Source organism: Paenibacillus paeoniae (assembly GCF_003388735.1).
GTDB classification, from domain to species: domain Bacteria; phylum Bacillota; class Bacilli; order Paenibacillales; family Paenibacillaceae; genus Pristimantibacillus; species Pristimantibacillus paeoniae.
On record NZ_QUBQ01000001.1, the window covers coordinates 1,038,087 to 1,153,429 of the forward strand.

Below are 115,343 nucleotides of genomic sequence, written 5' to 3' on the forward strand. Positions count from 1 at the left end.
AGCTCATCCAACTACGGCCTTAAATTAAAGGGACATAATCGAAGTGATGATTTGTTTATGTTTCTCACCCGCGGTGTTGAAGGCTTCGAGCCTAATACCACCTATGACGTGAAGCTTAACTTTGCGCTATATACATCGGAATCGGGAGGAATGGTTGGGATCGGTGGAGCGCCAGGTGAATCCGTCTACGTGAAGGCCGGCATTCTGGGCAAGGAGCCAAAAGCTGTTCCGACTGCCCATCCAGGAGAAGACTATTATAAAATGAATGTCGATATTGGCAACCAATCGCTCAGCGGCAAAGACGCTAAGGTAATCGGCAACGTCATCAAGCCCGATTCGGAAAAAGAAGGCTATCAGCGGGTTGATTTTAATTACAGCGCGCAAGTTAAAGCGGACGAACATGGCAAAATCTATTTGCTCATCGGTACGGATTCCGGTTTTGAGGGTTTAACGACGTTGTATTATGACGATATTCAAGTAACGGCAACAAAGGCTCAATCATAAACAATTCATTCTCAAAGAGTGCCAGTCATCTTAATTGACACGGCGCTCTTTTTTCTCCATTCTTTTCATAGGAAGTCTCATAAAACTTAGTTTTTCTTTCTAGATCTACCAAATAACCTAATGGCAACTGCTAAGGCAATCGCCACCTCTATTTAAGATGCTGTATTCATTCATATCGCTTCTTATATTGAAAATTCGCCGCATTTAAAATGGTAGTTTTATCAAATCTTCCGAGACTATGGAGATGGGTGAATAGGGAGAGCTGTGAAGATTAACACAAGAATAAGGGAGGCCGCAAAGGACTCCCCCATTTCGTCAGATACTAACCCCGGATGTAAGAGCATCTCAAGGCAAGCTAATAGATAAGAGCACCACGTCGAGATGATCGATAAGTGTTCTTTGTATTGAAAACCATTTACTTTCTATGGTCATTTCCATTTTTCTTCACGCGTTGCTTTACAATACTCTCAATGATTAGTTTGTGTCCAACCCTGGACCCGAGCCGAATCAGACCTGTGGTTCTACCAGAAATGATATGTCGATGTCCATCGGCAACGTTCGTTTGTATCCGAAAACGGTGGAAGTGATTTCTGCCAGTTCCAATGTTTAGCCCTGTTTGACCAGAATAGGAATGCCGATGACCTTCAGCTGTAGTAGTAATTCCTCTGAAATTATGACGGTGTCTACCGTCCTCGGGTATGAATAGGTCAGTCAGATTTCCAAAAGAGTGTCTATGCCCTTCTACTAATGAGGTCAAACCTTCCATGCGATGTCTAAATTGCACAGGCCCTCCGTTTCCTGTTGATGTTTGCTTGATTTTCACCATTATCATCATCCTTTCATTAAGGGATGATGGTAGAATATGCGGTTTCAAGAAAACTGGTTTGGACAGGAGAGAGTAATCAGGTTAGAAGAACTAGAACTAAGCAGAATTGCCTGTTAGATTGTGTTCGAACATATCAATGATGACCAAGAAATGTTCTGCTTCACGAAATACATGATCGGCCAACAACGGATGAATGATGCTTTTAATACGACAAGCCTCAATTAGATCTCGAGCTGTTTTCTTAAAGTCACGAAGAGATTTAACGGATACCCTGTTTTGATCGAGGAATTGGTCTAGGAGTGGAATCGTTTGAGATTGAGGACGCATTTGTTCCAAATCTTTAGCTTGAAAAAGCAATTGATCAAATTCTTGACCGAAGTGATTGGCCTGCTCTACTAATTGCCGCTCGGAAGGATCAAGGAGATGGCTAATGAATTTGGCATGATCAGCCATTATTCTTAAAAAGAATACGTTCTCGTCAATGATAGCATCAGGCAAAGGTTCTAGCCGACCTGAATTTAATTCAGCCAATCGATTTCTGAAATAGTTGGCTTCTCTGCTCACATGATCAACTAACAAAGGAAAGTTGTTTGCACCTGGAAGCTGGCATGACAGTATTAATCCTAATACTTTTCTCTTAAAGGCCCAAATATAGGAAACGGCAGTAAACACTTCTTCATTAAATCTTTTAATTACAGCGGGATCTGTACCAGCTGTAAAAGCATTGGATTTATTTTCGATCGCTTCAAAGACCGCATAGAAATGATTGGCTTCATGAATCAACTGAGTGTCGTCACATCGGAACCCCAGTTTTAGAAATAACGAGTGTTCCTTCATAATCCTTGACCAAAACCGAATCTCTTCTAAAGAGCGAGTTACAAATTGATCTGTCAATGACAACATCTCCTTAGTAACTATAATCTTAAGTAACGTATGTGGGGAGATTTTGTACTATACCTATTAAAAAATTTACTGAGGGGAAGCCGAATCTTCATCATCATCCTGCTTGGATATGGAGCAGTTAAAGCATCGAACAGACGTATCTTCATATACAACCCCATCTAAAAACCCGTCACAGCAATAAATTTCTTTCCCGCAAGTTCCGCAATGGCCTACAAATTCCCTCAAGTTGTTCACTTCCTTACTATGAGAATGTTGAAGTTAAACTTTTCATAGGCAGAATTTCCAGTATAATGATCATAACATGGGAGTTATTGGATGGACGATATAGCAGAGGAGAAAGGGAAGTGGAACCGATGACAACAACAGCACACTTTGCGCAAAATAACGGAGTAGAAATTCACTACTTGGATACGGGAGAGCAATCCCCGTTAACACCGGTATTGATTTGCCCCGGACTATCGGAGACGGCAGCGGAGTATGAGGAACTGATCGCTTATTTATCGCCTAGAAGATGCGTCGTACTATCGTTCCGAGGGAGAGGGCAGAGCGGTACGCCGCAATCGGGTTATGATTTGGAGGATCATGTCTCCGATATGGAAGCTGTTGTGCGTGCCAGCGGATTGAAGAAGTTTCACCTGTATGCCTACTCTAGAGGCGTATCCTATGCACTGGGCTATTTGCAGCATCATGGGGGTCGCGTCCAGTCGGTCATTGTCCAGGACTATCCGGCTCAGCACAAAGCGATGAGTGAAGAATGGGCAGAAGACTATATTCATAACTATCTCATTCCCTACGAGCGAACGAGCCATATTCGGTCCGAGGCGGTGTGGGGCATTCAGAAGGAATCGCGCCAGGTTCACTTCCAATACGGGATAGATCAGGCTGCACTTGTGCTCAGAGGATTGCTGGAAGGCAGTTTGTTGGATGATGAGGGCGTACAACAATACTCGCAAATGATGACACAAATCACCGTTGAAGGCTTCGAGCACTCCGACCATGATATTCGCTCAGCGGAGCAGGACAAGCTTTTTGATGTGATCCAAACCTTTCTGAACGACCACGATGTATAGGCGACTATTACGTGGGTATTAAAAAAGCGGGGTGGAGCGGAGATCATCTAATCTCCTCCACCGCCGCCATCCCCGCCGCTGTCTCCCCCATGATTAGAGCTACCGCTTTCCGAGGTCCCGCCTTTGGATTTTCCATGACCAGCTCCATCCCCGCCTGGAATAATCGGCTCTGCACTGTTAGCCGCTTGTTGATTCGGTTTTGATGGATTTTGTTTGTTTCGTCTATAAGCCGAGATAATGATCATGAGGAAAATCAGACCTAATAATACAAATAATAAAGGCATTATCACAACCTCCTTTGTTTGCTCTATCATAAGCTTTACAGTACGTGATAGGCAATAAATAATGAAATCTCCGAGAAAATCGCTGCCAAAAGGAAACTTTTCCAGACTTAAATCCTATGTCGAAGAAGTAGAAATCAGAAACGCCATTTCAGGACCTAATTCTGCCGAGCCGCTACGTGTCCTTTTTACATAAGAGACTAGATCCCAGCAGACGCCTGTTCAGGCGTCTATTATTGTTGAAGCCGTTAATGATTAATGCGACGAAACAAGGCGAAAGCCTGTTTTTCTGCTCATTAGCCCACTCCATCCGCGCCTAACTGAATAGACTGCTATCATTATGGAACGATGGGCGGGGAAAGGCGATGTCTGAATTCGGAGATGATGTTAACAAAGGACTATCAGCGGATGATTTGGCCTTGATCGCGGCCGTAATCGTGGTCATAGGCGATATTGTAGCCTTGTTGTCCGTGCTTGCGGCAAGGAGAGAGAATGCGGATGACGAGGCAGATGCGAAGCAAGCGGCTCGGAGGGCAAGAGGAAAAAAAAGGAAGAGAAGAAGGGCGTAATGGAAGCCTCCTACTCTGCATATGTTCCTAGAAGGGTAATGATGGGAGGCGAGTGGAATGGCAGCTGAAATCGTTTTTTTGGCCTATGCTACAGTCATAATGTTCGGCATTATCGGCGTCGTAATTGCGTCACTATCATCATTTATGAAGACCGATTCCACAGATTATGATGAGCAGTTTGTCTGGCTGCGGAAAATAAAGGAATAACGATCGGTTAGCGGGGCATGCTACTTCTTGATTGTCCAATTGAAGGAGGAAGCAAAGCATGGAATCAACCAACAACCAGCAGTCGGATACGAGAGAGCATATTGTAGCCGTACAGAAGAACGGCGATGGCGACTTAACGGCGTTCAAGACATCTGAAGGTCGGGTACTGGATTACGAAACAGCGCTTCAAGATGTACAGGCTGGACGGATTGCGGGCGTGAATGCCTTCAAAGGCCGTGATGGCGAGACGTACATCCGGGGCGATGCCGATGGAGACCCGTCCAACAACCTGGATCAGCTTCCCTTGTTCGAATAAGCTAGCAAAATAGGGTAATAGAAGAGCCGGCAGCTTCTCCCCGTCAAGGGAGAGCATCCGGCTCTCTTGTTTTATTCGCCGATAATGCCGGCGCTGCGCCTTGCGTTATAAGTCGTATGTCTTCCTTTGCTCCACAAAGCGCATGGGGCCTGTCCGGGCTCTATGCTGCTCCATTGCATCACCATAGTGCATGAGCCATACTTTCTGTTGAATGTTCTCTGGCAATTGAAGCAGCTCGTCAAGCGTCGCGTGTACGACACCGGGTGGCTCCAACTGGCAATCATGGTAGATCGTTTCTACACCGTCTTGAACGAGTCTCTCCAGAAGCGGAGCATCGTATATCATATCTGCCGTATAGAAGAAGCGGTGGTTGATTCGGAAGGAGAAGCTAGCTTTGCCTTCAATATGCTTCGTCTGAATCGGCTCGATCTGAAGACCAGGAGCCAGCTCTACGGATAGGCCAGGCTCAAGCGCATGGACGTCGAAGAAGTCCGACAGCTTCGTCAGATTACCCTGCGTCAGTCCGCCCCTCAGCGTATGCTCCCACAGCGGTTCTACTAATGATTTGGCAATATAGAGTACGGGCTTCCGCTGATACTTGAACAGCATCTGGAAGGCGTATTCCTCAAGTCCTCCGACATGATCGCCATGAATATGGCTGATCAGCACTCCGTCTATTTGCGAGAAGTCAAGGCCGGCTTCATGCAACGCTTGAGGCAGTGTAATGCCGCAATCCAGAAGTAATCGATAGCCGCCGACTTCAATCAGTGCGTTGTTGTTGTAATAGTGTTTGGCAAAAGCACTGCCGGTGCCAAGCATTGTAATCTGCATAATTCATACTCTCCCTTATGTCATTCTTCATCCAATGTAACAAAATTTGCAGAACAAAGCCAATGGCAGAAGCACATCCGCCCACTCCGACATACACTGTCAAAGCAGCAGGAAGAGTGGAGGAGAGTGGCCCGAGATGAGCAAAGGAAAAGGGAAAGTAACGAAGAAGAAACAACTGCCCAATGATCGGAAGCAACTGATATATAAGCTGGTTCTGTCCGATACATGCGCTGTATGCAAGACCCCTTGCGCGCGCGGTATGAACTACTTGGCCCGTATGCAGGAGCCGGGTGCGGTAGGGAAGGGCATACCTTGCATTCTAACGAAAACCTACGTTTAATTTCCTTAGATCATTTCCCAGGCAAGCGCAGATTTCAACAGCATTTGACAAGCAGACAATCATTTGATCTCAGATTCAAAAAATGTTGCGGGAGGCCGCAACTTTGTACAAGAAGAAGAGTATAACCTTACATTCAGAATATGCGGATGGAGGTTATGGCAGCCATGAATTTCAAGAAAGTAGCCATCTGGCTGATGCTGCTGTCTCTTTGCGGAGGGACGATCATCTTTGCGAATGCCGCTGCCCAGAAGGTGCGGGTGCTCATCAACGGCACGGAGCTCGATTCGGGCGGCATCATTGTGGATGGCACGACATATTTGCCGCTTAGGCAAGTCGCTGGCTCCATGCAAGCGATTGTAGAATGGGATAATGCAAGTAAACGCGCGACAGTGTACAAGCCGAATGTTCATATGTTCATGTATCAGGGCAATAGTCCTTTCGGTGTTGTCAACAAAGGCTTCTCAGGCAAGATCAAAGTATTCTCCCAAATCGATAATTTGCAGACGGATATCAAGTCTGTGAAAGTGACGATTACCGACCCAAGCGGCAAGGAGAAGCTTATACAGAGCGAGAACGTAACGTCATCGAACAACTTTTGGTTTGTTACGGAGGAATTCGATTATAAGTTCGATGCGGTCGGACAATATGCGGTACGATTCTATATGAAAGTAACGGATGCTGACGATTGGACCGTAGTTTCGGAGAAAGAGATTCCATCGATTGTTCCAAAGAACAACAAATAAGATTTGCCCCGCGATTGCGGGGCATTTTGTTTGACCTCATGCATTCTGCCATGGTACGATGGGCAAGTATGACTAATTAATTGAAATGGGGTAACAAACATGAGCGAGCATAAGCACGAGCATGGGGAAGACTGCGGATGCGGACAAGACCATGAACACGAAGAGCATGTCTTTATCGTAGAGAACGATGAAGGCGAAGAGCGTGAGATGGTAATGGTATATACGTTCGAATCCGAAGAAAAGGTATATGCTGTACTTCTGGACCGTCAGGACCCAGAACAAGACGGTGTTATCTTCCGCATCGAAGAAGAGGACGATGAAGCGTTCCTGGTCGGCATCGATGATGACGAGGAGTGGAATCGCGTAACTGCTATTTATGAGGAAATTGCTCGTACGGAGAACGAAGGTCAATAAATCGTTCCTTACCGCTGCGACATGACAAAGGGGCTCTCCTGAAGGATTATTCCTGACGGAGAGCCCCTCTTTGCGATGAAGATCAGCTTGCATGGCTGCGTTTATTTTCTAGGATTATAATAGATCGTCCGACCGTTGAACATCGTTAGTTCTGCTTGAAGCGTCTTGGCCATATATCGGCAGAGCTCGTTCGCCTTGGCTTTGTCGCCATGCGTCGCATCATCTGTAAGCACGACCTGGATGCATGGAACTTCCTCGCCACTGATGGATGTTGTCTTGCCGGGACCCATAATCATATGTTTGTAATGCCCGTTGATGCCCTTCAGGTAGAACCATCGCTCATCCCCGGATGATTCTATCGTATAGGGGAAAGCGGCCTCAGCATAATCCCAGCCAAGCTGCTCGCCAGTCTTTGCTGTCTGTTCACGGTAGCGGAGCAGCGTGCTTTGAATATAGGGAAGCGTTAGTTCCTGGTCTTGGGAGCCTTTCACCAGCTTAATGTAAGCGCTCTGACTCATCTCCAATCACCTCTAGCCCATCATAGCATGGGCTGGAGGGAACTGGCAATATGAGAGAGGTTTAGGAGATCGCAGTTTCTTCGACGATTACTTTCACGAATTGGATACTGCGATCTTCCGGTCCCTTAACCGGCAAACCTACTTCAACATGATCGACAATATAGTCGATATTTTTTTGCGAGATGACTTCTCCCGGCAGCAGAATCGGAATACCCGGCGGATAGACATAAATAAATTCGGCAATAATCCGTCCTGCGGATTCCTTGAATGGAACAACCTCGGTCTGTGCATAAAATGCATCACGAGGGGTCAGCGACAGCTGCGGGATATCCGGAATTTTCACGACAAGCTCTCTTGCTTCGGCTCCCTCGTAGAAGGCAGCGGACAAGCCCTTCAGAGCCTCAACCAATTTTGCTACGGATTCGGAGGTATCACCAGGCGTAACTAGGCAAAGAATGTTATACATATCGCTTAGTTCAATTTCCAGGTTATAGTTGTCGCGCAGCCAGTTTTCCGTCTCGTAGCCTGTAATGCCGAGATGGCGGACATGGATACTCACTTTCGTCGGATCGTAATCGAACGTTGCTTCATCGCCAAGAATTTCTTCACCGAAGCTGTAGAGTCCTGGGATTTCATTGATTTGCTGACGGGCGCCCTGTGCGAGAGCGATCGCTTTTTCTGCGATATCACGTCCATTAAGCGCCAGATTGCGGCGGGACGTATCCAGGGAAGCCAGCAAAATATACGAAGTCGACGTTGTTGTCAGCATGCTGATGACCGTCTGGACACGCTGCGGATTGACGCGTCCCTTGCGAATATTGAGCACGGAGCTCTGCGTCATGGAGCCGCCCAGCTTATGTACGCTGGTGGCAGCCATATCGGCGCCAGCTTGCATAGCGGACATTGGCAGCTTGTCATGGAAGTGGATTAATACGCCATGAGCCTCGTCGACCAGAACGGGAATATCGTAGCTGTGAACCAGATCGACGATTTCTTTCAGGTTGGCACAGATGCCGAAGTAAGTTGGATTAATGACAAGTACGGCTTTGGAATCAGGATGTCTCTCTAATGCCTTACGTACGGAGCGCGTCGTAATGCCGTGGTCAATGCCGAGTTTGTTGTCCCGGGCAGGCGAGATAAAGACCGGTCTTGCTCCGGCGAAAATAATGGCCGACATAATGGATTTGTGGATGTTGCGCGGAACGATAATTTTATCGCCGGGCGCGCATACGGACATAATCATGGTGATGATGGCGCCGCTTGTCCCTTGCACCGAGAAATACGTATAGTCGGCTCCGAATGCGTCGGCAGCCAGCTTCTGCGCTTCCTCAATAACGCCCGTAGGCTGATGCAAGTCATCTAGCGGGGCTATATTAATGAGATCAATCGACAAGGCATTGTCGCCGATAAATTCGCGAAATTCGCTATCGCTTCCAAGGCCCTTCTTGTGGCCTGGAATATGAAACTGAACGGGATTCTGCTCCGCATGGTGGCGAAGCGCAGTGAAGAGCGGGGTTTTTCTATGGTCCAACGCTATCATCCCTGCCTTTCCTGATGAAATGTACAAACAAAATAGAGTATAACAAAAACAAAGGGGATTGCAAGAAGCTTTTAGAGCTTCAGGCAGGCGTAGGCTGGATCATTCCTCATTTGTTCTTGAATTGTTCATAGATTGCTACTTTTCGGATATGGTACGATAGTTTGGTGGAGGGATTACAGAATGAAAGACAAGCGATTACTGATAGTGATGTCCATACTTATGATAACGTTTATTGGCTTCGGCATTATCATCCCGGTTATGCCGGAAATTATTCAGGCAGCGGATCCTAAGAGTGCAGAGATACATACAGGAAGGATGCTCGCCCTCTATTCCTTAGTGTCGTTTATCCTGTCTCCGTTCTGGGGGACTTGGTCCGACCGGATCGGAAGACGGCCTATTATATTGACCGGCCTGGTCGGTTTTGCAGCAAGCTTCTTATTATTCGGACTTGCAGGTGAAAGCCTTACTCTTATGTATATTTCACGTGCGCTGGGCGGCCTGTTCTCCGGTGCGGTCGCTTCCGTTATCGTTGCGTATGTAGCAGATATTACGCCGCCTGACCAGCGGACCAAAGGCATGGGACTTGTAGGCATGTCTATCGGACTTGGCTTTACGCTTGGGCCGGGAGTTGGCGGCTTGCTGAGCGTCTTCTCATTGCAGACTCCGTTTTATGCAGCATCGGCGCTGGCTATGGTCACATTTGTATTAGCTTTCTCGAAGCTGAAGGAATCGTTGACGCCGGAGAAGCGCAAGAAGCAATCGGAGAAGCGGGTGTCCAGATGGTCGGCATTTAGAGGGCCGCTCAAATATTTGTACATACTGGCATTTTTCGTAACGTTCACGCTGGCTGGCATGGAGGCGACGCTGCAATTTTTCGGCATGAGACGTTTTGACGTGACACCGCTTCAAGTGGGATTGTTGTTCTTCGTCTGCGGCTTAGTCGGTGCGCTCGTTCAGGGTGGAATCGTTCGCAGGCTGATCAAGAAGGGCGAGGAGCCGAAATACATTGCTATTGGCTTGGTAATTTCGGCGTTAGGATTTTTCTTGCTGTTATTTGCCCACTCCCTGTGGTGGGCGATTATGTCACTGGCAGTGTTCGGTATTGGCAATGCGTTGATTCGTCCTTGCGTCACTTCGTTAATTACGCAGAAGACGACTGTGGGACAAGGGGTCGCATCCGGACTGAGCTCGTCGATGGACAGCCTGGGCCGCATTGCAGGCCCGCTGCTAGGCTCTCTGCTCTTCACCGTACAGATGGGTCTGCCGTATTTGCTAGGAGGCATTCTGTGCCTGGCGGCGCTGCTGCTGGTCGTTCGATTCCGGTTTCTCGACAGCGCACGAGAGAAGGATACAGCCGTTTCCTCCTAATGGTGGCTTAAGGCTATAGCTTTTCAAGAGAACACGTAAGACACGCCTTTTGGCTGGTCTTGCGTGTTTTTAATTGAACTGTAAACTATCATGCTGAGCTTGCTCACCGCTGCAAGAAATTCGTTTGAAGGGACTATTTCTCCGACTGGCGAAAACATGTTGACGGCTCTCACGAACGCGATCAATCTGATTGACCCGGTGAAGCAGAACGAGGAGTTCGGCGCGGAGCAGTGGCTGCTTCTTAGGATTAAGCCTGGCAGAAGGCGCTTTATTTGCCAACCTAATAAGGCTGTCCAGAGTCATCGCGACCCGGACAGCCTTGTATCTACATAGGTATTACCTTACACCGAGCAAGTCATCCGATAAATAGGCATGAGCTGCTCATAGGTAGACGATGCATAAGCGAGCAGCGCGTCGCCATCTTGCAGCAGCTTGTCATCGGCTTTCACGTGACGGCCGATCAGCAGTTCTGCCTTCTGAACGTCACGGAAGCGAATCAGCGTTGACTCCCAGTTCTCTTCGGACATATCGCCGGTGATTAAGCAGTCCTTTTTCATATGATCCATCGATAGCACATAGTCGGCAGGCACGACGGCTCTTACTTCATCCAGATGATTCATTAAATGTGCAGCCATCCCTTTTTTGTTCGGAACCTCATAGATCAGGGCAAGCCACAGAAACAGATGGTCATCGAATAGTCCAAGCTGGAAATGAGGATGAGCCTTATAGCCGCGTTTATTGTCGCATATCGCTAGCCATGTATCCTTCGGCGGATTCACTTTGCGCCGGGCATGCCGCGCGATATGAAGATGCATTTCTTTGCCGGCGGCAGGCGCAAGCTCAGCTGTAAGACGCTCGCCCAGCGCCCTGAATTTGGGCTGGATTCTCTCCTGAATGCCTTGCATGCGTTCCTCGAGCCCCTGAAGCTGGAACACATCGAAATCATGGGAGGTGAATCCCGCCAAAGTGGATGTCGTTGCGGCGGTAGTTGTCGTCATGGTCAGCGCTCCTTTGGAAGAAATGAATGGGTATATGTATAATAACGTATCTCAAAAAATAATGATTATAATCATAGGTTAATTCGGCATCGAGATCAACCGCCCTCATCCATTCCCCATTTCGGAACGAAAGGACGGTCTATTCGTAAAATTAGTCAATAATCCAAGTTGCCATAACATATGATGAAGTATAAGATAGTTAATAAGAACAAATTATCAGAACATTTCGTCAACTATACTGACCAAGGGAGGGATTGCCGTGAACAAGAGCTATGAAGTCGAGTATTGCAATTTGGAGCTACGATTCGAACGCCGGCAAATCCAAAATCTCATCCGTGATCTTATTCAGGAAGGGTACTCCTTGTATTGGAGTGAGACGGAGGGACAGTTTCTAGTGTCCATACGCACGGGGCGCAAGCTCGTGAAGCTGCATTTCCAACGTATGAAAAACCGGTACAAAATTGTGGGCGATTATGTGATCAAGGATGAAAAGTTGTCGGAGCTGCTGGAGAAACTGATTAATGACACACGTGGACATGCGGTCGTGAAGCGGATCAAGGATCGTCAAATCGTAATCGAGAACATTATGTTCGGAGAGATTATACGACTTGTGGAGGTGTCAGGAATGGAGCACCGCATTATTTACCAGAAGAAGCCATTTGTCACGATAGAGGAAATGATCAAGGCTTTTCAGTCGAAGCGAGCGGAAGAGAGGGCAGCTGTCCTGCGGTATGAGCTGGACTACGAGTTGTCTGTCTTGCACGAGGCTTTGGAGGCCAAAGACGAGGAAACGGTTACATTATCAAAGGAGCGGCTGACCGCGCTTAGGTCAGAGATGCTGCAGTTGGAGCTATAACACATGAATCTTCAATGTCAAAGTCTATTTTAGAACGATCTTATGCCGGACGCCACGGGGCGAAATGCATGGGATCGTTTTTATGTGCAAGGCTTACTATAAGAAAAACTTTGGCCTTCTCTTAAGAAAACTAATGGATGCTGGCGACATTTTTCGGAGTAAACGGTTTTCATATCTCTCCAAAAGGAGTAGAATAAAGCTATTGTGACTAAATATAATGACGAAGGATGGAAGAACCAGATGTCAAAACAACAGATTGGCGTAATTGGAATGGCCGTCATGGGCAAGAACCTTGCTCTTAATATTGAAAGCAGAGGCTTCACGGTATCTGTATTCAACCGCTCCCGTGAAAAGACGGACGAGCTGATGAAGGAAGCAGCTGGCAAAAACCTTGTACCTGCTTTTACGATCGAAGAATTTGTACAATCCCTTGAGACGCCTCGCAAAATCCTGATCATGGTTCAAGCGGGCGCAGGTACGGACGCTACTATCGACGCTCTTGTTCCACTACTGGATCAAGGGGATATCATTATCGATGGCGGCAACGCATACTTCCCTGATACACAACGCCGCAGCAAGGATCTGGAGGCCAAAGGCTTCCGCTTTATCGGCACTGGCGTATCCGGCGGCGAAGAAGGCGCACTGAAAGGACCGTCCATTATGCCTGGCGGCCAGAAGTCCGCTTATGAGCTTGTTGAGCCAATCTTGACAGCAATCTCCGCAAAAGTCGGCGAAGACGCTTGTTGCACGTACATCGGTCCGGACGGAGCGGGTCATTACGTGAAGATGGTTCACAACGGCATCGAGTACGGCGACATGCAGTTGATCTGCGAAGCTTATGACTTGCTGAAGAACGTGCTGGATGTCAGCACGGAAGAGCTGCATGAAATTTTCACCGAGTGGAACAAAGGCGAGCTGGACAGCTACCTGATTGAGATCACTCGCGATATTTTCTCCAAATACGATCCAGAGACGGGCAAGCCAATGGTTGACGTTATTCTGGACTCTGCCGGCCAGAAGGGCACAGGCAAATGGACAAGCCAAAGCTCCCTGGACTTGGGCGTACCGCTGTCGATCATTACAGAATCCGTATTTACACGCTTCCTGTCCGCTATGAAGGAAGAGCGCGTAGCAGCTAGCAAAGTGCTGAGCGGTCCTGCGAAGGTTCCATTCCAAGGCGACAAAGCAGCCTTCATCGAAGCCGTTCGCAAAGCACTGTTCGCAAGCAAAATCTGCTCGTACGCACAAGGCTTCGCACAAATGCGCGCTGCATCTGAAGAGTATGGCTGGGATCTGCGCTACGGCGATATCGCGATGATTTTCCGCGGAGGCTGCATTATCCGTGCTCGCTTCCTGCAAAACATTAAAGACGCGTACGATCGCGATCCAGAGCTGCGCAATCTGTTGCTTGATTCGTACTTCCAGAACATCGTGGAATCGTACCAAGGCGCATGGCGCGAAGTGATCGCGACAGCTGTAACTAGCGGCGTGCCTGTACCGGCGTTCGCAAGTGCGCTGGCTTACTTCGACAGCTACCGTACAGAGCGTCTTCCGGCTAACCTGCTGCAAGCACAGCGCGATTACTTCGGAGCGCACACGTTCAAGCGTGTCGACAAAGAAGGCTCGTTCCACTTCAACTGGCTGCAATCCTAGGCCTCACGGTCTTGGATTAGCCCATGAGCGGCTTGCGTAAGCCAGTACCGTAATCGGTTGGCCTCTTGATCGCAGTAATGTCTGCGCTGGATGAGTGCCATAGAGGCTTCGGCAAAGAATAGAAAGTTTTGCATCAGGCGTGGCTGCGATAGACCCATCAGGGATGGGTCTTCGTCAGCCACCTTTTTTTTAATATAACCCAGCATCCATACGACGTCGTCCCGACATAGCGGGTGTTCGGGGTCAAGGATGAGGTCGATTCTCTTTTGCGTCAAACACAGGGAATTCGGGCAGGATTCGCTCACCATAAGCGCAGTCACTCCGATCATGGAATAGGCATGAGACATGCATCATTATCATCCATACGGCTGTATCAACTTTTTTATACCCTCTTCTCGTAAAAAAATGATATGATATTGGAAGAATTCACGCCTTTAAAGGGCAAAAGGATGATCATCTTGTCAGCATTACCCCATGGGAAGTTAGTACTGGTAGGCTTTATGGGCACCGGCAAATCAAGCGTAAGCCGCTTGCTTGCAGAGAAGCTGGCTTGGGACCGTACCGACTCCGACGAAGAAGTAGAGCGCGCTGAGAATCGCAAAATCCCTGATATTTTCGCCCAAGACGGCGAGCAAGCTTTCCGTGATATGGAAACCAAAGAGCTGCGCAAGCTGCTGGAGAGCTCGCAGTCACTTGTTGTCGCCACAGGAGGCGGCGCAGTGCTTCGGGAGGAGAATCGCAGCGTTATGCTGGAACATGGTTATGTCGTTGCGTTAACTGCCCATCCAGAGCAGATCATTGCAAGGGTGATGCAAGACGAAGCCAGACCGCTTCTGCAAGGCGATGTTCGCGAGCGCGTCTACGGACTGCTGGAGACGAGGAAGGGCGCCTATGATTTTGCCCACTTATCTGTCGATACAACAGAGCTGTCGGTCGAAGAGGTTGTTGATCTTATCGTGAATGCGTGGAAACAACATGGCGCATCCCAATAAATTATATGTTGAAGGAGACCAATTGAAGATGGATGTTATCGTTACGCCGACTCCAAGGCTGCAAGGAACAATCGAGGCGCTGTCCTCCAAAAACTATACGACACGCTACTTGCTCGTAGCTGCGCTTGCGGAAGGTACGAGTACTATATATTATCCTGCGCATAGTGAGGATAGCGATGCGATGCGCCGCTGCATTCGTGATCTTGGCGCTACGGTAGAGGAAGATGATGAGAAGATTGTCATTACCGGCTTCGGACGTCATCCGAAGGCTGTCGACCAATTGGATGTAGGCAATGCAGGCGCTGTGCTGCGTTTTCTGATGGCCATTGCATCGCTATGCCCAGATGTCACGTTCATTAACCGTTATCCGGATTCGCTCGGCAAGCGCCCGCATCATGATTTGATCGAGTCGCTTGGCAAGATGGGCGTCACAATTGAGCATAATGAAGGCAAGCTTCCCATTACAATCAAAGGCGGCCAGCCACGCGGCGGACACATCCAGGTATCTGGCAATATAAGCTCCCAGTTCTTGAGCGCTCTGCTGTTCCTGACCCCGCTTCTGGAAGAAGACAGCGAGATCGAAGTGCTGCATGACCTGAAGTCCAAGGTAGTTGTTGGGCAGACGCTTGAAGTATTGGAGCAAGCGGGAATTGTCATCCATGCGGATGAAGACTACATGCGCTTCCGCGTGCCTGGACGTCAGAGCTACCAAGCGAAGACCTATCACGTACAGGGTGACTACCCGGGCTCTGCCGCTATTCTGGCGGCTGCTGCCGTCACGGAATCCGATGTGATCGTGAATCGCCTAATGGAGAACAGCAAGCAAGGCGAACGCGCTGTCGTTGACGTACTGCGCATGATGGAAACTCCTCTCACGCATGAGAATGGCGTTGTCCATGTGAAGGGCAACGGCAAGCTTAAGGCAGTTGAATTTGACGGGGACCACGCTACTGATGCGGTTCTTGCCATGATTGCGGCTGCTGTATTTGCTGAAGGCACCTCGCGTTTCTATAATGTGGAGAACCTTCGTTACAAGGAATGCGACCGCATTACCGATTATTTGAATGAGCTGCGCAAGGCGGGAGCCAACGTAGAGGAACGCCAAAGCGAAATTATCGTTCATGGACGTCCAGAAGGCGTAGAGGGCGGAGTCGATATTAATGCCCATTACGATCATCGTGTCATTATGGCGCTATCCATTGTGGGCCTTCGCTCGAAACAGCCAATTCGGATTCATGATGCGCATCACGTCGCGAAGTCTTATCCGATCTACTTCGATCATTTGACTGCGCTTGGCGCAAATGTGGAATGGGTGGAAGGATCGCATTAGTATACTAATGGAGGTGCAGCCATGTCTTTTCAAAACCCGGATAGAGAACAGATTAAAGAGATATTGAGCGGCAGCGAGACGGTAGCAGTTGTCGGTTTATCCGATAATCCGGAGCGTGTATCGTATATGGTGTCTGAGGCCATGCAAGCCAAGGGCTATACGATTATTCCCGTTAATCCCAATGCTGAGACTATACTTGGCCAGAAGAGCTATGCCAAGCTTAGCGACATACCTGTGCCTGTCGATATCGTGAACGTCTTCCGCCGCAGCGAGCATACACCTCCGGTCGCGGAGGAGGCGGTAGCGATCGGGGCAAAGACCCTTTGGCTGCAGCTTGGCATCTTGAATGAGGAAGCGGGCGAGATCGCATCCTCGAACGGACTGAATGTTATTATGGATCGCTGTATCAAGGTGGAGGATTCCATTCTTCTGCCGGGCGGAAAATCCAAAACCTGACGGTCATAATTCTGACGTGTCTACTCCACAATAAGAAAGGCTTCTAGGCCGAGGCGATGACGCAGTACGTCGATATCGCTTTGTCCAATGAAGACTTATGGTGAAACCCAAGGAGGACACAACGTGAATCAATATTCGCAACAGCCGGCACAATTCCAAGGCGGTCAACAACAGTATTCGAATTCGAATGCCAATCAAAACTACGAACCGGCGGGTTATGTTCAGTCTCATTATCAAGGACAGCTTAGCCAGCCAACGTTCAACCGGGAATCCGCAAATTTTATAAGCCCGTCTTACAATAATGCGGGGTCCCAGCATTCGCATTCTTATGGCTATCAGCAGCATGCTGCTCCGGCCATTCACTCGTACACGCAGCCGGCCGTTTCGAATCACGCTTACCAATCTCATCAACCGGTTCAAAGCCATGCAAGCTCGCCTGCGACTGCATTCGGCGATGTAGGTCCGGTTATTGCCCGCTACGGCTATCAAGCTGATCAACAACAACATCAAAATTATAGCCAACAATACGGGCAACAATCGTTCTACCAACCTGCTCCATACGCACAGCATACCCAATCACAATTCAGTGGATATCAGTCACAGGCGCCGCAAGGCTACAGCCAATCCCATGGCCCTGTGCATTCGAATACTTCCCTGAACCCTGTGTATCAAGCAACTAATGCGTATGAGCAAGCTGGCCCGGTTATTTCGAAATTGGGTTGGCAGTCCTCCAGCGCGAACTCGAATTCGCAATACTCCCGATAAGACAATCGTTTGAGGGAAAGAATCATCAACGAAGGGCGGGCCGCAAGGCCCGTCTTTTTATTTTGACAAATGGATAACAAGAGCTTAACATCGTAATAGATGTGAAAGAAACAGTTAAAGTCATATACGTACAAAGCGACGTTCTAGGAGGATCAGAATGACATTCGTGGGGAGCTTGCAGCAATTGGGCAGAGCTTTTATGCTGCCGATGATCGTGCTGCCTGGCGCGGCTGTGTTTTTAAGCTTGAGCCAGCTGCCCTGGGATTACATAGGATTACCTGGCATGCCTGCGCATCTCCAAGCGGCCAGTGAAGTTATTTTCTTATATTTGCCTTATATCTTTGCGCTTGGTGTCGCGCTCGGACTTACGGGCAACGCGCTTGCCGCAGGGATGGCCTCCTTAATCGGTATGGTTATTTATACCGGCATAACGGGATCTGCGGATGCCAATATCGAGCCGACTGTCATGATCGGGGCTATTATCGGAATCGTGTCAGGGATCAGTCACAAAAGATTCAAAGATTTGCGACTGCCGGAGTATATTCAGTTTTTTGGCGGACCAAGGTTCGTTCCCTTATTCGTAAGCTTCGTCGCGCTTCTATTTTCCATCGGGATGATCAATGTGGCGCCTTATCTGGAATCGTTTATGGTCGAGCTAGGTGAAGTTGTTGCATCGGGGGGCGGCTTTGGCGTCTTCCTTTATGGGTTTGTTCACCGCATTTTGGTCGTGTTCGGATTGCATCATTTGGTCAGCCACGTCTTTTGGTTCCAGATCGGCGGCTACGAGACAGAAGCCGGCAATATGGTATATGGGGACTTGCCGAGATTTTTTGCTGGCGATCCTACTGCCGGCAGTTTTATGGCGGGATTATATCCAACAATGATGTTTGCGCTGCCCGCCATTGCATTTGCCATTATTCATGAGGCTAGAGAAGATTTAAAGCCAAAAATTCGAAAAACGTTCCTTTACGCTGCGCTTGCGTCATTCCTTACAGGCGTGACTGAGCCGGTGGAATTTGCTTTTCTGTTCGTTGCGCCGTATTTGTATGTCGTTCATGCGATATTGTCCGGCGTTATTATGTGGGTGACGTATGAGCTTGGCATTCTGCATGGCTTCTCTTTCTCGGCGGGAGCTATCGACTTTATTATTAACGAACATCTAGCTACGCGAGGATGGCTTCTCATTCCGATAGGCATCGTGGTGGGCATCGTCTATTACGTACTGTTCCGATGGGCCATTCGCCGTTTTCGGATACCAACTCCGGGACGCGAGGAAGGATCGCAGCTCGACGAGTGGGCGGGCGACATTCCGTACCGTGCACCGCTTATATTGCAGGCAATTGGCGGCAAGCAGAACATCATTCAGATGGAGTCCTGCATTACTCGCCTCAGGTTGAAGGTGTCCAATGAGAAAGTACTGGACATTAACGCACTTCGCAATCTTGGTGCTGCTGGCGTCATTCGATTGGGCGGCGGTCATGTACAGGTCGTATTCGGAACTTATTCCGAGCTGATCCGCGAAGAGATGCTGAAGGCGATCCAGCGCGACCAGGCACAAGTGCTGTTCCACTCGCCGATGCAAGGCCGGATGATTCCACTAGAGGAAGTGCCGGATCCTATCTTTGCCGGTAAGCTTGTTGGACAAGGTGTCGCATTCCTGCCGGACAAGGGCGAGCTTGTATCGCCTGTGAAAGGAAAGGTTATTCATATCTATCCGACGATGCATGCAATCGGGATCAAGACAGAGGAAGGGCTTGAAGTGTTGCTGCATATCGGTATCGATACATCCAAGCTGGCTGGGAAGTCATACTTCCAGGCCGTCGTGAAGGAAGGCGATGATGTGTTGCCTGGGATGCTCCTTATTCGATTCAACCTGCAGAAGGTGCGCAAGGAAAGTAAGTCTCTTGCAACACCAATGGTCATTACCAATTCCGATCGGGTCCGCTCGTGGCGTTATGCGCCATTCAAAGCGGTGAAGAAAGGACAATCTTCGGTTATGTCAGTTGTGCTTAAAGAGAGCAACGGTGGAGGGGAAACGCAATGATTCAAGGAATAGGCGCCTCAACAGGCATCGCGATCGGGAAAGCGTTCGTGCTGCCGAATTGGGAGTGGGAAGTGCCGGATCAGAAAATAGATGTGGCCGATTTCGCTCGTGAATTCGAGCGGGTATATGAAGGTATTCGCACTTCCAAGCATGAGATCGAGCAGATCAAGGATGAGCTGAGAGAAGTCGTCGGCTCAGAAGAGACCAATATTTTTGACGCTCATCTGGCCATATTGGACGATCCGGTCTTCATGAACGAGATTCAGGGCATTATCCAGCGCCAATACAAGGCGGCAGAAGTAGCGGTGAAAGAAGCAATTGATCACTTCGTTACGATGTTCGACTTGCTGGACGATGAATATATGAAGGAGAGGGCGCTTGATATCAAGGACGTCGGCAATCGGCTTCTGAAGCATCTTCTTGGCGTTCCGGAAATTGCGTTGCCTGTGGATACGCAACCGTTCATTCTGATTGCGAAGGAGCTTTCACCTTCTCAGCTCGCCCATATTAACCCGGATCATGTGCTCGGTATCGTGACGCTTGTCGGCAGCACGACTTCGCATTCCTCCATTATGGCCAGAGCGCTTGGCGTTCCGCTTGTGGTAGGCGTAGAGCCAGAGCTGAAAGAGCCGATTGCGACGGGACAGACCATCGTCATTGATGGCGGGGACGGCTCGGTCTATATCGATCCGGTAGAAGCGATTATCGACCGATACAATTTGCTGCATGACAGACAAATGGAAGATAAGAAGAAGCTGCAGCATTTTGCCTCACGCCATTCCGTCACGCCTGATGGCAAAGCACTTCGCCTGGAGGCGAATATCAGCTCGATTAAGGAATTGGAGATCGCATTATCAAGCGGAGCGAACGGCGTGGGCTTGTTCCGTACGGAATTTCTATATATGGATCGCAATCGCTTCCCGCGTGAAGAGGAGCAATTCGAAGTGTACCGAAGTGTTGCCGAGAAGCTGGGCGGCGACCCGCTTGTCATCCGCACGCTTGACGTCGGGGGCGACAAGCAGCTTGATTACTTTGAACTGCCGGAAGAAGACAATCCATTTCTCGGCTACCGTGCCATCCGAATCTCGCTCGACCGTACCGATTTATTCAAAACGCAGCTGCGGGCTATTCTTCGTGCAAGCGTATATGGCCAAGTAAAGCTCATGTATCCGCTCATCTCGTCAGTTGATGAAGTGCGCAGTGCCAATCGCATTCTGAACGAAGCGAAGCTGGAGCTGGAGCAGGAAGGGCTGCCTTATGACAGAGGAATGAAAGTAGGCATTATGATTGAAGTGCCGGCAGCGGTCATGATAGCCGATATGCTGGCCCAGGAAGTGGATTTCTTCAGCATCGGTACTAATGATTTGGTTCAGTTCACACTTGCGGTCGATCGAATGAACGAAGAAATTTCACACTTATACGAGCCATTCCATCCGGCACTGCTTCGTATGCTGAAGCTGACGGTAGAGGCTGCCAAGCGATCTGGCATTTCAGTAGGGGTATGCGGAGAGCTCGCCGGAGATATGAGAGCATTGCCGATTTGGCTAAGTCTGGACGTGGATGAACTAAGCATGTCTGCTCATTCCATTCTGCATGTGAAGGAACGTCTGCTTGGCACGAAGCAGGAGGAGAGCAGAGGGCTGTTCCAGCAGTTGCAGCTTTGCCGTACGAGCACGGAAGTGTTGGAAATGCTGGAGTCATTCAAAGGGGAGCCGAAAGAAAAAACAGCGAATGGTTAACCCATTCGCTGTTCCAAGGCATCGACGAAAGCTTTTGCATAGGGCGGCAGATCCGGCGGGCGTCGCGCAGAGATAAGATTGCCGTCGACAACGACAGCCTCATCATGCCAAGTGGCTCCCGCATTCTCCATATCGTCGCGAATGCCAGGGGTCGATGTTACCTGACGGCCCTCCAGGATTTTGGCGGAAATCAGCACCCAGCCGGCATGGCAGATTTGTCCGATCGGCTTATCCGCCGCATTCAGCTCCTGTACAAGCGACAGTACCTTCGGATAACGCCTTAGCTTGTCCGGCGCCCAGCCTCCCGGTACGAGAAGGCCAATGATCTCCTCGCTGTTTACTTCATCGAAGGATAGATCGGCAACGGCAGGAACGCCATATTTGCCAATATGCGTTTTTCCTTTCTCCGGACCGGCATATAATACGGTTGCTCCAGCCTCGCGTACGCGATAGACGGGATACCATAATTCCAAATCCTCAAATTCATCGTCTAACAGGCAGATGACCGTCTGGTTCTGCAAGGACATGCTATCCCCTCACTCTCTCCATGAAATGCTTACATTCATATTGTAACGAAGGAGTATATATGAATCAAATGAGTCATAAAAAACAATCGTTGACCAGTCGCCGAATGATCCGTTTCATTCCTGCTGTTTTATGGATGGCCGTCATTTTTGCGCTATCTTCCAGAACGGGTGACGAACTGAACACCGTCCTTCCTTTCTTCCAGAAGTTTTTTCCCGGCATGACGGATTTTAATTGGGGACATTTTGTAAGCTACTTCATTTTGGCCGCTGCGCTGGATTACGGCTTCGGCAGTCGCTCAGATCGATTATATATGAAGATTGTCATTGTATTGCTATGCGGATTGTATGGCGTATCTGACGAATATCATCAGTCGTTTGTCGGCGGCAGAATGATGGACATTATTGATGTGCGCAATGACATGATTGGCGCTGCGGTCTGGGTGATAGTGGTGTCGATTCCATTTGTACGGAAAGGTTGGCGGCGCTGGGCCAAATGATAGGTGGAAAAGGGCTTTAGTAGCAAAAATTACATAGCAGGATTAGCAGGAGTTTTGCCAAAAAAGGTCGAATATTTTACTCACTCTCATTATGAAACCGATGAGGTAGGATAGCGGTCCTGCCGCTATGAGAAGGAGCTGACCATCTTGCGTAAGACATGCCACTGCGGTGATACGATGACGATGAAGCTGCGCACCGTCATCTACTCTGGGAAGGTTGAGATCGACAATGTACCGATCTTCTCATGCACATCCTGCAGCAGAAGCGAAGTTATTCCAGAAGTAAAGCCGGATTTGACCGGATTGATTGCTCAGCTTGGAGCTGAACCTGACAAGTGTACGTTCTTGTTTAACGAATGCAATGAATGGGCAGATTTGTTAGTGGAAGCGAAAGTGAACAAGCAGCAGCCGAATGTACATGAAGTCGAAGCGCTTATCCAGCAACGGGTGAATATGCTGCTCGATTTGTATTTACTGGCACAGTCACTGAACGACGAAGCTTGGATCATCGATATTAACAAGAGACTCCAGCAAATAAGCAGAAGAACGCTGCATACATAACGTCTTGCGCTAGAAGATAAGGGATTCCGACATGTAATCAACATTCTCACCTTCAAATGCAGCGTCCGTGCTGGCGTACATTGCGGAAAGTAATATTTTGTCGTATCATTACTCTAATATGTGGCGTACGAAAAAATAAAATTCTGAGCAAATGGAGAGAGAATCCGTGACGGTAACCATTTATGATGTAGCAAGAGAAGCAGGTGTGTCGATGGCTACGGTATCCAGGGTCGTGAACAACAATCCTAATGTTAAGCCAGCGACGAGAAAGAAAGTGTATGAAGCCATTGAACGTCTGGGCTATCGACCAAATGCAGTAGCTCGCGGACTTGCGAGCAAAAAAACAACGACAGTAGGCGTAGTGATACCTGATATTTCCAATGCGATTTTTGCCGAGGTTGCACGCGGTATCGAGGACATCGCGAATATGTATCATTATAATATTATTTTGTGCAACGCTGACAAAAAGAAAGACAAAGAGATCCGCGTGATTAACACGCTGCTCGAGAAGCAAGTTGATGGCTTGCTGTTTATGGGCGGTGCGGTTACGGACGATCATTTGCAAGCATTCAGGACAGCTAATGTTCCCATCGTGCTATGCGCGACAAGCGACGACAATAACCAGATCCCATCCGTTGACATCGACCATGAAGAGGCTGCTTTTGATGCTGTCATGAAATTGGTGTCCCAGGGTCATAAGCGTATTGCGATGATTAGCGGAACTCTTCAGGATCCATCCAACGGGTATGCAAGATTCCAAGGCTATAAGCGTGCGCTGGAGCAAGCGGGAATTACATACGATGACACTTTGGTTCGCATCGGCAATTACCGGTATGAGTCCGGTGCCGAAGCTATGAAATATTTTATTGAGCTATCGGAACGCCCGACAGCGGTATTCTCCGCAACGGACGAGATGGCGATCGGCGCTATTCACTGCATTCAGGATTCCGGCTTGCAAGTGCCTGCGGATATTTCGATTATTAGCGTGGACAACAGCCGTATGGCGTCCATGGTTCGTCCGCAGCTTACAGCAGTTGCTCAGCCGATGTATGATATCGGAGCGGTATCGATGCGTTTGCTAACCAAGCTTATGAAGAAAGAAAATGTCGAACAATCCAAGGTCACGCTGCCTCATGAGATTGTAATTCGTCAATCGGTTGGGGGAATATAATAGATAATGGCTACAACGAAAATTGGCATCATTGGCGCGATGGCGGAGGAGATTGAACTTCTGCATCAACATGTCGCGATAACTTCCGAGTTTACTAAAGCAGGCATTACGTATTATGAGGGTACTCTTCACGGGAAACCGGTTATTTATTGCAAATCAGGCGTAGGCAAGGTAAATGCCGCAGTCTGTACACAATTGTTGCTGGATGCTGGAGCGAGCTGCGTTCTGTTCACTGGTGTGGCAGGGGCGCTGGATCCAAAGCTTGATATCGGCGATATTGTCGTATCGGAAAGCTGCATTCAGCATGATATGGATTGCACGCCGCTTGGCTTTGCCAAAGGCGTCATTCCGTTCCACCCGCGCTCAGAGTTCGTGGCCGACAAGGGGCTTGTCGATCTTGCCTATGAAGCAAGCGAGCGACTGTTCCCAGGACGCAGCTTGAAGGGCAAAGTGCTGTCCGGCGATCAATTTATTGCAAGCCGCGAAGCGGTGGATGAGCTGCATCAATCGTTGCAAGGCGCTTGCGCAGAGATGGAGGGCGCGTCTGTCGCTCAGGTCTGCGACATGAACGGCATCCCGTATGTCGTCATCCGCTCCATGTCCGACAAGGCTGACGGTTCCGCTCATGTGAACTTCCCGGAGTTCACGGTCAAAGCCTCGGCCAACTCGCATCAGATCATCGAAGAGATGATTAAGCATATCTAACTTAAATCAAAGCTGCTCAGTCGTCTTTTTTGATGGCTGGGCAGCTTTTGATGTTGTCGGCACCAGACGCATAATCGCCGCATTTGGCTAATTAGTTGTGTGTGGCACCGCTATTTCCTCCGACACTCCCACTCCCTTAACGTAGACATAAAAAAGAGCTATCGAGCTGGACTGAAGCGCCGCTCAATAGCTCTTTGTATTTCAACACTAATAGTAGTTAATGGATCCCGGTGGATGCTATCAATTATAAGTCCTGTATGACAATAGATTGCGTGTTGCGGTTCTGCTCGGTGATGATGTCGCGGCGCGGGATAGGTGGGATAGCAGAGCTGTCATCCTGCCAGTTATTCGGCAACGGAACAGGGCTTGCGCTACTCCAGCGTTCCAGCCAAGCAGCGGGCAATGCCTCCACTTCATGGGCCCGTATCGCTTCGGCAAGCGGGTGATCCGTCATCTCCAGCCATACTTGGGACCAAGCTCTTGGAACGACACGCCAGATGTCATAGCCGCCTCCGCCAAGCGCGATCCAGCGGCCTTCCGTATACGTGTGCGCCAGTTCATGCAGAATAGCAGGGATCTCCTGATAGATTCGCATGCTGCAATGAATATGCGACAACGGGTCGTAAGCATGTGCGTCGCATCCGTGCTGGCTTAGAATAACGTCCGGCTTGAACGCCTCGATTACCTTTCGGATCGTTACATTAAAGCTCTCCAGCCAGGATTCGTCTTCGGTGAAGGGCTCCAGAGGCACGTTAAAGCATGTTCCGAAGCCTTGGTCCACACCTTTCTCATAAGCGTATCCAGTGCCGGGAAAAAGGTACTTGCCGGTCTCATGAATGGAATACGTACAAACTTCTGAATCATCATAGAAGGACCATTGGACACCGTCTCCGTGATGAACGTCCGTATCGATGTAGAGGACGCGTGCATTATATTTGTTTCGAATATGTGTAATGGCAATAGAGGCATCATTGTAGACGCAGAAGCCCGAGGCGCGGTCTGGGAACGCGTGATGCAATCCTCCGGCAAGATGGAAGGCGTGCAAGGTACGGCCGCTCATAACGGCTTCAGCAGCTTCTACGGAGCCAGTCACAATAGCGCTTGCCGCTTTATGGAGTCCCGGGAAAAACGGTGTATCTTCCGTCTGCAGTCCGAATTGCTCGGCGAGCACCGCCTTGCTGCGCGGATCATCCTCCGTATCCAGCAGCTTGACGGCTTGCACGTAGTCGTGGCGATGCACGAGCCTCAGCATATTTTCATCTATAAGGTAATCAGGTTGTATGATCTGTTCGTCCGTAAGCGCTTGCGCTTCTTTCAGTAAATCGATCGTTAACACTTGACGGATCGGATCGAAAGGATGGTCATCATGAAATTTATAGCCGGATGAATCGGAATGATGAATGAATATAGCGTTTGATACCATTCTTGGCTCATTTCCTTTCCTGCAAAATGTGCGGCTTAATACATGAATCGCCCGCGAAACCGTACTCGGTCGAACTTCTCGATGGAGCTGAGCGGCACTTCTTTGCCGATACGGACCATAAGGCAGTTCGCAGGGTGCGAGCATATCTCAGGATCATCGGTCGCATACCAGATCATACCCGCTGATTTCATTAAGTTCTCCATCATACTACGGTAATCCCATACATTCAGACCTGTTCCTTCAAGATCCCAATGCCAGTAATACTCCGTTGTATACACTATCATATTTTCCAACTGTTCCTCGGCAAAAGACATTTCGATCAATCGCTTGCCGAGTCCATAGGATCTGTAATCATTGGCTACTTCAATGGCACCCAGCTCGATCAAATCAGCCATTCCGCCTTCAGACCAGCGTTCGAGCTCATCCGGATAGTGGAACGTGACATATCCGACAACCAGGTCGCCTTGGCGTACAAGAATGATGCGTCCTTCTTCCAGTTCAGCTATTTCGACGAGCGCTTCATGCTGTTCCTTCGGTCTGCGGAAGGCGTCCAATGATTGATGCAATGTGTAATTAGCCAGGCGATCTGGAGGGACAGGGCCCTCAATAATCAGCTCGTGGTTGTCACGTGTTGTAATCATGTCTCTCTGCAGCCGCTTTCGGTGCTCCATTCAGTGGTCCCCTTTCATTTCAACTGTCGCGAGAAAACTGATTATTTCTTCCTCAAAATTGATTATTTCCTACTATTGTTTATAACAAACAATCAAGAAAATGAAAAGCGTAGTCGAAAGGAAAGGTGTTGTGGTATAATGATAAAGGATTTTTGAAAGCGCATACCTATACCAACGTTTTACAGATTTGATGGGAGAGTGATAGAATGATCAACTTGCATCAAGAGCGTGTACCGGCAACAGCGACGAACCCTAACTTGAAAAATTACGAAGAAGCGGCAGCAACCTTCCAATGGGAGCAAATCGAGCAGCAGTTCAGCTGGCATGAGACGGGAAAGGTGAACATTGCTTATGAAGCGATCGATCGCCATCTCGAGCTCGGTAGAGGCAATAAAGTAGCGCTTTACTACAGCGACAGCGAACGCGATGAATCGTATACATTCGAGCAGCTGAGCAAACAATCCAACCGGTTCGCCAATCTTCTGCGCAAGCTTGGAGTTGGCAAGGGTGAGCGCGTATTTATTTTCATGCCGCGTACGCCTGAGCTGTATTTCAGCGTACTGGGAACCTTGAAGGTCGGCGCGGTAGTAGGGCCGTTGTTCGAAGCCTTTATGGAGACAGCGGTGAAGGACAGGCTCCAGGACAGTGAAGCGATTGCGATCGTGACGACGCCTGCGCTGCTTCATCGTATCAAGCGGGATGAGCTTCCCGGGCTGAAGCATATTATCGTCTTCGGCGATGATATTCCGGCTGAAGAAGGAATCGTAAACTTCAAAGAAGAAATCAGCCAAGTTTCCGACGAAGCCGAGATCGAATGGCTGGATCGCGAAGACGGACTGATTCTGCATTATACATCCGGATCAACGGGCAAGCCAAAAGGCGTGTTCCATGCACAAAACGCAATGATTCAACATAAATATACAGGTCAGGTCGTCCTTGACTTGAAGGATGACGATATTTACTGGTGTACGGCAGACCCGGGCTGGGTAACAGGTACGTCTTACGGTATTTTTGCTCCGTGGCTGAATGGCGCGACAAATGTCATTCGAGGTGGACGTTTCAGCCCAAGCGACTGGTACACCGTTATTCAGAAGTACAAAGTTACCGTGTGGTACAGCGCACCAACGGCATTCCGCATGCTGATGGGTGCGGGTGACGATCTGTCGAAGCAATTCGACTTGTCGAGCTTGCGCCATGTGCTCAGCGTCGGCGAGCCGCTGAACCCTGAGGTAGTGCGTTGGGGTATGAAGGTGTACAATCAACGTATTCATGATACTTGGTGGATGACAGAAACAGGCGGACAGTTGATCTGCAACTATCCAAGCATGGATATTAAGCCGGGATCGATGGGCAAGCCTCTTCCTGGCGTTCAAGCGGCTATTATTGACGATAGCGGCAATGAGGTTCCTCCTTACCGCATGGGCAATTTGGCTGTACGCGTGCCTTGGCCGTCCATGATGCGCAAGATTTGGAACAACCCATCGAAGTACGAAGAGTACTTCCGTCTCGAGGGTTGGTACGTATCCGGCGACTCCGCTTATATGGATGAGGAAGGTTACTTCTGGTTCCAAGGGCGTATCGACGATGTTATTAATACGGCAGGCGAGCGTGTAGGTCCGTTCGAGGTCGAGAGCAAGCTGGTCGAACATCCGGCCGTTGCCGAAGCGGGCGTTATCGGTAAACCTGATCCGATGCGCGGCGAGATCATTAAAGCCTTTATCGCGCTTCGCGAAGGTTTCGAGCCATCCGAGGAGCTGAAGAAGGAAATTTCCCAGTTCGTGAAGATTGGTCTCTCCGCACATGCGGCGCCAAGAGAGATCGAATTCAAGGATAAGCTGCCGAAGACACGCAGCGGCAAGATTATGAGAAGGGTACTGAAGGCATGGGAGCTTAACTTGCCGACAGGCGACTTGTCTACAATCGAAGATTAATGCCCTTCAGAAGATGAATCCATTTATACGAAGAAGCCTTTGGGTCTAGCAATAGACCTGAAGGCTTTTTTTGATTGGACTGTGTATGAAAAAACTGCGCCCCCTAAAGGAAGCGCAGTTTGTATCATTCTAAGTTTTGCAGATAGTAGCTCCAAGCGACGTCAAGCCGCTAGCTTCTTATTGACTGACTGTTACTCTCCCTGATGGCGACGATACGCCGGAGCTGTTCTCAGCCGTAATTTGGTAGCTGCCGCTAGAGAGCGGGGCCAGATGCTCGAAGCTGGTCTGTGAAGTCGTACCCAGCTTGACGTAATTGCCATCGCTGTTTGCACTGTAATAGATGTGGTAGAGCGTGACTTGGTCCGATACCGGATTGGATGCCCAGCTCAGCAAGATGCTGAGATCGGAGCTTTCTGCCGTTAATCCGGTAGGTGCAGACGGCGCTGTGCCTGTCTCGCTGCCGCCATTGCCACTGTTGCCGTTATTTCCGTTATTCTCACCAGGGAAGCCCGGAATGCCAGGAACTCCCGGAATTTCAGGTATCTCCGGCAATGTGGAGCCATAATTCATAATCATGCTTGGCGCAGATTCCTTGCCGACTACGTCAACAGCTACCACATAATAAGTAGCCGCTTCTTTGTCAGAAGCTTTGAAGCTGAATTTGGTTTCGTCGCCAAGGTGAATCGATGTCCCGAACTTCGCATAGTCGGTATGATTCGTGGAACGGTACAGTCGGTAGCCAACCACGTCAGCCGACTTGCTGTCGGAGAACGTAATCGTAATATCTCCTGCGGGAGAAGCGCTTAGCTTCACGTCACTCGGCGTTTGTGGCGCTGCTCCGTCATCTGCGCGCGGATCGATTTTCGAAGGCGCATCATTTTGTGCGTCGGCAGGCACATAAACCTCCAGCGGCCTTCTGTTTTTGGCTGGAAGCTTGGATTGAGCTTCCTTGATTTCGTCCATCAGCACATCAAGCGGTTTTTTGCGCTTAATAACGATTTTTTCCTTCAGCATATCGTCAGGCGTCAGATCGTTAGGCACATAGTTAATGCCTTGGTACGTAATGTACTTCATATTGACGAGCGCATCATCTGCTTTTTTCGGCAAAAATTCTTTGTTGAACCAGTCTGTTACCAGCAGGCCAGCAGATCTGGTCAGTTCCGTCGGAAGCAAGCCGCTTGCCTTGGATACCGTAGCTTTCACTACGCCGTCCGGCTGCGGGAAGCTGTCTGTTACGAACAGACTTGGTTTTTCTTCGGTCAGCTTATTCATAATTAGTGTCCAGATGGACCGGGCTCGGGTCTGGCCATTGTTGGACAGCGAATTGATCTGCTCCTCATAACCCGCCCACACACCAAGCGTGACATCCGGCGTGAAGCCCATGAACCATACATCGCCGTAGCTTTGTGTGGAACCTGTTTTGCCTGCTACAGGAATTTTTCCATATTGCTTGAATTGCTTGGATACCTGATGACCGGACCCGGATGGATCGGAGATAACGGTCTTCAGCATATCGGTCATAAGGAAAGCGGACTGTTCCGAGAATACGCGCTTCGGCTGCTCCTTATGGTCGTAGATGATTTTGCCGTTCGCATCCGTGATTTTTTGAATCATATAAGCGTCCTGGAACACGCCCTGATTCGGGATAGAGCCATAAGCGTTCGTCATCTCTTCAACGGAGACGCCAAGGCGCAAACCACCGATTACACCCGTCTGAGAGTAAGCGTCCTCCGGCTGCAGCGTCGTGATGCCCAGTGATCTTACAAATTCCAACGCTTTGTCAATCGTTAAGTCTTCGTTGAAAATTTTCAGCGCAGGCAGGTTAAGCGAGCGGTTAAGCGCATCGCGTGCCGTTACAAGCCCTCTGAACTTGTTCGTTACGTTCATCGGGATATGGAAGCCCTTCTGGCCATCCTTGAGCACGATTGGCGCATCGTCGATAATGCTTGCCGGCTGAATAATGCCTGCCTCAATTGCGGGCAAATAAGCAGCCAGTGTCTTCATGGTGGAACCTGGCTGACGAATCATTTGCGTCGCAAAGTTCATTTGTTCTTCGTAGAAATCACGGCCTTCCAGCATGCCGATGATAGCGCCGGTCTTGTGATCCAACATGACGCCTGCAATCTGCTCGATGCCTTTCTTCTCGCTGTAAGGCGTGAAGTTGTCTTCATTGCTTGCAATCTCGCGCATGATCGTATAGACATCTTTATCGATCGTCGTATAGACATGGAAGCCGCCGCGCAGCAATTGCTCTCTAGCTTCTTCGATCAGCCCCGCATTCTCCTTTTTGCGGAGATCGGCCTTAGTCAAAGTAGGATCGTTCTGCATAAGCAGCACTTCTGCGGCCTGGCGCTCTGCTTCAAGCATCAGATACGGGTAGGTCGTATATGCCTTCTCGCTTGGTGGGGCGATAGACGAGCGAACGTCAAATCTGAGCGCTTCTTCATATTGCTGCTGTGTCAATCTGCCCGTCTCCATCATTCGCTTCAAGACGAGCTGCTGGCGCTTCATCGCGCGCTCGAATCCGGCTTCGTTGAACTTGCCTGAGCCAGTGAAGGCGGTATAGAGAGAAGGCAGCTGCGGCAAGCCCGATAAGTAGGCAGATTGAGCCGTATTCAGCTTGGACAGATCAGAAATGCCGAATATGCCTTTTGCAGCGGCTTTAATGCCGAATACCTGATAACCGTTGGAACCGTTGCCGAACGGCATTTTGTTCAGATAAGCGGCTAATATCTCTTGTTTGGTTAGATAACGCTCCATGCGCAGCGACAGGAAGATCTCCTTGATCTTGCGGCTATCCGTCTTGTCGAGGCTAAGGAAAACCCGGCGCGCCAACTGCTGCGTCAGCGTACTGCCCCCGGTTTGTGTATCCTCATTGAAAAGCTTTTGCTTTACGGCACGTCCGAGACCGTTAATATCAACGCCGTCATGCTCGAAGAAGTTGTTGTCCTCCGTAGATAGAAGCGCGTCGATGACGGATTGCGGAATTTCGTCGTATGTAATGACGATCCGGTCCTCGTCGGTCCGCAGCTGTCCGACCAGAGAGTCATCTCTGAAGTACACGTAGCCGGTCATGGAATATTCGCCGACCTTATTTTGAATGACACTTTGCGGCCTGATTTCTTCGTCCTTGACAAGGGCGGCGACATAGCCTGTCATAACACCGCCGGCAAGCAAGCCGAAGATTATGCCAAAATAAACAATCCATTTTACAGTAATAAATGATACCAGTCCGAATAATCGCCATCTGCTGTAAGGTGCCTTCGGCGATGGTTGACGATCTTCTTGCATGCTTATAACTCCTCCTCCAAAATAGCATAACCATTATAGCACAAAACCCTTTTTGGTACATGCTTCGTGCCTTTATTTTCCAATTACGCCCATGAGCCCTTTCCATTTCGGCTGATTTTTGCTGGCTATTCGCTGTTAGAAGTAACCGGTATTCAGGGGGATGGACAGAAGGATATTAGTTTTTCTTCATCTATAGACGAAGAGTAAGGGGAAAAAGTTTTGTTTGGGGGAAGATGTAGTTTGTGATGTCTGCTTCTGTGTTAGGTCGTACAAGCCTTGTCTTCTGCTAGTTTTTACAAGGGTGTTTCTTTAATGCATGATATCCGGTACAAATAACAATCAGAGTCAGGCACGCATCTAAGCTAAAGCGACGGTACTTATCCTTCGGCGGTGAGAGCCGGGGAGAGTCCTGCCATGTCTTCGCTTGTGTGAAGGATGCAAAGAAGAGTCTTGCCGCAACTTTCGTTCAAGTGTACGATGGAGTAGCTGAGGTTCGCATCGCGCAATACATATGGCTATAGCGCTTCGATGTATGACCATGTTACTCATGGTTCCGGAAGAGATGAACAGGCTTTTTTCAAGTTAATGGGAAAAAGAAGGCGTTCATGTCATGAATAGTCGATTGAAGGTAGCCGCAGGATATAATTTTTAGAAACTATTCAGCGAGTTAGGCGTAATAAATATCGGAAATGATTACAGGTTATGCCTTTTGAGAGAGGGGGAGGAAAATGGAGGCGGTTTATGCGGCATGTCTCATCGTCGGAATTTTGTACGCTCTCGTTAGTGTTGTATTCGGTGATTGGCTCAGCCAGGCAATGGATGGGGTGCTCGACTTTCTGTCGCTTGACGGTCCGTCAATCTTCCAGCCGATGACGCTTGTAGGCGGCATTACCATATTCGGCGGAGCCGGGCTATTGCTGGAGAGGTATAGTGGACTTGGCGTATGGATGATCGCGCTTTTCGCCGTGCTGATCGCCATCGTAGGTGCGATCGCCGTTTTCTTCTTATACGTGAAGCCGATGGAGAACAGCGAGAATTCGATTGCGTTCACAATTGCCTCGCTTGCGGGATCTCAAGGTGAAGTGATCGTTCCGATTCCGGAGAGCGGCTATGGCGAAGTATTGGTAAGGGTGGGAGCGGGCAACACCAATCAAATTGCTGCCAGCTATGATAGGAAACCAATCCCGGATGGTGCGAAAGTGGTAGTGGTCGACGTCAGAGAAGGCATATTGTATGTGTCCGAGCTGAACCTGACAATCTAATGATGGAGAGAGGAGTATGAAGAATGAATTTGGAACAATATGTAACGATTCCTATTATTATAGTCGGGGTGCTGGTTGTGCTTGGTCTGGCATTCTGGGCTCGCTACAAGACGGTAAGTCCGGACGAGGCGATGCTGGTCACGGGGTCTTTCCTTGGGACCAAAAATGCCCTTGTTGACGAATCCGGTCGCAAAGTGAAAATTATTCGTGGCGGAGGCGCATTTATCCTTCCGATTTTCCAGAAGGCAGAGTTTCTGTCGTTGCTGTCGCATAAACTGGATGTCTCCACGCCGGAAGTGTATACGGAGCTAGGCGTTCCCGTTATGGCTGACGGCGTTGCGATCATTAAAATCGGTGGTGCGATTGAAGACGTAGCGACGGCTGCCGAGCAGTTCCTAGGCAAACCTACGGAAGCGTTGAAGAGTGAAGCCCAAGAGGTGCTTGAAGGTCACCTGCGGGCGATCTTGGGCTCCATGACGGTAGAGGAAGTATATCGCAACCGCGACAAGTTTGCGCAAGAGGTACAAGGCGTAGCAGCGAAAGACTTGAAAAAGATGGGTCTGCAGATCGTTTCCTTCACGATTAAGGATCTGCGCGATAAGCATGGTTACCTCGATGCACTCGGTAAGCCGCGTATCGCAGCGGTTAAGCGTGACGCGGAGATCGCAGAAGCGGAAGCAGTGAGGGATGCTCGTATTCAGAAGGCGCTTGCATCCGAAGCCGGTCAGAAGGCGGAGCTGCTGCGTGACACGAACATCGCGGAAGCGGAGAAGGAAAAGGAAATGAAGGTTGCTTCCTTTAAGCGCGATCAGGATACGGCGAAAGCGGAAGCGGATCAGGCGTATTCGATTCAGGAAGCGCGCGCGAAGCAAAGCGTGGTTGAAGAGCAAATGAAGGTCGAGCTTGTCCGTAAGGAAAAAGAGATCGATCTGGAAGGCAAGGAAATTCTGCGTCGCGAGAAGCAATACGATGCGGAAGTGAAGAAGAAGGCGGACGCCGACCGTTACGCAGTCGAACAAGCGGCGGAAGCGAACAAAGCGAGGCAATTGCGTGAAGCGGATGCGTTGCAGTACCGGATCGAAGCGGAAGCGAAAGCGCAAGCGGCGCAGAAGCGTCTGGACGGTCTGGCAGAAGCGGAAGCTGAACGTGCCAAAGGTACGGCAGAAGCCGATGTTATCCGTCTGCGCGGTCTGGCAGAAGCGGAAGCGAAGGAAAAGCTGGCCGATGCGTTCGCGAAGTTCGGCGAGGCGGCGGTTCTCGATATTATCGTCAAGATGCTTCCAGAGCTGGCGGGCAAAGTGGCGGAGCCAATCAGCTCCATCGACAAGCTGACCGTCGTAGATACAGGCAATGGCGAAGGTGCGGCACGACTGAGCAACTATGTGACGTCGCTGATGTCGACAGCGCCAGAGATGCTGAAGAGCGTATCCGGCATCGACTTGAATCAGTTGATCCAGGGGTTGACTTCGAAAGCAATCGCTCCGGCAGCGCCAAAATCGGCGCTCACGTTCAATGCTCCGGCGGCAACAGGAAGTCCTGTGGCTCCAATCAAGCCGCTTGATCCGACTGACCCTCAATAATAGATATACATGCAAAAGGCCGAGACAGGGGAGTGAACTTCCCTGTCTCGGCCTTTTTTTGCTCTCTATAGCTCAATGGAACTGACACCTGACAATGCTTAGAGTCGCTGCAGTCAATCGCTTGAGCTATGGCATCGGCGGTAGTCGGTCGGCGAGATGCCTTCCTGATTTTTGAACGTGCGGATGAAGGTGTTGCGGTTGTTGAAGCCTACCTGCTCCCATATCTCATGGATGGGAGCGGACGAGGAGGTAAGCAGCTCCTTGGCTCTGTCTATACGCAGCTGCTGCAAGTATTTGTGGAAGGTCGTGCCCAGCTCCTTTTTAAGCAGTCGCGACATATACTTGGGTGTTGTATTGTATTTGTCCGCCAGAATGTCCAGCGTAATCTCCTCGGCATAATGGTTGTCCAGATAGGCGCGGAACAGCTTGATATTAAAGGTGTCCGAAGGAGGCGATTCGCATAGCTCAAGCACCCGATCGAAAAATCGGTACAAATGCTCCGTCATCTCCCCAGTAGACCCGACATCCGCAGAGAGCAGGAATTGCGTCATATCAAGCTCATCCTCATGCTCCTCGGCGATATTTTTGCTTTTTAATGTTTGGATGCCGATCAAATACAAGTGAACGAAGAGCTGCTTTATGTTGGTTCCGGTCATATAGCGATCCGTATTGGCGACAATGACGCTATCCAACTGCCCCCTGAATTCTTCGCGTTTGCCTGCCGCAAGCAGGTTGGCCAATATCTTCTCATCCGTCCGGCTAAGGGCATAGCGCGGCTCCTGGGATTCATACTCCGAATACTGCACGATTCGTTTGGAATCGAATGGAGACACCTGCCACAACGCCTTCATGGCCTCCACATAAGAAGATTGCATACCGGTGTAATGCCCATGCACCAGCCCCATGCCAATATGAATGCGCAGCTCGGCTTCATCCTGACGAAACAGGCTGTCGATTTGCTCGAAGTAAGCCGTATAGGCTTCACATTCATCCTCCGATGCCGGGTTGATCAGCACGGCGAACATATGGGCATCCAGCTCCAGGATGTAGACGGGATGCTCTTGCGGCAATAACGCGTTCAGAATGCGGAAGATCGTGTCGGTCGCTTCATTCTGGAACTTCTCCGAATACAGATCATAAAACGGCTTGCGGAAATTGAATTGAATCAGACTGACCTGAAAATACGAGTTCGGGAATCGGAAGTCCAGCTTGTTCAAATACGAATCGATCACGTCATGATCGTACGGGAAGTTGGACTGCAGCACCTTGGCCAAAAAATGTTTCGTAGCGATAGGCAGCGAGTACGACAAGGTCCGATTCAGATCGTCTACGTCTGTCAAGATACGCTTAATTTCCGTGTTCAGGAACTCCAGCTCGTTGAATGGCGAATGCGATTTTTCCTTTTTTGGACCGGGTCCTTGCAAGGTTTGGACCAAGGAACGGATAGGCGAATAGAACCGTCGGCTGAATAAGATCGAGAGCAGCAGCGAGACAAGGAACAGAATGCCGGTAATCGTGAGATTCCAACTTTTCATCTTAGTCAGGGCGGAGGTAAGGTCGGTATGGGGAACCGCCACCACCATCGTCACATCCCGGAAAAAGAAGTTGGTCGAATATTTGATAATATGCATGTTCTCGCCCTTATGCACCGAGTCAAACTTCGTCTCCGGATTCAGCAGCAGCTCATTCATAAAAGATTGCATCGACACATCGATTATGCGAGTCGATGCCAATAAGTTTCCTTCTGTATCAGCGACCATAATCAGGCTGTTCGGTGTCTGCATGTAGCTTTGCAGCAAATTGCGGACTGCTTCTGCTTTCATATTAATGACGTACAAATTGTTGGAGTAATGGCCGCCCACCGTTGATTGTACGACCGAGATCGTCGATTCGCCGCGATTGCTATAGCTGCCCGAGACGACAGAAGGAGGCAGGATCGTAAACAAATGATGATTCGATTTGTAATCTTGCCAGAAGGTCAGCGGATATTGCTCCATCTTGTACGCGCTTTCATAGAATGATTCCGGTTCATAGGTGCCATTATCACTAATAATGATGGATTCATCTCGTTTATAAATATAGGCGTTGTCAATGTAGTTGCTGCTTGCCTTTATGCGCGAGAGGGAGCGTACGGCTTGTGAGTAATCCGCATATTTGCCGATATCATCTTCCGCATATTGAGTCGTGATGACCTTCAGAATGTTCGGATCAAGCGCCAGCAGGAAATTCGATTGATAAATGCCGTCGAATAGATTGTTCATGGTAGACGACAGGTTGGATAAGGAGCGGTCATAGTTCGATCTGAGCTGCGATTCCATATAGTTCATGGAGATGCTTGTACTCAGGAACAACGCGATTTGAATAAAGGCGGACAGTGATACAAATAAAATGATTAGCCGGTAGAAAATACTCCGGAAGCCGAGCCGTGACCATCTGTGACGGATATTTCGCATGTTCTCACCTCGTCGACATTCTGTATTCGTTGCTGATTGGATGGAACAGGTCGATCCGATAGACAAGTTTGATTCAAATTATAGGTAACCTCCAGTGCAAAAGCAATGTGCGTTCATGCGAAATCTGCAACAAAGTAGAATTGTGGGACATGGAGAAATATGCAACATGTACCTCTGGCTTGTCCGCATGAGAAGTGGTGCGAATGCTGTGACAAGGGAGAAAAGAGTGACAACAGGCTGCTCTCGTCCGCAATTAGGCAAAGGCGAAAAGCGTGACTGGCTGGCGAACTTGGCTATTACGGGCGAACCATGCGATATGGTTTGATGGATTCACGGACCTGACGGCCGAAATAACCGCACATGAAGGGGAGTAACGACATGAACAACGCCGCCGCATCGCCGCCGCGATCGAATGATCCCGTACCGTACGTTAAGCGTGCCAGGCGCTCATACTGGAAACGGAATTATTACTATTATGTATTGCTGGCATTGCCGCTGCTTTATTTTGCAGTCTTCCGGTATGGACCAATATTCGGCAATATTCTAGCCTTCCGGAAGTATATGCCGGGCGGACCGTCCTACGGCACGGAGTGGGTAGGCTTACGCTATTTCCGAATGTTCATGGAAGATCCAAACTTCTGGCTGGCATTCAAAAATACGATTTTGCTCAGCGTGATGAATCTTGGCATCAGCTTCCCGCTGCCGATCATTTTTGCACTTCTTATTAATGAGATCATGGGGGCGCGGCTGAAACGATTTATTCAGATCATCTCGTATTTCCCGAACTTCATTTCCATTGTTGTCGTGGTTGGGCTGATCAAGGAGCTGCTGTCGCCAACGAACGGCATCGTGAACAAAGTGCTGGGGTCGCTTGGCATCGATCCGATCTTCTTTGTGAATCAGCCGGAATGGTTCCGTTTCATCTATATCAGCTCAGATATCTGGCAGTACATGGGATGGAATGCCGTTATCTTCGTAGCCGCGTTGGCCTCGGTCGATACGCAATTATACGAAGCGTCGGAGTTGGACGGAGCGGGACGCTGGAAGCAGACGATCCATGTGACGATTCCGCAAATTCTTCCTACCATTTCGGTTGTATTCATTATTTCGCTCGGTTCGCTGCTCTCGCTCGGCTTTGAGAAGGTATTGCTTCTCTACACGGCAAGCAACTCCGCAACGAGCGATATTATCGATACCTTCGTATTCCGTATGGGGCTTGAGAACAACAATTACAGCTACGCGACAGCAGCAGGCCTGTTCGGCGGATTAATCGGCTTCGGGCTTGTCTCAGGGGCCAATTATATCTCGCGCAAACTGTCGGGCGTATCGCTTTATTAAGGAGGGATCGTATGTTATACCGGAAAACCAAAGGCTATCGCGTATTTATGATCTTCAACTTTTGTTTATTGAGCTTGGTTATGCTCGCTATCGCATTTCCGTTTATCCATCTCATTTCCATATCATTCAGTGAATCGGCGGCGATTTTGGGCGGGAGGGTTGTCGTCTGGCCGATCGGATTCAATATTGACGCTTACCTGAGAATCTTCGATCACCCGACCATCTTGCAGGGGTTCAAAAATTCCATCTTCCAAACGCTGCTCGGCACATCAATTGGACTGTTCATGACGATCATATGCGCATATCCGCTGTCCAAAACGTTCCTGAAGGGACGCAAGGCTTTTGTCCTGATCGTCATGTTCACGATGTTTTTCAGCGGGGGCCTGATTCCGACATATCTCGTGGTGAAGAGCGTTGGCTTAATTGATACGATTTGGGCTGTTGTTATCCCGTTCTGTATAACGCCTTATTACTTGCTGCTCATGATGACTTTTTTCCAGGGCATCCCGGAGAGCCTGGAGGAGGCGGCCATGGTCGACGGGCTGAATCCGATGCAAATATTGTTTAAAATCGTCATTCCGTTATCCAAGCCCGTCATTGCGGCGATTACGATGTTCTTGATCGTGTATTATTGGAACAACTGGTTCAACTCTATGATCTATTTGAATTCAAGCGATATGCATCCCGTTATGATGATCGTGCGAAATATTGTCGCCGGGGCCGATCTGGCCTCCATGGGGTCGGGCATTGGGCAAAATGATTTGACAACGCTCTCCTCCGCTTCGCTGAAGGCGGCTGTTATTATGGTCACGACGATTCCCGTTGTATGCGTATTTCCCTTTGCGCAAAAGCATTTTGCCAAGGGGGTGATGCTCGGCGCGGTCAAGGGCTAATTCATCTCATATCTCGCTTGTGCTACTACAAAAAAGGGAGGATTCACCAATGAATACGAAATTTCGCAAAGGGGTCATGACGACGCTGGCAGCCTTGCTTGTGGCGCTGCCAATCAGCGCTTGCTCTCAATCATCCAAGGGGCCGAGTTCCGATCCCGCTGGTCCAACTGGACTGTCCATGATGTACAGCGATTCTTCCGCTTATCCGTTCAATAAGGAATGGGCGCTCTTCAAGCAATTGCAGGCCAAAGGCAATGTGCAGATCGATGTGCAAGCCGTTCCTTCGCCTGATTATAAGAACAAGCTCAAGATCGTTCTGAGCTCGGGCACCATTCCCGATCTGGTGACAGAAGTTACGCAAGAGATCGTATTGGAATTTGCTCAGAATGGAGTACTGCTTCCTCTTAGCGACTATATGGATAAGCTTCCGAATCTTGAGAAAAAAATCAAAGAGTACGAGATCGAGGCTGAGCTCGACAATTGGCGTACGAAGGACGGCAAGCTGTATGTGGCTCCGGTCATGAACGAGGCGGCTCTCTATAATACAGCACCGGTCATTCGAATGGACTTGCTGAAGAAGTATGACCTTAGCGTACCCGAGACCATGGATGAGTTGTACAACGTGCTGAAAGTGCTGAAGGAAAAGGACCCTTCCTCGTTCCCGATGGCGAACCTTGTCCGCGCGGAGAATATTCGCAACTTGTCTGGCGCGGCATGGGGCATCGACCCATCGTATAACGGCTTTGTCTACGACGAACAGCAGCAATCGTACACGTACCTTTATACAAGCGATAACTACAGGCAATATGTGACGTTCCTGAACAAGCTGGTATCCGAGAAGCTGGCTGATCCGGAGCTGTTTACTTCCAGTCTCGATTCATGGAAGCAGAAAATGGTGACCGGTAAGAGCGTATTCACTTATACGTGGATCAGCGAGCTCGCTCAGTTGAACGCGGATGGCAAGAAGAACGTAAGTCCGGATTTTGATCTTGCTCCGATTCCGCCGATTGCAGGCCCTGGCGGCAAGCTGGCTGCCAGCACGCAGCGCATTCCGCACGGCATCGTCATTCCGGCTTCGGCAGCCAATAAGCCATATTTTGAAGATTTGCTGGCATTTGTGAACTACTTGTACAGCGACGAAGGCAATACAATCGTAACATGGGGCGAGGAGAATGATTCCTTCACTGTAGCAGACGGCAAGAAGCAATTCACGGACAAAATTACGGGCGCTACCAGCATCCAGCGGGCGCTGTGGGATAGCGGGGCCTCCAACCAGAACTACACGATGCTGTATACCTATGATTGGTTCACCAAAGTGCTGGATAATCCGCTTGTAACATCGCTTACCGAAGAAGCGCGGACAAACCATTGGTTCCCGGCGATTGTTAAGGTGCCTAAGCTGACTTCCGACCAGAAGGAAGAAGAAAATATGATGCTTACAACGCTTAAGGACAGCTATGCGAAAGCGCATGACGGATTTGTGTTCGGTCGTCTCGGCAATGATGCCGATTGGGAGAACTATGTGAAGGATATGGAAAACAAAGGCGTGAAAAAGCTGATCGAGCTTTACAATAATTCTATGAAGTAATAGGGATGCAGGGCATGCCACGCAATGCCCTGTTCTCAACCTTACCAATATGACACCCGTAATAGGGTTCTGTGAAAGGAATGGGTGAAATGAACGAAGTGTTAAATGTTTTGGTAATCGGGGCGCATCCCGACGAGCCGGATATCTATGCAGGAGGAACGGCGGCGCTGTTCGTCTCTCTAGGTCATCGTGTCAAGTTTCTATCCCTGACGGATGGCTGCTGCGGGCATCCGACCATGGATCGTTCCGAACTGGTGGAGCGGCGCAGGGGAGAGGCGGAGCTTGCTAAGCAGCGGCTTGGACTGGTCGAGTATGAAGTGCTGGATACCCATGATGGGGAATTGCTTCCAACCATTGAGCTGCGTCAAGAGGTCATTCGCCAAATCCGCCGCTTTCAGGCTGATGTAGTCATTACATTCCATCCGGAAGGCGGCAGACATCCTGACAACCGCTATGCCGGACATATCGTAGGCGATGCTGCGGCTTTCGTTCGTGTGCCGCTCACGGTTCAGGATACGCCTATTCCGACGAAGGAACCGATCTATCTGCTTATGCCGGATTACTCCATGAAAGATCGATATTCTGCCGATCTTGTTGTAGACATCGGGGAAGCGGTTGAGCAGAAGCTGCTCGCCTGCGATGCCCACGCCACTCAGTTTTACGAGTTCAGCTCCTGGGGTCAGGATCATCCCGTACCAGAGGATTGGGAGGGTAAAAAGCAATTTTTGCTGGCAGGTTGGGCCTCGTTCTTTGACGTTAGCGATGAGATGCTGCCGGCTCTTGAGAGAGGATACGGTAAGGAGCGTGCTTCACGCGTTCGTTATGCGGAGCCATTCGAATTCGCACCGTACGCCAGCCGTCCGACGGAGGAACAGCTGCAGCAGTTATTTCCGATGGTTCGTTCCTAGTCTAGTCTCGTTGAATGGGGAGTCGTAGACAATAAGATTTTAATATGAATAGGATGGGGCAGGTGAACGTTCATGAAATTAGGCATTGATATGCATCATGGTTTTTTGCAGGAGGAGCTGCCTGTTGAAGGAGCGCTTGAGAAAGCAAAGCGGGAAGGATTTGACGGTGTCTACTACAAGCTGCCTCTTTCTGTATCACCGACACTTGATCGCTCCGAGCTAAAGGCTGCTGCTGATACGGCTAGAGAGCTGGGCTTGTACGTGGATTTCGGCATCGGACGGGTCAATCCGTTCAATACGAATGAAACGCCTGAGGCATGGACGATTGGAGGAGGCGATTATAAACGCGCCGTGGAGAGAATGCTTGAAGCGGCGGCGTTCATGGGAGCGAAGGAGCTGATTGGGGTGACGGCCGGCTGGAAAGGACAGCACTCGGGCTATCACGTCTATGACCGATTCCGGACCGATGTGACATGGGATGAACAGCTGCAGGCGACTGCACGATTTTTGAAATCGCTTGCACCCGCGCTCAGAGATACCGGAACCCGGATCAATCTGGAGACGCATGAGGAGATCACCTCCTTTGAAATCTTGCGTCTGATCGAGGAAGTTGGCGAGGATGTGCTTGGCGTAGCGTTTGATACCGCGAATGTCGTGTCGCGGGCGGAGGACCCGGTAAGCGTAGCTCGCCGGACCGCTCCATATGTGCATCAGATGCATGCCAAGGACTGCATTCTGTACTTCTCCGATACGGGATTGGTCCGGCAAGTGAAGCCGGCGGGCGAGGGCTTTATCGACTTCCGGGAGATTTTCTCGATTATCTCGGCGCATCAGCCCGACTTGCATATCCAGATCGAAGACCATAAGGGTCTCATGCATCTGGATCTGCATGTCGCAGAGTGGCGCAACAGCCATCCCGATCTGACGGTAGAGGAGACAGCCGAGCTCGTTAGACATGCATGGAGCTGCCAGCAGCGCATATTGGGTGGCGCTCTACCTGATCCCGCCATCTATGAGGGGCCATCCTATGCGGAGCAGCGTGACCAGCGGCTGGAGCAGGCAACGTCCCATTTGGGCGGCTTGCTGCAAGAGATGGGGCTTCGATCATGAGAAAAAAGCTAAAAGCTGCTTACGTCATTGGCTATGAGGGCAATGACCACGTCATATACCGAAATGGCGAAGTGGTCTACGAAGGCGACACCATTCTGTATACGGGTAAGCAATACCCGGGAACGGTTGATGAAGAGTTGGATATGGGGCTGGCGATTATCAGCCCCGGCTTCATCGATCTGGATGCGCTGGTGGATATCGATCACGGCATTCTTGATGTCGCGGTGCCAAGAACACCGGGAGACCGGTATCGGCGCAATCCGGATACCTTCCGCAGGTCCGAACTGTTCAGCCGGGAGGAGCTGCGCACCAAGCATCGATTATCCTACGCCCAGCTTATTATGAATGGTATTACGACCGGCATGCCGATTGCCGGAGACGGGTTCCGGGCGTGGGCGGAGACGTATGAGGAGATGGCTGACGGGGCAGAGATCGCCGCCGAGCTCGGCATGCGCATGTATCTGGGACCGAGCTACCGGATGTCGCCCTCCCCTCATGCTCCTGTCGATTCGCTGCGGGGGCCGGCCAGTGTTCGGGATGCCTTCCGGTACGCAGAGGATTACGACGGTTCATTCGACGGACTAATCCGAGCATTCCTATCTCCTTGTCAGCTGCTGAACCTGACGGAGGATGTCGTGAAAGAGACAAAAGCCTTCAGCGACAGCAAAGGGATTCCGATTCGTCTGCACTGTGCGGAATCGCCTCAAGAAGCGGAGTATTTGATGGAGCGGCACGGACGCACGCCGATTGAATATTTGGCCCATCTGGAATTTCTGGGCGCAAGAACGCTGATTCCGCATGCTATTCTTACCGGATCGATGCTGAGAAGCGGCAAGCCTAAGCAAGATGAGATGTCACTGCTCGTGAATTCCGCCACATCGGTGGTTCATACCCCGATCGCAGAATCGCATGGCGGCCAGGCGCTCTATTCGTTCAGCCATTATCTTGCGGCTGGCGTCAATATGACAATGGGGACGGACACTCATCCGGCGGATATGATCCAGAATCTTAACTTTGCTTGGAATCTGACGCGAATTATCGAACGCGGTGAGCTGTTCAATCCGTATGGCGGGCCAATCGAGGCGGCTGCGCGCAAGACAACGGAAGCGGATCTGTTTCGCGCTGCAACGACAAACGGAGCGAAGGCGCTTGGACGCGACGATCTGGGCAAGCTGGCGCCGGGAGCTAAAGCCGACATCATCGTCGTCGAGCTTGATTCGCTGCGCGTCACGCCGATCGAGGACCCGATCCGTACACTCATTATGAACACGACCGGCGCGAATGTCCGCGACGTCATCATCAATGGGCGTACCGTTATGAGAAACTTTGCGCTGCCGGGCTTGGATGCAGAGGAGCTGCGGGAGAAAGCCCAGCAATGCTTCGACAAATATAAAGCCTGCTATACCGAGACTGACCAGGAGCGCCGTTCCGGTGACGTGTTGTTCCCGCCAGCATTTCCGATTATCGATTAGCATTTATGTATAGTTGAAGGAGATTGTTTTCGTGGTCTTATTTATGCCTTTTGCGGCAGCTTCCCTGTTTTTGCTTCAATCGCTTCTGCTCAAGAGGTTAGGCGGCAGAGGGCAGGATACGTTAACGGTCCATGCCGCTTATATGCTGCTTGTTGCGGCTGGCTGCCTGATTGCGTGGGCGGCCTCTGACAGCAGTCTGCGCATCAGTCCGGGATCGATTGGGACGGGTCTGTTGTACGGCATCGACTTTGCCCTGACGATGATCCTGTACGCCAAAGCGCTGTCATGCGGACCGTTATCCTATTCTTCATTCTGTTTCTCCGCGAGCATGCTCATTCCGGTAGCCGCAAGCAGCGTGCTATGGGGTGAGAAGCTCAGCTTGCCTCAAGTTATCGGCATCGCTTTTTTCCTCTTGTCCTTCTATTTCATTCTCGTCGTGGATGCAGGAAGGAAAGGGGAGTCGGCACGTCCAGAGAAACGCTGGTACGGCTATGCTCTCGGCGCATTTGTATTGAATGGGCTGCTGTCCGTATTCGGTAAGCTTCAGCAAATCGCAGTTGGCGGAGAGACGGCGGCTTTTCTCGGTATCGGATTCCTGACGGCTTCTGCTGTGGCCTTGCTGGCATCGCTTGTTCTTTCAGGTCGGGGAGCGAGAACGAACAGAGCCGGGGAGAGGGCAAGACCAGCGGCTGCTTTGCAGCTGACGCCATCAAGCGGCTTCCCGTGGCTAATCATCGTTGCCCTAGCGGCTACGACAGGCATCGGCAACGGTTTGGTCGTATGGCTGACGCCGAAGCTGGCTGGAGCTTTCCTTTTTCCTAGCGTTAACGGGAGTGTGATCGTCGGTCTCCTGTTCGCTTCAAGAGCAGTGTATGGAGAGCGTCTGACTGCCGCTGGCTGGACAGGCGCTATGATTGGGGTGGCTGCTGTTATTTTAGTCAGCTTATAAAGATAGAAGGAGTGTCGAGATGATTCAATTAGGAGTGTTAGGCAGTTGGAACGGGTTTCATGTGAAGGAATATGCGGCTATGCTGTCCGGGAAGGGCGAGGCGCAGCTTGTATGTATCAGCGACGATAATCAAGAGCTGGCCGCTGCGTCTGCAGAGGGATTGAATCTTGCAGTCAAGTCGCATGAGGAGCTGCTTGCCGATCCCGCGATTGCAGGTGTAATCGTGACGGCTGCTCCTGATCGTGCTGCCGCATTAATTACGGAAGCGGTGTCAGCGGGGAAGGCCGTGCTGGCTGACAAACTAATCGCAGTGAATGGCGCGGATGCGGAGCGGGTTGCGGAAGCCATACGCGCCGGGCAGGTGCCCTTTGCTCTTGATCTTCCGCTTGCTCAGAAGCCGGTCTGTCTTGCAGCGAAGCAGACGCTGGACTCCGGGCGTCTGGGGCGCCTGACAGGCGTGCGTATTCGCAATGCCCATGGCGGGCTGCTGAAGGGCATGCTGCCGCCGCATTTTATCGAAGATCCAACAGGTTTGCTTACGGACATCGGTCTGCATGGCATCTACATGGCTTGTCTGCTGCTGGGACAGCCGGAAGCGGTGACCGCTATATCTTCCGGCGCTTCGGCTTCCCGTACGCCGGAGACGGCTGTCTGCGTGCTTCAATTCAAGGATGGACTGCTCGTTACAGTAGAGATGGGATACGTATCTCCGGTGTCTCCGTTCACGCTGGAGCTCTTCGGGACAGAGGGCATGTTCACTGGGGGAGGGTATGCAGGTTCGGCTCGGGTCAAGCAGCTGAGTGACGAGGACTGGACGGATCTGCCTCTTCAGCAGGCTAATGCGCGGCCGCTTACGATGCTGGAGCAGTGGCTTCAGGATATTGAAGCTGGCGGAGACGATAAAGAGGCTTGGAATTTAAGCCAAGGTATCGTAATCGGACGCGTGCTGGAAGCGATCACGAAGTCGCTGGAGCAGAGAGGGAGCGTATCCGTGTAATCTGGATGCGGAGATCCTACAGCTCGCTTATGAAGGAGAAGGGCATCAGGCCTTTCTCCTTTTCCTTATGGCCTCATGCTGAATCAGCACCACTAGCGTAGTTCTTGTCTAATTGGACATGTCTAAAAAGCCCTTCCGCGCTCCGCATCGGAGACGAAAGGGCTTCGAATGTTGTTTATCATCCGCTCGCAGACGGAAAGAAAAAGAGAGGCCATATGGCCTCTCTTTCGTCTCAACTATTAACGGCTGTAGAATTCGACGATTTGTTTCTCATCGATTTCTTGGCTCAGCTCAGCGCGCTCAGGCAGGCGAACGTACTTGCCTTCCATTGCTTGCTCGTTGAACTCCAGGTAGTTCGGAAGGTGATGACGACCTTCCATAGCTTCCTTGATGGATTTCTGAGCACGGCTGCGCTCGCGCAAACCGATTACGTCGCCAACAGCAACCGTGTAGGAAGCGATGTCGACTTTCTTGCCGTTTACAGTCACGTGGCCGTGAGCTACCAGCTGACGAGCGCCAGCGCGGGAGTTCGCGAATGCCAGACGGTAAACCAGGTTGTCCAGACGGCTTTCAAGCAAAGCCATGAAGTTTTCACCGGCTTTACCTTTTTGCTTAGCCGCTTTGTTGTACAGGTTGCGGAATTGCTTCTCGTTCATACCGTACATGTGGCGAAGCTTTTGTTTTTCTTGCAATTGAATGCCGTAGCCGCTCATCTTTCTCCGTTGGTTAGGGCCGTGCTGTCCTGGTGGGAAAGGGCGTTTCAAGTCTTTGCCAGTTCCGCTCAGGGAGATGCCCAGGCGGCGGCTTAGTTTAAATTTAGGTCCTGTATAACGTGACATGTGTCTTGTTAACTCCTTCATCAAATGTAATTTTGAGAATGGGGTTGTGTTGCGCGGATAAACGTTCTATGGATGATTGCCATCCCTGTCAAGCGCTTCAGCCGCTGGCTTGTCAGTGAACGAATGTCCTGAGGGTGACACAAAACCGTACGCCCATGTTTTCAACAATTAATATTATATGAAATTGGGGCGAAAAGTCAAGATTTCTCCTAGCATGATCTTTGAGCTCCAAATAACGATAAAAGCGTCTAAAGTCCTATAAATTTTGGGAACGATAGTGCAAAGTTCTTAAAAATAAAGTATGATAAAATAAATGAGAGTGAGCTGTCCCTTGCATTCACGGGAAAGGGTAAGGTGCTGCATGGTTAATGAAAGAAAGGCGGAACTTCCCATTTGGTTTGCCAATGAAGATATTCATGATGCGGACGAGCCTTATCTCCCATCTCTATTAGAAGAAAGTTTTTTTCGATGGAGAGGGGAGGTTTCGGGGCTGGTCTCTTTGCGTGCGGGACAATTCGGAATTTATACGAGAGATATCCTGTGCCACGGCTCCAGTGACCCTGCCGACGAACCTGACTTCGCGGAGCGTGAGCCATTGGCAAGGTTAGTTGTTCCGTTGGCGTTCCGGGAAGGCACGACACACAAGGACAGCGCCGACGGCTGCCATGCGATCGCTATTCCGTTGTTGCGCCGTTCGGACAGGGCGGTATTTGCCGTGCTGCTCTATGTGTTCAGGGACGATCACGCTGCTCCGTATACAGGCGAGCTGGAATCCGCTGCGCTCCATCTGAGAAGCTGCTTCTACCATGTATTCGAGCAGTTATACGTGAGGGATTTGATTCAGCAGCAGCATCGGAAGGATCGCGAAGCAAGCCACAGGGATGCGCTGTTTCTTGCTGCCAAGCAACTTTACGACCAGATTGACGTATCCTCCGTCTTGGCGGAGATGCTGGCGAGTCTGGAGTCGCTGTATCCCAACTCTGAAGTCCATCTCTATCTCTCCCAGGATTATGTAGACGGAGATCCTAGAATAAAGCCCCTGGCATTCAAGAATACTGCACATGACATCGTCGCTCAGGCGTTCCTGGAGAGCAAGCCGGCTATGGAGCATGAGCGTGACGGCACGATGCGTCTTGCTGTTCCGATGACCGGGAAGCAGGCCGTTTATGGCGTGCTGTGCTTGACGCTGGGACGCGGCAAGTGGGATGAATCGGATATGCCGGCGTTTCTGCTGCTTGCAGACACGGCGGGTTCCGCGTTCGAGAACGCGAAGCTGTACGAGCAATCCAATCTCTTGATTAATGAACTGCGTCTGATCAATGAGATGACCAAAAGACTGAATCAATCTCTTCGTTTGAAGGAAATTTTTCAATTTGCGACAAGCGAGCTTCTGACGATATTCGATGCCGATTATTGCTGTGTGCTTCAACTCGACAAGACAAGCAACGAATTTGTAGTGAAGTCCAGCAATATCCCCGCCATGGCGAGCGAGCATTTTTCGCCGGAATACGGGTTTTGCGGGATGATCTACCGGACGAAGGAACCGCTTATTATATCGGACTATTGGAATACGCGCGTTGTCACGTCCAAGCTGATGGACAATACGGGATCGCGTTCTCTGATTGCTGCGCCTATCTTCGTGGACGGCGAGGTGGTTGGCGTCATTCTGGTAACCCACAAGATCGCCAATTTCTTCTCCTATGACAACTACAAACTTCTTCAAGTGATGAGTACGCATATTGGGCTTGCTGTTGCGAACGCTTCCTTGCATGCGGAAGTGCGCAGGATGGTCATTACCGATACGCTGACCGGACTGCATGCGCGACATTATTTGAACGAACAAATCCAGAGCAGGCAGCGGAAGGATCCCTTCGGCTCGCTCATTCTGGTCGATATTGATTATTTCAAACGCATTAACGATACGTATGGCCATCAGGTCGGCGATCGTATCCTGATTCAGGTGAGCAATATTATCGCATCATCCATTCGCCAAGGTGATATAGCGGCTAGATGGGGCGGGGAAGAGCTTGCCGTTTATTTGCCGGGCATCCGGACGGAGCAAGCGCTTCGCATAGCGGAGCGGATACGCAATCAGGTGGCTGAGGAAACCAATCCGACGGTGACCGTATCTTGCGGTGTGTCGGAGTGGACCTTCGACAATGAAAAGATTAGTGTAGAATCGTTGTTCTATCGGGCGGACATGGCTTTGTATGAAGCCAAGAACAGGGGCCGGAATTGTATAATCGTTGGTGAATAATCGTAGTAATAGCCGTCCTGATGAGGGGCGGCTTTCGTGTTTTTATTGTTCCTGTAGCAGAATAATAATGAGGCGAATTAGAGACGCTAGTGCAGAGAGAACGGCAGATTGCGCTAGTAGCGTCTATGCCTTGGTTAGACAGGAGGAGATTGTATGCATGTACGTCACAAGCTAAGGGCCCTATTCGCCGCGCTGCTGCTTTCCGCTGGACTAGTAGGCTGCTCGGTCGTTGAGATGAACAGAACGCCGGAGGAGTGGCTGAGCTTATCCTATTCGGGTCTAGCGGCAATGGATCAATATGCGTTTAGCGGATCGATGAGCATGGGGATGGAGGAAGGCATCATGTTCAAGCCGCAAATGTTTGAAGGCAAGGTGGTGAACCATCATCAGCTTACGATTCAGTCCGACAAGCAAGATCCGTTGTACTGGAATCCGGTGGAGGTGCTGGATTCTCTCAATCGCTCCCATGAATCGGTGGAGATCGTCAGAAGCGGCGAGCGGGATAGCAGTGGTGCGACAACGCTGGTACTGCGCGTCGTAGAGAAGCGGGATGCAGCCAAAAACCGCTGGGTCGGCGTGCTCGTGCAGGAGCTGGAGCAGGTCACTGGGGAGGTTGTTATTACGAGCGGGGCGGGCAGTGCCAAGCGCAAGGAAATAGCCGAACAGGCCAAACAGGAATTGGACGCTATGCTTCGCTCGCTTGAGGTGCATACGGCTTATGAGATCGTAGTAGACAAGCAGAGAATGCTTCCTCTCAAGATGGAGGAGAACACGACCTTTACGTATGATCGGAAAGATCGCAAACTGCAGGAAAACAGGCATACCTCAGTCCGGTTCCAAGCATTTGAGAGCACTGCCGCGAAAACGGACTAAAGTGCGAAAATGGATCAATCATGATACGATAATGAGAGATAACAAGAAGGAGAAGATCTGACATTATGCGTGATTCAAGATTGAAGAAACTGGCTCAAAATTTGGTGCAATATTCGGTAGACGTTCAGCCTGGAGAGAACGTTCTGATTGATATAATCGGATTGGAGCGCGAGCTTGCCAAATGCTTGATTGAAGAAGTTGCTGCCCGTGGCGGCAGACCGTTTCTGGAGATGAGCGACCGCTCCGTATTGCGTACCATGCTGAAGCATGCGACGAAGGAGCAGATTGAATTATGGGCGAAGCTGGATCTGGAGCGGATGAAAAATATGCATGCTTACATTGCGGTGCGCTCCGGCGACAACGTGAATGAGCTTGCCGACGTGCCGGACGATAAGATGCGCCTGTATGAGAAACTGTACCGCAATCCTGTACATATGGAACAACGCGTGAAAAAAACAAGATGGGTTATTTTGCGTTACCCGAGCCCATCGATGGCGCAGCTTGCCAATATGAGCACAGAGGCATTCGAGGACTTCTACTTTGATGTCTGCAATCTGGACTACAGCAAGATGGAGAAGGCGATGGACCCGCTCAAGGCGTTAATGGATCGCACGGACAAAGTGCGCATCGTATCGCCGGGGACGGATATTGCATTCTCGATCAAAGACATTGGCTCGAAAAAGTGCTGCGGCCACCGCAACATTCCCGACGGAGAAGTATTTTCCGCGCCTGTGCGCGATTCCGTCAACGGAACCATTACGTACAATGCGCCTAGCGTGTACTCCGGCACGACATTCCAGAACGTCTCCTTCACTTTCGAAAATGGCAAAATCGTAAAAGCGGAAAGCAATGACAATGAGCGCTTGAACGAAATTTTGGATATGGACGAAGGCGCCCGCTATATCGGGGAATTCGCGATTGGCTTCAATCCTTATATTCTTCATCCGATGAACGATATTCTGTTCGATGAGAAGATTGCGGGCAGTCTGCACTTTACGCCTGGTCAGGCGTACGAGGATACCGATAACGGCAACCGTTCCTCCGTGCATTGGGATTTGGTGCTTATTCAGCGTCCCGAATATGGCGGCGGCGAGATCTATTTTGATGATGTTTTGATCCGCAAAGATGGCATTTTTGTACTCCCTGAGCTAGAGGGTCTAAATCCAGAGCATTTGAAATAATGGAATAGACTGCGTTTTTTTCTTCAAACCTCTTGAAGGATGTAAGGTTTCGGGGTATCATGGTGACAGGAAAGCTTTACTAATCATATGGAGGGATTCCCCATGTCCAATAACGCAGCAATTGTAGAAATTTCTCAAGCGGCTAGCCAATTCACTTCTTCCATCGTACTGCAAGCCGACAGCAAATATATCGATGTAAAGAGCATCCTTGGGCTGTTTACGACATTGGTGGGGGGCCACTCTTACGAGTTGCATGTGCATGGTCCTGATGCTGAAGAAGCGAAGAAAGCTATGGCGGAAGTATTTTCCAAGCACAGCCTGAACGTAACGGTAATCGGCGGTTAATATTGGTATTGTTTGGTAAGGAATGGCGTCTCTTTCATTTGGAAGAGGCGCTTTTCTGTTTTGTCCTTGTGTATTCCCTACTTTTCGTCTAATATAAAGGGTATAGAGTTTGACAGGTTACGCGCACAGGAGGGGAGAAGAATGTCTGCACCGGAGGTTACGGATCTATTGCATGAACGAGCGCTTCGTCTTCTTCAGGAAGACGCGAGTAAGATAGAGAAGCTGATCGAAGTACAGATGGAGAATTTGACCACTCGTCAATGTCCATTATACGAAGAGGTCTTGGATACACAAATATACGGTTTTTCCAGAGAGATTGATTTTGCCATTCGTGCGGGCTTGGTTGCAGAGCCGACGGGCAAAGATATCATCAACCGTTTGGAACGCAATTTGGCTGTATTGTATGAAGCTTTGGACGGCAAAGCGAAGGGGTAGCCTGTTTGATAAGGGCTACCTTTTTTGTACCCGTATAAGTCGTAAGCACTACCGCAGAATATGGGAGCAATCCTTGCTTCATGTCGTCTGTTCTATTACAATGAACATATATGGCAAATTGAGGAGTGGATGACATGACCGAGAACCTTCAAACTGGATTAATCCGTATTTCTGACGATGTAGTAGCTACTATAGCGGGACTTGCAGCACTCGAGACGCCAGGTATTGCAGCGATGTCTGGCGGTATCTCTGAAGGACTAGCCAAAAGACTGAGCGGCAAGAACGTTCAAAAAGGCGTGTCGGTTGAGGTTGGCCAATTGGAAGCGGCTATTGATCTGCGAATTATTGTTCATTATGGCATTCCGATTCAAGAGGTTTCCCGCCAGCTTCAGTTGAATGTACGCGAGTCCGTGGAGAATATGACCGGACTGCAAGTCGTTGAAGTGAATGTGAAGGTGGAAGGCGTTGCGTTCAAGGAAGAAGAGCCGGACGAACCGCAGCAACGATTGAAATAATGAAACAGACGACACACGGCACTTTCCGTTATGGAAAGTGCCGTGTTTTTGCATGAACTCAATTTTTTACTTTTTCCGGTCGATTGTATTCTCGGGATATGCTGAGTAAGACGCCCATGCACATGAGACAAACAAGCAGCGAAGACCCGCCGTAGCTGATGAAGGGCAGAGTAACGCCGGTAAGCGGTATTGTAGCCGTAACGCCGCCAATATTAATAAAGGCTTGTATCGCGAACAGGCTGACAATGCCGACCCCAACTACAGTGCCGTACAGATCCGGACATCGAAGTGCAACGATCAATCCCCTCCATAGGAACAAGAGATAGAAAAGAAGAAAGATGGTGCTGCCGATAAATCCGAGTTCCTCTGCAATGACGGCGAATATAAAATCGTTGTAGGGATAAGTCAGATAGTGCAGCTTCTGCACGCCTTCCCCGAAGCCGGCTCCTACTAGTCCACCGTGGCTCATTGCCTGAAGTGAGGAGACAAGCTGGAATGCGCCATCCTGAAAGTTGGCGATGGGGTCCCTGTAGGAAGTGAAGCGTGCGACACGATAGTGCCAGGCATTAGGATTGATCGCCATGGATATGCTGACCATGGCCCCTACCGCGATAGCGGCAATCGTGGCAGCCGAGAAAACATGCTTCAGATTGGAGCCACCAGTCAGAATCATAATGGAAGCACAGGCTGCCAGAATCATGCAAGAGCCTAGATCTGGCTGGAGCATGATAAGTCCGCAGACTAGGCAGACGACGATTATGACCGGAAGGAGGCCTTTCTTGAAGTCACGGAACTTCTCGCCCTTCTTTGTAATAAGTGCACCCAGATACAAAATAATGGCCAGCTTGGCCGGTTCAGTAGGTTGAATGCCTCGACTCCCAACCCCGAACCAACTGCGTGCGCCGTTGATCTCAACTCCAATAAAGGGAACGAGAACGAGCATAATCAGTACGGGCAAGAACAACAGCATATACCCTTTTTTGAACACTTGGTAACGCAGGTTCATCATAACAAACATGACGAATATGCCGAATATGGCCCAAGCAAGCTGAAGCTTGGTGAAATGAAAGGCGTCGTTGTGGTATCTGGGTGATACGACAGCGACGCCAGAGCTGGCGCTAAATACCATGACGAGTCCGAAGCCAACCATCAGCAGCGTCATGATGAGAAGCAGGAAGTCCGGCCTTCCACGACTGACGTTCTGCGAGGCTTTCTTCATAGGAGCCCCGTTATACGAGCTGTTGCTTTAACTGCCCGAGTCGTTGAGTTGCCGTCTCCAGAATATGCTTTGGAATCGGCGACTCATAGTCCAATCCATGCGGAAACGTAGAGCGTCCGATGTATACGGCTTCAATGTTAAGGACAGTATGAGGATTTTCTAGCTTGCCTTCTATTGCGCGTGTATTCACGCGAACGAAAAATTCGCTGCCGCTTGTGCGGTCTGTCAATTTCAAATCGTATGTAGCGCGATAATATTCCCACTGCCAGCGAACAAAGCCGACTTTGTCAGCCGCTTCGTCCAAATGGCCAAGTTCGCTCTGAACGCCATTCAAACCGGAGTTCTCAATAATCATTTTAGTTCCTCCCAAATTCACAAGACATAGTTGTACATTCTTTTCTCATGATAGTATGTTTCCCCAGTCAGCGCAAGCCTTACTCCTTATCGACAAGGCAAAGTTTCGTGACATTTGCAAGAAAGTGGCCTGCGCTGCAAGCCATTATGTGAACGAGGCTTCCATAAAGCAACGGGCATCTGCTACACTTGTATCAAACAGGAAACGATCATATGGCAAATAGATAGGAGGTTGCGAATTGCGGCTAGAATCGATTGCGGAAGTAAGGCTAAGCGAACGTTATCCGGATATGGTCCGCTGGCGCAGGCATCTCCACCAATATCCCGAATTATCATTTAGAGAGAAAGAAACATCCCTCTGGATTGCCAAGCGATTGGAGGAACTGGGCTGCGATGTTCGACAGAATGTAGGCGGTCACGGTCTGATTGTGACGATAAAGGGAGAGCTTCCGGGGCCTGTCGTCGCATTAAGAGCGGATATCGACGGTTTGCCGATACAGGATGAGAAGGAATGCGAATATGCATCCAAGGTGCCGGGCATCATGCATGCTTGCGGACATGACGGGCACACGGCGGCACTTCTTGCTGTTGCCGACTTCTATAACGCCAATAGAGGGCAACTGGCAGGGGAGAGAAGACTCTTGTTCCAGCCTGCTGAAGAGGTTACGCCTGGAGGCGCAGTCGAGATGATCAAGGATGGCGCGTTAGACGGGGTTGATGTTATATACGGCGTTCATCTGTGGACACCGCTGCCTTATGGAAGCGCAGCAAGCCGTCCCGGTCCATTCATGAGCTCGGCAGATGAGTTTGTAATCGATATTGAAGGGAAGGGCGGTCATGGAGGTTTGCCGCATGGGGCAATTGATGCGATTGTAGTGGGGTCGGCGCTTGTACAAGCTGTCCAATCGATCGTCAGTCGCAATGTGAATCCGTTGCATCCGGCTGTCGTAACGATTGGCTCTTTCCAGGCGGGGACGACCAACAATGTAATCGCGGAGCGTTGTCAATTGAAGGGTACGGTGCGCGCCTTTGATGAGAGGACCCGTTACATGATTCATGATCGGCTGGAGTCGCTTGTCCGGCATACATGCGAAATGTACGGAGCCAAGCACACGTATCATATGCGCGTGGGCTACCCGCCGGTCGTGAACGATGGAACGGAGGCGGAACGCTTCTTCGAGATTGCAAGACCGATCTTCGGCGATGAGGGAGTCCTGGAGGCGGATGCCATTACGGTGGCCGAGGATTTCTCCTATTATTTGAACGAGAAGCCGGGTTGCTTCATGTTCGTGGGCGCCGGCAATCCGGAAGTAGGCGCCGTCTATTCGCATCATCATCCCAAATTCGATATGGACGAGAGAGCTATGCTGAATTCAGCAAGACTGCTGGTCGGTATGGCCGAGGGATATGCCAACAACTATTCAATTGCTGCAAAATGAGCTTGCCGCTTTGCGAAAGGAGGACGATTATTCGTCCTCCCACAAGGCGACAAGCTCATTGTTTTCATTGTATAGCTCTGCAGGATCGGGTTCGTTATTGCTCCATACATTATCGACTTCCCATATAAGCAGTATGGCGTTTGCGTCCTTGACATGGCTGTCTCCAGACGAGACTAGCAGCTTGCTGTTGGCCGGCAGTTCGACCTCAGGGAACGTATAGGTCTGATTGCCGCGAACGCTAATCAGCTTCCAGCCTTCCATATCAATCGTTGCGCTCGTCGTATTCGTAATCGTCACGAGCTCTCCCCGCTTATCTACATCAATGACAAGTCCCATATGATGGGTTTTATGAACGGATATTTCCGCTTGGCTCGTCTCCTTGCCAGAGCTCCACAGCCCAATCTTGTTCTGCTTCGCAGTTTGTTCCAACTGCTTGTACACATTTTCCATCTTAACATTGGGTTCAACGATCAGTACTTTAGCCAGCCCCTCTTGAAGAAGAAGCTCGTTCAGAATACGCCCGTCCTTCAGCTCGACAATGGCAAGAGTCCGGTCATAACGGTCCTTGATTTCTTTGTCGAACGTAAGTTTGACCTCGCCTGATTCCTTCAGCAGCTTCTCGGTGAAGGCAGATGCCTCGGGTCCATATTTTTGTACAGGAGTATTTCCCTTTTTGATCTCAGGCGTATCAATATAGAGCATGCGAATCGTGTTGCTCGTATCGCCAACTGTGATTTTGAACGTATCGCCGTCCACGTATCCATCCACCGCATACCATGTATCCGATTTCACATTTTGGTTCGCTGATATCGAAATGGCAGAGCAGCCTGCCAGCATGATGGAGAGCATTAGAAGTAACAATTGTAATGAATATCTCATAGAAGTATAGCCTCCAGCTTCATTTAGAAGGTTGCATTCAATAAATCCTTTTCTACTATACCACACAATGACCTCAATAATCGATCAAGGAAACGTTGGTCTCGGGGATAAAATCTGGACAAATCTTTCATACTGTGGAGAGAGAATGCGCAGAATGGGAGGCATATGATCGTTGAATATCGATGGAGCAATCATTGTGCAGTCCGATTTGACTGTATTACTGGATGAAAGATGCCCCACCGTTCACACTGCTCGCGAGCAGCTATATCGGTTCGCAGAGGTCAGAAAACGGGTTGGTTCTATTCATACCTATCGCATTACACCGATGACGCTCTGGCATGCGCTTGATGAAGGATGGACCGGAGAGCAGACGATCGAAGCTCTAAGAACGCATGCCAAATATGAGGTGCCCTTGCAAGCGGAGGGGATGATTCGACTTTGGGCTGGCCGTTACGGCAAGCTTAGACTGTCTGCCGAGCATGAGACGCTCCTATTGAATGGCGATGCCGACCTATTGGAGGCGCTTAGCCGAATTCCTCATATCTTGGGCTGGGTGGAGGCGATCAGAAGCCCGGAGACATGGCAGTTGGCGCCGGATTGCCGAGGTCTGCTGAAGCAAGAGCTGGGCAGACTTGGCTATCCCGTAATAGATCATGCGGGCTATCATACCGGCGAGTTTTTGTCTGTTCATTTGAGAGAGCAAGCCCTGCGAGGGAACCGATTCGCCTTGCGTGATTATCAGGAGCGAGCTGTTCGGGCATTCATTCAAGATGGAGCAGCAAGAGGGGGAAGCGGCGTAGTCGTCCTGCCTTGCGGGACAGGAAAGACGGTAATCGGCATAGCCGCGCTTGCCCGGCTTGGAGCTGCAACGCTTATCCTGACCTCAAGCCGGACTTCCGCAGAGCAATGGAGGGAAGAGCTGCTGGACAAGACGACGCTGGCGGAGGATAGCGTAGGACTGTATAACGGGAAAGTAAAGGAAGTAAAGCCCGTAACCATCGCAACTTATCAACTGCTGACCAGGCGTAAGTCCAAGGCTGGCGAATTTACACATATGGGGCTGTTCAATGAAAGGGATTGGGGACTGATCATCTATGACGAAGTGCATCTGCTGCCGGCTCCCGTATTCCGAATGACGGCTTCCATTCAGGCGACGCGCCGTCTCGGACTTACGGCAACGCTTGTGCGCGAGGACGGTTGTGCGGAGGATGTCTATTCCTTGATTGGACCTAAGCAATACGATATGCAGTGGAAGGAAGCGGAGAAGGGGGCTTTTATTGCAACCGTCAGTTGTGCAGAAATTCGAGTTCCGCTGACAGCATCTCAGCAGCTTAGTTATACGGAGGCTGCGCCCAGAGGCCGATTGCGCATCGCGGCGGAGAATCCGGGCAAGCTGTCCGTCGTAAGAGACTTGCTGGCACGGTACAGGGATAAGCAGATACTTGTCATCGGCCAATACTTAGGACAGCTTCGCGAGGTCGCCAGTGAGATTGAAGCCCCTCTCTTGACGGGAGAGACGCCTCATGAAGAACGTCTGCATCTGTACGATCAGTTCAGGAGCGGCAACATTAACGTGCTGGTCGTGTCCAAAGTGGCCAATCTGGCCATCGATCTGCCGGATGCTTCGGTTGCTATTCAACTGTCGGGCAGCTTTGGCTCCAGGCAGGAAGAAGCGCAGCGGGTGGGAAGGCTGCTTCGACCGAAACAAGGCGACAATCGAGCATGGTTCTATACCCTTGTAACGGAGGGGACAAAAGAAACGGAGTTTGCCCTTAAACGACAGCTGTTCATGCTGGAGCAAGGGTATGAATATAGGCAAGTATCGGCAGCGGAGGCACGTGAGAGCCGATTGCACACGGGGGTGGTTAACGGATGAACTTGGCACAGCTGAGCGATAAGTTATCGTCTGAACGCGTCAAACAATTGGAAAGCTCTACAGTATGGGAGGCTGTCGTTGCCCGGGGCATGTCTTGGCAGGAAGCCATGCTGAATCACAGTGCAGTTACTGCAGCGTGGGACAGGCTGTCTTCTTCAGCCAAGGGATCGCTGGAGGCCTTCATGCTGCTCGTTGGTGCTGCACCAGTTGAGGAGGACAAGCTTCTGGCAGCGCTGCGGGAGCATACTGCCCTCTCGGGAATGGAGGCGCGCATGGGCTTACGTGATCTCCAGGAAGCGGGCATCGTGCTGGCAGCTGCCAAGGTGTGGGGCGAACGGATCTGTTTTATGCCGACGGACAGTTTCCTTTTGTGGCATCAGCTCCTATTTCCTTGTCCTCTGAATGAGATTGCGGTGCCTGTCCAGCCGTTGATGGATGCGAGCGGAACTTTTCTCGGTGCGCAGGAGCCGCTAAGCCGCAGAGTACTCTATATGCTGTCTGCATTAGTTAAGTCGGAGACCGCCTTTACTTCCAAAGGCATTTTGCCCAAAAAGACGATTCAGCGCCTGCAAGAAGCGTTAAGACTTGAGGATGGTCGACTTGCTCATTTTGCGTGGAGTGTCGCACGGCGAGAAGCTTATCCCTTGTCGGTGGCTGCCGGATTGGCTGCTGCGGCTGCGATGGGGCTGTTGAGACGAGAAGAGCGGGGGCTTAACGTCGACCACGAAGGGCTTCAGAGATGGAGCGCTATGAGCGACTGTGATCGAGAAGAGGCGATGATCAGCTGGGCTTTTGGTTATGGGCTCAAAGGGACCAGAGAGGATGTCCACATCGGTGCCGCCCTGGCAAGCGCCTCAGCCGGCAAGTGGTATTCTGCAAGCGAAGTTGCAGAATGGGGGGAGCTCTTATTGCATAGTAGCGGAGCAGCTTCCAAGAATGGCCTCATGCTGGATCGGGTCACGCGGTGGCTGACTTTCTTGCATGAACTTGGCTGGATGGAGCTTGCCGAGCGGCTTGGAGCCCTTGAAGGAACGGGGCTGTTATTCCGTCGCCGCGAATTTTCTTCTGCGATTGACGGCCGGTTGATCGTACAGCCGACCGGAGAGTTGCTTGTTGCGCCGGGAAGCAGTCTCGGCATGAGATGGGAACTGGAGCTGATCGCCGAGCGAATTCATCGGGAAGAGCCGGTATTGTACCGCATGACCGCCCACTCCGTGGCCGCCGCATTGGAGCATGGTCGCACGAAGGAGGGGGTTGCCGACTTTCTTGCGAAGGCCAGCGGCGAAGCGGAATTGCCGATTCAGCTCGAATCGATGCTGGAACAATGGGCGAATCGATCGTCCCGCTATTCATTCACAGAGGCCATGTTACTGCGTTGCGATACCGCTGAACTGGCTGAGCAAGCAATAAGTCTGAGCGGGATTGCTGAACACGTGCTTGCTCGAATAGGTGAAAAGGATTTCATTATAGATCCTGCAGGAGTAAGCGAGCTCAGAGGGCTGCTGAACAAGGCGGGATATCCGCCCCGCAAAGGCATTGTTCAAGCGCTTGACGACGGGGGAGCTGGCTATCCTTATATAGCCGATTTCAATGAGACGCTTGGTCAGACGTATACGCCATTGACGCCTGATCGGAGCTTCGAATCCGCCGAATGGTTGTATGAGCCAATGACATTGCGGCATTATGAGCTGGATCAGACGGGAGGGGCTGCAGCCGTGACGATTCTGTCCGGCATGGATCGGGTGCCTACAGCATGGTGGCGACAGCTGCGCAGCTATCATGCGTCGACACGCAAAGAGCTTATCCAGCAAGCAGTCGCCATGGAGACTGCTGTGCAGCTTAACCTGGATGGGAAGTTGCGGAACTTTGTGCCGGAGCAGATCGAGCTGCGTGGAGAGCAATGGGCTGTAACGGGCAAGTTGATTGGCGATGAACTTGCGGAGCGGAGCCGCTTGACTCCTGATATGTGGGAGGAGATGAAGCTTGTTTTGCCTAGCGGGATCATTATGTAACCTCCTCTATCTATTGGCTTGAGGGATATGATATGATAAATTAATAGCAAGCGAATTGAAAAGAGGTGGATCAATGCCTGTTGCCGAACCATGGACAGCTCCGTCGGTGCAAGAAGATGGCGTCAGATCTTCGCTTGATATGGCGTCGCTGCTTTTGTCCGCTTACGAGCTGGGGGACTGGATTAATCAATCGGCGGAAGTGACCGATTATTTATATTGGAAGTCAGTAGTATCTCAGGACCAGGAAGTTAAGGACCTGCAGATCCATTTCGCCAAGGCGAAGGAGCTATTCGAGGAATGTCAGCGCTTCGGACGGTTTCATCCGAACTACCACGAGGCGAAAGATAAGGTGAAGCTGATTGAGAAGCAACTTATGGACCTGGAATGTGTAAGCAAATTCAAGGAATCCGAGCAGGCTGTGGACGATATGCTGTATGAAGTGTCCCGCATGATTGCGGAGTCGGTATCCGACAATATTAAGGTGCCGAGCAACGAAAGAAACCAAGGGGGCGGCTGTGGCAGCGGCGGATCGTGCGGCTGCGGCAGCGGCGGCTGCGGTTAAGTCTGAACCGCGAAGCTTCGCGAGGTTATGGAGGAGGAGCAAGCAGATGTTACCGGATCGAACGGGTTTTATCGTATGGGTTAGCGATTTGAAGGCGGCAAGGGCTCTGGAGAGATTCGGTTCCGTACACTTCATGTCGCGCAAGCTTCATTATGTCGTGCTTTATATGAATGCTGACAAGGTGGAAGAATCCTTGAAGCAGATGAGCCGCTTGTCTTTTGTGCGCAAGGTGGAAAGATCCTATCGTTCCGAAATTCCAACGGAGTACAGCAAGGAGAACGAAGATAAAACAAGATTTTACAGCCTGTAATTAGGAATAAAGTAGAAGTAACCGCTTCTTGGCGCAAAAATAGCGCCGAGAAGCGGTTTTTTTATCGATAATTTCCATATTAAGACATATATGGCCCGACTTTATTTTATTGTTGAAAAATCGGACAATCATGGTAGAATGGAAATAAATAAATAGGATAAAAGCCCTGGTTCCTTGGAAGGAGTAGGTTGCGAGATGAAGGATAAAATGACGAGAAGATGGAGTACCTATGAGTCGTTTTATGTCGAACTTGGCGACAAAAAGGTGGTTGACGTCATTATTACCAATCATGCCAAAAGTCGCTGGCTAGATCGGATCGAGAGCGAGAAGACCGGATACGAAGATATTGCTGAGTACTTATGGGATTGCTTGAAGAAAGGCCGGATCGAACCTTACTATCGCAATGAGCAGGACGTTTATTTAATTGATGAGGATCTCGTATTTGTAGCGGAATTCGCGGATTCGCTTACAGAGCTTGATCTGCTGGGCAACTCGCTGCATAAGATGATCGTCGTTACCTTTCTAGGTAGAATGTCGGAGACGATTGAGCTTAGAGACCTAAAATCCTATTATTCCTGGCTAAGACACTCCAGAAGAATGACGCTGGTCAAAAACAGCCGGAAGCGTAAATGATGAATTACTTTTCCAAATTTAATCGGTACATAATACAGATATTGGAATAAAGACGCGATCCGGGAGGGTCGCGTTTCTTCAATTCCTCATAATGATGTCGCTTCTGTGATGGTCTGTAGTATAATAGGGCCAAAGAAAGGACGGATAATAGATGGCGCTTAATTTTCATCAATTACACATTTTTTATACCGTTGCGGAGCGCGGAAGTTTCTCCGCCGCTGCGCAAGCTTTGCATATGACTCAACCTGCGGTGACCATGCAAGTACAGTCCTTGGAGGATTATTTTGGCACCAAGCTACTGCTTCGCTCTACGAAAAAGATTGATCTGACAGAGGCCGGCAGGGCGCTCCTGCCGTACGCCAGGAACAGTATTGATCTGATTCGGGATACGGATCAAGCTATGTCCGCCTTCACCAAGCAGTTGAAGGGCCGCCTGCAGCTTGGCTCCAGCCTTACTATTGGCGAATATGTACTGCCCCGACTGCTAGGGCCCTTTGGGCAGGAGTACCCGCATATCTCCATCAGCATGAAAGTGATGAACACAGCGCAAATTATGGAAGATATTTTGAATCATCAATTAAACTTCGGCTTGATCGAAGCGCCAGTCAATCATCCCGACATGCATATGGAAGCGGTCATGAGTGACGAGTTGATGCTTGTTGTGCCGAGTAGCCATCCGTTGGCGGAGAAAAAATCGGTCACACTGGACGAGGCGCTGCAGCATGCCGTTGTTCTGCGCGAGCAGGGGTCTGGCACCAGGCTTGTGATGGAGGAACAATTAAAGAAGAAAAAAATCGATCCGGTGTCCCTGAAAATTGTTATGGAGCTTGGCAGCACAGGCGCAGTTAAATCGGCAGTTGAGGCAGGGCTCGGTATTTCCTTCTTGTCCGTATCCTCGGTTAAGCATGAAGTGGCTTTGGGGCTAATCAAGGTAGTGAAAGTATCGGATACGAAGTTTCAGCGCCAATTTTATTCCATCTATTTGAAGTCTGCGCTGCTTCCGATCTCTGCCGTTACGTTCCTGACCTTTCTAAGAGAGAGGGATCTTCAGCAATGGCTGTAAGAGGAAGAGCGGATCTTCATGCCCATACGACGGCGTCGGATGGCATGTATGCACCATCGGAAGTCGTCAGAAGAGCGAAGCTTGCCGGCTTGTCGGCCATCGCGATTACGGATCATGACACGATTGCCGGTGTTGACGAAGCGCTTGCTACGGGAGATGAATTAGCGATTTCCGTCATTCCGGGGGCAGAGCTAAGCACCGTAACCGGTAGTGCGGACATCCATGTGCTGGCCTACTATACCGATAATAATGACTCGCTGTGGCTGGAGCGCCTAGCATGGATCGGGAATGCCCGCGACCGACGCAATGAAGCTATTCTGCATAAGCTGCAGGAGCTGGGGATCGGGATTACGATGAGTGAGGTTCACGAAGCTGGTGCTGACAAGAAAGGAAGTGTCGGTCGTCCGCATATAGCGGAGGCGTTAATTCGAAGAGGTGTCGTCTCCGATATGAATGAGGCCTTTGCACATTATCTAGGCTCGGGAGCGCAAGCCTATGTACAGGTGCAGAGCGTCTCTACGGCTGAGGCGCTGATCTGGATTCGCGAAGCGGGAGGCGTGAGCGTCATTGCTCATCCGGGGTTGTACGGACGGGACGAGCTTCTGGAGCAATGGGTACGAGATGGCGTTCAGGGAATTGAAGCGTTTCACTCCGATCATACTGTCCAGGATGCAGAGCGGTATCGCGTCTTTGCGGAAGGTCAGGGGCTTCTGATTACAGGAGGCTCCGATTTCCATGGGGAACGGAACGGCGTGAGCTATCATGGTGCGCTAGGCAGCAGCGGAGTAGAGCTTGCCGTTGCGGAGCAGCTTCGCCGGAGGGCGGCGAGCCAGCGTAGCTAAGTTTGAGCAGATACGGTACAGTGCAGCTTGGCCATAGATTGGTTGGGGAACCAGTCGGCTCTTGGAGTTGTGCAAAGCAATATGAAATAGAATAACGTTGCATAAAAACACGGATCATCCATCGGGACGATCCGTGTTTTTCGTTATTTTACTGCCGATGCCAGAGCTTTGAGACGATTTGTGTCAGGTGTGATGAACAGCGTCTTCTGATGGTCATAAATGACGAAGCCGGGTTTCGCTCCGCTTGGCTTCCGCACATGGCGGATAAAGGTGAAGTCAACCGGTACCATGCTGGAGTCTTTCGCTTGGCTGTAGCTGGCCGCAAGCATAGCTGCCTCTTCCAGCGTCGCGTCGCCGAAGTCTCCGCCCCGGATAACGACATGGGAGCCGGGAATATCCTTTGTATGCAGCCAAGTATCCGTCGGAGAGGCTAGTCGGTTGGTTAAATATTCGTTCTGAAGATTGTTTTTGCCGACGTAGATCAGAATGTTCTCCGAGGATGTATAGCAGAGAAGGGGCGGGTTCTGCGATTTCTTCCGCTTCGGACCGCGCGTCTTGCGTTCGCGGAGATAGCCCTGCTGAACCAGCTCTTCGCGAATGCCTTCGATATCGGACAATGCAGCATCGTTCAACTGCTGGATCAGCGTCTCGAAGTAGGCGATCTCGGCTTTCGCCAACTCCATCTGCTGAGCAACGACTGTCTGGCTGTTGCGGTATTTCGTATAACGCCGGAAGTAGCGCTGGGCATTTTCGGAAGGTGTAAGCTGCGGGTCCAGTTGAATGTTGACAACAGCTTGTTCTTCATCGTAAAAGTTAACGAGCTCAATCGATTCGTCCCCACGGTTGAATTGATGCATATAGGCCGTTAGCAGCTCGCCAAGCACGCGATATTTTTCCGCATCTTGCGCTTCAAGAAGCGTTTCTTCCAGCTTTTTAATTTTAGTCGTGTTTTTGCTCTTCTCGTTCTGTACAAAGCGTATTAAATCCGATGCGCGCTGCTTCACCGTATCCCGCTCGGCTTTGTCGCCGTAGAAGGATTCCAAGCACTCGCTGATCGAATCAAAAGCAAGGCTTGTCCCGTGAATATGACTAAGCGGCGTCACCGAGAAGCTGGATTTTCCGCTAGCTGCATCGGTAACGATTGTTGGCTCGTATCGATCCTCATGGAAGGCGTTCATGAGCTCATGGAAGCTGTGCCATAATGACGGAATTGTAGCAGAATCTTCAGATAGCTGGGCTCTGTAAACGACTTCCTTCGCCAGCAACGGGCTTAGTCCACTGAACGTGGCGACAAGCGATTGCTGAAGCGGGATAGGTGTATCGTCTGCACTTTGCGTCAGCAGTTCTCTGAAAGAATCTTCATCGGAGACGGCTAGCGGATCCGACTTGCCTTGATCCGGCGGCGATGTATACGCCACTCCAGGCATAACGATCCGGAAGCTGCTGATGGCGGGCGTGACATGATGGATGCCGTCATGAATAGCGCCAGTTGCTGTGTCCATCAAAATAATGTTGCTGTGGCGGCCCATAATTTCAATGACAATGGTTTTGAAATTCAGATCGCCAAGCTCGTCCCTTTGACGGATGTCTATATGAATAATTCGTTCTCTCCCGACTTGACGAACAGCTTCGATGAGACCGCCTTCGCAATGTTTGCGCATAAGCATGCAGAACATCGGAGCTTCCAGCGGATTCACATAGGTGGCAGTGGTGAAGTGTGTTCTAGGATAAGTAGGGTTGGCGGACAACAGAAGCTTGGAAGTAAATCCGCCGCCGCGCACGGCCAATACGAGGTCATGTTCGGTTGGCTGATGAATTTTATGAATACGCGCGCCGACGCATCTCTGAAGCTCTGCGGCGACCGCTCGGACGACTATGCCGTCTAATGCCATGATCATTATTCCTCTCTTTAGAGCAGTATGATTCTATCATGCCATATTTGAGACAAAAACTTAAGCCTCTCTGGGATATTTTATAGGCTGTCCGAATACATTTAGCGTAAGTAAGGGCTGTCCGCTGGAACGGCAACCAACGGGAGGGAGTCATGGAATGGAACAGTTGAAATGGCATCAGATGGGGACAAGCGAGCTTCTTGAATCGCTTGGCAGTTCGCAAGAGGGCGGGCTTAAGCCGTCCGCGGCTGCGGAGAGGCTTGAGAAGAATGGTCACAATGAGTTGTCGGAAGGAGAGAGGATCTCGCCGATTGTGCTTTTCCTGAATCAGTTCAAAGATTTTATGGTGCTCATCCTGATGGGAGCCACCTTAATATCGGGATTGCTTGGCGAATACTTGGATGCGATTACGATTGTCGCTATTATCGGGCTGAACGCCGTTCTGGGCTTCATGCAGGAATTCCGGGCTGAGCGCTCGCTCCGTGCGCTCAAGGAGCTGTCGGCGCCTTCGGCCAAGGTTATTCGGGGCGGCGAGCTTGTTACGGTTGCCGCCAAAGACTTGGTGAACGGTGATATGGTCTATCTGGAAAGCGGGGACCGTGTACCTGCAGACCTCAGATTTATTGAGGCGAACAGCTGCTATATTGAAGAGTCGGCCTTAACGGGCGAATCCGTTCCTGTCGGCAAGCACGCGGCTGTTATCGGGGATGAAGAATTGCCGCTGGGCGATCAGCGGAATATCGCATTTATGGGGACGATGGTTACGCGCGGCACAGCTCGAGGGATTGTCATACGGACGGGCATGGCTACCGAAATGGGCAAGATTGCCGGCCTCATCCAAGCGACGGAGTCGATGGAGACGCCGCTGCAGCATAGACTGGAGCAGCTTGGGAAGCTGCTTATCGTCGTGGCAATTGGCTTGACGGTTATGGTTGTTGTAGCAGGCATCCTGCATGGCCAGCCGGCATACGGCATGTTCCTTGCAGGCGTCAGCCTTGCGGTGGCTGCCATCCCTGAAGGCTTGCCTGCAATCGTGACGATTGCGCTCGCGCTTGGCGTCCAGCGTATGATTAAACGCAAGGCGATCGTTCGCAAGCTGCCTTCAGTCGAGACATTAGGATGTGCCTCCGTCATATGCTCGGACAAAACAGGTACGCTGACGCAAAATAAAATGACCGTCACCCATGTCTGGATTGGCGGTCGCAAGCTCGAAGTCAGCGGTGAGGGCTATGATCCGACGGGTGCCGTCTATGAAGACGGCAAAGCGCTTGACCTGAAGCATGATCAGTCTATGAAGCGCCTGCTGCAAATCAGTGCGCTTTGCAATAACGCTTTGCTGGTCAGAACGGAGCCGGAGGAGCAGAAACGCCGCAAGAGCAAAGAACCGCAAGGGGAATGGACGCTAAAAGGGGATCCGACAGAAGGTGCGCTCACCGTACTGGCGACAAAACTTGGTTCATCGGCGAAGTCGCTGGAGGCGCTTTACCAGCGGGTCAAGGAGTTCCCGTTCGATTCGGAACGGAAGCGGATGTCCGTATTGCTCTCCCATCAAGGAGGACGTCTGCTCTGTACGAAAGGCGCGCCGGATATGCTGATGGAACAATGCTCCTATGTGCTGTGGGACGGAAAGGTTGTCCCGTTCACCAATACGCTGAAGCGCAAATGCGCGGATGCAGGCGAGGCGATGGCTCAGTCTGCGCTGCGTGTTCTCGGCTTTGCCTATCGTGATTTGCGATCGACGGATCGATGCGAGACGGAAGCGGATGCCGAAAACAATCTTATATTTGTAGGCTTGGCCGGCATGATCGATCCTCCGCGGCGCGAAGTGAAAGACGCGATTGCGACATGCCGCAGAGCGGGTATCAAAACGGTTATGATCACAGGTGATCACCAACTGACGGCAGAAGCGATCGCCAGTCAGCTTGGCATTATGCCGCGCGGCGGCATTGCAATGAGCGGAAGGCAACTGGAAGGCATGGAAGACGAGCAACTGGATCGTCTGGTGGACAATACTTACGTCTTTGCGCGTGTATCGCCGGAGCATAAGCTGCGTATCGTGAAGGCTCTGCAGCGCAAAGGGCATGTCGTGGCCATGACGGGCGACGGGGTCAATGACGCACCCGCGATTAAGGCGGCGGATATCGGCATTGCCATGGGCATTACGGGGACAGACGTAACAAAAGAAGCATCAGCGCTCGTCCTGAGCGATGACAACTTCTCAACCATCGTGGCAGCCATTGAAGAAGGCAGGGGCATCTACGAAAACATTCGCAAATTTATCCGTTACCTGCTGGCATCCAATGTAGGCGAGATTTTGGTCATGTTCCTGGCTATGATGGCAGGTCTGCCGCTTCCGCTCGTGCCGATTCAGATCCTGTGGGTGAACCTCGTGACAGACGGGCTTCCGGCCATGGCGCTCGGGGTGGATCAGGCGGAGAAGGATCTGATGCAGCAGAAGCCGCGTTCAGCCAAAGAAAATATATTTGCCCGCAGACTGGGATGGAAGATCATTAGCCGAGGCGTGTTAATCGGGATTTGTACACTAGGGGCATTTTGGATTACGCTTCGTGAGGGAGCGGGTACGGCCGATGGATTGATGAAAGCTCAGACCGTTGCATTCGCGACGTTAGTTATGGCGCAGCTGATTCATGTTTTTGATTGCCGCAGCTCGCGCTCCATCTTCCACCGCAATCCGTTCCAAAACAAATATTTGGTGCTGGCGGTTCTCTCGTCGCTGCTGCTTATGCTGGGTGTACTATATATTGAAGCGCTGCAGCCGATCTTCAAGACGGTGCCAATTGGATTCCGTGAATGGTGTCTTGTATTCGTAGCGGCAGGAATTCCGACATTCGTGATGGGTATTGGCAGCGTGCTGGGCAAATCCGGCAAAACAAAGACAAATTCCAAATGGCCGCTCGGCCCGCAGACGGCTGCCAGATAACGTGGAATAGTGCAAATGTTGATGCAAATTATGAATAGCGTTTCTCTTTCCTTTACGGTATGCTAATAGGAATGATGATAGATTAGCATACTTTGGGCCTATAAGGAGAGATCGATAGATGAACTTCACGAAAATGCACGGATTAGGCAATGACTTTATCGTCGTAGCGGGAGAGCAGTCGCTTCCAGCTAATGCAGCAGAGCTCGCTGAATCGTTCTGCAACCGTTTCTTCGGTATCGGAGCAGACGGACTTGTCTATATTCTACCTTCGGAAAAGGCGGATTTCCGCATGCGGATTATCAATTCCGACGGTTCCGAGGCGGAGCAATGCGGCAACGCGATCCGCTGCGTGGCGAAATATGTCTATGACAACGGACTGACCAATCAGAAAGAGATTACGGTTGAGACGCTTGGAGCAGGCGTGCAAAAGGTACAGCTGACCGTAGAAGGCGGCAACGTGCAAACCGTGCGTGTCGATATGGGAGAGCCGATTCTATCCGGCCTGCAAGTGCCGACTACTGTAGATGCTGATCGCGTCATTGAGCATCCGATCGAAGTGGACGGCCGCGAGTTTACATTCACGGCTGTATCCATGGGCAATCCGCACTGTGTCATCTATGTGGATGACGCAGTCGGCTTCGATCTGGAGTCGTGGGGACCTAAGCTGGAGACACATCCGATGTTCCCGCGCAAGATCAATGTTGAATTTGTAACGGTCAATTCACGTTCGCAAGCCGACATGAGAGTATGGGAGCGCGGTGCAGGACCGACGCTTGCATGCGGTACCGGGGCATGCGCGACGCTTGTCGCATCCGTGCTGACCGGAGCGACAGACCGTACAGCAACCATCTCCCTTAAGGGCGGAGACTTGCTGATTGAATGGGACGAGAACGATAATCACGTCTATATGACAGGGCCTGCCGCGGAAGTTTTCCGCGGAGAATGGTAGGGTGACTGTATGGGCGAACAATTGAGAAGACCAAATCTACGGGAAGCGCTCGCAGAGCGTATCCTTGTCGGCGACGGAGCCATGGGAACCTATCTGTATCAGATGGGGTTCCCTGTCGGCGTTTCCTATGAAGAATTCAATGTACTTAAACCTGAAGTCATCGAGAGCGTGCACCGCAATTACTATGAAGCGGGCGCAAGACTGATCGAGACGAACACATATTCCGCCAACCTGGAGAAGCTGTCGAAGCATGGGCTGGAGGATGAGATGGAAGCTATTAACCGCGCAGGTGTGCGGATTGCACGCTCCGCCATAGGCGCGGATGCTTACGTTGTGGGAGCGATAGGCTCGATTCGCGACGGCAAGCGGAAAAATCTGCGGACGAAGCGCGTCATCAACGCGTATGAAGGGCAGATGAAGGTATTGATCGAGGAAGGCGTCGACGGACTGTTGTTCGAGACGTTCTATGATCTGGAAGAGATGAAGCTTGCGGTGCGCATCGCGCGCGAACTGACGGATATTCCGGTTATTTGTCAATTTGCGGTAGAAGATGCTGGACGTACTGCGGACGGGATTGAGCTGGCGGACGCGTTCAACCAGTTGCAGGAACTGGGGGCCGATGTGGTCGGCTTCAACTGCCGCAGCGGCCCTAACGGCATTATGCGCTCGATGGATTCCATCAATGCGCCGGTTGCCCTGCCGTTTTCCATCTACCCGAATGCGGGTATTCCGGATTATGTAGACGGCAAATATACGTATTCTGCGGGGCCGGAATACTTCGCGGAATGCGCCCGCAAGTTCGCGGACCGCGGCGCCCGGATTATCGGCGGCTGCTGCGGCACGACGCCGGAGCATGTGGCTGCGATGGCAGCTTCGCTTGCGGATTACGTTCCTCAGCCGGGAGCGGCTGCCGCAGCGAAACGCCAGTCGACGGTTGTTCACGAACCTGCATCGAAGGCAGCCGAACAAGCTTCCTTCGGAGACATTCACCAAGAGCCGACTTTGGTCGATCTGGTGAAGGAACGTCATACGGTCATCGTGGAGCTTGATCCGCCGCGCGATCTCGATATTCGTAAGTTTATGGAGGGCGCTGTAGCGTTGAGAGAGGCGAGGGCGGATGCCGTGACAATGGCGGACAACTCGCTTGCCGTTACGCGCATGAGCAACATCGCGCTTGCCGCCCTGCTGCAAGAGAAGGTAGACATTCGTCCGCTCGTCCATATCGCAGCTCGCGACCGCAATTTGATCGGCACGCAGTCACATATGATGGGGCTGGATGCGCTTGGCATCGATCACGTTCTCGCTGTTACGGGAGATCCTGCTAGATTCGGAGATTTGCCGGATTCCAGCTCGGTCTATGATCTGACGTCCTTCGAGATGATTCGGATGATCAAGCAGTTGAATGAAGGGGTAGCTTTCTCCGGCAAGCCGCTGAAGCAGAAAGCGAAGTTTGTCGTTGGCGCGGCGTTCAATCCGAACGTCAAACATTTGGACAAGGCTGTTCAGCGGCTGGAGCGGAAGATTGCTTCTGGTGCAGATTACATTATGACGCAGCCTGTCTATGATACGGGTCTGATCGAGCGAATCGCGGAATCGACCAAGCATCTCAGTGTGCCTGTCTTTATCGGCATTATGCCGCTTGCCAACGGACGCAATGCGGAATACCTGCATAACGAAGTTCCGGGTATTCAGCTTTCGGATGAAGTCCGAGCCCGTATGGCTGGACTTGAAGGTCCGGAAGGTCGGGCTGAGGGCGTTCAGATCGCAAAAGAACTGCTGGATTGTGCGTTGCAGCACTTTAATGGCATCTATCTGATCACGCCATTTATGTTCTATGACATGGCCGTTCAGCTTACGCAATACGTGTGGGAAAAGACAAAACAATAGCGAGCGAAGAGCCGAATTATGGATGCTGCCTAACTTTTGCTTGTTCCAAGGGAAGAAATCAATTAAAATAAGGCATAAGTTGGAGCGGACGGTAAAGGAAGTACGTATGCTCATTCATTTTTTCGTCAACAATAGAGCAATGGTCTGTCGTTTTTTGGAAATCGGCTATCATTGCGCATAGAAGGACCGTAGGCGGAGGGGGACCTGGCTTGGCTATTAAGCTCATTAATATCGGATTCGGGAATATTGTATCTGCGAATCGCATTATCTCGATCGTGAGCCCGGAATCGGCTCCAATCAAGCGAATCATTCAAGAAGCACGGGATCGACACATGCTGATCGACGCGACATACGGCCGCCGGACTCGCGCGGTTATCATTACGGACAGTGATCACGTTATATTATCTGCGGTTCAACCGGAGACGGTTGCCCATCGTTTATCTACCAAGGATGACGATAACGACGAATAGTACGGGGAGTTTGGAACAAATGGGATTGTTAATTGTTTTGTCCGGTCCTGCTGGAGTGGGAAAGGGAACGGTATGCACCGCGCTTCGTGCAAGAATGCCGGAGATCGTTTATTCCGTATCGGCCACAACCAGGCAACCGAGACAGGGCGAGGTTGAAGGCGTTAATTACTTTTTTAAAACAAGAGAGCAGTTCCAGGATATGATCGCGAACAACGCACTGCTGGAGCATGCAGAATACGTAGGCAATTATTACGGGACTCCTCGTGACTTTGTGGATCGTACGCTTGCTGGCGGCAAAGATGTCATTCTGGAAATCGAAGTTCAAGGTGCGCTTAAGGTGAAGAAAAACTTCCCTGAGGCAATCTTTATTTTCCTCTTGCCCCCATCGCTGGATGAACTTAAGCAGCGTATTACGGGGCGCGGCACGGAGACGCAGGATATTATCAATACCCGCATGAACGTCGCCGTTGAGGAGATGAATCTTCTTAGCCATTATGATTATGCCGTTATTAATGATGAGATAGATGCGGCTTGTGATCGGATTCGAAGCATCGTGATTGCAGAACACTGCCGCAGGGAACGCTTTATGCCTTATGTTACGGGAATGAAGACCACAATCGAGAAAGCTTGAGTGAGGAGAATGTCTAATGTTGTATCCATCCATTGACGAAATGGTGAAGAAGGTAGACAGCAAATACACGCTTGTCGTAGCCGCTTCCAGAAGAGCGCGCATGTTGCGCAATGGGGAGAAGTCGGAGCTGATCAACCCGCGTTCGCATAAGCATGTTGGCGTAGCGCTTGAGGAAATTTACGGCGATATCATTCATGTAGAATCACTTGGTGCGAAAGACGAATAGTACGACAGATTGATCAAGACTGGAGGTGTGAACTGGAGACAGGGATGCACCTCTTTTTTGTCTGATCAGTCACCTATGTGTTGAAACGTGTAATAGACGGGAGATTGAACGAATTGTCATCGAGTATAAGTAGTTTGGTATTTGTTGTTATTTTAATAGTGTTGTTTTACCTGATTTTTTACGCAGTGGTTCGCAGTGCAATCAACAATTCCCGCTTGTCGGAGAAGGTGGACGTCCTGACAGAAGAAGTTAGAGAGCTGAGGAAAGAAGTTAAGGCGAAGAGCCATATCATCGATAAACGTATTTAGGCAAAAGAAGAAGTACTGTCGCAATTGCGTTTGAGCGTTAAGCAACCCCGAAGGAGCCGATAGTTATGATTAGACATTGGACAAATATATTTATTGCGGTTGCGCCCGACTGTCCGGTGTTCGAAGGGGTCGAGCCTGTAGCGAAGCGAGAAGGAAAGCCTGCGCATGTCATTCAGTATGAGCTTCTGGCCAATCATCCCTACCGTTTCACCTTTGAGGAGCAGCTATTCGAGGTGTATTGGAGACATAAGGGATTTGACCCCAATATGCCGGGTGATGAGCGATCCCGCTTGCGCGACGAACTGCTTAGCAAAAGCCATCCCTGCATGCGAGCCTCCCAGCTTCCCAAAAAGTTCGGATGGGGCGTGCATTACAATGAAGAAGGGAAAATAGCTCTTTACGGGATGGAAACGGAGTCTTATCGAGGTCTGCTGGATGCGGCCAAAAGCGATGAGCATATGGAGCTCCAGATAGCGGTTAGAAGCAGCAAAAAGTCGTAGTGGGTTCTTGGATTGTGATGGTGGCATTAGGTCATGGATTCTAATGGTCTAGATTAGTGTAATAGACGAAATAGCGTTGTGGAGAAATCGCTGATTGGCCGGAGTTAGTTGGGGCGCCGCAATAGTGTCGTGAGACAACACTAATTCCCCCCAGACTGCAGATGGAAATTGCGGCTCTGCGAATATCGCGACAATTCTAAGTAAATACGCAATAACCCACTTCTCGTCAACTTGTCGTTTGAGTCGTACGTCTTAATGAAAGATATAGGATGAATCAAACTTATTCTGTCAGGGGACGGTGATCCAATGTCCGATGAGAAGCGTGATATTCAGGAGCTGAAGCAGCAATTGAATGCTTTTGAGCATCAAGTGCAGTCTTTGAAAAACACGAATCAGAAACGCTCGACCGCAAAAACCGTCTTTGTAGCCTTTCTGATCGTTCTGATTATTATCGTTGGATCTATAGGAGTTATAAATTACATCCTTTTTTAAGCAGTCGGATGAATGGTTGACATGTCCAACATCTAGTTTTTGAAATGCATTATGATATGATAAGGGGAGAAATCTTCCGCTGCGCTTTTGCTCCGCCAGTTACACGAATCGCACTCATCGCACAATGCAACATCTAAGTATCTTGCCGAACACACAAGCATCGCGCTCTTGTACACATGACCCAAGCAGCAATATATGATGCTAGTTTTGTACCGCAAAACTGAAGACCGCTTTTCGAAGCTGTTATAGCTTACCAAGCTTTAGGCCAGGTGCTCATAAAGCAAGTTTTGTCTTGCAAAACGAAAGGCCAGCGCTTAACAAGTCAGTTTTGTTCCACAAAACGTTGAGGAGGAGTTTATTATGGAGCAGTTGCGTTTTCCCAATGGCAAATTTGTGTTTGAAGGCATGTCGACCGTGCAAATGGAGCAATGGATCAACGAGGTTGAGAAGTTGCCCGGTGAATTAAGGGCGGCTATCGAAGGTTTAGATGATGAGCAATTGGATGTGCCTTATCGAACGGGAGGCTGGACCGCCCGGCAAATTGTACATCATCTTGCGGATGCCAATATGAACATGTTCTCCAGATTCAAGCTGGCCTTGACCGAATCTAATCCGACAATTAAGCCGTTTAATGAGGAACGATGGGTGATAACGGCAGATACTCTGAATGCATCACCGGTTACAAGCTTGCTTATCATTGACGGGTTGCATGCGAGAACGTCGCTGCTGCTGCGATCGATGGAGCGGCCCGATTTCGAGAAACAATTTTATCATCCCGAGAAGGGAAGCCAGATGAAATTATCCTCATTACTTGCTTATATGGCTTGGCACGGCAGACATCATGTCTCACATATATTAAGCCTAAGAGAACGAATGGAATGGTAAGCGCTATCCGCCATATCGAAGGTGGGTGCTTGACGGAATAGGAGTGGGCAACATGATAGCAGGGAAAACAATTATATTAGGCATCACCGGAGGCATTGCCGCTTATAAAGGAGCCGCGTTATGCAGCAAGCTCGTTCAAGCCGGAGCAACCGTACATGTCATGATGACGAAATCCGCTACCGAATTTATTACGCCGCTGACGCTGCAGACGTTGTCGCGCAATCCCGTGCATATAGATACATTCGACGAGCGTAATCCCGAGGTTGTGACACATATTCATCTGGCTGACCATGCTGATTTGATCGTGATCGCTCCGGCCACAGCGAATTTCATGGCTAAGATGGCGAATGGACACGGGGACGACATGCTCAGTACGACGCTGCTTGCCGCGACATGCCCCATTGTGATCGCACCGGCTATGAATGTGCACATGTACGAGCATCCGGCCGTTGTGGACAATATGGAGCGGCTGGCTGCGCGCGGCGCAATGTTCGTGGAGCCTGGAACGGGCCAGCTTGCATGCGGCTATGTCGCAAAGGGCAGACTGGCTGAACCTGAAGATATCGTGATAGCCCTCGAAACGTGGTTTACGCAAAATCAAAAGCTTAAAGGCAAAAAAGTGCTCATCACCGCAGGCGGAACGATGGAGCGGCTTGATCCTGTCCGTTATTTGACGAATGATTCTTCGGGCAAAATGGGATTTGCGATTGCGGAAGCAGCACAATTGATGGGAGCAGACGTTACGCTTGTGGCTGGACGCACGACTGAACAGCCTCCCAAGGGTGTGAAAGTCATTCGGACGCAATCAGCTGCAGACATGCTGGACGTTGTTGTGAATGAGTTCCAAAATGCGGATATCGTGGTGAAAGCGGCGGCAGTCGCGGATTACAGACCCGCTGTTGTCCATGAGCAGAAGCTGAAGAAAACGGGTGAGAGCCTCGTCCTGGAGCTTGAACGAACGACAGATATTTTGGCGACTATCGGAGAGCGCAAGTCGCATCAGTTTTTGGTTGGATTTGCGGCGGAGACGGAATATCTGGAGCGGCATGCCATGGATAAGCTGCAAAGAAAGCATTGCGATCTAATTGTTGCGAATGATGTAAGTCAAGATGGCGTCGGCTTCAACGGAGATACGAATGCGGTAGAGGTATACGGACCGGAGGGACTTGTCGAAGCCTTGCCTTTAATGTCCAAGCGAGCGACAGCGGTTCGATTGATGGAACTGATTAGCGAGCGGATTGCTGCGGGCGGTGGAAGCCAGTCATGATTGCTAAGGTTATTGTGGACGTGCCGAGCCGCCAGACGGATCGGCCGTTTGATTATGAAGTACCCATGGAGATGGAGTCCTGGATCGAGGTGGGCAGCCGTGTAGGCGTTCCCTTCGGCGGGCGGGTGCTGCAAGGATTTGTAATTGCCATATCGGAGTCCGCTTCTGTAGACATGACGCGTGTGAAGCCGATTGCCGAGCTGCTCGACCCTGTGCCTCCCTTCCTGCCCGATATGATTGAGCTGTCGCAGTGGATGAGTGAAAAGTATTGCTGCTCATGGACGCAAGCGCTGCAGGCGATGATTCCGGCTGCGCTGAAGGGCAAAGAAGAGAAGCGGATCGGCTTGGCGGATGAGACGGACGCTGATGCGCTCCCTGCAGAGCTTGTGGAATGGATGGATAAGGGCGACGGCCTTGTCAAGCTGGACGCTCTACTTGCGCGTTTTCCGGAGCATGTTCGTGCAGTGAAGCAAGCGCTTGGCGATGGAACGCTTATTCAGCAATCTTCTATTAGAGACAGGCTGTCGGTGAAAAAGGTGCTTACGGTGTTTTTGCCGAAGACTTTGCCCAGCCTGGAGCTTGCACTGGAGCAGATCCCATCCCGGGCGGCCAAGCAGCGCGAGGCGCTTTCCTTCATGTATGAACGCGGAGAGGCTATGCCGCTGCAGGAGATGGTACAGGCATCCGGCGCATCGGCGGCAAGCATTAAGGCTTTGGTGGAGAAAGGCTTATTGGAGCTAAGAGAAGTAGAGAGCGGACGCGATCCTTATGGGGATCGCAGCTTCAAGCGCACACAGCCCCTGCCGCTTATGGATGGTCAGCAGGCTGTCTTTGGACGAATTATCGCCTCATTGGACGAAGGCAAGGGCAGAACGATGCTTCTCCATGGGGTAACGGGGAGCGGCAAAACCGAGGTCTACTTGCAATCGATTCAATATTGTCTGGAGCAGGGGCGCCAAGCTATCGTACTTGTACCGGAAATCTCACTCACTCCGCAGATGGTGGAGCGCTTCAAGGGCCGTTTCGGTGAAGCGGTTGCTGTTCTACATAGTCGCCTGTCAAGTGGAGAGCGGTTCGACGAGTGGCGGAAAATCCGCAGCAAACGGGCTCAAGTGGCGATCGGCGCCCGGTCGGCCATATTCGCTCCTTTTGACCATATTGGCCTCATTATTATAGATGAAGAGCATGAGTCGTCCTATAAGCAGGAGGAGAGTCCTAAGTATCATGCACGTGATGTAGCCGTCAGAAGAGCGAGCCATCATGGCGCAACCGTTATATTGGGATCGGCTACGCCATCCATGGAATCGTTCGCGGCAGCGAAGCGCTCTGCTCCACATGGGGATGGCGGAGCCTCGGCGCTGCTGCCGATGCCGGAGCGCGTCGGAGGACGTCCTATGCCGACGGTTGACGTTGTCGATATGCGGGAAGAGCTGCGCGGCGGCAATCGCTCGATGTTCAGCCGCCAGCTGTATGAGAAGCTTCAGGAGCGGCTGGAGCGCGGTGAGCAATCCGTGCTTTTGCTTAATCGAAGAGGATATTCGACGTTCGTGATGTGCCGCTCATGCGGTCATACGGCTTCTTGCCCGCATTGTGATATCTCACTTACCTATCATCAGAAAACGAGAGTGTTGCGCTGCCATTATTGCGGTCATGCGGAGCAAGCGCCTACGGAATGTCCCGCTTGCAGCAGTGAGCATATTCGCTACTTCGGAACGGGCACGCAGCGTGTAGAGGAAGAGCTAGCCAAGCTGTTCCCTGGCATTCGCGTCATCCGAATGGATGTAGACACCACGACAGAGAAGCATGCGCACGAGAAGTTGCTTAAGCGATTTGGCGAGCGACAAGCTGATGTGCTGCTCGGCACGCAAATGGTAGCCAAAGGACTGGATTTCCCATATGTTACGTTAGTAGGCGTAATTGCCGCAGATACCTCTCTTCATCTTCCCGATTTCCGCGCAGCGGAGAAGACGTTCCAGCTTCTTACCCAGGTGGCCGGCAGGGCCGGCAGACATGAGCTGGAGGGCGAAGTCGTTATTCAGACCTATACGCCGGAGCATTATGCGATAACGACTGCACAGCAGCATGACTATGCCGCATTTATAGGCGAGGAGCTTCGACACCGTTCGGTGATGGGTTACCCGCCGTATTGTCGGCTTGTGCTCGTTACGATGTCGCATGAGCAGCTTCCGCTGCTGATCTCCGTTAGCGACCGATTCGCTGCCGAGCTTAGGGAACTGGCCCAGCATGAGGGCTTGCTGGCTCCGCTCGGAAGCGGGCTGCCAAGGGCGCTTGAAGTACTGGGGCCCGTCGCATCGCCGATTGCTAGAATGAAAGATCGCTACCGCTTTCAATGTGTGATAAAATATCGTGGTAGCATTGACGCATCCGCTCTCGTCCGCCGTGTGCTCCAGCCGTTTACGGAGGGGCCGCCGCAAAAAAACGTGACATTCAGCGTGGACGTCGATCCCCAAGTCATTTTATAAAAAGTTCATAGATATCCAGTAAAGGAAGGGAACAACATGAGTATTCGTTTGATCGTGAAAGAACCGGATCCGGTATTGCGCGAGGTAGCCAAGGAGGTCACCAAGTTCAATGACAATTTGAAAAAGCTGCTGAAGGATATGGCGGAGACAATGTATGATGCGCAAGGCGTCGGTCTCGCTGCTCCTCAGATTGGCATCTCCAAGCGAGTGATTGTCGTAGATGTAGGCGATGAGAACGGGTTGGTCGAGATGGTGAATCCGGTAATCGTAGAGCAAGAGGGCGAGCAGCTTGGTCCGGAGGGCTGCCTCAGCATCCCGAACCTGAACGGCGATGTGCTGCGTGCCGACCGCATCGTGGTCGAAGGGCAGAATAGCAGCGGGGAGAAGCTCACTGTGAATGCCAGCGGATACTTCGCGCGTGCGTTCCAGCATGAGATTGACCACCTGAACGGCATTCTATTCACGGATTTGGCTGAGAGCGTGTATGATATCTCGGACAGACCGAGAAAAGGCGGCGAATAGATTTATGCGTATCGTATTTATGGGGACGCCGGATTTTGCCGTCCCTTCTCTGCAATTGCTCCTAGCTAGCGGTTATGAAGTAGTTGCTGTTGTAACACAACCGGATCGGCCGAAGGGCCGCAAAAAAACGTTGACGCCGCCCCCTGTCAAGGAAGCGGCGTTATCGCTTGGTATACCCGTATTGCAGCCGGAGCGCATGAGAAACCCGGAGGCTGTGGCTGAGTTAGCGGAATATAAGCCGGATTTGATCGTGACGGCCGCATATGGACAGATTCTGCCGAAAGTTGTACTGGAGCTTCCACGTCTCGGCTGTATTAATGTGCATGGCTCGCTGCTGCCGAAGTACCGTGGAGGTGCACCGATCCAGCGCTCGATTATTAACGGGGAATCCGAGACAGGCGTTACGATTATGTATATGGCGGAAGGACTTGATACGGGCGATATGATCAGCTCGGTCGCTCTTCCGATTCTAGATGAGGACACCTCGGGTACGATGTTCGACAAGTTGAGCCTTGCTGGAGCCAAGCTGCTAGGCGAGACTCTTCCGTCCATCATCGATGGTTCAGCGGAAGCTGTACCGCAAGCCGAGGTAGAAGCTACATACGCACCCAATTTGAATCGTGATGATGAAAGATTGGATTGGAGCAAGTCGGCAAGAGCATTGTTCAACCAAGTGAGAGGGCTGTCTCCTATGGCAGGAGCATTTACTTATTTGAACGGAGAAGTGTTCAAAATTCGTGAATGCGAGCCTGTTCTGGGACGTAGCGGGAACGCAGAGTCGGGCAAAATTGTATCTGCTGATGCGAATGGCATCGTAGTACAGACAGGCGACGGCATGCTGCTGCTGAAGGAAATTCAGCCGGCCGGCAAGCGTGCGATGGCCGTAGGGGAATGGATCAAGGGAGCACGGATTGAGCCGGGCACCAAGTTCGGCGAAGGTGAAGAACGATGAGCGGCGAAGCAAACGGCCGTCCGTCAGGCAAGCGTGCCCAGGCAGGCGGTAAGACATCACACACAAAGCAGAGCCGACCAAGCGGGCGCGGCGGAAACAGAGGGAAGGTCGATCCGCCGAAGCGCAAAGCCGTAACGCCAAGAGAGCTGGCTCTCAACATCTTGGTGAAGGTAGCGGACTCCGGCGCTTACAGCAATATTCAGCTGAACCGGTCGCTGCAGGAATCCGGAATGTCCAGACAGGATGCAGGGCTGGCAACGGAGCTTGTATACGGCACAATAAGCCGTCAAGCGACGCTTGACCATTGGCTGTCCAAGTTTGTCTCCAAAGGGCTTCACAAGCTGGATACATGGGTTCACCAGCTTCTCAGACTAAGCGCCTACCAAATGCTGTTCCTGGATCGGATTCCGACGCATGCGGCGGTGAACGAAGCGGTCACCATTGCCAAGCGGAGAGGGCATTCCGGAATATCCGGCATGGTCAATGGCGTATTGCGCAGCATTGACCGGGGCCGGGAAGAGCTGGTTCTCTCCAGCATTAGGGCGGCGACGCCAGTTGCGACGCTGGCGCTTAGACATTCTTACCCGGAATGGCTAGTTGAGCGGTGGGTTGCTGCATACGGACTTGAAGAGGCTGAAGCGATATGCGCTTCAAGCAACGAACAGCCTCATGCCAGCATCCGTGTCAATACTGTGCTCGCAGATCGGAATGACAGACTCCGGGAGCTTAGCGATAACGGCATTCATGCCGAGCCTTCTGCCATTGCTCCTTCGGGTATCGTCGTAACGGGAGGAGGCAATTTGGCTGAGACGGATGGATTCCGTCAAGGGCTATGGTCCCTGCAGGATGAAAGCTCCATGCTCGTAGCTGAGGTTGTCTCCCCGAAGGCGGGTATGAAAGTACTGGATTGCTGCGCTGCCCCTGGAGGCAAGAGCGCGCATATGGCAGAGCTGATGGATGGGAAAGGAAAAGTATGGGCCAACGATCTGCATGCGCATAAACGAGAGTTGATTGTCGCTCAGACAGAGCGGCTGAAGCTGCGCAATGTGGAGGCCGTAGTGGGCGACGCGACCGAATTGCCGGAACGATTCGCTCCAGAGTCTATGGATGCGGTTTTACTTGACGCACCATGCTCTGGCTTCGGCGTTATTCGCAGAAAACCGGAGATCAAGTGGACGAAAACAGAAGGCGACATCTCGGAGATTGCGGCTCTGCAGCGCCAGCTTCTGCACCGTGTGAGCGGGTTGGTTCGTCCTGGAGGCACGCTGGTTTATAGTACATGTACGATGGAACGGGAAGAAAATGAAGCGCAGATTGAAACATTCTTGCGGGAGCATCCGGAGTTCAGTCTGGATGCGGACTGGCCGGAGACTGTTCTGAGCAACCTGCGTGATGCAGGCGTTATCGGAGACCAATTTGACGGTCAATTGCAGCTTCTGCCCCAGCATTTCGGCAGCGATGGATTCTATATTGCTCGTATGGTAAAGGCACTCTGACGCCTTTTCTGGCTGAGGTTGGGCGTTTGTGGTAAAATAAATCGACAACAGCCCCTGAAATACAAGCATTGTCATAGATGAGGCTGTTCTACAATAAAATACAGGTGTGATGAGATGAAACCGATTATTTATGATTATACGTTAGACGGATTGAGAGATTGGATGAAAGAGAACGGCGAGCCTGCTTTCCGCGGGGACCAACTGTTCGATTGGATCTACGTCAAGCGGGTGAAGAGCTTCGAGGAGATGACGAATCTGTCGAAGGGGATTCGCGAGAAGCTGGACGACCAATTCCAATTTGTCACGCTAACCGAAATTACAAAATTCGAATCCAGAGACGGAACCGTTAAATTTCTATTCGGATTGCATGACAACCATGCGATTGAGACGGTTATTATGCGTCACAATTACGGCAACAGTATTTGCGTAACGACGCAGGTCGGCTGCCGGATTGGATGTACATTCTGTGCTTCCACGCTTGGCGGACTGAAGCGCAATCTGACCGCTGGTGAAATTGTGGCCCAAGTCGTAACTGCTCAGCAGATGCTGGACGCGACCGGCGAGCGGGTATCAAGCATCGTCATTATGGGCTCCGGCGAGCCGTTCGAGAATTATGATGCAACGATGACATTCCTGCGGAACATGATACACGAGAAAGGGCTGAATATCGGCCAGCGTCACATTACGGTATCGACAAGCGGTATCGTGCCAAGCATGTATAAATTCGCCGACGAGAATACACAGATTAATCTGGCGCTGTCGATCCATGCGCCGAACGACAAGCTTCGTTCCAAGCTGATGCCGGTCAACAGAAGATTCCCGTTTGAGGATGTCATTGAGGCTTGCCGCTACTATATTGCCAAGACGGGAAGAAGAGTCACGTTCGAGTACGCGCTGATTGGCGGAGTCAATGATCAGGCCGAGCATGCCCAGGAGCTGGCTGATGTGCTGAAAGACATGCTGTGCCATGTCAATCTGATCCCGGTCAACCATGTGCCCGAGCGCAATTATGTTCGAACGCCGCGCGAGGATATTTTCGAATTCCAGCGCGTGCTGGAGCGCAACAAGATCAGCGTGACGATTCGCAGGGAGCAAGGCCATGATATCGCTGCCGCTTGCGGCCAATTGAGAGCGAAACATATGGAGTCCACGACGAGGTGATGAACCATTGTTAACGGCAAACCGCAGTAATGTCGGACGAGTCAGGCATGTCAACGAAGATCAGTCTTGGATTGGTCAGTTGGATAACGGCGTCACGCTGGCTATTGTCGCTGACGGCATGGGCGGCCATCAGGCCGGCGATGTCGCCAGCGAAATGGCGGTAAGCGCCTTCCGCAGCTTAATGGAGCAGCGTGCCGCGAAGCCTGATTTGACGGAGCAGGAAGGCAAGATGCTGATCCGCCAGGCCATAAGCGAGGCGAATGAGACGATCTATGCGATGGCGGCTAGTAATGAGCAGTATCACAATATGGGTACGACCATCGTAGCTGCTCTGATTCATTCGAACAGCGCTGTAATCGGGCATGTCGGCGACAGCAGGGCTTACAGGGTGACCAAGGAGTCGATTCAGTTGCTTACAATGGATCACTCCTTAGTTAATGAACTGGTGAAGTCTGGTCAGCTAACAGATGAGGAAGCCGCCAATCACCCACGTCGCAACGTGCTCACCCGGGCCATCGGAACCGATCCGCAGGTTGAGATTGACGTCCAATCGCTGGCATGGTCTCCGGAGGATGTACTGCTGTTATGCAGTGACGGTCTGACCAATATGGTTAGCGAGCAAGAGATGCATGCTGTTGTTGCGGGCGAGGAGAATGGGCTCGAAGGCAAGGCGGATCATCTCATTGGGCTGGCGCTCGAAGCAGGAGGAGACGACAATGTGACGGTCGTGCTTCTGCAGGAAGCTGCTGACGCTAATCGGGAGGAGGGCTCACTATGATCGGACATGATTTAGGCGGTCGATATGAAATATTGTCTAGAATCGGCGGCGGCGGAATGGCGCTTGTCTACAAGGCTCATGACGTCTTGCTCAACCGGAATGTCGCCGTAAAAGTGCTGCGCCAGCAATTCGTGAATGATGAAGAGTTCATTCGCCGATTCCGCAGGGAAGCGCAATCCGCGGCTGCCCTGTCCCATCCCAATGTCGTTAGTATCTATGATGTGGGGCAAGAGGAAGATACGCACTACATTGTGATGGAATACGTGGAAGGCAGCAACTTGAATGAAATCATTCAGGAGCGGGCGCCGCTTCAGGCTGAAGAGGCTGTCCGGGTCGCTGTGCAAATCTGTGATGCGCTGGATCATGCGCATCAGAATCATATTATACATCGCGATATTAAGCCTCATAACATACTTATTGGCAACAACGGTCGGGTGAAGGTAACGGACTTTGGTATTGCTCGCGCAGCCAGCTCCACGACCATTACACAGACAGGATCTGTCGTCGGGTCCGTACATTACTTCTCGCCGGAGCATGCGAAAGGCATCAACACGGGAGAGAAGTCCGATCTGTATTCACTGGGCATCGTACTGTACCAGATGCTCACAAGCAAGCTGCCGTTTCTCGGCGAAAGTCCGATCAGCGTAGCTTTGAAGCATCTGCAGGAAACCTTCGAGGATCCGCGTACGGTCAATCCGCATATTCCACAGAGCGTGGAAAATGTCATTCTGAAGGCGATGCGCAAAAATCCGAGCGAGCGATACGGCTCCGCTCACGAAATGCTGCTTGATCTGGATACCTGTCTGCGGCCGGATCGACTTAATGAGCCAAAGGCTACCTTCTCGCATTTCAGCGACATGGAGGAGACGCGCGTCATGCCGGCAATCCGAGGGGGCGAGCTTTCTGTGACCAATCATTCATATAACGACCGCAAAGAGCCAAAACCAAGCACAACGGATACGAATGTGAAGTGGCAAGAAGAGAACGATCGCAAGGGAAAAGGGTGGAAGAAGCCGCTTATTGTCGTCGGCGTAACTCTGGCTCTGCTGGCGCTAATCATTATTGGTTTTATTTGGTTGCTTAATCAATTCAAGACCGAAGAGGTCCTTGTACCATATGTTGTCGGCGAGACGCTGGAGATTGCCAAAGCCAAGCTCGAAGAGGTAGGCTTGCGCATTGAAGATCCGGTATCCAGAGAACCTAGCCGAGATGTTCCGAAGGACCAGGTCATAGAGCAGAACAAAAGAAATATGAAGGTCAAGACGGGTACATCGATCGCATTGACCGTTAGCGATGGTCCGGAGATGTCGACGATAAGAAATTATGTCGGCCAGTCTATTAAGATCGCCAAGGAGGAGCTGCATGCTCTTGGGGTGACAGATGACCGTATTCGAATCGAGCAGCAGAATAGCGAGGAAGATGTCGATAAGATTCTGGAGCAGACGCCAGCAAACGGCGAGCAATTCGATCCCGAAAAGGCGGAAATTACGTTCGTCGTCAGCATCGGCCGCGAGACGGTCGAGATGATTGATCTGACTAATTATAAGCTGTCGGCGGCGCGGCAATGGCTGAAGTCGATGGAGCTTGTACTGGAAGAAAGCGATATCTCATACGCCCCGAGCTTTATTCACGCAAAGGATCATATTATAAGCGTAGACAATGCCGATCCGTCTGACAAAATACCGAAGGGTACCTCAATCAAGTTGACCGTGAGCTCCGGCATTCCGTCTGATGCCAAGAGCGGGTCCTATAATGTCACCATCTCGCCGGCCAGCCTGGATAAGCCAAGCGAAATTAGAATCGACTATTCAGATTCCCGCGGAGATGTGAAGGGCGAGACGCGTTCCATTAACGGAACGGTTACGATTCCGGTGACCTTGGTCCTGTCGCCGGACACGGTGGCAACGGTAACGGTATACCGTGACGGACATTTCGTAGATGCCGTCAATATCAATTACAATCAATTGGATGGATCGCCGGGGCTTAACATTCCTGGTGCAACCCCGCCGCCAGTTGAAACCAACATTCCAGAAGAACCGGCAAATGCGGAGGTAGACTTAGGCCATGGCGAAAACGAAGGAGAACATTAAGACAGAGCAGGCTTTGGGCAGAATCGTCAAGGCGCTCAGCGGCTATTACTATGTCCGGTCCGAAGGAGACTCCCCTGATTCCCAGACTGTGCAGTGCCGGGCACGTGGCGTATTCAAGAAGCGGGGACTGACGCCGCTCGTAGGGGATGAAGTGCGATTCAGCTTGACGGAGAATGGGGAAGGCACAGTAGAGGAACTGCTTCCCCGTTCTTCTGAGCTGATCCGTCCTCCGGTAGCCAATATTGATCTGGCCATTCTTGTATTCTCTGTAACGGAGCCTGTCTTGAACTTGCAGCTGCTGGATAAGTTTCTTGTGCATATTGAGCATGCAGGCATTCCTGCCGTACTTTGTTTGAGCAAGCAGGACTTGGAGACGGAGGGAGGGTTCGCGGAAGATGCGGCTTCGGCTGCTTCTTCCGTCAACCGCATCTATCGCAAGCTTGGCTATGAGGTATACGGGACAAGCTCTCGTAAAGGAGCCGGCATTCAGGAGTTGAAAGAACGGCTGAATGGCCATCTTGCCGTATTCGCCGGCCAGTCTGGCGTCGGGAAGTCATCGCTCCTCAATGCACTCGTACCTGGCTTGACGCTGGAGACGAACGAAATTAGCAATCGATTAGGGCGAGGCAAGCATACGACAAGACATGTCGAGCTGATCAACGTTGACGGCGGTTATGTCGCAGATACCCCGGGATTCAGCCAACTGGACTTCGGCGAGCTGGGCATTGATGATTTAAGCTATTGCTTTATTGAGATGCGAGAATTGTCGCCGGATTGCAAATTCCGCGGCTGCACGCATGTCCATGAGCCCAGCTGTGCCGTACTGGCTGCACTGGAAGCGGGAGAAATCGAGCAAAGCCGTTACGATCATTACGTTCTGTTCCTATCAGAGATGAAAGAGATTAAACGGAGGTACTGACAACTATGACCATTATCGCCCCTTCAATATTATCGGCCCATTTTTCACGTTTGGGCGAGGAGATTCAGGCTGTGGAAAAGGCTGGCGCCGACTGGATTCATGTCGACGTGATGGACGGCCACTTTGTTCCTAATCTGACCTTCGGCCCACCTGTCATCGGAGCGATTCGTTCTGTTACGACACTGCCATTCGACGTTCATCTGATGATTGAACGTCCGGAGCTGTCTCTGGCTGATTATATCGCTGCCGGAGCTGACCGGATTACGGTTCATGCGGAAGCGTGTGTCCATCTACATCGGACGATCCATGCGATTAAGGAGAAGGGGCTGCCTGCGGGAGTCGCCATTAATCCGGCAACGCCTGTCTCCGTGTTGGAGCCGATTATCCATGATCTTGACCTGGTTCTGGTCATGACGGTGAATCCTGGTTTCGGCGGTCAATCGTTTATTCCTTATTCGCTTGTGAAGCTTCGTCAAGTGAGGGAGCTCATTCAGGAGCGCGGCCATAAGGACATTCATCTTCAGGTAGATGGCGGTGTCAACCGTCAGACGGCTGGAGCGATTATCGAAGCCGGTGCTAACGTGCTGGTTGCCGGCAATGCCGTATTCGGAGAACAAGACCGGGCGGCGGCGATCTCAGCGCTAAGGCAAGGGGGATAAAAATGAACGCAACTATCAAGACCAGCTTGATCGTAATGTTTCATGCGCTGCTGGCTGGGATCTGCATGGCCATATTTACGCAGATTGATGGATTTGTGAAGTTTCTTTTTTCTTTGCTTGCCCTATATATCGGCATTCGGTATTTTCGCCGATTCGAGACTGTCGGCATGCGCGTGCTCTTTTTCGCGCTGACGCTTGTATTCTGCTTCATTACGATTCTTAGTATCGTCGTGTATCGCTTCGCGCAGGAGAACCCGGAACTTTTGACGGGAACACTGTAATCCCCTTACTTAGAGCGCTTGCAATGGAATAGGACAATGATCCTCTGCATAGGATGGTTACATGAGCGCAGGATGTGTTACGGAACCATTTCATGAGCGTGTCTGAGGAGGGATGAAGGCATGAAATTTTATACGATCAAGCTGCCGAAGTTTCTGGGCGGGTTTGTTAAGGCGATCTTGAACACGTTCCAAAAAAATTGATCCCGACGCCGACACCCGCCGGCTGAGTTTAATGGCAAGAAAAAATAAAAGCACCTGAGATTCAGGTGCTTTTGTCTATGGCGTTAGCCATTCTTATACGCGAGTTACTTTACCAGATTTCAGAGCGCGCGCGCTCACATAAACACGCTTTGGCTTGCCATCAACTAGGATGCGAACCTTTTGCACGTTAACGCCCCAAGAACGACGAGTTTTGTTGTTCGCGTGGGATACGTTATTGCCTTGACGCGGCGACTTGCCAGTCAGATAACATTTGCGGGACATGACTACACCTCCTTAAAAGTTTGTGAAGCAAACTTCGCTACGAAAGCATACACTTAGAAGTTTGTGAAGCAAACTTCCCTACGTAAGCGTTAGTTTAAAAATGGGTTTTCAACGTTCGTTTCACATTCACATGTATCATTGAACACACTCGAATATCGTATCATAAACAAAGCACCTATTCAACCCAATTCTAAGGATTGTTCGGCATTTTCACGAACAGACTTCAATAACGGACATGTTTATAGTACAATAGTACATAGTCCATAATATACAGTAAGGGAGTGCATTGCCATGACATTACAACTGAATACGGAGTTAGGTGCTATTCATGTGACGGACCATTGCATCGCCGTTCTGGCTGGCTCCGCAGCCATGGATTGTTATGGACTCGTCGGCATGGCATCACGCAAAGGCTTGAAAGACGGCATTGCGGAGTTGCTTGGCAGAGAGAACATGTCCCGCGGCGTTGAGGTTCGGCGCGAGCATGATAAGCTGCATATTGACCTCCACATTATTGTAAGCTACGGAACGAAGATTTCCGAAGTGGCGCATAACATTCAATCGAAAGTTACCTATGTGCTCAACAGCGTTATTGGCTTGCAAGTGGATGAAGTCCATATATTTGTACAAGACGTAAGGGTATCCAGGTAGCAGGAAGGGGAATTTTCATTGGGTAAGCGCTCAATTAACGGATCGGATTTTGCCGCAATGGCGTTGCTGGGAGCAGAGTTGTTGCAGCATAACGCGGAACATGTGAATGCACTTAACGTGTTCCCGGTGCCAGACGGCGATACAGGTACGAACATGAATTTAACGATGAGCTCCGGCATCAGGGAGCTTCGCAGCAAGCCGTCCGAGCACGTGGGGAAAGCGGCGGAAGCCCTATCCAAAGGATTGCTGATGGGCGCTCGAGGCAACTCCGGCGTTATTTTGTCGCAGTTGTTCCGAGGTTTTTCGAAATCGCTTTCCGCGCTTAGTGAAGCGTCGGCAGTGGAGGTAGCTGCAGCGTTCCAGCATGGCGTCGATATGGCGTACAAGGCTGTAGTCAAGCCTGTTGAAGGGACGATTCTGACCGTTGCAAGAGAAGCGGCCAAGCATGCCGTTCAATATGCTAGACGGGCAACAGATGTGACCGATCTGATGGTTGAGGTCCATCGGAAGGCGCATGAAGCGCTGCAACGCACGCCGGACCTACTGCCGGTGTTGAAGCAGGTTGGCGTTGTCGACTCCGGAGGACAAGGGCTGGTATTTATCTACGAAGGTTTTGTCCGCAGTCTGACCGCGAGCGAGTCTGGCGGCTACCAGGAGCTGTACCAATTGCCATCGGAAGCGGCTATGCCGGAACAGGTAGCTGTTCCCAATGCTGCGAACGTGGTGCGAAGAGGAGAGTCTAGCTCGGCGCAATCTCTTTTGTCTACGGAAGATATCAAATTTTTATATGACATGGAATTTTTTATTAATCGTACCCGTACCGGTTCCACTGCGATGTTTTTTGATGAATCCGCTTACAAAGCGATTCTGGAGAGGGACGGCGATTCCATTATCGTCATTACCGATGACGATATTATCAAGGTACATGTCCATTCCCGCAAACCGGGCGATGTGCTTAATGCCTCGCTCCCTTATGGCGAGCTGACGGATATTCACATTCTGAATATGCGTGAGCAGCATCGCGACATTGTGGAACATGATACTGGCGTGCCTGTCAGCGGAGCGGATCTATCTTCGGCAGAATTGCTGGCGGGACAAGCGCTTACCGGGGTGTCGCCCGGTCAAGTATTCGAGCAAGCGCCATACGGCATTATTGCTGTAGCGATGGGCGATGGCATTGCGGATTTGTTCCTGGGCAGCGATGTAGATACGGTGCTCTCAGGCGGACAGACGATGAATCCAAGTACGGAAGACTTTATGAAGGCCATCGACGCATTGTCCGCAGAGCATATCTTCCTGCTTCCGAACAACGGCAATATTATTCTGGCAGCAGAGCAAGCGGCGGAGCTAAGCGATCGCCATATTACCGTTATTCCCACACGCACCATTCCGCAAGGCCTGGCGGCCGTGCTTGCATTCAAGGAAGATGAAACACCGGAGCGCAACGGCGCATGGATGAAGAGCGCAGCGGAAGGCGTCGTATCGGGGCAAGTAACGAAGGCTGTGCGCGATACTTCTATCGATGGAGTCACGATTCATGAAGGCGATTATATCGGTATTAAGGAGAAGGCGATTGTCGTATCTCATGCGGATCTGTTAGCGTCTTGCCAAGGCCTGCTTGGCAGCATGCTGACGGACGGCGGTGATCTGTTGACCGTATTGACTGGCGATGAGGCGACAGCAGAGCTGACTTCAGCTATATGCGAATGGGCAGAGGAGCATTATCCCGATCTTGAGATCGAGGTTCAGCATGGTGGACAGCCGCTTTATCCTTATTTGTTCGCGGTAGAATAGATGTCGCATAATCGTATTTTGGAGGGGATTAGATGGGGAAAGTACGCATTGTAACAGACAGTACATCGGATATACCGGCAGAGGTGCGCGAGCGCCTCGGTATTTCCATGGTTCCGCTTAAGGTTCTGTTCGGGGAAGACACGTATACGGACTCAATCACGATCCAACCTGACGAGTTTTACGAAAAGCTGCAAGCTTCGCCGGTTCTTCCGAAGACATCCCAGCCTTCGCCTGCTGAATTCTCCGAGCTGTATGAGCAGCTTCTGGAGGAGGACCCGGATTCGCCGATTATCTCTATTCATCTGGCTTCTGTTCTGAGCGGTACTTACCAGTCCGCATTTATTGCAGATTCCATGCTGGAACGCGAGGCTGATGTGACGGTTGTCGATTCCAAGTCCGCGTCATATGGTATCGGTCTTCAGGTCGTGAAAGCGGCTGAGATGGCGCAAGCTGGCGAGAGCAAGGAACGGATATTGGAGGAGCTTGAGCGTATTCAGAAGGATTTAAAAGTTTACTTTCTTGTGGACAGTCTTGAGTTCTTGCATAAGGGTGGCCGTATCGGCAGAGCTTCGGCGCTGATCGGATCTATCCTGAACATTAAGCCGATTCTTTCGCTTGATGAGAATGGAGGCGTCTACTCCGTAGATAAGGTGCGCGGCAGCAAGAAGGCGATGGCACGTATTGCCGAAATGTTGAAGGAAGAGTTCGGCGACGAGCCGGTAGGCCTTATTTTAGCAAAGACAGACAATCAAGAATTGACGGACGAACTGGGCAAACGGGTCAAGGAAGTCATTAATGTGAAGGAAGTCGGCTATACGGCAGTCGGCTCAGTCATAGGAGTACATACGGGTCCGGGAACATCTGCCGTATTCGTCTACAGGGTGTGAGTGAGGCATGATGAAGCTGGAACAAATTTCAGTTCGACAACTCAAAGGCGTGAGCGCTCTGAAAGAAGGGGAGCTTCACGCCTTTGGCGTTCGCACAATAGCAGACTTATTGGGGTACTTCCCATTTCGATATGAGGATTACCGTGTTCGTGAATTATCTGAAGTGAAAAACGGGGAAAAAGCGACGGTACTGGGCGTTATTCGCGGCAATGGCATCATGCAGCGCTATGGCAGAAGCAAGTCGCGGCTAACCTGCAAGATTGAGGTGGGCGGCATGCTTGTGACCGCGGTATGGTTCAATCGCCAATTCTTGAAGGAGCAGCTGACGCCGGGCCGTGAAATTATGCTGACTGGAAAGTGGGAGCAGCACCGGCTGCAGATTACGGTATCGGATTCTGAGTTCCCCGACAGCTCCAAAAACTCGAAGTCGGGTTCGCTTCAACCCGTTTATTCCATCGGCGGCAACATTACGCAGCCGTGGATTCGGAAGATGATTGCGGCGGCACTGGAGCAGTATGGGCCGATGGTAGAGGAAGTGCTGCCTTATGAGCTTGTAGAAGAGCACCGGCTTATGACACGCGCGGAAGCATTCAAGCTGCTGCATATGCCAGGCGACTTCCGCAAAGGACAAGAAGCGCGCAAACGGATGGTCTATGAGGAGCTTTTCCTCTTCCAGCTCAAGCTGCAGGCGTACCGCTCATTGAACAGAGTCCGAAATGACGGTATTGCCTTCCGTATTGAAAGCGAGACGATCCGTTCCTTCGCCGCGACGCTGCCCTTCGAGCTGACGGACGCACAGAAGAAGGTCGTCAACGAAATTTTGACGGATATGCGCCGGGGCTACAGCATGAATCGTCTGCTGCAAGGGGATGTCGGCTCCGGCAAAACGGTCGTGGCGGCTATCGCCCTATATGGCGCGGTTAAGGCAGGGCATCAAGGTGCGCTTATGGTGCCAACGGAAATCTTAGCGGAGCAGCATTCTAAGTCGCTCCAGCGACTGTATGAAGGTTTGGGCTTGCAAGTCGGACTGCTAACGGGCAGCTTGACGGAGCGAAAGCGCAGAGACCTGCTCGCGAGCTTGCAGATGGGGCTTATCGATGTCGTGGTGGGCACGCATGCGCTCATTCAGGAAGGTGTTTTCTTCCGAAGCCTTGGATTTGTCGTGGTGGATGAGCAGCATCGATTCGGTGTGAATCAGCGCAGTATTCTGAGGCACAAGGGGATGAATCCCGATGTACTGACCATGACAGCAACTCCGATTCCGCGGACGCTGGCTATTACGGCTTACGGCGACATGGATGTTTCGACACTGAAGGAGATGCCGCGTGGACGAAAGCCGATTAAAACGTATTGGGTGAAGCACGGTTCGATGGACCGTGTGCTCGGCTTTATCCGCAAAGAGGTTGCTGCGGGGCGGCAGGTATATGTAATCTGTCCGCTTATTGAGGAATCGGAAAAGCTGGATGTGCAAAATGCGATTGATCAGTATGTGCAGCTCCAACAAGCCTTTCCCGACCTGAAGATCGGATTGCTGCATGGCCGTCTGACGGCTGCGGAGAAGGATGAAATCATGTCAGAATTCGGCGCCAATGAGTCGCATGTGCTTGTTGCGACGACCGTCGTAGAGGTAGGTGTTGACGTGCCGAACGCTACGTTGATGATCATTATGGATGCGGAGCGATTCGGACTGTCACAGCTGCATCAGCTGCGCGGACGGGTTGGCCGGGGCGAGCAGCAGTCCTACTGCGTACTTGTTGCCGATCCGAAGTCAGAGAACGGGCGTGAGCGGATGAAGGTCATGACGGAGACGACTGACGGCTTTGAAGTAGCCCGCCGCGACCTGGAGCTGCGCGGTCCCGGCGACTTCTTCGGCACGAAGCAGAGCGGTCTGCCGGAATTCCGCGTCGCAGATATGGTGGCCGATTATGAGGTGCTGGAGATTGCACGCGAGGATGCGGGCAGGCTGACGGAACGGGAGGACTTCTGGAGCAACGAGTCTTTCTCGCGACTATGGAGCATCCTTAAGCAGGATCAATTATTTCAAGGCGAGCAGCTGGACTAGGCAATTATTGCGCCCCTTCGGCATATAGTTAGTTCATGTGGAACTATGGAGAAGGAATGCCGAAGCGGAGGTGCGTCAGCCGGTGAGTTACCAGAATTACGGCATTAAGCCGCAGCTAGTCGAGCGCGTCAAGCTGAAGATGAAAAATCCTGTTGTGAAGGACCGCATCAGGCAATTGCTTGGACATGTCACCAAGTACGACTTGCAGGACCGCGTCAAAGTACGCAAGCTGGTGAAATCAGCCGCTGTCATATTTCAGGAGAAATTATCCGAGACGCAGGAGGATCAGATCATTAATTTTGTGCTTGCGCAGAAGATCGATCCTAATAATACGTTCCATTTGCTGAAGCTGTGGGGCATGTTCCGCTGACCTTAAGGGGTCAGCTTTTTTTTGTGATATGATAGGAATAATTATATATACTTTACGGTGGAAAGGAACTGTGACCATGGATCTAGGGTTAAGAGATAAAGTAGCGATTGTTACGGGCGGCAGCAAAGGAATCGGACTGGAGACGGCGCTGACGCTGGCTGCGGAAGGGGCGAAGCTCGCTATCGTAGCACGCAATCTGGAATCGCTGCAGGCAGCGGCTGAGCGGATTAAAGAAGTGACAGGAGCCGAGGCGCTGGTCATCTCCGCGGATATCTCCGTAGAGGCAGAAGCGCGGGCCGCTGTAGAGCGTACGGCCGAGCATTTTGGCGCGGTTGATATTCTGGTTAATAACGCGGGTACGTCCGCGGCAAAGCCATTCGAGGAGGTCAGCTCGGAGAGCTGGGATACGGATCTGGATTTGAAGCTGCTTGGTCCGGTACATAGCTCCAAAGCCGCTATACCGTATATGCGCCGCCAGGGAGGCGGAGCGATCTTGAATGTGACGGCGATCAAAGGAAAAGCGCCATCGGCTTCGTCTCTTCCGACATCCGTCAGCCGCGCAGCGGGACTTGCACTGACCAAGGCAATGAGCAAGGATCTGGCAGGGGACAATATTCGTGTCAATGCGGTATGTATTGGGCTGATCCGCAGTGACCAGATTGAGCGGATGTGGAAGGCATCGGCGCCGGAGCTTACGTGGGACGAGTTCGCAGCGGATCCCCGTCACGGAATCCCGTTGGGTCGGATTGGACAGACACAGGAAGCTGCGAAAGTGATCACATTCCTCGTCTCGGCTGCAGCGTCCTATGTGACGGGTACGGCTGTTAATATTGACGGCGGATCTTCGGCGGTGTTATAAGCTAGCTATTCATATACTATAACTTAGAGTCGCAAAACGACCGTACTTCGATAGCGTTATCGAGGACGGTCGTTTTGGTATGCGACTTTATTAGTGTCTTACTTTCCGCCATCCAATAAGGATAAGGTCATATCTATACTTTGCCTAATGAACGCTTCATCTGGCTTTGACTTAACCATGACAGTCAGTCCGATCATGGATATGACAAGGGACTGGGCAAGTGCTTCGGCATGAAGCCCTACAGATAGCTCCCCCTTTTGCTGTCCGTATTCGATGACTTCCTTGAAGATAGCAGCCAAATACATTTGATGCTCACGCGTCAGTACGGCAAATTTGGAATCATGCGGAGCAAGCTCGACCATCGTATTAATGCAAAAGCAACCCCGATGAATCTCGGATTTCTTATTCTCCTCTAAACCGATTTGCTCGAACAGCTCCCGGAAAGCGGCTTTAACGGAAACGCCACGTTGAAGCCGCGATCTCACTTGAGAAGCATGCCATGCGTTGTACCGCCGCAATGCAGCTTCGAACAGCTCCTGCTTGTCCCCGAACGCTCCATATAGACTGGGACGCTGAATGCCCATTCCGCCTGTCAGATCACGGAGCGAGGACGCTTCGAATCCCTTTTCCCAAAAAATATACATCGCCGCATTGAGAGCCTTCTCTGTATCAAATTCACGTTGTCTTACCATAAGGATCACCTTTTTGTATCATTCAGTATTGAATATATCGTAAGTCTAGATGATCCTGGTGTCAAGTTTGTTATGAACTCAATAGGGTTCGAAAGTTTAGGAAACGGATAGGATCGTGTGGTTTTGATGGATTTCTTTGAGTTTATCTTCGCAGCTCATTTTATTCCTGTTGACACAATCTCCAATATTGGCGTATTCTACTCAACATATAACATACCGATTGGTACAAAATAAATCGGATACTTCATTTTAGAAAGGTGTTCCTCAATATGATGTCTTCTCAGCTAGACCAAAGCTCCTCATCAGCTCACACTGGATTGACTCGTCCCGTCATTCTTTTGTTGGCCTTATGCAGCGGACTCTCTGTCGCTAATATTTACTATGCGCAGCCTCTGCTTGATTCTATCGCCCATGACTTTCGCATTGCGCCCTCCTCGATCGGTATCGTTGTGACGGTTACACAAGTTTTTTACGCGGCTGGATTGTTAGTACTGGTTCCCATGGGGGATCTGTTCAATCGTCGTAAGCTGATTGCAACTCAGATGCTCCTGTCTGTCGGGGCTTTATGTACGGTAGCGGTATCTTCATCCGTTTCCGTTCTATTTGTCGGAATCGCAATTGTTGGTTTGCTTGCTGTCGTCGCCCAGACGATGGTGGCCGCCGCTGCCACATTCAGTGTTCCATCGGATCGGGGACGCACCGTCGGGCTTGTTACTAGCGGCATTGTAATCGGAATATTGCTTGCCCGCACGATTGCAGGTACACTGAACGACTGGCTGGGCTGGCGCTCAGTCTATTTCTTTTCGGCTGGTCTCACTTTACTTGGCAGTATATTGCTGTATATTCTCCTTCCTAAACAGGAACCACAGCGAATCCGACTCAGCTATACTCGTATTTTTTTATCCGTATTTCAGCTGTACCGTGAACTACCGATTTTACGAATCCGTGGTTTATTGGCTATGCTCATCTTTGCAGCCTTCAGTATATTGTGGACAGCGATGGTACTGCCACTAAGCAGTGAGCCGTTGACACTGTCGCATATTGCAATTGGAGCGTTTGGGCTTGCCGGTGTAGCGGGGGCGCTCGGGGCTTCTTTCTCCGGCAGATTGGCAGATCTCGGTTATGCTCGATGGGTTACTGGTATTTCCTTGGCGATTCTGTTGATGGCTTGGTTGCCAATTGGGTTCCTATACCGATCTATCGGTTTTCTTGTGATTGGGGTCATCCTGCTTGATCTGGCGGTGCAAGCTGTACACGTGACGAACCAAAGCTTAATCTACAAGGCTCGTCCCGAGGCGCAAAGCCGATTAACTGCGGCGTATATGATCTTTTATTCTATTGGCAGCGCAGCAGGCTCAATTGCTTCAACAGGGGTGTATGCCTGGGCAGGATGGAGGGGAGTATGCTGGTTAGGGGCAGCGGTAAGCGGACTTGCTCTGCTGCTATGGGCTTATGATTTCTGCAGGAATTATAAGCAAGAGTTAATAGCTGTGGATAACTGAAAAGGATATTTCCCGTGTCCAGATACTGTGCCTATTAATAGTAACTAAGTTAAGGTGGAGGACTGCACAGTGTCTATAGGATATATGGTCGCAAATAGCTTGTTGTAGACATGGGGTTTTTATTGACTGCCGGGGTATGCTAAACTAGATACATACACATCTATCTTTCGACACTCAAGATGTTGGGATTCGGCAGAAGGGAGCAGCGTTCGATGCAAATATCCGATTTTTTATTTCCCAAAAATAAAGTGGCCTATATTCATTCTACCGACCACCTGCAGGCGGCCCTTGAAATATTAGAAAAGACGCAGTATACAGCTATTCCTGTCATCGACGGGGATGGGAAGTACGTGTTTACTCTTTCCGAAGGCGACTTGTTGTGGAAAATGAAGTATACGGAAGGCATCGGTTTTCATAACCTCGATAGCGTAAAGGTTCATGAAATCAAATGCCGGACACACAATGAATGTGTGTCGATCAATGCAGATTTCGAAGATATGCTGGAACTGGCTGCCGACCAAAACTTTGTTCCCGTGATTGACGAGAATCAGATTTTTATCGGTATTATCCGCCGGAAAGACATTATCGAATATTATACAAGTACCATTACCGATTGATACGTGGAGAAATAAGAGCAAAAATACAGCCGAATCCTGATGGATACGAGCTGTATTTTTTATCCCCATTACCAAGCAGGTTCAAGAACTGGCGTAGAGCCATTCGTTGAATTTACGATATACCATTGTTCTACAATGGATTATCTAGAGAAAGGATAGGATCACTGTTCCGACTTGTTTTTATTTTGTTAAGCATGTGCGCTACAATAGGTTTAGCTGGAACAAGGACGGTGAGCTTGCTTGGATGATTCGTTGGAGAAGATACAAAAAGAATATGCCGTACTTGATGACCTGAGCTTTAAGCTTAAGGATATAGAGTACATCAATAATCAACACAACAGATGGAATTTAAGACTGCAATTTCTTGAGTCTCATCTTGTTTTTGTAGCTGCTAGCGGTCAAGGGCAACTAATGATTGATGGCAGGTTCATCGAGCTTCGTCAAGGGAATGTCTATGTCTGTGTGCCTGGTCAGCTCGTTGAAGTAACTGTACATACATTGGATGAGCGGGGCTTTTATTATATGCGGTTTGATGTTATGGACGGTGAGAAGGATGCCATTCATTCCTTAGGAAAAAGCAGCAGGTTTCCGGTAAAGGGAGAGGTGCCCGCGAAATCTCCGGTTGCTATTCTTTCTTTATGTCAACAGATCCGTCAATGTTGGCAGAAGCAGGATTATTTGGCTCGTTTTAAAGGTCAAATTTTGTTTCAGGAGCTATTGTTCAACCTCATGCAGGATGCTCTGACTGTACAAGATCATGGCACTGAATCAGCGCTTGAGCATGTAAAAAGTTATATGGAGCAGCATTACCAACAAGAGTTGACCATCGATCAATTGGCTAAGGTGGCGGGGATCAGCACCCGTCATTTTATGAGATTATTTAAGAAAAAGTATGGCTGCAGCGCCATTGATTATTTGGCTGTCTATCGCATTGAACAGGCGCAACGTCTGATGCGGTCAGGTGGCTCCAATCGACTGAAGGATATTGCACGTTATGTTGGTTATCAGGATGATCTTTATTTTCGCCGCAAATTCAAGCAAATATCGGGTGTGCCGCCAGCGGAATTCATGAAAAATAGCAGAAGAAAAATCGTTGCCTACAATTTTCCTAATATAGGACAGCTTATTGCCCTGCAAATCATTCCATATGCTGCTCCGGCAGATCATCCATGGACAGATTATTTCAAGCGGAAGTATGAAGTAGACTCTTTACGGCCTTTAAGCTCGGATCCTTTGACCAAAAGAGAAGAAATTGGGTTAGCTGAGCCTGACTTTATTATAGGAATTGATTCCATGGTAGCGCTCGAGGAACAAATCAAACTCTGTACAATCGCTCCGTCCTATTTTGTACCATGGGAGAAACATGATTGGCGCACACATCTACGCCTTCTTGCACAATTTTTAGACAAGACAGTAGCGGCTGAGACATGGCTTAAAAAATATGAGCGAAAAGTTCTTTTTGTACGAGAACAGGTGAAGTCTACGATTAAGGATGACCGGTTGCTCATTGTAAGAATTACGGCTGATCTTTTTTATGCTTTGGGGAAGCGTAGCGTAGGTGCGGTGTTTTTCGATGATTTGCAAATGCTGCCGGCGCAAGACGTCACTCGGTTGGATGAGCAGATCACACTCCATGATATCGTGAATTTGGATGCGGACCGATTATTATTCATTATAGATGAGGATTCACAATCTCAATCCAACTGGAGAACACTGCTGGAGGCGAAAGAATGGCGCAGTCTTAAGGCAGTGCAAACCTGTAAAGTGGATTTTCTTCCATCCTATCCGTGGATTGAGTATGCAGCGTTTACTCATGACCTTCTATTAGATGAAATAGTAAAGCTATGGCGCGATCGTACATAAAAAAATGTCGGTATTGTCAATGTTTTATGGATGCAAATTCATCTATACTCCTATTAACAGAGAATGATAATCATTTTTAATTGGGATTGTCATCGATTACTCACATTCAGGAGGACAATAGAAAAATGAAGCAGCACCGGAGTATATTTGTAGCAGTCATGATCGTATTCGTAATGATGGTAAGCGCAGCGTGTGGAGCATCAAATGCTCCAAAAAATAATACAGGCGGGACAGACGAAGGCGGCGATTCAAAACAACGTGTGCTGCAAACCTTGAAAGGTGACGTTAGTATCCCTGTAGATCCTAAAAGAGTCGTTGCGCTATCCGTGGTGTATCCCGATTTTCTGTATGCGCTTGGCGTTAAACCGGTTGCTGTCCAAAACTATCATGTAGAGTTCCCTAATTATTTGAAGGAACCCTTGAAGGATACAGTAAAGATGGGAATTGCACAAACACCTGATTTTGAGATGATTCTGGCGAATCAGCCTGATCTCATTATTGCTCCAGTTTGGTGGTCCGAAAAGGATTATGAGCAGCTTTCAAAGATTGCATCCACTGTGTTATTGCCACAGCGTGATGATTGGAGAGACGAATTAAGGGATATAGCTGACGTGTTTGGCAAACCAGAGCAGGCTGAGAAAGTGATTGCAGATTTGCAGGTGAAAGAAAAGGTAGCAAAAGAAAAGCTTCATTCCTTAGTTGGGGATGAGACTGTGATGTATATGATGATTAGGTCCAAAGAGATTATCATTTACGGAGAAAACATTGATCGTGGCAGCTTTATTCATAAAACGTTAGGCCTTAAGCCGGTCAAAGAGTTCCCGCAAAGTGAACTCAGTGTTACGATTTCATTGGAGAAAATACCGGAATATAATCCGGACCATATTATTTTGCAGCTTGACGATGAAGGTGTCGAAGTGAAAAACCGTTATGAAGCCATGATAAATTCCTCCCTTTGGAAAAATATGACCGCTGTTAAGAAAGATCAGGTGTACATGGTGGGCGGTAAAGAATGGTTTAACTTGGGAATGTCTCCGCTAGCGGATCTGTATGCTATGGATGATGTTGTGGGTGCTTTTGAAAGTCATAAAAAGTAATGAGGGAAATTGTGTGAGCATAGTGGACTTTCAGCAGTTGGAAGAGAGCTTTTATCTAACATTGCATGACCATGAAAACACTATGCTTGCTATCCCGGCATTGGATTTATTAAAGCCTGGTCGGATGGAAGAGCTGATTGATGCTTATGGCAGGCTTATTCACGCAAGAGAGCGTTCTACAGCGGCAGCCTTTTTTATGAGCTGGTTTGCAGGGGTATGCAGTGCGATGCAGCATATGCTCTATCGTGACTATGCTCAGCTTCTAGATTTATCCTTGTCTAACCTGACCGTGCAGTTATGTGAGGGTGAGCATTATCCCTTTTTCTGTTTAAAATGGAGGAAGTGAGATTTACTCCGTTGTTAGACAAAAGTCGAGTGGAAGGGCATAAGCAATGGCTGGATTTCTTCTATAGGGGACAGGTGACGCCACTAATCCAAACCTTATCTCAAGTAGCCAACGTACATGTGATACAGTTATGGGGACAAATTACTAATGCTTTGTATCCGCAATGGCAAGCAGAATTGGCTGATGTCTCTGATCCAGTGAGCAGGACAAGGATCAATGAGTGTTTTCAGATGCTAAAGTGTGAAATTAAGACTAGTGCATTTGGACTTCGCAAAAATCCATTTGCAATCAAGCAAATTTACATTGAACATCCCACGATTCCAGAGCAAAAAGTATGGATGAAGGCAGCGTGCTGCCTTGCTTATAGGTTGGAGGGGGAAATTGGTTATTGTTATGAATGCCCTCGGTTGAAAGAAGCGGATACGGTTGTGCGGAGAGAGAAGTGCTAGCGATATTTATTGATGACAGCCTTTAGGCTGTTTTTTTTTTGAATAAACCTGGGAAATATCGCTATTGGGTTGGCCGGATAACAAGAAGCTACTCACGCCTTAAACATTAAGCCGGATGGAAGAGCAAGGGATTGTCAAACATTACGGTGCAACGTCTACTGTTCAGTGGGATTCATTTGGTTACATCCCTTATGGCATAACCCGTTACAATTGTGGGCAGGTAGAACAGGTACCTGAAGCAGATTGGTTTAAAGTCATGGGAACACATGAAAAGTTGAAAACGCCGAAAAACATGAAGCGGTAATGGAGCGGTTAATTAAGAATAGAATGCTGAATACAAATTCCAGGAGGGCATTTTCCGTTGTCAGGCTTGTTATATGTGAAAAAAAGAAGCAGGGACAGCATTGGAGTGAAATGTGCTTTCACCATTTTAAAGACAGAAGCAAATGTGAGCAGCGTGGCAAGGTAATGGATGTTGATTTTTTCAATACGCTATATAACCAGATTATTCATGTAGACCCAAACATTCTGCGGGAGATTGAACTACATGGAAGTAGGTACAATGATACACAGGTCATTATCGAGGTCAAAGAGCAGGAGTTGAAGAAGCAGGCATTGGACAAGCTGCATGAATCGTATGAAGAGAACACGATAACGAAGCAAGTATTTTTAGAGCGTAAAGCTGTTCGGTCACGGCAGATACAGAAGCTGGAGGAAGAGTTGAAGGATTTGCGGAAGGTTGTATTAGATGAAGGGGATTATCCTACTGTGGAGCAGATATATGAACGTGTAGGGCAGTTTAGAGAGTTGTGGAGCGTCGCAGTGACAAGTGAAGAGAAGAATCAAGCATTGAAGAAGCTATTGGAGCGGATTTTTTATGATTGGGAAGGGAATAGGGTGGAGTTGACGGTTTGTTATAGATGATAATGTATGAAGAGATGTGAAGTTAACTATGGGCCTCTGGAAAAATTTCCGGAGGTTCTTTATATGGAGAAATTTAGTTCTTTTGGAAGGGAAGTAGAGAACTTTGTCGAATATTAAAAAGAGAATGGGGTACTAGCTTTTTTGGAATAATTTCTGAATGAGATTGAACTAAAATCATTTATTCAATTATAAAGGATGAATATTAGTAATGGAACTGAATGAGGTTTTTAAATTAGTTCAGAAGTTCACTCAAGATGTTCCATTATTTTTAATGGGTACTGGTGGAACAATTCCTTACGGTATTCAGTTGAGTACTATGACGGAACGAAATGGTAGAACGAGTACTATCCGTATTGGGTAATTGGGTAGAAGCGCACAAGGAAAAGCCTCTCACAAACTACTTTTATATATTTTTTAAAAAAAGCCCGGAGGAGCAACCAATGGACTATTATGCACACAGTCATAAGACAAAGAAGTACCAGTTACTGAAGGTGCACTCGAAAGGTGTAGCTCAGAGGTGCATGAAATACGCTGAGCTGTTTCAAGCAGGGCACCTAGGTTATCTGGCGGGAATGCTGCATGACCTGGGTAAATATTCTGAATTATTCCAGGAGAGAATACGCGGCAAATCTGTACATGTTGATCATTCCACGGCTGGAGCGAGATGGTTGATGGAGCCTGAGCACTATAAACTTTTTGTGGGTACTGCGCGGATGGATTTTTATTTAGCTCGCTCTGTTGCCCAAGCCATTGTTGGCCATCACGGCGGGCTGCGCAACTACGGAGCGCTGGATGAAGAGGGGACGTTCAACTATCGATTATCAAACCGGGACTACACAATTGAAAATTACAGCCATGCGTGGGACGAGCTTGAAATCAATCGAAAACTATGTGAGAAGAAAGCGCTCCCTGCATTTGATGGAACTTATTTAACGAAACACAATATTGCATGGAAATACAGCTTCCTTGGTAGAATGCTATACTCCTGTCTGGTCGATGCCGATTCAATCGATACAAGAGACTATAGCAATGATGAAGAAAGGCAGCTGATGGAGGAACGGAATCAGCCAACGATTAATGAACTGCTGAATCGGTTCAATTATTACATGGAGCAGTTCGACAAGGTGAAGGATAGCCAAATCAACCGCCAGCGCAAAAGAATACTTGCAGCCTGCATTCGAAATGCCAAACTTGGAAGGAAGTTATTCTCGCTGTCGGTCCCGACTGGAGGAGGTAAAACATTATCCTCTTTGGCTTTTGCGTTACGGCATGCATGTGAGCACGAATTAAGGCGCATTATTTATGTTAGTCCGTTTACGAGTATTACAGACCAAACCGCTCAAAAATTTCGGGAGGCACTCGGTTCCGACGCTGTGCTGGAGCATCATAGCAATTTCGATTTTGATGAATATGGCGAGAATGATGATCCGAAGGTCGGCTTGCGCTTAAAGCTGAGTGCTGAGAACTGGGATTCACCGGTTGTCGTCACGACATCGGTACAATTTTTTGAATCGTTATTTGCAAGCAAACGAAGCAAGTGCCGCAAGCTGCATCAGATTGCAGGGTCCGTTATCATAATAGATGAGGCGCAGAGCATACCGCGCGGCTATGTAGCACCTTGCGCGCAGGCGCTGCAAGAGCTTGTTCAATCCTATGGATGCTCAGTCGTGCTGTGTACTGCGACACAACCCTCATGGGACAAGCTGGGCTTTGCAACAGTGGAGATTATGGATGACCCGACTCCGTTGGAATTGTCCGGGTTGTTCGCTCAAGTACAGATTTCGGTGCATGGCGATGCAGCGAGCGCTGTTACAGATGAAACCGTTTTACAATGGATGGCTGAACACAAACAGGCTTTATGTATTGTCAATACACGAAAGCATGCAAGGCTGCTGATGGAGCGGTTAAAACGTTATTTTGACGATGGAGTCTATCATCTGAGTGGACGAATGTATGCAACAAATCGTAAAGCTGTTCTTAAAGAAATAATTCAGCGGCTGAAAGATAAATTGCCTTGCCGAGTGATTTCTACCCAATTAATTGAAGCGGGGATCGATGTAGACTTTCCGGTCGTATTGAGGGCATTTGCGGGACTGGATTCCATTGCGCAGTCTGCGGGCAGATGCAATCGGGAAAGAAGACGGAAGTTCGGAAAGATGTATGTGTTCTATCCGGAACCGCACGGAATGCCCGCAAGAGGCTGGATAAAGGAGTCGGCAGTAGAAGCGCAGCATGTCATTCGCGCTGTGTCTGAAGGTCCGTTGTCACTGAAGGCTATGGAGCAATATTTTGACCGCATCTATGGCATAGTGAACGGGGCAGCAGATCGTATCCGGGTTGAAGCCAGTGTCATTGACTCCAAAGGAATTTTGGCGCTTGTTTCGAGCAAAAACAGCAATTTGGAAATACCGTACCAGGATATTGCAGATCGTTTTCAGTTTATTGAGGGCGGCACGCATGCTGTGATTATCCCTTTTACGAAGAATGGGAGCAATAGCGTTTGGGATGAACTTAATAAGCTTGAAGAAGGCTGTTCGTCAGCATTACGAAAACTGCAGATGTATACGGTCCAGGTATACCCACATGAATTGGCAGCTATGAAACAGGCGGATGTACTGGACAGCGTTGAAGGCGTATTGTATCTGAAAGAAGCGGGTTTTTACAGTTTTGAGACAGGACTACGCCTGCCGGGTGATTTGGTCTAGATGAGATAATTATTTGGAAACAGACAGGACATTGGTTTTTATTTCATTGCATAATTGCTTTGGTATGTAAAGTAGGACGATGCAATTATGCTTGGGGGGACAAATGGCTATGGGATTTGGAATCAAACTGCGGGTATGGGGAGACTATGCTTGTTTTACAAGGCCGGAGATGAAGGTGGAGCGGGTGAGCTATGATGTTATGACTCCTTCAGCAGCAAGAGGAATTTTGGAAGCGATACATTGGAAACCGGCAATAAGCTGGGTAATTGACCGGATTCATGTGCTTAAACCTATCGCTTTCGAAAATATTCGCAGGAATGAAGTGAAGTCTAAGGCTTCCGGCAAAAAGCTAGCCATATACACTTCCGAAGAAGTACAGCAGAGGGCAGCATTGGTGCTTAGAAATGTAGAATACATTATTGAGGCTCATTTTGAGATGACGGAAAAGCAAGGTGCCGAGGACAGTGAAGAGAAACACTACAACATATTTTTAAGGCGCGTCCGTCAGGGACAATGTTTTCATCGTCCTTATTTTGGAACGAGGGAGTTCCCAGTCAGCTTTGAGCTGGTGGAAGATGCCTCGTCTGTTGGAGAGAGTGTACATAAGGGTGATATCGATTTAGGCTATATGCTACTCGATCAGATATTCAAGCTTAATGATAAACGGGAGGTCGCAGAGGTAACACCGTATTTCTTCCGGGCGACGATGAAGGACGGAATTATTAAAGTGCCGCGCTTAAAGGAGGCTGTGCGATGATATTGCAGGCGCTTTACAGCTACTACGAGCTACTACTTGAGCAGGAAGGCGACGGGATGCCGCGGCCGGAATATTCGTCTGCTGACGTCTCCTTCGAAATTCACTTGGAGAAGGACGGAATCGTATCCAATGTTATTGCTTATGTGAATGAAAAGGGGAAGGTCGCTAAAAGTAGCTTTAATGTGCCCAAACAGCAGGGCCGACCCGGAAAGCAAATCGCCCCTTACTTTCTATGTGACAAGGCGGAATATTTATTTGGCGCAGCGATTGGGATGAGGGCGGCGTACCGGGATGGCTTGATCGTGCTATGGCAAGATGTGTTGAGTAAAATAGATGAAGAAACACCGGAGAGTACGGCTCTAAAATCCTTTTTAAATTGGAATGATGTTCAACTTTCATTGCAACTGGAGGCGATAGATGATAGTGTTCTGGAGCAGCTACGGTCAGGCGGTCTAGTCGTAATCAAATATGCGCCAACTGGCCGCTTCATTCATGAAATCAGATCGCTCCAGCAAGCATGGGAAAAATATTATCGAGGTCAGCTTGAAGATTCGAAATCAACAGGAGAGCAGATTTGCTTAATTACTGGAGAGACAGTACCTGGCAATGAGATTACAAGACTTCACAATGCCATAAAAAATGTCGAGGGAGCACAATCGTCAGGTGCATTACTGGTTTCCTTTGATAAACCTTCATCTCAATCCTTCGGGCGTGAACAGTCCTACAATGCACCGACTTCGAAGCGAGCTGCTGATGCATACAGCTATGTGCTGAACAGACTGCTGGCAGATCCAAGGCATAAAGTTAGGATGAACGACATGACGGTTGTGTATTGGGCGGATAGCGGGACGGAGGCTGAGCAAAATTTCCTGACCGGTATGTTTCAGGAACGGGGGAACGATTACGACCACGATAACGAAGAGGAGATCGCTGATGCTGAAAGCATACGCACCCGACTTGAAAGCGTCGTAACCCGAATACGGAACGGACAAAGCTTTCAGGATACATTCGCAGATTTAAGAGCGGATACCACCTTTTACGTGCTCGGCTTGTCTCCTAACGCAGCTCGTCTATCTGTTCGTTTCTGGTATACGGGAACTTTGGGTGAGATGGGAGAGCGGCTCTGGCAGCACTACCGAGATCTGTCGATCATCGGACTAGATCGCAGCCCTACGATTCGGGAACTGCTGCGGGAGTTGGCAGTTGGATTTGACTGGAAGAACATTCCACCAAATATGGAGGGTCAGATGTTCAGGTCACTTATGAACGGACAGCCTTATTCAAGAGCCGTTTTCGCCCAATTAATGAATCGCATTCGTGCGGATTCAGATGATCCGAAGAAACGACGTTATAAAATTGGAGCTAAACGCGCCGCGCTCATTAAAGCTTACTTACTGCGGAAGGCTCGTGCCGAAGGAAATAAGTTTAAGGAGGGAGAATTGACAATGGCTTTAAATGAAAAATCTACAAATGTGTCTTACCATCTGGGGAGGTTATTTGCCTGTCTGGAAAAGACGCAGAGTGATGCACTCGGATTGAAATTGAATGCAACGATTCGCGACCGCTTTTGGGGGGCAGCGTCCTCAACACCAGCGATTGCGTTTCCTCGGTTGATCAGTCTGGCACAGCACCACATCTCCAAAGATGAAAATTGGGGAAGGAATAACGACAAACGAATCCGTGAAGTGATGAATGCGCTGCCGGAAAAGTGGCCCAAACGCCTTACTTTAGAGGAACAGGGGACTTTTGCAATTGGCTATTATCATCAGAAACAAAGTTTTTATACTTCTAATACAGAAGAACAGTCGGAGCATCTAAAATTACAAACAGAGAAAGAAGGAAGCCACAATGACTGAGAAAACTCCTTTAACTAAGCGCTATGAATTTGTCCTCTTATATGATGTGGAAAATGGAAATCCAAACGGTGACCCGGATGCTGGAAATTTACCCCGTCTTGACCCAGAGACAGGCTGTGGTCTCGTTACTGATGTTTGTATTAAGCGCAAAATACGCAATTATGTTGAGCTGGCTCGTGAAAACGAGGGTTCTTACGAGATTTACGTTAAAGAGGCTGCCGTCCTAAACAACCTGAACAAGGAAGCTTTTGCGGCGCATCCGGATATGGAATTGAAGGAAAATAAAGCGGACAAGATGGCCGCAAAAAAAAGAGAAGATCAGCAGACGCTTGCCAGATGGATGTGTGATAAATATTACGATATTCGCGCATTCGGCGCTGTTATGACTACGGGTATAAACTGTGGTCAGGTAAGAGGTCCGGTACAATTGAGCTTCTCCAAAAGCATCGATCCGATTTCGCCGCATGAAGTAACGATTACCCGCATGGCGGTGACGAACGAAAAGGATGCAGACAAAGAGCGCACAATGGGCCGCAAAAGCATCGTGCCTTACGGGCTCTACAGGCTTGAGGGCTTTATTTCAGCGCCGCTCGCCAATCAGACCAATTTTGGCGAAGAAGATCTGGATCTGCTCTGGTCCTCGCTAATTAATATGTTCGACCATGACCGCTCCGCTTCACGGGGGAAAATGGCCGCGCAAAAGCTTATTGTATTTGAGCATGAGACGAAGCTTGGCAATGCGCCTGCGCATAAGCTGTTTAATCTCGTCCAAGTTAAACGCAAGCTTGATGTGGAACTCGCGCGTTCCTTCGAAGATTACAACGTAACGGTTGACCGTGCACCGGCTGGTGTCACTGCTGTTGAAATGCTGTAGAACTTGCTCATATAAGTACTGTCGGTTAAGCTGAAATGGCATCAGGCGCTGTTTTTTCTCGCGTATTATCAATGTTTGGGTGCTTCCAGGGAGAAGACTAATCTGGATCAGACCTCGTTGGACTTGTTCTACGGGTTTTCCTGGATGTGCCCAAATGGCAACAACACGAAAAGGTGAGTTATATGTGTGGCTAGGCGAGAGGCAAACGTGAAACGGAGCCAGTGAGTTCGTAAAGCAGCCCCCACCTAATAAGTTGGTAAAATAACAGAAAGGCGACCCACGGCATAAACTTTTCCAGCGTATTCGATTCCTGTAAATCATGAATTTGTTGTATTTACTCGAACAGATACAGTTCGCTTTCCCTAGTCTCAATGATCGCATTTTGAATGAAGAATATTCGCTGAACTTTGTAACAAGATGCCTATCCCTACTACCCTCAGAGTGAGTAGGCTTTTGAAATTGTTAAACGAAAAATAGGCACAGCTAATGTTTATTGACCCATGCAAACATCCCATTGATGAGATGTTCGCGTAAATCAATTTTAAGATGCTTTCGCCATTGGAATTGGCGGAGGCTTTTTGTTTGGAAGTAAAAGAATACTGTTCGTCATATTTTTCCATTTCATAGTATAATAAGAGCATAATCTTTAGGTGCGAACATTACGTTAGATGAAACGGCTCTGACATACATAATCTTTAAAGATACAGGGACTCAAACAATTTTCTAAATAATGGGGGTTATTTGATGAGAGGTAAATCAATCAAGTTATATATTATGGGAGAAAATTATAAAAATTTAAAAACTGCTGAACTTAGCAATTGGACAGGTAAGGCATATATTGGAAATAGGAAGCATGTTCAATTGCTACAAAATATCGAAGAATTATGTTCTCCCGGTATTTATTTGTTAATCTCTGAACTTGAAGAATCCTACCAAAAGAAAATATATATTGGAGAAGCTGATAAAGTAAATGAAAGAATATCTGAGCAGTTTAAGAAAAAGGATTGGTGGAGCGACTTTGTAGTATTTATTAGCAAAGATGCCAATTTAACAAAGTCGCATGTCAGATACCTTGAAAGAGTGCTCTATGAAATTGCATTTAAAAATAAGACTACTATTGAGATGACTAATGGAAACACTCCGCCAGGTTCAAAACTACCTGTTTCTGAATGCGATGACATGGATGATTTTAATGATAATATTATATTTTTATTGAGGAATTTAGGTATTTTAGACTTTACTAAAACTCAATTTTCTGATGTAAATAAAAGAAATCAAGAAAGTGACATTTTTTATTTAAACGTACCAGGAGCTAAAGGTGAGGCAATTAAAGAAGCCAAGCTCATTGTCATTGAGGGAACGTATAGGCTCCTAAGCGATTCTTATATTCGAAAAGATCATGTTAGTAGTTTTGCTAGCCATAACTACGCAAAATTAAGAAAACAACTTGAAGAGGATGGATATTTTGAGCCCTCAGAAAGTGAGAGTTATTTTAAATTGTGCAAGGATATCGACTTTAAATCTCCCTCGGCAGCAGCGGCTGTTGTAAGAAACAGTTCAGTGAATGGTAGAAAAGAGTGGAAGTTAAAAAGCGGAATAAGTCTAGATGAATATGAAAATAGTTTGTAATGAATACATATAACAACTAAAACTTTTAGCTTTTTCGGTGGAGAGAGCATCATCTATCACCATATTCACGCATCGAGCATCCGTCACTGGAGATGTATTTGGCAGTGAAGCTATTCAAGTGACAGCCTACGAAGCTAAATCCGTCGGACTCGACACAAAATGCTGCGTTCCATTTAAGGCTCTCGGGTTCGTGAGTACCAGAACGTTAGATGAAATATCAGCAATAAATTAATAAGTATTTTGAGAGGGGTTTAGTGAATGTACGAATCTTTACTTCTAAAGTGGAAAGACGAGTATTTAAGTATAGAAGGGACATATACAAATCATGTAACCAAATTTGTGGATTACATATCGTTAATTGGCAAGGCAAATCAACCTATTAGTATAACCAAGGAAGATGTTGATAACTGCATTGGTCACTATAATAGTTTGAAGAAAATAAACACTATTAGGACGATGGAAAGTCACATAGAGTCAGTTAAAGCTTTTTATAAATATCTTGTAGGTAAAAAATACTGTGATGATATTTTTAACAACATTGCTTCATTTCAAGAGTTTAAAGAGAAAATTGCATTGAAATACAAATTATTAAATCCTACAAATCGTTCTTATTGGGAAGATAGTGAACTTATAGATATTTTAGAATTACTCGAAGGATACTTTAATAATAACGATTTATCACAAATGGAAGGTATTAATGAAAAGAAAAAATACTTCAAATTTCTAGTTCTAAGACTATTTATTAAGCTGACCTTAGTAGCCCCAACAAAAAAGTCAGTTATTTGCTCTATGAAATTCAATAATTTCGAAAAGGGTTTTAAATTCTTAGTTGTTAATGGAGTTAGAGTGAAAATTCCTAACAGTCTAGTGAGGGATCTAAAATATTCTGTAAAGATTGCTGAAATAATGAAGAGTACAAAGGCAAATGAAAATGATAAGATATTTGACTTTGTTTATAATGAAACTTTCAGAGTGGAGAGCTTAAATGAATATTTTTGTACTTTCTTAAAGACATTTAAAATCTTTGAGATACCAGATAACGTAGGCAGCTATCCTGTTGAAATTATAATGGATACTGCTTTATTTGAAATGGTAAAAAACGGTGCAAACCCTGCTCTAATAGCAAAGATTAATGGTACAAAGATTTCTGCACTGGAAAAGAAATTCTACAGTAATGAAATTCCTATACAAGATGCGGATGAATTAATATACCGAGAGATAGCAAAGAATAAATACTATAGTTTTATTTAGATTATTCATGATGGCAGATAGATCATCTAACACCATATTCATGCATCGGGCTGAAGCCCTTGGTCACTGGGGAAGCATTTGGCAGAGGAGCTTATGCAAGGACAACCCTGCGTGCCTAAGTCTGCCGACCCGTTCTTGTTGGTCACTTAAGGATTTCGGGTTCGTGGATACAAGAATGTTAAGCGAAAGACGAAGTAGCATATAAATCAATTATGTAGGTGTGATCAGAGATGATAATAGTCAGTTGGAATTGCAATATGGCTTTTCGTAAAAAGATATCATATATTTCTCAATTTAAACCTGACATATTAATTATTCAGGAATGTGAAAATCCTGAACTCTTGGAGCTAAATAGATTCCCGTATCAGGTAAAGGACGTGCTTTGGTTTGGTAGTAATAATTCAAAGGGTATCGGTATTTTTTCATTTTCTAAATACAAGCTTAAATTGCATGAAAAATATAATGAGGCTTTCAGATATGTTATTCCAATATCAATAGATGGATTGCACAACCTTACACTATTTGCAGTTTGGGCTATGAATGATAAAGTCAATCCTCAAAACGCATATATTAGACAGATTTGGAATGCTATAAATTATTATGAAGATGAAATAGGAGATAATACAATTATTGCGGGTGATTTTAACAGCAATGCAATTTGGGATGGTTATAGGAGAATTGGAAACCATTCAGATGTAGTGAGATTTTTAAAAGAAAAGAACATAAGAAGTGCATATCATTATTTTTTTAATAAGAATCAAGGGCAAGAAAGTCATCCGACATTTTATATGCATCGTAATGAAGCAAAAAGATATCATATCGATTATTGTTTTCTTTCAGGAGAGTTAATGAACTTAACGACAAAAGTTATTATTGGCGAATATTCAGATTGGATTAGTGTCAGCGATCATATGCCACTTGTAATTGAATTAAATCTAGATTTATAGAAATATGAATAATTGAGGGGATTCTACGGAACCCTTCGCCTAACATCATATTCACGCTGCGAGCTAATGCCCTCGATTTGAGGAAAATGAATTGGATCTTTTACATAAATTAACCCCCACAGCTAAAGGAGTGGGAGTTATACTATCCTTCTAAATGAAATTTTGTTGTTTAATTACTTCATTTGTTACACCTGCTCCAATTTACTATACCTCAAATACAAATCCCCAATTCGCTTCAACATCTCTTCATTATCTGGTTGAAAGTGAACCGCCCATTCCATATATTCAATGGCTTTACTTAATTCCTCTGACTCCAAGCAGACCTCAGACATGAACTGACTATGTGTAAAAAGTTTTTCTTCCCATTTATTATGCAAACTCAATATCTAATCATCGGACAATGTTCTAAATGAGTTATCTCCATGGTTTGGACTTGTTCTGGCTGCTGTGAGAACAGTCGCTCCTGCCAATCGCAATCTTCTGGCGATCGCCGCGCCAATCTCTCTCGTTCCTCCAGTAACCAAAACACGCTTATTGTCCAATCTGCGAGTTGCTCCATTTCTTTTATTGCTTGTACATCATCACTAATTTGAACCTCCTTAAAATAGGAAGAACGAACGGGCTGACTCCAGATGCATATACGATTAGATAATATTCAGCTTCTTTATCTTTCTTCCATCAAGGGTGAAGTGGAAATCTAATGGGAGTGGACTCCCCTTAAACTCTCCGGAAAGCATCGCAGTGACGATGATTTGGTCATTTTTTTCTTCACAATTTGTAATGTCTGTGCTTACCTTTGCTTCTGTGTTCACCTGTATAATGTGTTCGCTTATTGCCGCTGATCCGAAATATTCCTTTCCTTCGTCATGTACAATCGCTTCATCTGTAAAACAGTCCGTAAGCAATTCCTTGTCTCTCACATCAGATGCATGATAAAAGGCTGCAATGGGCTGGGGCAGCGGTATAGCTCTGCTGTTTGACGAGAGAACGATACGGAGAATGCTTACCTTTTCTTCTTTTAATATAAAGTGAAAATCCAGGTACAGTGGGTCAGGAAGGCCTGTTTTATCATAAATTCCATCTGTAATAGCTGTAACTACGATTTCTTTGGTGTTCTGCACGACGTTTGTGATTTCGAGCCGTAGATGATCTCCAAAATACGTTTGATCACTCCATTGCTTTATGGCTGTTTTTCCGTGATATTTCTTACCGGCGTCAATCACAACAGCGTCATCGTGAAAAGTTAAAAGAAATGCAGTGGAATCCTCAACGTTTGTTGCATGAAAATGTTTTTCAATAGCTTCGGGTAATTTATAGTTTTTGTTCATCGTAACTCTCCTTTATATAAGTTTTTCTGTAGCGGCGTTAACACGAATATCTTTTCTCTTCTGTTCTAAGATGCTTGTTGACCTCCATGCTGTCATCTTACAATGTATAACTTGACGACATCGTGTCAGGTTATAATTTTAAATGTAATTATTCTTTATTCCGTTCAACTCACTTTTCAACATATCTCGTATATGTGGTGGAGCCACTACTTCCAAGTCTGCCCCGAAAGAAAGGAGATATCGGATCAGCCATTTGTTTTCTGGCAAGGAAGTGGTAACGGTGAAAGAGCCATTTTCATTTTCAATAATACATTTTTCATTAAATTCATCGTATACCCGATAGGCTCCACGGTTGGAGATCTTCAAGGTTACATCTATCCATTTTTGTGCTTCTTGCTCTTGCTCAACTTTGCATGATTGATCTAGAGGTCTTTCTGTAAATGTTTCAGGGTAGATCGTGAGATTCGACATTCGTGAAATTTTAAAGGTTCGAAGAGTGTTTTTTGTCAAGCAGAAGCCCTGTATATACCAAGCGTTTACCTTGAATACAAGTTTGGCTGGTTCAACTCTGCGGATTCTTTTTTCGCCGTTTGAATTGAAATATTCGAATTCTATAACCTCTCTATTGAGTATTGCATGTCTAATTACAATAAATTGGTTTGCTCGATTCTTATCGCTCCCCCAGGGACTGAAATCTACCTCAATCCAACTCGTTCTGCTTTTTTTGAATAGCTTGCTCAACTTGTCCAGTACGTTATCGTCAACCGGAACCTGTGTTACTGTCAGACTTTGTAGTGCGTATAGTATTTCATTCTGCTCGTTTTCCGAAAGAAGGGATTTATCAAGCACATAATCGTCTAGCATGGAGATTCCGCCACCCTTGCCCTGACTGGTATAAAGCGGTATCCCTGCGGCAGATAGCGTGTCAATATCCCGGTATATGGTTCTTATGGACACTTCAAATTTCTCTGCCAATTCTTTAGCGGTTATCGTTTTTTTATTAAGCAAAATATATATGATTTCAAATAATCTATTAATCTGCATGACATCACCTCACGTCACTTTATATTCGGATAAATGGCTTTTATCTTATACGTACCGTGGTTGTTTAGAATGTCTGCAATTTTCTTGTGAACAAAAAATCCATCCTTGCACACCACTGTACACTCGTCGGACACAACATCTCTATATACTTCCGAGTATAAACTATTTGGAGGTATCCACTATGACAAACACTAACATCAAAAAAGCCGCAGTTATTCTAAGCATCTCCGCAGTTCTAGCTTCCTTCTCCGGTCAAGCCTGGGCTGCCCAAGCTAATCTGACTTCACCAGCTACTCCCGTAACAGTGTCAGACAATAGCAATCCTTATTATGTTGCTGGTATT

The 115,343-nt window shown here is 49.4% G+C and carries 114 protein-coding genes (2 of these 114 cut by a window edge); 92 read left to right on the forward strand and 22 right to left on the reverse strand.

Annotated elements, in window-relative coordinates; genetic code table 11:
• Positions 1-504, forward strand: partial view of a copper amine oxidase N-terminal domain-containing protein gene (locus DX130_RS04565; protein WP_165861157.1) — the 3' end only. It extends 609 nt beyond the left edge of the window; 504 of the gene's 1,113 nt are visible here — the last part of the coding sequence; the start codon falls outside the window, past its left edge; it ends in the stop codon at positions 502-504.
• 415 nt (positions 505-919) lie between these two features.
• On the opposite strand, the gene DX130_RS27400 is transcribed toward DX130_RS04565, so the two are convergent.
• Positions 920-1,339, reverse strand: a complete 420-nt coding sequence (locus DX130_RS27400) for a YmaF family protein (protein ID WP_116043198.1) — start codon at positions 1,337-1,339, stop codon at positions 920-922.
• An 87-nt stretch (positions 1,340-1,426) separates the two neighbouring features.
• A complete protein-coding gene (locus tag DX130_RS04575) occupies positions 1,427-2,233 on the reverse strand; it encodes a DUF2935 domain-containing protein (protein WP_206098758.1) in 807 nt (268 codons plus the stop codon).
• 353 nt (positions 2,234-2,586) lie between these two features.
• On the opposite strand from DX130_RS04575, the gene DX130_RS04580 reads away from it, so the two are divergent.
• Positions 2,587-3,303, forward strand: coding sequence for an alpha/beta fold hydrolase (locus DX130_RS04580; protein WP_240644464.1), 717 nt, complete (start codon positions 2,587-2,589; stop codon positions 3,301-3,303).
• 47 nt (positions 3,304-3,350) lie between these two features.
• On the opposite strand, the gene DX130_RS04585 is transcribed toward DX130_RS04580, so the two are convergent.
• A complete protein-coding gene (locus tag DX130_RS04585) occupies positions 3,351-3,587 on the reverse strand; it encodes an OadG family protein (protein ID WP_116043204.1) in 237 nt (78 codons plus the stop codon).
• A 362-nt stretch (positions 3,588-3,949) separates the two neighbouring features.
• Between DX130_RS04585 and DX130_RS04590 the strand changes: the two genes are divergently transcribed.
• From DX130_RS04590 to DX130_RS04595, 3 genes are read left to right on the forward strand one after another with little or no spacing between them, the layout of a single operon-like run.
• On the forward strand, positions 3,950-4,153 hold the full coding sequence (locus DX130_RS04590) for a hypothetical protein (RefSeq protein ID WP_116043205.1): 204 nt from the start codon (positions 3,950-3,952) through the stop codon (positions 4,151-4,153).
• Between the two features lie 57 nt (positions 4,154-4,210).
• Entirely contained in the window at positions 4,211-4,360 is a 150-nt protein-coding gene (locus DX130_RS26340) for a hypothetical protein (protein WP_165861160.1), read from the forward strand.
• Between the two features lie 58 nt (positions 4,361-4,418).
• Positions 4,419-4,676, forward strand: a complete 258-nt coding sequence (locus tag DX130_RS04595; RefSeq protein ID WP_116043207.1) for a DUF3892 domain-containing protein — start codon at positions 4,419-4,421, stop codon at positions 4,674-4,676.
• 105 nt (positions 4,677-4,781) lie between these two features.
• Here DX130_RS04595 and DX130_RS04600 read toward each other — a convergent pair whose 3' ends face one another.
• Positions 4,782-5,507, reverse strand: coding sequence for an MBL fold metallo-hydrolase (locus tag DX130_RS04600; protein WP_116043208.1), 726 nt, complete (start codon positions 5,505-5,507; stop codon positions 4,782-4,784).
• A gap of 136 nt (positions 5,508-5,643) precedes the next feature.
• On the opposite strand from DX130_RS04600, the gene DX130_RS04605 reads away from it, so the two are divergent.
• From DX130_RS04605 to DX130_RS04615, 3 genes are all read left to right on the forward strand, one after another.
• Complete coding sequence (locus DX130_RS04605) at positions 5,644-5,847, forward strand: hypothetical protein (RefSeq protein WP_116043210.1); 204 nt, start codon at positions 5,644-5,646, stop codon at positions 5,845-5,847.
• A gap of 164 nt (positions 5,848-6,011) precedes the next feature.
• Positions 6,012-6,590: a stalk domain-containing protein gene (locus tag DX130_RS04610; RefSeq protein ID WP_116043212.1), complete on the forward strand. Its 579-nt coding sequence runs from the start codon at positions 6,012-6,014 to the stop codon at positions 6,588-6,590.
• 99 nt (positions 6,591-6,689) lie between these two features.
• Positions 6,690-7,004 carry a DUF1292 domain-containing protein gene (locus DX130_RS04615; protein ID WP_116043214.1) on the forward strand — a complete coding sequence of 105 codons (315 nt, stop codon included), beginning with the start codon at positions 6,690-6,692 and terminating at the stop codon, positions 7,002-7,004.
• A 101-nt stretch (positions 7,005-7,105) separates the two neighbouring features.
• On the opposite strand, the gene DX130_RS04620 is transcribed toward DX130_RS04615, so the two are convergent.
• Together DX130_RS04620 and DX130_RS04625 are read right to left on the reverse strand one after the other, a co-directional pair.
• Positions 7,106-7,522 carry a DUF1885 family protein gene (locus tag DX130_RS04620; protein WP_116043216.1) on the reverse strand — a complete coding sequence of 139 codons (417 nt, stop codon included), beginning with the start codon at positions 7,520-7,522 and terminating at the stop codon, positions 7,106-7,108.
• 61 nt (positions 7,523-7,583) lie between these two features.
• Positions 7,584-9,053 carry an aminotransferase class I/II-fold pyridoxal phosphate-dependent enzyme gene (locus DX130_RS04625; protein WP_116045737.1) on the reverse strand — a complete coding sequence of 490 codons (1,470 nt, stop codon included), beginning with the start codon at positions 9,051-9,053 and terminating at the stop codon, positions 7,584-7,586.
• 189 nt (positions 9,054-9,242) lie between these two features.
• On the opposite strand from DX130_RS04625, the gene DX130_RS04630 reads away from it, so the two are divergent.
• Entirely contained in the window at positions 9,243-10,430 is a 1,188-nt protein-coding gene (locus DX130_RS04630) for an MFS transporter (RefSeq protein ID WP_116043217.1), read from the forward strand.
• Positions 10,431-10,520: 90 nt separating this feature from the next.
• Positions 10,521-10,763 (forward strand): hypothetical protein, encoded by a 243-nt coding sequence (locus tag DX130_RS26175; protein WP_133297891.1) that lies wholly within the window; start codon positions 10,521-10,523, stop codon positions 10,761-10,763.
• Positions 10,764-10,771: 8 nt separating this feature from the next.
• Here DX130_RS26175 and DX130_RS04635 read toward each other — a convergent pair whose 3' ends face one another.
• A complete protein-coding gene (locus DX130_RS04635; protein WP_116043219.1) occupies positions 10,772-11,428 on the reverse strand; it encodes a DUF1054 domain-containing protein in 657 nt (218 codons plus the stop codon).
• 259 nt (positions 11,429-11,687) lie between these two features.
• Between DX130_RS04635 and DX130_RS04640 the strand changes: the two genes are divergently transcribed.
• From DX130_RS04640 to ptsP, 8 genes are all read left to right on the forward strand, one after another.
• Entirely contained in the window at positions 11,688-12,284 is a 597-nt protein-coding gene (locus DX130_RS04640) for a hypothetical protein (protein ID WP_116043220.1), read from the forward strand.
• Positions 12,285-12,524: 240 nt separating this feature from the next.
• Positions 12,525-13,937, forward strand: coding sequence for an NADP-dependent phosphogluconate dehydrogenase (gene gndA, locus DX130_RS04645; protein WP_116043221.1), 1,413 nt, complete (start codon positions 12,525-12,527; stop codon positions 13,935-13,937).
• Between the two features lie 458 nt (positions 13,938-14,395).
• Complete coding sequence (locus DX130_RS04655; protein ID WP_276310881.1) at positions 14,396-14,929, forward strand: shikimate kinase; 534 nt, start codon at positions 14,396-14,398, stop codon at positions 14,927-14,929.
• 28 nt (positions 14,930-14,957) lie between these two features.
• Positions 14,958-16,259, forward strand: a complete 1,302-nt coding sequence (aroA, locus tag DX130_RS04660; RefSeq protein WP_116045741.1) for a 3-phosphoshikimate 1-carboxyvinyltransferase — start codon at positions 14,958-14,960, stop codon at positions 16,257-16,259.
• A gap of 21 nt (positions 16,260-16,280) precedes the next feature.
• On the forward strand, positions 16,281-16,715 hold the full coding sequence (locus DX130_RS04665) for a CoA-binding protein (RefSeq protein ID WP_116043224.1): 435 nt from the start codon (positions 16,281-16,283) through the stop codon (positions 16,713-16,715).
• Positions 16,716-16,838: 123 nt separating this feature from the next.
• A complete protein-coding gene (locus DX130_RS04670) occupies positions 16,839-17,480 on the forward strand; it encodes a hypothetical protein (protein ID WP_116043225.1) in 642 nt (213 codons plus the stop codon).
• 157 nt (positions 17,481-17,637) lie between these two features.
• Positions 17,638-19,524 (forward strand): glucose PTS transporter subunit IIA, encoded by a 1,887-nt coding sequence (locus DX130_RS04675; protein ID WP_116043227.1) that lies wholly within the window; start codon positions 17,638-17,640, stop codon positions 19,522-19,524.
• Positions 19,521-21,263: a phosphoenolpyruvate--protein phosphotransferase gene (gene ptsP, locus DX130_RS04680; RefSeq protein ID WP_116043228.1), complete on the forward strand. Its 1,743-nt coding sequence runs from the start codon at positions 19,521-19,523 to the stop codon at positions 21,261-21,263. The genes DX130_RS04675 and ptsP overlap by 4 nt, the downstream gene beginning before the upstream one ends.
• On the opposite strand, the gene DX130_RS04685 is transcribed toward ptsP, so the two are convergent.
• Positions 21,260-21,790, reverse strand: coding sequence for a type 1 glutamine amidotransferase domain-containing protein (locus tag DX130_RS04685; RefSeq protein ID WP_116043230.1), 531 nt, complete (start codon positions 21,788-21,790; stop codon positions 21,260-21,262). The two genes, ptsP and DX130_RS04685, sit on opposite strands and share 4 nt — an antisense overlap.
• Before the next feature lie 68 nt (positions 21,791-21,858).
• On the opposite strand from DX130_RS04685, the gene DX130_RS04690 reads away from it, so the two are divergent.
• From DX130_RS04690 to DX130_RS04705, 4 genes are all read left to right on the forward strand, one after another.
• Positions 21,859-22,287 carry a VanZ family protein gene (locus DX130_RS04690; protein WP_116045742.1) on the forward strand — a complete coding sequence of 143 codons (429 nt, stop codon included), beginning with the start codon at positions 21,859-21,861 and terminating at the stop codon, positions 22,285-22,287.
• Between the two features lie 147 nt (positions 22,288-22,434).
• Entirely contained in the window at positions 22,435-22,848 is a 414-nt protein-coding gene (locus DX130_RS04695; protein ID WP_116043232.1) for a hypothetical protein, read from the forward strand.
• 166 nt (positions 22,849-23,014) lie between these two features.
• Positions 23,015-24,019 (forward strand): catabolite control protein A, encoded by a 1,005-nt coding sequence (gene ccpA, locus DX130_RS04700; RefSeq protein WP_116043233.1) that lies wholly within the window; start codon positions 23,015-23,017, stop codon positions 24,017-24,019.
• A gap of 6 nt (positions 24,020-24,025) precedes the next feature.
• Positions 24,026-24,724, forward strand: a complete 699-nt coding sequence (locus tag DX130_RS04705; protein WP_116043235.1) for a 5'-methylthioadenosine/adenosylhomocysteine nucleosidase — start codon at positions 24,026-24,028, stop codon at positions 24,722-24,724.
• Positions 24,725-24,968: 244 nt separating this feature from the next.
• Here the strand turns inward: DX130_RS04705 and DX130_RS04710 are convergent, their stop codons facing one another.
• Together DX130_RS04710 and DX130_RS04715 are read right to left on the reverse strand one after the other, a co-directional pair.
• Positions 24,969-26,147: an acetoin utilization protein AcuC gene (locus tag DX130_RS04710; protein ID WP_116043237.1), complete on the reverse strand. Its 1,179-nt coding sequence runs from the start codon at positions 26,145-26,147 to the stop codon at positions 24,969-24,971.
• 35 nt (positions 26,148-26,182) lie between these two features.
• A complete protein-coding gene (locus DX130_RS04715) occupies positions 26,183-26,818 on the reverse strand; it encodes a GNAT family N-acetyltransferase (protein WP_116043239.1) in 636 nt (211 codons plus the stop codon).
• Positions 26,819-27,024: 206 nt separating this feature from the next.
• On the opposite strand from DX130_RS04715, the gene acsA reads away from it, so the two are divergent.
• Positions 27,025-28,749 (forward strand): acetate--CoA ligase, encoded by a 1,725-nt coding sequence (gene acsA, locus DX130_RS04720; RefSeq protein WP_116043241.1) that lies wholly within the window; start codon positions 27,025-27,027, stop codon positions 28,747-28,749.
• Positions 28,750-28,926: 177 nt separating this feature from the next.
• Here the strand turns inward: acsA and DX130_RS04725 are convergent, their stop codons facing one another.
• Entirely contained in the window at positions 28,927-32,040 is a 3,114-nt protein-coding gene (locus DX130_RS04725; RefSeq protein WP_116043242.1) for a transglycosylase domain-containing protein, read from the reverse strand.
• Between the two features lie 728 nt (positions 32,041-32,768).
• On the opposite strand from DX130_RS04725, the gene DX130_RS04730 reads away from it, so the two are divergent.
• Both DX130_RS04730 and DX130_RS04735 read left to right on the forward strand, forming a co-directional pair.
• Positions 32,769-33,302: an NfeD family membrane protein gene (locus DX130_RS04730; RefSeq protein ID WP_116043244.1), complete on the forward strand. Its 534-nt coding sequence runs from the start codon at positions 32,769-32,771 to the stop codon at positions 33,300-33,302.
• A gap of 23 nt (positions 33,303-33,325) precedes the next feature.
• Positions 33,326-34,882: a flotillin family protein gene (locus DX130_RS04735; RefSeq protein WP_240644315.1), complete on the forward strand. Its 1,557-nt coding sequence runs from the start codon at positions 33,326-33,328 to the stop codon at positions 34,880-34,882.
• Between the two features lie 113 nt (positions 34,883-34,995).
• Here DX130_RS04735 and DX130_RS04740 read toward each other — a convergent pair whose 3' ends face one another.
• Complete coding sequence (locus tag DX130_RS04740) at positions 34,996-37,335, reverse strand: helix-turn-helix domain-containing protein (RefSeq protein ID WP_116043245.1); 2,340 nt, start codon at positions 37,333-37,335, stop codon at positions 34,996-34,998.
• A gap of 166 nt (positions 37,336-37,501) precedes the next feature.
• Here DX130_RS04740 and DX130_RS26345 point away from each other — a divergent pair, with 166 nt between their 5' ends.
• The 9 genes from DX130_RS26345 (at position 37,502) to DX130_RS04780 (ending at position 46,590) form a co-directional block, all read left to right on the forward strand.
• Complete coding sequence (locus tag DX130_RS26345; RefSeq protein WP_165861161.1) at positions 37,502-37,660, forward strand: hypothetical protein; 159 nt, start codon at positions 37,502-37,504, stop codon at positions 37,658-37,660.
• Positions 37,661-37,713: 53 nt separating this feature from the next.
• Positions 37,714-38,673, forward strand: a complete 960-nt coding sequence (locus DX130_RS04745) for an ABC transporter permease (protein WP_116043247.1) — start codon at positions 37,714-37,716, stop codon at positions 38,671-38,673.
• A gap of 11 nt (positions 38,674-38,684) precedes the next feature.
• A complete protein-coding gene (locus DX130_RS04750) occupies positions 38,685-39,566 on the forward strand; it encodes a carbohydrate ABC transporter permease (protein ID WP_116043249.1) in 882 nt (293 codons plus the stop codon).
• 49 nt (positions 39,567-39,615) lie between these two features.
• On the forward strand, positions 39,616-41,154 hold the full coding sequence (locus DX130_RS04755) for an extracellular solute-binding protein (RefSeq protein ID WP_116043251.1): 1,539 nt from the start codon (positions 39,616-39,618) through the stop codon (positions 41,152-41,154).
• Between the two features lie 89 nt (positions 41,155-41,243).
• On the forward strand, positions 41,244-42,062 hold the full coding sequence (locus tag DX130_RS04760) for a PIG-L deacetylase family protein (RefSeq protein WP_116043252.1): 819 nt from the start codon (positions 41,244-41,246) through the stop codon (positions 42,060-42,062).
• Between the two features lie 72 nt (positions 42,063-42,134).
• The gene (locus DX130_RS04765; protein WP_116043254.1) at positions 42,135-43,172 is read left to right on the forward strand and encodes a sugar phosphate isomerase/epimerase family protein; all 1,038 of its coding nucleotides are present in this window, start codon (positions 42,135-42,137) and stop codon (positions 43,170-43,172) included.
• A complete protein-coding gene (locus tag DX130_RS04770) occupies positions 43,169-44,644 on the forward strand; it encodes a chlorohydrolase family protein (RefSeq protein ID WP_116043256.1) in 1,476 nt (491 codons plus the stop codon). The genes DX130_RS04765 and DX130_RS04770 overlap by 4 nt, the downstream gene beginning before the upstream one ends.
• 31 nt (positions 44,645-44,675) lie before the next feature.
• Complete coding sequence (locus DX130_RS04775; protein ID WP_116043257.1) at positions 44,676-45,593, forward strand: EamA family transporter; 918 nt, start codon at positions 44,676-44,678, stop codon at positions 45,591-45,593.
• 19 nt (positions 45,594-45,612) lie between these two features.
• A complete protein-coding gene (locus DX130_RS04780) occupies positions 45,613-46,590 on the forward strand; it encodes a Gfo/Idh/MocA family protein (protein WP_116043259.1) in 978 nt (325 codons plus the stop codon).
• Positions 46,591-46,829: 239 nt separating this feature from the next.
• On the opposite strand, the gene rpsD is transcribed toward DX130_RS04780, so the two are convergent.
• A complete protein-coding gene (gene rpsD / locus DX130_RS04785) occupies positions 46,830-47,429 on the reverse strand; it encodes a 30S ribosomal protein S4 (protein WP_116043260.1) in 600 nt (199 codons plus the stop codon).
• 361 nt (positions 47,430-47,790) lie between these two features.
• Here rpsD and DX130_RS04790 point away from each other — a divergent pair, with 361 nt between their 5' ends.
• The 6 genes from DX130_RS04790 to DX130_RS04815 all read left to right on the forward strand — a co-directional run bounded on the left by DX130_RS04790 (position 47,791) and on the right by DX130_RS04815 (position 53,035).
• Positions 47,791-49,686, forward strand: a complete 1,896-nt coding sequence (locus DX130_RS04790) for a diguanylate cyclase (protein ID WP_165861162.1) — start codon at positions 47,791-47,793, stop codon at positions 49,684-49,686.
• A gap of 153 nt (positions 49,687-49,839) precedes the next feature.
• Positions 49,840-50,559, forward strand: a complete 720-nt coding sequence (locus tag DX130_RS04795; RefSeq protein ID WP_116043263.1) for a hypothetical protein — start codon at positions 49,840-49,842, stop codon at positions 50,557-50,559.
• A 65-nt stretch (positions 50,560-50,624) separates the two neighbouring features.
• The gene (locus tag DX130_RS04800) at positions 50,625-51,740 is read left to right on the forward strand and encodes an aminopeptidase (protein ID WP_116043265.1); all 1,116 of its coding nucleotides are present in this window, start codon (positions 50,625-50,627) and stop codon (positions 51,738-51,740) included.
• Positions 51,741-51,842: 102 nt separating this feature from the next.
• The gene (locus DX130_RS04805) at positions 51,843-52,085 is read left to right on the forward strand and encodes an HPr family phosphocarrier protein (RefSeq protein ID WP_116043266.1); all 243 of its coding nucleotides are present in this window, start codon (positions 51,843-51,845) and stop codon (positions 52,083-52,085) included.
• 141 nt (positions 52,086-52,226) lie between these two features.
• Positions 52,227-52,520, forward strand: coding sequence for an Fpa/YlaN family protein (locus tag DX130_RS04810; protein ID WP_116043268.1), 294 nt, complete (start codon positions 52,227-52,229; stop codon positions 52,518-52,520).
• A 134-nt stretch (positions 52,521-52,654) separates the two neighbouring features.
• Positions 52,655-53,035, forward strand: a complete 381-nt coding sequence (locus DX130_RS04815; RefSeq protein ID WP_116043270.1) for an Asp23/Gls24 family envelope stress response protein — start codon at positions 52,655-52,657, stop codon at positions 53,033-53,035.
• A 58-nt stretch (positions 53,036-53,093) separates the two neighbouring features.
• Here the strand turns inward: DX130_RS04815 and DX130_RS04820 are convergent, their stop codons facing one another.
• On the reverse strand, positions 53,094-54,254 hold the full coding sequence (locus DX130_RS04820; protein WP_116043271.1) for an FtsW/RodA/SpoVE family cell cycle protein: 1,161 nt from the start codon (positions 54,252-54,254) through the stop codon (positions 53,094-53,096).
• Positions 54,255-54,264: 10 nt separating this feature from the next.
• Positions 54,265-54,609 carry a YugN family protein gene (locus tag DX130_RS04825; protein ID WP_116043273.1) on the reverse strand — a complete coding sequence of 115 codons (345 nt, stop codon included), beginning with the start codon at positions 54,607-54,609 and terminating at the stop codon, positions 54,265-54,267.
• 289 nt (positions 54,610-54,898) lie between these two features.
• Here DX130_RS04825 and DX130_RS04830 point away from each other — a divergent pair, with 289 nt between their 5' ends.
• Complete coding sequence (locus DX130_RS04830) at positions 54,899-56,047, forward strand: amidohydrolase (protein WP_116045744.1); 1,149 nt, start codon at positions 54,899-54,901, stop codon at positions 56,045-56,047.
• 27 nt (positions 56,048-56,074) lie between these two features.
• On the opposite strand, the gene DX130_RS04835 is transcribed toward DX130_RS04830, so the two are convergent.
• Positions 56,075-56,926, reverse strand: coding sequence for a thermonuclease family protein (locus DX130_RS04835; RefSeq protein WP_116043275.1), 852 nt, complete (start codon positions 56,924-56,926; stop codon positions 56,075-56,077).
• Positions 56,927-57,098: 172 nt separating this feature from the next.
• Between DX130_RS04835 and DX130_RS04840 the strand changes: the two genes are divergently transcribed.
• From DX130_RS04840 to DX130_RS04870, 7 genes are all read left to right on the forward strand, one after another.
• Positions 57,099-58,802: a DNA repair helicase XPB gene (locus DX130_RS04840; protein ID WP_116043277.1), complete on the forward strand. Its 1,704-nt coding sequence runs from the start codon at positions 57,099-57,101 to the stop codon at positions 58,800-58,802.
• The gene (locus DX130_RS04845) at positions 58,799-60,814 is read left to right on the forward strand and encodes a helicase-associated domain-containing protein (RefSeq protein WP_116043279.1); all 2,016 of its coding nucleotides are present in this window, start codon (positions 58,799-58,801) and stop codon (positions 60,812-60,814) included. The genes DX130_RS04840 and DX130_RS04845 overlap by 4 nt, the downstream gene beginning before the upstream one ends.
• A gap of 73 nt (positions 60,815-60,887) precedes the next feature.
• On the forward strand, positions 60,888-61,376 hold the full coding sequence (locus tag DX130_RS04850) for a YlbF/YmcA family competence regulator (protein WP_116043281.1): 489 nt from the start codon (positions 60,888-60,890) through the stop codon (positions 61,374-61,376).
• A gap of 46 nt (positions 61,377-61,422) precedes the next feature.
• Positions 61,423-61,686: a YlbG family protein gene (locus DX130_RS04855; RefSeq protein WP_116043282.1), complete on the forward strand. Its 264-nt coding sequence runs from the start codon at positions 61,423-61,425 to the stop codon at positions 61,684-61,686.
• 195 nt (positions 61,687-61,881) lie between these two features.
• Positions 61,882-62,319, forward strand: coding sequence for a hypothetical protein (locus DX130_RS04860; protein ID WP_116043284.1), 438 nt, complete (start codon positions 61,882-61,884; stop codon positions 62,317-62,319).
• Between the two features lie 151 nt (positions 62,320-62,470).
• Positions 62,471-63,382, forward strand: coding sequence for a selenium metabolism-associated LysR family transcriptional regulator (locus DX130_RS04865; protein WP_116043286.1), 912 nt, complete (start codon positions 62,471-62,473; stop codon positions 63,380-63,382).
• Complete coding sequence (locus DX130_RS04870; protein ID WP_116043288.1) at positions 63,373-64,224, forward strand: PHP domain-containing protein; 852 nt, start codon at positions 63,373-63,375, stop codon at positions 64,222-64,224. The genes DX130_RS04865 and DX130_RS04870 overlap by 10 nt, the downstream gene beginning before the upstream one ends.
• A 143-nt stretch (positions 64,225-64,367) precedes the next feature.
• On the opposite strand, the gene DX130_RS04875 is transcribed toward DX130_RS04870, so the two are convergent.
• Complete coding sequence (locus tag DX130_RS04875; protein WP_116045745.1) at positions 64,368-66,116, reverse strand: Rqc2 family fibronectin-binding protein; 1,749 nt, start codon at positions 66,114-66,116, stop codon at positions 64,368-64,370.
• A gap of 157 nt (positions 66,117-66,273) precedes the next feature.
• Between DX130_RS04875 and DX130_RS04880 the strand changes: the two genes are divergently transcribed.
• The 22 genes from DX130_RS04880 to spoVM all read left to right on the forward strand — a co-directional run bounded on the left by DX130_RS04880 (position 66,274) and on the right by spoVM (position 88,214).
• Positions 66,274-69,057 (forward strand): calcium-translocating P-type ATPase, SERCA-type, encoded by a 2,784-nt coding sequence (locus DX130_RS04880; protein ID WP_116043290.1) that lies wholly within the window; start codon positions 66,274-66,276, stop codon positions 69,055-69,057.
• A 118-nt stretch (positions 69,058-69,175) separates the two neighbouring features.
• The gene (dapF, locus tag DX130_RS04885) at positions 69,176-70,006 is read left to right on the forward strand and encodes a diaminopimelate epimerase (RefSeq protein ID WP_116043291.1); all 831 of its coding nucleotides are present in this window, start codon (positions 69,176-69,178) and stop codon (positions 70,004-70,006) included.
• Positions 70,007-70,015: 9 nt separating this feature from the next.
• Positions 70,016-71,893, forward strand: a complete 1,878-nt coding sequence (locus DX130_RS04890) for a bifunctional homocysteine S-methyltransferase/methylenetetrahydrofolate reductase (protein WP_116043293.1) — start codon at positions 70,016-70,018, stop codon at positions 71,891-71,893.
• A gap of 209 nt (positions 71,894-72,102) precedes the next feature.
• Positions 72,103-72,363, forward strand: a complete 261-nt coding sequence (remA, locus tag DX130_RS04895; protein WP_005548256.1) for an extracellular matrix/biofilm regulator RemA — start codon at positions 72,103-72,105, stop codon at positions 72,361-72,363.
• Positions 72,364-72,382: 19 nt separating this feature from the next.
• A complete protein-coding gene (gene gmk, locus DX130_RS04900) occupies positions 72,383-72,994 on the forward strand; it encodes a guanylate kinase (RefSeq protein WP_116043295.1) in 612 nt (203 codons plus the stop codon).
• Between the two features lie 16 nt (positions 72,995-73,010).
• Positions 73,011-73,220: a DNA-directed RNA polymerase subunit omega gene (rpoZ, locus tag DX130_RS04905; protein WP_116043297.1), complete on the forward strand. Its 210-nt coding sequence runs from the start codon at positions 73,011-73,013 to the stop codon at positions 73,218-73,220.
• A 113-nt stretch (positions 73,221-73,333) separates the two neighbouring features.
• On the forward strand, positions 73,334-73,528 hold the full coding sequence (locus tag DX130_RS04910) for a hypothetical protein (protein ID WP_116043299.1): 195 nt from the start codon (positions 73,334-73,336) through the stop codon (positions 73,526-73,528).
• A gap of 65 nt (positions 73,529-73,593) precedes the next feature.
• On the forward strand, positions 73,594-74,028 hold the full coding sequence (locus tag DX130_RS04915) for a DUF6157 family protein (protein WP_116043300.1): 435 nt from the start codon (positions 73,594-73,596) through the stop codon (positions 74,026-74,028).
• Between the two features lie 306 nt (positions 74,029-74,334).
• Positions 74,335-74,520 carry a hypothetical protein gene (locus DX130_RS04920; RefSeq protein WP_116043302.1) on the forward strand — a complete coding sequence of 62 codons (186 nt, stop codon included), beginning with the start codon at positions 74,335-74,337 and terminating at the stop codon, positions 74,518-74,520.
• A gap of 360 nt (positions 74,521-74,880) precedes the next feature.
• Entirely contained in the window at positions 74,881-75,405 is a 525-nt protein-coding gene (locus DX130_RS04925) for a YfiT family bacillithiol transferase (RefSeq protein WP_116043303.1), read from the forward strand.
• Between the two features lie 52 nt (positions 75,406-75,457).
• Positions 75,458-76,672 (forward strand): bifunctional phosphopantothenoylcysteine decarboxylase/phosphopantothenate--cysteine ligase CoaBC, encoded by a 1,215-nt coding sequence (gene coaBC, locus DX130_RS04930; protein ID WP_116043305.1) that lies wholly within the window; start codon positions 75,458-75,460, stop codon positions 76,670-76,672.
• Complete coding sequence (gene priA / locus DX130_RS04935; protein WP_116043306.1) at positions 76,669-79,155, forward strand: primosomal protein N'; 2,487 nt, start codon at positions 76,669-76,671, stop codon at positions 79,153-79,155. Before coaBC ends, priA begins: the two co-directional genes overlap by 4 nt.
• 36 nt (positions 79,156-79,191) lie before the next feature.
• The gene (gene def / locus DX130_RS04940; RefSeq protein ID WP_116043308.1) at positions 79,192-79,677 is read left to right on the forward strand and encodes a peptide deformylase; all 486 of its coding nucleotides are present in this window, start codon (positions 79,192-79,194) and stop codon (positions 79,675-79,677) included.
• Between the two features lie 4 nt (positions 79,678-79,681).
• Positions 79,682-80,629: a methionyl-tRNA formyltransferase gene (gene fmt / locus DX130_RS04945; RefSeq protein ID WP_116043310.1), complete on the forward strand. Its 948-nt coding sequence runs from the start codon at positions 79,682-79,684 to the stop codon at positions 80,627-80,629.
• Positions 80,626-82,125 (forward strand): 16S rRNA (cytosine(967)-C(5))-methyltransferase RsmB, encoded by a 1,500-nt coding sequence (gene rsmB, locus DX130_RS04950; protein ID WP_116043312.1) that lies wholly within the window; start codon positions 80,626-80,628, stop codon positions 82,123-82,125. Before fmt ends, rsmB begins: the two co-directional genes overlap by 4 nt.
• 114 nt (positions 82,126-82,239) lie before the next feature.
• Complete coding sequence (rlmN, locus tag DX130_RS04955; protein WP_116043314.1) at positions 82,240-83,286, forward strand: dual-specificity RNA methyltransferase RlmN; 1,047 nt, start codon at positions 82,240-82,242, stop codon at positions 83,284-83,286.
• Between the two features lie 7 nt (positions 83,287-83,293).
• Positions 83,294-84,064 carry a Stp1/IreP family PP2C-type Ser/Thr phosphatase gene (locus DX130_RS04960; protein WP_116043316.1) on the forward strand — a complete coding sequence of 257 codons (771 nt, stop codon included), beginning with the start codon at positions 83,294-83,296 and terminating at the stop codon, positions 84,062-84,064.
• The gene (gene pknB / locus DX130_RS04965) at positions 84,061-86,154 is read left to right on the forward strand and encodes a Stk1 family PASTA domain-containing Ser/Thr kinase (RefSeq protein ID WP_116043317.1); all 2,094 of its coding nucleotides are present in this window, start codon (positions 84,061-84,063) and stop codon (positions 86,152-86,154) included. The genes DX130_RS04960 and pknB overlap by 4 nt, the downstream gene beginning before the upstream one ends.
• Positions 86,129-87,073 (forward strand): ribosome small subunit-dependent GTPase A, encoded by a 945-nt coding sequence (gene rsgA / locus DX130_RS04970; RefSeq protein ID WP_116043319.1) that lies wholly within the window; start codon positions 86,129-86,131, stop codon positions 87,071-87,073. The genes pknB and rsgA overlap by 26 nt, the downstream gene beginning before the upstream one ends.
• 5 nt (positions 87,074-87,078) lie before the next feature.
• Positions 87,079-87,732, forward strand: a complete 654-nt coding sequence (rpe, locus tag DX130_RS04975) for a ribulose-phosphate 3-epimerase (protein WP_116043320.1) — start codon at positions 87,079-87,081, stop codon at positions 87,730-87,732.
• A 2-nt stretch (positions 87,733-87,734) separates the two neighbouring features.
• Positions 87,735-88,013 (forward strand): hypothetical protein, encoded by a 279-nt coding sequence (locus tag DX130_RS04980; protein WP_116043322.1) that lies wholly within the window; start codon positions 87,735-87,737, stop codon positions 88,011-88,013.
• Positions 88,014-88,133: 120 nt separating this feature from the next.
• Positions 88,134-88,214 carry a stage V sporulation protein SpoVM gene (spoVM, locus tag DX130_RS04985; protein ID WP_010345573.1) on the forward strand — a complete coding sequence of 27 codons (81 nt, stop codon included), beginning with the start codon at positions 88,134-88,136 and terminating at the stop codon, positions 88,212-88,214.
• A 93-nt stretch (positions 88,215-88,307) separates the two neighbouring features.
• On the opposite strand, the gene rpmB is transcribed toward spoVM, so the two are convergent.
• Positions 88,308-88,496, reverse strand: coding sequence for a 50S ribosomal protein L28 (gene rpmB / locus DX130_RS04990; protein ID WP_068683988.1), 189 nt, complete (start codon positions 88,494-88,496; stop codon positions 88,308-88,310).
• A gap of 291 nt (positions 88,497-88,787) precedes the next feature.
• Here rpmB and DX130_RS04995 point away from each other — a divergent pair, with 291 nt between their 5' ends.
• The 6 genes from DX130_RS04995 to DX130_RS05020 all read left to right on the forward strand — a co-directional run bounded on the left by DX130_RS04995 (position 88,788) and on the right by DX130_RS05020 (position 95,119).
• Complete coding sequence (locus tag DX130_RS04995) at positions 88,788-89,147, forward strand: Asp23/Gls24 family envelope stress response protein (RefSeq protein WP_116043323.1); 360 nt, start codon at positions 88,788-88,790, stop codon at positions 89,145-89,147.
• A gap of 57 nt (positions 89,148-89,204) precedes the next feature.
• A complete protein-coding gene (locus DX130_RS05000; protein WP_116045747.1) occupies positions 89,205-90,941 on the forward strand; it encodes a DAK2 domain-containing protein in 1,737 nt (578 codons plus the stop codon).
• Positions 90,942-90,973: 32 nt separating this feature from the next.
• Positions 90,974-91,828 (forward strand): DegV family protein, encoded by an 855-nt coding sequence (locus DX130_RS05005; RefSeq protein ID WP_116043325.1) that lies wholly within the window; start codon positions 90,974-90,976, stop codon positions 91,826-91,828.
• A gap of 10 nt (positions 91,829-91,838) precedes the next feature.
• A complete protein-coding gene (gene recG, locus DX130_RS05010) occupies positions 91,839-93,890 on the forward strand; it encodes an ATP-dependent DNA helicase RecG (protein ID WP_116045748.1) in 2,052 nt (683 codons plus the stop codon).
• Positions 93,891-93,972: 82 nt separating this feature from the next.
• On the forward strand, positions 93,973-94,260 hold the full coding sequence (locus DX130_RS05015; protein ID WP_116043327.1) for a stage VI sporulation protein F: 288 nt from the start codon (positions 93,973-93,975) through the stop codon (positions 94,258-94,260).
• A gap of 76 nt (positions 94,261-94,336) precedes the next feature.
• Positions 94,337-95,119: an SDR family NAD(P)-dependent oxidoreductase gene (locus DX130_RS05020; RefSeq protein WP_116043329.1), complete on the forward strand. Its 783-nt coding sequence runs from the start codon at positions 94,337-94,339 to the stop codon at positions 95,117-95,119.
• A gap of 98 nt (positions 95,120-95,217) precedes the next feature.
• On the opposite strand, the gene DX130_RS05025 is transcribed toward DX130_RS05020, so the two are convergent.
• Positions 95,218-95,811: a TetR/AcrR family transcriptional regulator gene (locus DX130_RS05025; protein WP_116043330.1), complete on the reverse strand. Its 594-nt coding sequence runs from the start codon at positions 95,809-95,811 to the stop codon at positions 95,218-95,220.
• A 269-nt stretch (positions 95,812-96,080) separates the two neighbouring features.
• On the opposite strand from DX130_RS05025, the gene DX130_RS05030 reads away from it, so the two are divergent.
• The 15 genes from DX130_RS05030 to DX130_RS05100 all read left to right on the forward strand — a co-directional run bounded on the left by DX130_RS05030 (position 96,081) and on the right by DX130_RS05100 (position 112,628).
• On the forward strand, positions 96,081-97,313 hold the full coding sequence (locus DX130_RS05030) for an MFS transporter (protein ID WP_206098759.1): 1,233 nt from the start codon (positions 96,081-96,083) through the stop codon (positions 97,311-97,313).
• A 212-nt stretch (positions 97,314-97,525) separates the two neighbouring features.
• Positions 97,526-97,930: a CBS domain-containing protein gene (locus DX130_RS05035; RefSeq protein ID WP_116043332.1), complete on the forward strand. Its 405-nt coding sequence runs from the start codon at positions 97,526-97,528 to the stop codon at positions 97,928-97,930.
• A 240-nt stretch (positions 97,931-98,170) separates the two neighbouring features.
• Complete coding sequence (locus DX130_RS05040) at positions 98,171-99,793, forward strand: helix-turn-helix domain-containing protein (RefSeq protein WP_116043333.1); 1,623 nt, start codon at positions 98,171-98,173, stop codon at positions 99,791-99,793.
• 125 nt (positions 99,794-99,918) lie between these two features.
• Positions 99,919-100,890 carry an ABC transporter substrate-binding protein gene (locus DX130_RS05045; RefSeq protein ID WP_116043335.1) on the forward strand — a complete coding sequence of 324 codons (972 nt, stop codon included), beginning with the start codon at positions 99,919-99,921 and terminating at the stop codon, positions 100,888-100,890.
• Positions 100,865-101,236, forward strand: a complete 372-nt coding sequence (locus DX130_RS05050) for a hypothetical protein (RefSeq protein WP_165861164.1) — start codon at positions 100,865-100,867, stop codon at positions 101,234-101,236. The genes DX130_RS05045 and DX130_RS05050 overlap by 26 nt, the downstream gene beginning before the upstream one ends.
• An 11-nt stretch (positions 101,237-101,247) precedes the next feature.
• Positions 101,248-101,685 carry a (2Fe-2S)-binding protein gene (locus DX130_RS05055; RefSeq protein ID WP_133297892.1) on the forward strand — a complete coding sequence of 146 codons (438 nt, stop codon included), beginning with the start codon at positions 101,248-101,250 and terminating at the stop codon, positions 101,683-101,685.
• Between the two features lie 468 nt (positions 101,686-102,153).
• Complete coding sequence (locus DX130_RS05065) at positions 102,154-102,609, forward strand: hypothetical protein (protein ID WP_133297893.1); 456 nt, start codon at positions 102,154-102,156, stop codon at positions 102,607-102,609.
• Between the two features lie 208 nt (positions 102,610-102,817).
• On the forward strand, positions 102,818-102,970 hold the full coding sequence (locus DX130_RS26350) for a hypothetical protein (protein ID WP_165861165.1): 153 nt from the start codon (positions 102,818-102,820) through the stop codon (positions 102,968-102,970).
• 79 nt (positions 102,971-103,049) lie between these two features.
• Complete coding sequence (gene cas3 / locus DX130_RS05070; RefSeq protein WP_165861166.1) at positions 103,050-105,314, forward strand: CRISPR-associated helicase Cas3'; 2,265 nt, start codon at positions 103,050-103,052, stop codon at positions 105,312-105,314.
• A gap of 109 nt (positions 105,315-105,423) precedes the next feature.
• The gene (cas5c, locus tag DX130_RS05075; protein ID WP_116043345.1) at positions 105,424-106,071 is read left to right on the forward strand and encodes a type I-C CRISPR-associated protein Cas5c; all 648 of its coding nucleotides are present in this window, start codon (positions 105,424-105,426) and stop codon (positions 106,069-106,071) included.
• Entirely contained in the window at positions 106,068-107,927 is a 1,860-nt protein-coding gene (gene cas8c, locus DX130_RS05080; RefSeq protein ID WP_116043347.1) for a type I-C CRISPR-associated protein Cas8c/Csd1, read from the forward strand. Before cas5c ends, cas8c begins: the two co-directional genes overlap by 4 nt.
• Positions 107,920-108,801, forward strand: coding sequence for a type I-C CRISPR-associated protein Cas7/Csd2 (cas7c, locus tag DX130_RS05085; protein WP_116043348.1), 882 nt, complete (start codon positions 107,920-107,922; stop codon positions 108,799-108,801). The genes cas8c and cas7c overlap by 8 nt, the downstream gene beginning before the upstream one ends.
• A 744-nt stretch (positions 108,802-109,545) precedes the next feature.
• A complete protein-coding gene (locus tag DX130_RS05090; RefSeq protein WP_116043350.1) occupies positions 109,546-110,430 on the forward strand; it encodes a GIY-YIG nuclease family protein in 885 nt (294 codons plus the stop codon).
• A 258-nt stretch (positions 110,431-110,688) separates the two neighbouring features.
• Positions 110,689-111,681 carry a hypothetical protein gene (locus tag DX130_RS05095; RefSeq protein WP_116043352.1) on the forward strand — a complete coding sequence of 331 codons (993 nt, stop codon included), beginning with the start codon at positions 110,689-110,691 and terminating at the stop codon, positions 111,679-111,681.
• Between the two features lie 230 nt (positions 111,682-111,911).
• On the forward strand, positions 111,912-112,628 hold the full coding sequence (locus DX130_RS05100) for an endonuclease/exonuclease/phosphatase family protein (RefSeq protein ID WP_116043354.1): 717 nt from the start codon (positions 111,912-111,914) through the stop codon (positions 112,626-112,628).
• 386 nt (positions 112,629-113,014) lie between these two features.
• On the opposite strand, the gene DX130_RS26355 is transcribed toward DX130_RS05100, so the two are convergent.
• The 3 genes from DX130_RS26355 to DX130_RS05115 all read right to left on the reverse strand — a co-directional run bounded on the left by DX130_RS26355 (position 113,015) and on the right by DX130_RS05115 (position 115,000).
• On the reverse strand, positions 113,015-113,170 hold the full coding sequence (locus DX130_RS26355) for a hypothetical protein (RefSeq protein WP_165861167.1): 156 nt from the start codon (positions 113,168-113,170) through the stop codon (positions 113,015-113,017).
• Positions 113,171-113,272: 102 nt separating this feature from the next.
• The gene (locus DX130_RS26670; protein WP_206098761.1) at positions 113,273-113,956 is read right to left on the reverse strand and encodes a nuclear transport factor 2-like protein; all 684 of its coding nucleotides are present in this window, start codon (positions 113,954-113,956) and stop codon (positions 113,273-113,275) included.
• 138 nt (positions 113,957-114,094) lie between these two features.
• Positions 114,095-115,000 carry a helix-turn-helix transcriptional regulator gene (locus DX130_RS05115; protein WP_116043357.1) on the reverse strand — a complete coding sequence of 302 codons (906 nt, stop codon included), beginning with the start codon at positions 114,998-115,000 and terminating at the stop codon, positions 114,095-114,097.
• Between the two features lie 181 nt (positions 115,001-115,181).
• On the opposite strand from DX130_RS05115, the gene DX130_RS05120 reads away from it, so the two are divergent.
• Positions 115,182-115,343, forward strand: partial view of a hypothetical protein gene (locus DX130_RS05120; RefSeq protein WP_116043359.1) — the beginning only. Its footprint extends 663 nt past the window's final position; only the first 162 of its 825 coding nucleotides appear in the window; it begins with the start codon at positions 115,182-115,184; the stop codon falls past the right edge of the window.

Excerpts from the sequence above, each read along its gene's own strand:
- DX130_RS27400 (WP_116043198.1), bottom strand. The coding sequence starts at position 1,339 with ATGATGATAATGGTGAAAATCAAGCAAACATCAACAGGAAACGGAGGG.
- DX130_RS04575 (WP_206098758.1), bottom strand. The coding sequence starts at position 2,233 with ATGTTGTCATTGACAGATCAATTTGTAACTCGCTCTTTAGAAGAGATT.
- DX130_RS04580 (WP_240644464.1), top strand. The coding sequence starts at position 2,587 with ATGACAACAACAGCACACTTTGCGCAAAATAACGGAGTAGAAATTCAC.
- DX130_RS04585 (WP_116043204.1), bottom strand. The coding sequence starts at position 3,587 with ATGCCTTTATTATTTGTATTATTAGGTCTGATTTTCCTCATGATCATT.
- DX130_RS04590 (WP_116043205.1), top strand. The coding sequence starts at position 3,950 with ATGTCTGAATTCGGAGATGATGTTAACAAAGGACTATCAGCGGATGAT.
- DX130_RS26340 (WP_165861160.1), top strand. The coding sequence starts at position 4,211 with ATGGCAGCTGAAATCGTTTTTTTGGCCTATGCTACAGTCATAATGTTC.
- DX130_RS04595 (WP_116043207.1), top strand. The coding sequence starts at position 4,419 with ATGGAATCAACCAACAACCAGCAGTCGGATACGAGAGAGCATATTGTA.
- DX130_RS04600 (WP_116043208.1), bottom strand. The coding sequence starts at position 5,507 with ATGCAGATTACAATGCTTGGCACCGGCAGTGCTTTTGCCAAACACTAT.
- DX130_RS04605 (WP_116043210.1), top strand. The coding sequence starts at position 5,644 with ATGAGCAAAGGAAAAGGGAAAGTAACGAAGAAGAAACAACTGCCCAAT.
- DX130_RS04610 (WP_116043212.1), top strand. The coding sequence starts at position 6,012 with ATGAATTTCAAGAAAGTAGCCATCTGGCTGATGCTGCTGTCTCTTTGC.
- DX130_RS04615 (WP_116043214.1), top strand. The coding sequence starts at position 6,690 with ATGAGCGAGCATAAGCACGAGCATGGGGAAGACTGCGGATGCGGACAA.
- DX130_RS04620 (WP_116043216.1), bottom strand. The coding sequence starts at position 7,522 with ATGAGTCAGAGCGCTTACATTAAGCTGGTGAAAGGCTCCCAAGACCAG.
- DX130_RS04630 (WP_116043217.1), top strand. The coding sequence starts at position 9,243 with ATGAAAGACAAGCGATTACTGATAGTGATGTCCATACTTATGATAACG.
- DX130_RS26175 (WP_133297891.1), top strand. The coding sequence starts at position 10,521 with ATGCTGAGCTTGCTCACCGCTGCAAGAAATTCGTTTGAAGGGACTATT.
- DX130_RS04635 (WP_116043219.1), bottom strand. The coding sequence starts at position 11,428 with ATGACGACAACTACCGCCGCAACGACATCCACTTTGGCGGGATTCACC.
- gndA (WP_116043221.1), top strand. The coding sequence starts at position 12,525 with ATGTCAAAACAACAGATTGGCGTAATTGGAATGGCCGTCATGGGCAAG.
- aroA (WP_116045741.1), top strand. The coding sequence starts at position 14,958 with ATGGATGTTATCGTTACGCCGACTCCAAGGCTGCAAGGAACAATCGAG.
- DX130_RS04665 (WP_116043224.1), top strand. The coding sequence starts at position 16,281 with ATGTCTTTTCAAAACCCGGATAGAGAACAGATTAAAGAGATATTGAGC.
- DX130_RS04675 (WP_116043227.1), top strand. The coding sequence starts at position 17,638 with ATGACATTCGTGGGGAGCTTGCAGCAATTGGGCAGAGCTTTTATGCTG.
- ptsP (WP_116043228.1), top strand. The coding sequence starts at position 19,521 with ATGATTCAAGGAATAGGCGCCTCAACAGGCATCGCGATCGGGAAAGCG.
- DX130_RS04685 (WP_116043230.1), bottom strand. The coding sequence starts at position 21,790 with ATGTCCTTGCAGAACCAGACGGTCATCTGCCTGTTAGACGATGAATTT.
- DX130_RS04690 (WP_116045742.1), top strand. The coding sequence starts at position 21,859 with ATGAGTCATAAAAAACAATCGTTGACCAGTCGCCGAATGATCCGTTTC.
- DX130_RS04705 (WP_116043235.1), top strand. The coding sequence starts at position 24,026 with ATGGCTACAACGAAAATTGGCATCATTGGCGCGATGGCGGAGGAGATT.
- DX130_RS04710 (WP_116043237.1), bottom strand. The coding sequence starts at position 26,147 with ATGGTATCAAACGCTATATTCATTCATCATTCCGATTCATCCGGCTAT.
- DX130_RS04715 (WP_116043239.1), bottom strand. The coding sequence starts at position 26,818 with ATGGAGCACCGAAAGCGGCTGCAGAGAGACATGATTACAACACGTGAC.
- acsA (WP_116043241.1), top strand. The coding sequence starts at position 27,025 with ATGATCAACTTGCATCAAGAGCGTGTACCGGCAACAGCGACGAACCCT.
- DX130_RS04725 (WP_116043242.1), bottom strand. The coding sequence starts at position 32,040 with ATGCAAGAAGATCGTCAACCATCGCCGAAGGCACCTTACAGCAGATGG.
- DX130_RS04730 (WP_116043244.1), top strand. The coding sequence starts at position 32,769 with ATGGAGGCGGTTTATGCGGCATGTCTCATCGTCGGAATTTTGTACGCT.
- DX130_RS04735 (WP_240644315.1), top strand. The coding sequence starts at position 33,326 with ATGAATTTGGAACAATATGTAACGATTCCTATTATTATAGTCGGGGTG.
- DX130_RS04740 (WP_116043245.1), bottom strand. The coding sequence starts at position 37,335 with ATGCGAAATATCCGTCACAGATGGTCACGGCTCGGCTTCCGGAGTATT.
- DX130_RS26345 (WP_165861161.1), top strand. The coding sequence starts at position 37,502 with ATGTACCTCTGGCTTGTCCGCATGAGAAGTGGTGCGAATGCTGTGACA.
- DX130_RS04745 (WP_116043247.1), top strand. The coding sequence starts at position 37,714 with ATGAACAACGCCGCCGCATCGCCGCCGCGATCGAATGATCCCGTACCG.
- DX130_RS04750 (WP_116043249.1), top strand. The coding sequence starts at position 38,685 with ATGTTATACCGGAAAACCAAAGGCTATCGCGTATTTATGATCTTCAAC.
- DX130_RS04755 (WP_116043251.1), top strand. The coding sequence starts at position 39,616 with ATGAATACGAAATTTCGCAAAGGGGTCATGACGACGCTGGCAGCCTTG.
- DX130_RS04760 (WP_116043252.1), top strand. The coding sequence starts at position 41,244 with ATGAACGAAGTGTTAAATGTTTTGGTAATCGGGGCGCATCCCGACGAG.
- DX130_RS04765 (WP_116043254.1), top strand. The coding sequence starts at position 42,135 with ATGAAATTAGGCATTGATATGCATCATGGTTTTTTGCAGGAGGAGCTG.
- DX130_RS04770 (WP_116043256.1), top strand. The coding sequence starts at position 43,169 with ATGAGAAAAAAGCTAAAAGCTGCTTACGTCATTGGCTATGAGGGCAAT.
- DX130_RS04780 (WP_116043259.1), top strand. The coding sequence starts at position 45,613 with ATGATTCAATTAGGAGTGTTAGGCAGTTGGAACGGGTTTCATGTGAAG.
- rpsD (WP_116043260.1), bottom strand. The coding sequence starts at position 47,429 with ATGTCACGTTATACAGGACCTAAATTTAAACTAAGCCGCCGCCTGGGC.
- DX130_RS04790 (WP_165861162.1), top strand. The coding sequence starts at position 47,791 with ATGGTTAATGAAAGAAAGGCGGAACTTCCCATTTGGTTTGCCAATGAA.
- DX130_RS04795 (WP_116043263.1), top strand. The coding sequence starts at position 49,840 with ATGCATGTACGTCACAAGCTAAGGGCCCTATTCGCCGCGCTGCTGCTT.
- DX130_RS04800 (WP_116043265.1), top strand. The coding sequence starts at position 50,625 with ATGCGTGATTCAAGATTGAAGAAACTGGCTCAAAATTTGGTGCAATAT.
- DX130_RS04805 (WP_116043266.1), top strand. The coding sequence starts at position 51,843 with ATGTCCAATAACGCAGCAATTGTAGAAATTTCTCAAGCGGCTAGCCAA.
- DX130_RS04810 (WP_116043268.1), top strand. The coding sequence starts at position 52,227 with ATGTCTGCACCGGAGGTTACGGATCTATTGCATGAACGAGCGCTTCGT.
- DX130_RS04815 (WP_116043270.1), top strand. The coding sequence starts at position 52,655 with ATGACCGAGAACCTTCAAACTGGATTAATCCGTATTTCTGACGATGTA.
- DX130_RS04820 (WP_116043271.1), bottom strand. The coding sequence starts at position 54,254 with ATGAAGAAAGCCTCGCAGAACGTCAGTCGTGGAAGGCCGGACTTCCTG.
- DX130_RS04825 (WP_116043273.1), bottom strand. The coding sequence starts at position 54,609 with ATGATTATTGAGAACTCCGGTTTGAATGGCGTTCAGAGCGAACTTGGC.
- DX130_RS04830 (WP_116045744.1), top strand. The coding sequence starts at position 54,899 with ATGGTCCGCTGGCGCAGGCATCTCCACCAATATCCCGAATTATCATTT.
- DX130_RS04835 (WP_116043275.1), bottom strand. The coding sequence starts at position 56,926 with ATGAGATATTCATTACAATTGTTACTTCTAATGCTCTCCATCATGCTG.
- DX130_RS04845 (WP_116043279.1), top strand. The coding sequence starts at position 58,799 with ATGAACTTGGCACAGCTGAGCGATAAGTTATCGTCTGAACGCGTCAAA.
- DX130_RS04850 (WP_116043281.1), top strand. The coding sequence starts at position 60,888 with ATGCCTGTTGCCGAACCATGGACAGCTCCGTCGGTGCAAGAAGATGGC.
- DX130_RS04855 (WP_116043282.1), top strand. The coding sequence starts at position 61,423 with ATGTTACCGGATCGAACGGGTTTTATCGTATGGGTTAGCGATTTGAAG.
- DX130_RS04860 (WP_116043284.1), top strand. The coding sequence starts at position 61,882 with ATGAAGGATAAAATGACGAGAAGATGGAGTACCTATGAGTCGTTTTAT.
- DX130_RS04865 (WP_116043286.1), top strand. The coding sequence starts at position 62,471 with ATGGCGCTTAATTTTCATCAATTACACATTTTTTATACCGTTGCGGAG.
- DX130_RS04870 (WP_116043288.1), top strand. The coding sequence starts at position 63,373 with ATGGCTGTAAGAGGAAGAGCGGATCTTCATGCCCATACGACGGCGTCG.
- DX130_RS04875 (WP_116045745.1), bottom strand. The coding sequence starts at position 66,116 with ATGGCATTAGACGGCATAGTCGTCCGAGCGGTCGCCGCAGAGCTTCAG.
- DX130_RS04880 (WP_116043290.1), top strand. The coding sequence starts at position 66,274 with ATGGAACAGTTGAAATGGCATCAGATGGGGACAAGCGAGCTTCTTGAA.
- dapF (WP_116043291.1), top strand. The coding sequence starts at position 69,176 with ATGAACTTCACGAAAATGCACGGATTAGGCAATGACTTTATCGTCGTA.
- DX130_RS04890 (WP_116043293.1), top strand. The coding sequence starts at position 70,016 with ATGGGCGAACAATTGAGAAGACCAAATCTACGGGAAGCGCTCGCAGAG.
- gmk (WP_116043295.1), top strand. The coding sequence starts at position 72,383 with ATGGGATTGTTAATTGTTTTGTCCGGTCCTGCTGGAGTGGGAAAGGGA.
- rpoZ (WP_116043297.1), top strand. The coding sequence starts at position 73,011 with ATGTTGTATCCATCCATTGACGAAATGGTGAAGAAGGTAGACAGCAAA.
- DX130_RS04915 (WP_116043300.1), top strand. The coding sequence starts at position 73,594 with ATGATTAGACATTGGACAAATATATTTATTGCGGTTGCGCCCGACTGT.
- DX130_RS04920 (WP_116043302.1), top strand. The coding sequence starts at position 74,335 with ATGTCCGATGAGAAGCGTGATATTCAGGAGCTGAAGCAGCAATTGAAT.
- DX130_RS04925 (WP_116043303.1), top strand. The coding sequence starts at position 74,881 with ATGGAGCAGTTGCGTTTTCCCAATGGCAAATTTGTGTTTGAAGGCATG.
- coaBC (WP_116043305.1), top strand. The coding sequence starts at position 75,458 with ATGATAGCAGGGAAAACAATTATATTAGGCATCACCGGAGGCATTGCC.
- priA (WP_116043306.1), top strand. The coding sequence starts at position 76,669 with ATGATTGCTAAGGTTATTGTGGACGTGCCGAGCCGCCAGACGGATCGG.
- def (WP_116043308.1), top strand. The coding sequence starts at position 79,192 with ATGAGTATTCGTTTGATCGTGAAAGAACCGGATCCGGTATTGCGCGAG.
- fmt (WP_116043310.1), top strand. The coding sequence starts at position 79,682 with ATGCGTATCGTATTTATGGGGACGCCGGATTTTGCCGTCCCTTCTCTG.
- rsmB (WP_116043312.1), top strand. The coding sequence starts at position 80,626 with ATGAGCGGCGAAGCAAACGGCCGTCCGTCAGGCAAGCGTGCCCAGGCA.
- rlmN (WP_116043314.1), top strand. The coding sequence starts at position 82,240 with ATGAAACCGATTATTTATGATTATACGTTAGACGGATTGAGAGATTGG.
- pknB (WP_116043317.1), top strand. The coding sequence starts at position 84,061 with ATGATCGGACATGATTTAGGCGGTCGATATGAAATATTGTCTAGAATC.
- rsgA (WP_116043319.1), top strand. The coding sequence starts at position 86,129 with ATGGCGAAAACGAAGGAGAACATTAAGACAGAGCAGGCTTTGGGCAGA.
- rpe (WP_116043320.1), top strand. The coding sequence starts at position 87,079 with ATGACCATTATCGCCCCTTCAATATTATCGGCCCATTTTTCACGTTTG.
- DX130_RS04980 (WP_116043322.1), top strand. The coding sequence starts at position 87,735 with ATGAACGCAACTATCAAGACCAGCTTGATCGTAATGTTTCATGCGCTG.
- spoVM (WP_010345573.1), top strand. The coding sequence starts at position 88,134 with ATGAAATTTTATACGATCAAGCTGCCGAAGTTTCTGGGCGGGTTTGTT.
- rpmB (WP_068683988.1), bottom strand. The coding sequence starts at position 88,496 with ATGTCCCGCAAATGTTATCTGACTGGCAAGTCGCCGCGTCAAGGCAAT.
- DX130_RS04995 (WP_116043323.1), top strand. The coding sequence starts at position 88,788 with ATGACATTACAACTGAATACGGAGTTAGGTGCTATTCATGTGACGGAC.
- DX130_RS05000 (WP_116045747.1), top strand. The coding sequence starts at position 89,205 with ATGGCGTTGCTGGGAGCAGAGTTGTTGCAGCATAACGCGGAACATGTG.
- DX130_RS05005 (WP_116043325.1), top strand. The coding sequence starts at position 90,974 with ATGGGGAAAGTACGCATTGTAACAGACAGTACATCGGATATACCGGCA.
- recG (WP_116045748.1), top strand. The coding sequence starts at position 91,839 with ATGAAGCTGGAACAAATTTCAGTTCGACAACTCAAAGGCGTGAGCGCT.
- DX130_RS05020 (WP_116043329.1), top strand. The coding sequence starts at position 94,337 with ATGGATCTAGGGTTAAGAGATAAAGTAGCGATTGTTACGGGCGGCAGC.
- DX130_RS05025 (WP_116043330.1), bottom strand. The coding sequence starts at position 95,811 with ATGGTAAGACAACGTGAATTTGATACAGAGAAGGCTCTCAATGCGGCG.
- DX130_RS05030 (WP_206098759.1), top strand. The coding sequence starts at position 96,081 with ATGATGTCTTCTCAGCTAGACCAAAGCTCCTCATCAGCTCACACTGGA.
- DX130_RS05035 (WP_116043332.1), top strand. The coding sequence starts at position 97,526 with ATGCAAATATCCGATTTTTTATTTCCCAAAAATAAAGTGGCCTATATT.
- DX130_RS05045 (WP_116043335.1), top strand. The coding sequence starts at position 99,919 with ATGAAGCAGCACCGGAGTATATTTGTAGCAGTCATGATCGTATTCGTA.
- DX130_RS05065 (WP_133297893.1), top strand. The coding sequence starts at position 102,154 with ATGGATGTTGATTTTTTCAATACGCTATATAACCAGATTATTCATGTA.
- DX130_RS26350 (WP_165861165.1), top strand. The coding sequence starts at position 102,818 with ATGGAACTGAATGAGGTTTTTAAATTAGTTCAGAAGTTCACTCAAGAT.
- cas3 (WP_165861166.1), top strand. The coding sequence starts at position 103,050 with ATGGACTATTATGCACACAGTCATAAGACAAAGAAGTACCAGTTACTG.
- cas5c (WP_116043345.1), top strand. The coding sequence starts at position 105,424 with ATGGGATTTGGAATCAAACTGCGGGTATGGGGAGACTATGCTTGTTTT.
- cas8c (WP_116043347.1), top strand. The coding sequence starts at position 106,068 with ATGATATTGCAGGCGCTTTACAGCTACTACGAGCTACTACTTGAGCAG.
- cas7c (WP_116043348.1), top strand. The coding sequence starts at position 107,920 with ATGACTGAGAAAACTCCTTTAACTAAGCGCTATGAATTTGTCCTCTTA.
- DX130_RS05090 (WP_116043350.1), top strand. The coding sequence starts at position 109,546 with ATGAGAGGTAAATCAATCAAGTTATATATTATGGGAGAAAATTATAAA.
- DX130_RS05095 (WP_116043352.1), top strand. The coding sequence starts at position 110,689 with ATGTACGAATCTTTACTTCTAAAGTGGAAAGACGAGTATTTAAGTATA.
- DX130_RS05100 (WP_116043354.1), top strand. The coding sequence starts at position 111,912 with ATGATAATAGTCAGTTGGAATTGCAATATGGCTTTTCGTAAAAAGATA.
- DX130_RS26670 (WP_206098761.1), bottom strand. The coding sequence starts at position 113,956 with ATGAACAAAAACTATAAATTACCCGAAGCTATTGAAAAACATTTTCAT.
- DX130_RS05115 (WP_116043357.1), bottom strand. The coding sequence starts at position 115,000 with ATGCAGATTAATAGATTATTTGAAATCATATATATTTTGCTTAATAAA.